Annotated in this window: 87 protein-coding genes and 2 pseudogenes; 57 read left to right on the top strand and 32 right to left on the bottom strand. The window is 62.8% G+C overall.

The annotated features are described in order from the left end of the window. Positions 1–391 (top strand): MORN repeat-containing protein (locus RXV90_RS19110; protein WP_410482385.1); only part of this gene is annotated, 391 nt, incomplete at its 5' end. Between the two features lie 8 nt (positions 392–399). On the opposite strand, the gene RXV90_RS19105 is transcribed toward RXV90_RS19110, so the two are convergent. Next, positions 400–1,929: a cryptochrome/photolyase family protein gene (locus RXV90_RS19105; protein ID WP_316650702.1), complete on the bottom strand. Its 1,530-nt coding sequence runs from the start codon at positions 1,927–1,929 to the stop codon at positions 400–402. Further along, positions 1,923–2,585 (bottom strand): SDR family NAD(P)-dependent oxidoreductase, encoded by a 663-nt coding sequence (locus RXV90_RS19100; protein ID WP_316650696.1) that lies wholly within the window; start codon positions 2,583–2,585, stop codon positions 1,923–1,925. The genes RXV90_RS19105 and RXV90_RS19100 overlap by 7 nt, the downstream gene beginning before the upstream one ends. A gap of 77 nt (positions 2,586–2,662) precedes the next feature. Here RXV90_RS19100 and RXV90_RS19095 point away from each other — a divergent pair, with 77 nt between their 5' ends. The 3 genes from RXV90_RS19095 to RXV90_RS19085 all read left to right on the top strand — a co-directional run bounded on the left by RXV90_RS19095 (position 2,663) and on the right by RXV90_RS19085 (position 6,065). Continuing rightward, the gene (locus tag RXV90_RS19095) at positions 2,663–3,427 is read left to right on the top strand and encodes a hypothetical protein (protein WP_316650694.1); all 765 of its coding nucleotides are present in this window, start codon (positions 2,663–2,665) and stop codon (positions 3,425–3,427) included. Between the two features lie 56 nt (positions 3,428–3,483). Next, the gene (locus RXV90_RS19090) at positions 3,484–4,281 is read left to right on the top strand and encodes a glutathione S-transferase family protein (RefSeq protein ID WP_316650692.1); all 798 of its coding nucleotides are present in this window, start codon (positions 3,484–3,486) and stop codon (positions 4,279–4,281) included. Between the two features lie 212 nt (positions 4,282–4,493). After that, the gene (locus tag RXV90_RS19085) at positions 4,494–6,065 is read left to right on the top strand and encodes a 2-isopropylmalate synthase (RefSeq protein WP_316650690.1); all 1,572 of its coding nucleotides are present in this window, start codon (positions 4,494–4,496) and stop codon (positions 6,063–6,065) included. 19 nt (positions 6,066–6,084) lie between these two features. Here RXV90_RS19085 and RXV90_RS19080 read toward each other — a convergent pair whose 3' ends face one another. The 10 genes from RXV90_RS19080 to RXV90_RS19035 form a co-directional block, all read right to left on the bottom strand. Next, complete coding sequence (locus RXV90_RS19080; protein WP_316650687.1) at positions 6,085–7,017, bottom strand: 2-hydroxyacid dehydrogenase; 933 nt, start codon at positions 7,015–7,017, stop codon at positions 6,085–6,087. Between the two features lie 4 nt (positions 7,018–7,021). After that, complete coding sequence (gene rodA, locus RXV90_RS19075) at positions 7,022–8,167, bottom strand: rod shape-determining protein RodA (RefSeq protein ID WP_316650686.1); 1,146 nt, start codon at positions 8,165–8,167, stop codon at positions 7,022–7,024. Continuing rightward, complete coding sequence (gene mrdA / locus RXV90_RS19070) at positions 8,164–10,107, bottom strand: penicillin-binding protein 2 (protein ID WP_316650684.1); 1,944 nt, start codon at positions 10,105–10,107, stop codon at positions 8,164–8,166. Before mrdA ends, rodA begins: the two co-directional genes overlap by 4 nt. After that, complete coding sequence (locus RXV90_RS19065) at positions 10,104–10,643, bottom strand: rod shape-determining protein MreD (protein WP_316650682.1); 540 nt, start codon at positions 10,641–10,643, stop codon at positions 10,104–10,106. Before RXV90_RS19065 ends, mrdA begins: the two co-directional genes overlap by 4 nt. Further along, a complete protein-coding gene (gene mreC, locus RXV90_RS19060) occupies positions 10,636–11,550 on the bottom strand; it encodes a rod shape-determining protein MreC (RefSeq protein WP_316650679.1) in 915 nt (304 codons plus the stop codon). The genes RXV90_RS19065 and mreC overlap by 8 nt, the downstream gene beginning before the upstream one ends. 29 nt (positions 11,551–11,579) lie before the next feature. Continuing rightward, complete coding sequence (locus tag RXV90_RS19055; RefSeq protein WP_316650676.1) at positions 11,580–12,620, bottom strand: rod shape-determining protein; 1,041 nt, start codon at positions 12,618–12,620, stop codon at positions 11,580–11,582. Positions 12,621–12,799: 179 nt separating this feature from the next. Further along, a complete protein-coding gene (locus tag RXV90_RS19050; RefSeq protein WP_316650674.1) occupies positions 12,800–14,008 on the bottom strand; it encodes a winged helix-turn-helix domain-containing protein in 1,209 nt (402 codons plus the stop codon). A 26-nt stretch (positions 14,009–14,034) separates the two neighbouring features. Further along, the gene (locus tag RXV90_RS19045; protein WP_316650672.1) at positions 14,035–15,558 is read right to left on the bottom strand and encodes a tripartite tricarboxylate transporter permease; all 1,524 of its coding nucleotides are present in this window, start codon (positions 15,556–15,558) and stop codon (positions 14,035–14,037) included. Position 15,559: 1 nt separating this feature from the next. After that, positions 15,560–16,051, bottom strand: a complete 492-nt coding sequence (locus tag RXV90_RS19040) for a tripartite tricarboxylate transporter TctB family protein (protein ID WP_316650670.1) — start codon at positions 16,049–16,051, stop codon at positions 15,560–15,562. A 79-nt stretch (positions 16,052–16,130) separates the two neighbouring features. Continuing rightward, positions 16,131–17,117 carry a tripartite tricarboxylate transporter substrate binding protein gene (locus RXV90_RS19035; RefSeq protein WP_316650668.1) on the bottom strand — a complete coding sequence of 329 codons (987 nt, stop codon included), beginning with the start codon at positions 17,115–17,117 and terminating at the stop codon, positions 16,131–16,133. A gap of 248 nt (positions 17,118–17,365) precedes the next feature. Here RXV90_RS19035 and RXV90_RS19030 point away from each other — a divergent pair, with 248 nt between their 5' ends. The 7 genes from RXV90_RS19030 to RXV90_RS19000 all read left to right on the top strand — a co-directional run bounded on the left by RXV90_RS19030 (position 17,366) and on the right by RXV90_RS19000 (position 24,870). After that, positions 17,366–18,391, top strand: coding sequence for a LacI family DNA-binding transcriptional regulator (locus RXV90_RS19030; protein ID WP_316650701.1), 1,026 nt, complete (start codon positions 17,366–17,368; stop codon positions 18,389–18,391). 92 nt (positions 18,392–18,483) lie between these two features. After that, complete coding sequence (locus RXV90_RS19025) at positions 18,484–19,785, top strand: ABC transporter substrate-binding protein (protein ID WP_316650666.1); 1,302 nt, start codon at positions 18,484–18,486, stop codon at positions 19,783–19,785. A 111-nt stretch (positions 19,786–19,896) separates the two neighbouring features. Further along, positions 19,897–20,775, top strand: a complete 879-nt coding sequence (locus RXV90_RS19020; protein WP_316650664.1) for a carbohydrate ABC transporter permease — start codon at positions 19,897–19,899, stop codon at positions 20,773–20,775. A gap of 11 nt (positions 20,776–20,786) precedes the next feature. Continuing rightward, on the top strand, positions 20,787–21,617 hold the full coding sequence (locus RXV90_RS19015; protein WP_316650662.1) for a carbohydrate ABC transporter permease: 831 nt from the start codon (positions 20,787–20,789) through the stop codon (positions 21,615–21,617). Between the two features lie 12 nt (positions 21,618–21,629). Continuing rightward, on the top strand, positions 21,630–22,628 hold the full coding sequence (locus RXV90_RS19010; RefSeq protein ID WP_316650658.1) for an ABC transporter ATP-binding protein: 999 nt from the start codon (positions 21,630–21,632) through the stop codon (positions 22,626–22,628). After that, positions 22,628–23,401 carry an L-iditol 2-dehydrogenase gene (locus RXV90_RS19005; protein ID WP_316650657.1) on the top strand — a complete coding sequence of 258 codons (774 nt, stop codon included), beginning with the start codon at positions 22,628–22,630 and terminating at the stop codon, positions 23,399–23,401. The genes RXV90_RS19010 and RXV90_RS19005 overlap by 1 nt, the downstream gene beginning before the upstream one ends. Beyond that, positions 23,389–24,870 (top strand): mannitol dehydrogenase family protein, encoded by a 1,482-nt coding sequence (locus RXV90_RS19000; protein ID WP_316650655.1) that lies wholly within the window; start codon positions 23,389–23,391, stop codon positions 24,868–24,870. Before RXV90_RS19005 ends, RXV90_RS19000 begins: the two co-directional genes overlap by 13 nt. Before the next feature lie 13 nt (positions 24,871–24,883). Here RXV90_RS19000 and RXV90_RS18995 read toward each other — a convergent pair whose 3' ends face one another. Together RXV90_RS18995 and RXV90_RS18990 are read right to left on the bottom strand one after the other, a co-directional pair. Next, positions 24,884–25,660 (bottom strand): helix-turn-helix transcriptional regulator, encoded by a 777-nt coding sequence (locus RXV90_RS18995; RefSeq protein WP_316650653.1) that lies wholly within the window; start codon positions 25,658–25,660, stop codon positions 24,884–24,886. Positions 25,661–25,774: 114 nt separating this feature from the next. Further along, positions 25,775–25,903: a hypothetical protein gene (locus RXV90_RS18990; RefSeq protein WP_316650651.1), complete on the bottom strand. Its 129-nt coding sequence runs from the start codon at positions 25,901–25,903 to the stop codon at positions 25,775–25,777. On the opposite strand from RXV90_RS18990, the gene RXV90_RS18985 reads away from it, so the two are divergent. The 36 genes from RXV90_RS18985 to hypE all read left to right on the top strand — a co-directional run bounded on the left by RXV90_RS18985 (position 25,886) and on the right by hypE (position 60,591). Next, positions 25,886–26,905: an ABC transporter ATP-binding protein gene (locus tag RXV90_RS18985; protein ID WP_316650648.1), complete on the top strand. Its 1,020-nt coding sequence runs from the start codon at positions 25,886–25,888 to the stop codon at positions 26,903–26,905. The two genes, RXV90_RS18990 and RXV90_RS18985, sit on opposite strands and share 18 nt — an antisense overlap. Positions 26,906–26,946: 41 nt before the next feature. Continuing rightward, positions 26,947–28,104 carry an ABC transporter substrate-binding protein gene (locus RXV90_RS18980; RefSeq protein WP_316650646.1) on the top strand — a complete coding sequence of 386 codons (1,158 nt, stop codon included), beginning with the start codon at positions 26,947–26,949 and terminating at the stop codon, positions 28,102–28,104. A gap of 13 nt (positions 28,105–28,117) precedes the next feature. Continuing rightward, on the top strand, positions 28,118–28,969 hold the full coding sequence (locus RXV90_RS18975) for an ABC transporter permease (RefSeq protein WP_316650644.1): 852 nt from the start codon (positions 28,118–28,120) through the stop codon (positions 28,967–28,969). Between the two features lie 11 nt (positions 28,970–28,980). Beyond that, a complete protein-coding gene (locus RXV90_RS18970) occupies positions 28,981–29,793 on the top strand; it encodes an ABC transporter permease (protein ID WP_316650641.1) in 813 nt (270 codons plus the stop codon). Between the two features lie 22 nt (positions 29,794–29,815). Continuing rightward, positions 29,816–30,574 carry an SDR family NAD(P)-dependent oxidoreductase gene (locus RXV90_RS18965; protein ID WP_316650639.1) on the top strand — a complete coding sequence of 253 codons (759 nt, stop codon included), beginning with the start codon at positions 29,816–29,818 and terminating at the stop codon, positions 30,572–30,574. A 93-nt stretch (positions 30,575–30,667) separates the two neighbouring features. Next, a complete protein-coding gene (locus RXV90_RS18960; protein ID WP_316650637.1) occupies positions 30,668–31,048 on the top strand; it encodes a hypothetical protein in 381 nt (126 codons plus the stop codon). Between the two features lie 292 nt (positions 31,049–31,340). Then, entirely contained in the window at positions 31,341–32,624 is a 1,284-nt protein-coding gene (gene urtA, locus RXV90_RS18955) for an urea ABC transporter substrate-binding protein (protein WP_316650635.1), read from the top strand. A 62-nt stretch (positions 32,625–32,686) separates the two neighbouring features. Beyond that, positions 32,687–34,651: an urea ABC transporter permease subunit UrtB gene (gene urtB, locus RXV90_RS18950; protein WP_316650633.1), complete on the top strand. Its 1,965-nt coding sequence runs from the start codon at positions 32,687–32,689 to the stop codon at positions 34,649–34,651. 1 nt (position 34,652) lies between these two features. Next, on the top strand, positions 34,653–35,912 hold the full coding sequence (urtC, locus tag RXV90_RS18945) for an urea ABC transporter permease subunit UrtC (protein ID WP_316650631.1): 1,260 nt from the start codon (positions 34,653–34,655) through the stop codon (positions 35,910–35,912). After that, on the top strand, positions 35,909–36,649 hold the full coding sequence (gene urtD / locus RXV90_RS18940) for an urea ABC transporter ATP-binding protein UrtD (RefSeq protein WP_316650629.1): 741 nt from the start codon (positions 35,909–35,911) through the stop codon (positions 36,647–36,649). The genes urtC and urtD overlap by 4 nt, the downstream gene beginning before the upstream one ends. A 1-nt stretch (position 36,650) precedes the next feature. After that, entirely contained in the window at positions 36,651–37,346 is a 696-nt protein-coding gene (urtE, locus tag RXV90_RS18935) for an urea ABC transporter ATP-binding subunit UrtE (protein ID WP_316650698.1), read from the top strand. A gap of 151 nt (positions 37,347–37,497) precedes the next feature. Next, the gene (locus RXV90_RS18930; RefSeq protein WP_316650627.1) at positions 37,498–37,689 is read left to right on the top strand and encodes a hypothetical protein; all 192 of its coding nucleotides are present in this window, start codon (positions 37,498–37,500) and stop codon (positions 37,687–37,689) included. A 17-nt stretch (positions 37,690–37,706) separates the two neighbouring features. Continuing rightward, positions 37,707–38,852 carry a TRAP transporter substrate-binding protein gene (locus RXV90_RS18925; protein ID WP_316650625.1) on the top strand — a complete coding sequence of 382 codons (1,146 nt, stop codon included), beginning with the start codon at positions 37,707–37,709 and terminating at the stop codon, positions 38,850–38,852. Between the two features lie 111 nt (positions 38,853–38,963). Next, positions 38,964–39,479 (top strand): TRAP transporter small permease, encoded by a 516-nt coding sequence (locus RXV90_RS18920; protein ID WP_316650623.1) that lies wholly within the window; start codon positions 38,964–38,966, stop codon positions 39,477–39,479. A gap of 12 nt (positions 39,480–39,491) precedes the next feature. Next, a complete protein-coding gene (locus RXV90_RS18915; protein ID WP_316650621.1) occupies positions 39,492–40,820 on the top strand; it encodes a TRAP transporter large permease in 1,329 nt (442 codons plus the stop codon). A gap of 54 nt (positions 40,821–40,874) precedes the next feature. After that, positions 40,875–41,282: a universal stress protein gene (locus tag RXV90_RS18910; protein WP_316650619.1), complete on the top strand. Its 408-nt coding sequence runs from the start codon at positions 40,875–40,877 to the stop codon at positions 41,280–41,282. 77 nt (positions 41,283–41,359) lie between these two features. Further along, complete coding sequence (locus RXV90_RS18905) at positions 41,360–42,685, top strand: sensor histidine kinase (RefSeq protein WP_316650617.1); 1,326 nt, start codon at positions 41,360–41,362, stop codon at positions 42,683–42,685. Beyond that, complete coding sequence (locus RXV90_RS18900) at positions 42,682–43,674, top strand: NADH-quinone oxidoreductase subunit B family protein (RefSeq protein WP_316650615.1); 993 nt, start codon at positions 42,682–42,684, stop codon at positions 43,672–43,674. Before RXV90_RS18905 ends, RXV90_RS18900 begins: the two co-directional genes overlap by 4 nt. Continuing rightward, positions 43,671–45,095 carry a nickel-dependent hydrogenase large subunit gene (locus RXV90_RS18895; RefSeq protein WP_316650614.1) on the top strand — a complete coding sequence of 475 codons (1,425 nt, stop codon included), beginning with the start codon at positions 43,671–43,673 and terminating at the stop codon, positions 45,093–45,095. The genes RXV90_RS18900 and RXV90_RS18895 overlap by 4 nt, the downstream gene beginning before the upstream one ends. 20 nt (positions 45,096–45,115) lie before the next feature. Beyond that, positions 45,116–47,338 carry a carbamoyltransferase HypF gene (hypF, locus tag RXV90_RS18890; RefSeq protein WP_316650613.1) on the top strand — a complete coding sequence of 741 codons (2,223 nt, stop codon included), beginning with the start codon at positions 45,116–45,118 and terminating at the stop codon, positions 47,336–47,338. Positions 47,339–47,541: 203 nt separating this feature from the next. Next, positions 47,542–48,639 carry a hydrogenase small subunit gene (locus RXV90_RS18885; RefSeq protein WP_316650611.1) on the top strand — a complete coding sequence of 366 codons (1,098 nt, stop codon included), beginning with the start codon at positions 47,542–47,544 and terminating at the stop codon, positions 48,637–48,639. Positions 48,640–48,642: 3 nt separating this feature from the next. Then, a complete protein-coding gene (locus RXV90_RS18880; RefSeq protein ID WP_316650609.1) occupies positions 48,643–50,436 on the top strand; it encodes a nickel-dependent hydrogenase large subunit in 1,794 nt (597 codons plus the stop codon). 14 nt (positions 50,437–50,450) lie between these two features. Further along, on the top strand, positions 50,451–50,624 hold the full coding sequence (locus RXV90_RS18875; RefSeq protein WP_316650607.1) for a hypothetical protein: 174 nt from the start codon (positions 50,451–50,453) through the stop codon (positions 50,622–50,624). After that, a complete protein-coding gene (cybH, locus tag RXV90_RS18870; protein ID WP_316650604.1) occupies positions 50,621–51,385 on the top strand; it encodes a Ni/Fe-hydrogenase, b-type cytochrome subunit in 765 nt (254 codons plus the stop codon). The genes RXV90_RS18875 and cybH overlap by 4 nt, the downstream gene beginning before the upstream one ends. Positions 51,386–51,662: 277 nt before the next feature. Continuing rightward, positions 51,663–52,277 (top strand): HyaD/HybD family hydrogenase maturation endopeptidase, encoded by a 615-nt coding sequence (locus tag RXV90_RS18865; protein ID WP_316650602.1) that lies wholly within the window; start codon positions 51,663–51,665, stop codon positions 52,275–52,277. Further along, positions 52,277–52,597, top strand: a complete 321-nt coding sequence (locus RXV90_RS18860; protein WP_316650600.1) for a HypC/HybG/HupF family hydrogenase formation chaperone — start codon at positions 52,277–52,279, stop codon at positions 52,595–52,597. Before RXV90_RS18865 ends, RXV90_RS18860 begins: the two co-directional genes overlap by 1 nt. A gap of 14 nt (positions 52,598–52,611) precedes the next feature. Next, positions 52,612–52,992, top strand: coding sequence for a thioredoxin domain-containing protein (locus RXV90_RS18855; protein WP_316650598.1), 381 nt, complete (start codon positions 52,612–52,614; stop codon positions 52,990–52,992). Between the two features lie 14 nt (positions 52,993–53,006). After that, positions 53,007–53,825 (top strand): hydrogenase expression/formation protein, encoded by an 819-nt coding sequence (locus tag RXV90_RS18850; protein ID WP_316650596.1) that lies wholly within the window; start codon positions 53,007–53,009, stop codon positions 53,823–53,825. Then, positions 53,822–54,598, top strand: a complete 777-nt coding sequence (gene hybE, locus RXV90_RS18845; RefSeq protein WP_316650593.1) for a [NiFe]-hydrogenase assembly chaperone HybE — start codon at positions 53,822–53,824, stop codon at positions 54,596–54,598. Before RXV90_RS18850 ends, hybE begins: the two co-directional genes overlap by 4 nt. Continuing rightward, entirely contained in the window at positions 54,598–55,482 is an 885-nt protein-coding gene (locus RXV90_RS18840) for a hydrogenase expression/formation protein HupK (protein WP_316650591.1), read from the top strand. Before hybE ends, RXV90_RS18840 begins: the two co-directional genes overlap by 1 nt. Beyond that, positions 55,475–55,816, top strand: a complete 342-nt coding sequence (hypA, locus tag RXV90_RS18835) for a hydrogenase maturation nickel metallochaperone HypA (RefSeq protein WP_316650589.1) — start codon at positions 55,475–55,477, stop codon at positions 55,814–55,816. The genes RXV90_RS18840 and hypA overlap by 8 nt, the downstream gene beginning before the upstream one ends. Then, positions 55,816–56,631, top strand: a complete 816-nt coding sequence (gene hypB / locus RXV90_RS18830; RefSeq protein ID WP_316650587.1) for a hydrogenase nickel incorporation protein HypB — start codon at positions 55,816–55,818, stop codon at positions 56,629–56,631. The genes hypA and hypB overlap by 1 nt, the downstream gene beginning before the upstream one ends. Next, complete coding sequence (locus tag RXV90_RS18825; RefSeq protein WP_316650585.1) at positions 56,631–58,106, top strand: sigma-54-dependent transcriptional regulator; 1,476 nt, start codon at positions 56,631–56,633, stop codon at positions 58,104–58,106. The genes hypB and RXV90_RS18825 overlap by 1 nt, the downstream gene beginning before the upstream one ends. A gap of 3 nt (positions 58,107–58,109) precedes the next feature. Next, complete coding sequence (locus RXV90_RS18820) at positions 58,110–58,406, top strand: HypC/HybG/HupF family hydrogenase formation chaperone (protein WP_316650583.1); 297 nt, start codon at positions 58,110–58,112, stop codon at positions 58,404–58,406. Then, positions 58,403–59,551: a hydrogenase formation protein HypD gene (gene hypD, locus RXV90_RS18815; RefSeq protein ID WP_316650581.1), complete on the top strand. Its 1,149-nt coding sequence runs from the start codon at positions 58,403–58,405 to the stop codon at positions 59,549–59,551. The genes RXV90_RS18820 and hypD overlap by 4 nt, the downstream gene beginning before the upstream one ends. Next, positions 59,548–60,591, top strand: coding sequence for a hydrogenase expression/formation protein HypE (gene hypE / locus RXV90_RS18810; RefSeq protein WP_316650579.1), 1,044 nt, complete (start codon positions 59,548–59,550; stop codon positions 60,589–60,591). Before hypD ends, hypE begins: the two co-directional genes overlap by 4 nt. Here the strand turns inward: hypE and RXV90_RS18805 are convergent. The 7 genes from RXV90_RS18805 to RXV90_RS18775 form a co-directional block, all read right to left on the bottom strand. Further along, positions 60,588–61,334: a sulfite exporter TauE/SafE family protein gene (locus RXV90_RS18805; RefSeq protein ID WP_316650577.1), complete on the bottom strand. Its 747-nt coding sequence runs from the start codon at positions 61,332–61,334 to the stop codon at positions 60,588–60,590. The two genes, hypE and RXV90_RS18805, sit on opposite strands and share 4 nt — an antisense overlap. A gap of 5 nt (positions 61,335–61,339) precedes the next feature. Beyond that, a complete protein-coding gene (locus tag RXV90_RS18800; RefSeq protein ID WP_316650576.1) occupies positions 61,340–62,326 on the bottom strand; it encodes a D-2-hydroxyacid dehydrogenase family protein in 987 nt (328 codons plus the stop codon). Then, entirely contained in the window at positions 62,323–62,562 is a 240-nt protein-coding gene (locus RXV90_RS18795; protein WP_316650574.1) for a hypothetical protein, read from the bottom strand. Before RXV90_RS18795 ends, RXV90_RS18800 begins: the two co-directional genes overlap by 4 nt. A 67-nt stretch (positions 62,563–62,629) precedes the next feature. Next, the gene (locus tag RXV90_RS18790) at positions 62,630–64,297 is read right to left on the bottom strand and encodes a thiamine pyrophosphate-binding protein (protein ID WP_316650572.1); all 1,668 of its coding nucleotides are present in this window, start codon (positions 64,295–64,297) and stop codon (positions 62,630–62,632) included. Beyond that, positions 64,294–65,379 (bottom strand): 4-oxalomesaconate tautomerase, encoded by a 1,086-nt coding sequence (locus RXV90_RS18785; protein ID WP_316650570.1) that lies wholly within the window; start codon positions 65,377–65,379, stop codon positions 64,294–64,296. The genes RXV90_RS18790 and RXV90_RS18785 overlap by 4 nt, the downstream gene beginning before the upstream one ends. Beyond that, positions 65,376–67,391 carry a tripartite tricarboxylate transporter permease gene (locus RXV90_RS18780; protein ID WP_316650568.1) on the bottom strand — a complete coding sequence of 672 codons (2,016 nt, stop codon included), beginning with the start codon at positions 67,389–67,391 and terminating at the stop codon, positions 65,376–65,378. Before RXV90_RS18780 ends, RXV90_RS18785 begins: the two co-directional genes overlap by 4 nt. A 57-nt stretch (positions 67,392–67,448) precedes the next feature. Next, entirely contained in the window at positions 67,449–68,561 is a 1,113-nt protein-coding gene (locus RXV90_RS18775; RefSeq protein WP_316650566.1) for a tricarboxylate transporter, read from the bottom strand. A gap of 111 nt (positions 68,562–68,672) precedes the next feature. Between RXV90_RS18775 and RXV90_RS18770 the strand changes: the two genes are divergently transcribed. Together RXV90_RS18770 and RXV90_RS18765 are read left to right on the top strand one after the other, a co-directional pair. Beyond that, on the top strand, positions 68,673–69,347 hold the full coding sequence (locus RXV90_RS18770; protein ID WP_316650564.1) for a response regulator transcription factor: 675 nt from the start codon (positions 68,673–68,675) through the stop codon (positions 69,345–69,347). Then, the gene (locus RXV90_RS18765) at positions 69,344–70,729 is read left to right on the top strand and encodes a sensor histidine kinase (RefSeq protein WP_316650562.1); all 1,386 of its coding nucleotides are present in this window, start codon (positions 69,344–69,346) and stop codon (positions 70,727–70,729) included. Before RXV90_RS18770 ends, RXV90_RS18765 begins: the two co-directional genes overlap by 4 nt. Here RXV90_RS18765 and RXV90_RS18760 read toward each other — a convergent pair. Together RXV90_RS18760 and RXV90_RS18755 are read right to left on the bottom strand one after the other, a co-directional pair. After that, positions 70,711–72,504 (bottom strand): gamma-glutamyltransferase family protein, encoded by a 1,794-nt coding sequence (locus RXV90_RS18760; RefSeq protein WP_316650561.1) that lies wholly within the window; start codon positions 72,502–72,504, stop codon positions 70,711–70,713. The genes RXV90_RS18765 and RXV90_RS18760 overlap by 19 nt on opposite strands. Further along, positions 72,501–73,571 (bottom strand): AbrB family transcriptional regulator, encoded by a 1,071-nt coding sequence (locus tag RXV90_RS18755; RefSeq protein WP_316650559.1) that lies wholly within the window; start codon positions 73,569–73,571, stop codon positions 72,501–72,503. The genes RXV90_RS18760 and RXV90_RS18755 overlap by 4 nt, the downstream gene beginning before the upstream one ends. A 66-nt stretch (positions 73,572–73,637) precedes the next feature. On the opposite strand from RXV90_RS18755, the gene RXV90_RS18750 reads away from it, so the two are divergent. The 5 genes from RXV90_RS18750 to RXV90_RS18730 are packed head-to-tail and all read left to right on the top strand — an operon-like array spanning position 73,638 to position 78,516. Continuing rightward, complete coding sequence (locus tag RXV90_RS18750) at positions 73,638–74,300, top strand: GntR family transcriptional regulator (RefSeq protein ID WP_316650557.1); 663 nt, start codon at positions 73,638–73,640, stop codon at positions 74,298–74,300. Further along, entirely contained in the window at positions 74,297–75,691 is a 1,395-nt protein-coding gene (gene tcuA / locus RXV90_RS18745) for an FAD-dependent tricarballylate dehydrogenase TcuA (RefSeq protein ID WP_316650555.1), read from the top strand. Before RXV90_RS18750 ends, tcuA begins: the two co-directional genes overlap by 4 nt. Then, positions 75,681–76,760 carry a tricarballylate utilization 4Fe-4S protein TcuB gene (gene tcuB / locus RXV90_RS18740; RefSeq protein WP_316650553.1) on the top strand — a complete coding sequence of 360 codons (1,080 nt, stop codon included), beginning with the start codon at positions 75,681–75,683 and terminating at the stop codon, positions 76,758–76,760. The genes tcuA and tcuB overlap by 11 nt, the downstream gene beginning before the upstream one ends. Next, positions 76,757–77,836 carry an isocitrate/isopropylmalate dehydrogenase family protein gene (locus tag RXV90_RS18735; RefSeq protein WP_316650551.1) on the top strand — a complete coding sequence of 360 codons (1,080 nt, stop codon included), beginning with the start codon at positions 76,757–76,759 and terminating at the stop codon, positions 77,834–77,836. The genes tcuB and RXV90_RS18735 overlap by 4 nt, the downstream gene beginning before the upstream one ends. After that, the gene (locus RXV90_RS18730; RefSeq protein ID WP_316650549.1) at positions 77,833–78,516 is read left to right on the top strand and encodes a transporter substrate-binding domain-containing protein; all 684 of its coding nucleotides are present in this window, start codon (positions 77,833–77,835) and stop codon (positions 78,514–78,516) included. The genes RXV90_RS18735 and RXV90_RS18730 overlap by 4 nt, the downstream gene beginning before the upstream one ends. Positions 78,517–78,526: 10 nt before the next feature. Here RXV90_RS18730 and RXV90_RS18725 read toward each other — a convergent pair whose 3' ends face one another. The 6 genes from RXV90_RS18725 to RXV90_RS18700 form a co-directional block, all read right to left on the bottom strand. Continuing rightward, the gene (locus tag RXV90_RS18725) at positions 78,527–79,417 is read right to left on the bottom strand and encodes an NAD(P)-dependent oxidoreductase (RefSeq protein ID WP_316650547.1); all 891 of its coding nucleotides are present in this window, start codon (positions 79,415–79,417) and stop codon (positions 78,527–78,529) included. Between the two features lie 16 nt (positions 79,418–79,433). Further along, positions 79,434–80,093, bottom strand: coding sequence for a dienelactone hydrolase family protein (locus RXV90_RS18720; protein WP_316650546.1), 660 nt, complete (start codon positions 80,091–80,093; stop codon positions 79,434–79,436). Between the two features lie 71 nt (positions 80,094–80,164). Further along, positions 80,165–81,139 carry a TAXI family TRAP transporter solute-binding subunit gene (locus RXV90_RS18715; RefSeq protein ID WP_316650544.1) on the bottom strand — a complete coding sequence of 325 codons (975 nt, stop codon included), beginning with the start codon at positions 81,137–81,139 and terminating at the stop codon, positions 80,165–80,167. Continuing rightward, positions 81,136–83,058 carry a TRAP transporter permease gene (locus RXV90_RS18710; RefSeq protein WP_316650542.1) on the bottom strand — a complete coding sequence of 641 codons (1,923 nt, stop codon included), beginning with the start codon at positions 83,056–83,058 and terminating at the stop codon, positions 81,136–81,138. Before RXV90_RS18710 ends, RXV90_RS18715 begins: the two co-directional genes overlap by 4 nt. After that, the gene (locus tag RXV90_RS18705; protein WP_316650539.1) at positions 83,055–83,936 is read right to left on the bottom strand and encodes an amidohydrolase family protein; all 882 of its coding nucleotides are present in this window, start codon (positions 83,934–83,936) and stop codon (positions 83,055–83,057) included. The genes RXV90_RS18710 and RXV90_RS18705 overlap by 4 nt, the downstream gene beginning before the upstream one ends. Continuing rightward, on the bottom strand, positions 83,933–85,024 hold the full coding sequence (locus RXV90_RS18700; RefSeq protein ID WP_316650537.1) for a 4-oxalomesaconate tautomerase: 1,092 nt from the start codon (positions 85,022–85,024) through the stop codon (positions 83,933–83,935). The genes RXV90_RS18705 and RXV90_RS18700 overlap by 4 nt, the downstream gene beginning before the upstream one ends. 157 nt (positions 85,025–85,181) lie before the next feature. On the opposite strand from RXV90_RS18700, the gene RXV90_RS18695 reads away from it, so the two are divergent. Together RXV90_RS18695 and RXV90_RS18690 are read left to right on the top strand one after the other, a co-directional pair. After that, positions 85,182–86,378: a LysR family transcriptional regulator gene (locus RXV90_RS18695; RefSeq protein WP_316650535.1), complete on the top strand. Its 1,197-nt coding sequence runs from the start codon at positions 85,182–85,184 to the stop codon at positions 86,376–86,378. 58 nt (positions 86,379–86,436) lie between these two features. Next, positions 86,437–87,066 carry a glutathione S-transferase family protein gene (locus tag RXV90_RS18690; RefSeq protein ID WP_316650533.1) on the top strand — a complete coding sequence of 210 codons (630 nt, stop codon included), beginning with the start codon at positions 86,437–86,439 and terminating at the stop codon, positions 87,064–87,066. A 24-nt stretch (positions 87,067–87,090) separates the two neighbouring features. Here RXV90_RS18690 and RXV90_RS18685 read toward each other — a convergent pair whose 3' ends face one another. The 3 genes and pseudogenes from RXV90_RS18685 to RXV90_RS18675 form a co-directional block, all read right to left on the bottom strand. Next, a complete protein-coding gene (locus RXV90_RS18685) occupies positions 87,091–87,426 on the bottom strand; it encodes a carboxymuconolactone decarboxylase family protein (RefSeq protein WP_316650531.1) in 336 nt (111 codons plus the stop codon). Further along, on the bottom strand, positions 87,423–88,148 hold the full coding sequence (locus RXV90_RS18680) for an HAD hydrolase-like protein (protein WP_316650530.1): 726 nt from the start codon (positions 88,146–88,148) through the stop codon (positions 87,423–87,425). The genes RXV90_RS18685 and RXV90_RS18680 overlap by 4 nt, the downstream gene beginning before the upstream one ends. Next, a pseudogene (locus RXV90_RS18675) lies at positions 88,145–88,882 on the bottom strand (transketolase-like TK C-terminal-containing protein); the annotation flags it as partial. The pseudogene RXV90_RS18675 and the gene RXV90_RS18680, both read right to left, overlap by 4 nt. 4 nt (positions 88,883–88,886) lie before the next feature. On the opposite strand from RXV90_RS18675, the pseudogene lipA reads away from it, so the two are divergent. After that, positions 88,887–89,723, top strand: a pseudogene (lipA, locus tag RXV90_RS18670) (lipoyl synthase); the annotation flags it as partial. Between the last annotated feature and the right edge of the window lie 206 nt (positions 89,724–89,929).

Below are 89,929 nucleotides of genomic sequence, written 5' to 3'. Positions count from 1 at the left end.
ATTCCGGAACGCCAAGAACGACGGCTTCGGCGTGATGACCTATACCGACGGGTATCGCTACGAGGGCCAGTGGGTCGCAGGACAGCGCCAGGGCACTGGCAAGGCGATCTACGCCGACGGGACAGTTTATGAAGGCGATTTCGTGGATGGGCTTCGCGAAGGCCAGGGCACGATCACCATGCCCGGCGGCTTCACCTATACCGGAGGCTGGCAGGGCGGAGAAATCAACGGTGAAGGCGTCGCAACCTATGCAAACGGCGATGTCTATGAAGGCAACTTCGTAGATGGTCGGCGCGAAGGCACCGGCGTGATCCGCTACGCGACCGGCGAGTTGGCGGAAGGCACCTGGGTCGGCGGTGCACTCACCGAAGAAACCACCTCTACGGAATAGGGTGCGACTCAGACGACCGCGCCGTCCGACATCATCTTTAGAAACGCGCCCGCCTCATCGAGGATCGTTTTCCGCTTTTGTTCATCCATCCGATACCATGTCCGGTACATCTGCGCCATGCGTGGATTACCCTCGAACCGATGCCGGTGCCTGTCTAGAAAGTGCCAGTAGAGCAGGTTGAAGGGGCAGGCGCCCTCCCCGGTTTTGGTTTTCACATCGTAGTGGCAGCGTTTGCAGTAGTCGGACATCTTGTTGATGTAGTTCCCCGACGACACGTAGGGCTTCGACCCGACGACGCCCCCATCGGCGAATTGGCTCATACCCACCGTGTTCGGCGCCTCGACCCATTCGTAGGCATCCGCATAAACGGCGAGGTACCATTCATGCACCTCTGTCGGGTTCACGCCTGCGAGAAGCGCGAAGTTCCCAGTTACCATCAGGCGTTGGATGTGATGGGCATAGGCCTCATCGCGTGTCTGCACCACGGCCTGTGCGAGGCAGTTCATCCGCGTCTCGCCGCCCCAGTAGAGCTCTGGAAGCCTCCGCTGTTGGTTCAGATTGTTCCGGCGCGAGTAGTCTGGGCCCTCGAGGAAATAAATGCCACGTACGTATTCTCGCCAGCCAATGACCTGCCGTATGTAACCTTCGGCCGCATTGATAGGTGCGTCGCCGTCCTGCCATGCCGCTTCGACCGCGCGGCAAACCTCCATCGGATGGAGAAGCCCGGCGTTGATATAGAGCCCCACGAGTGAATGATAGAGAAACTGCTCATCCTCAAGCATCGCATCCTGATAATCCCCGAAGAGAGGCAGGCCATGCTTGATCCAATGGGCAAGGTGCCGACGCGCGTCGCCCTGATCGGTCGCGAACCAGAAAGGGCGAAGTGTGCCGAAGTTCTCACCGAATTCAGCCTCCACAAGATCCAGAACCTCCTCGACCACTGCATCGGGGGTGAACTGCATCGGCCCGGAATACTCGATCCCGTCAGGCGCGGGCTTGCGGTTTTCGTGATCGAAATTCCACTTGCCGCCTGCAGGTTCATCGCCCTTCATCAGAAGCCCGGTCTTCCGGCGCATCTCGCGGTAGAACCACTCCATGCGAAGTTCCTTGCGGCCTTCCGCCCAGTTCGCGAACTCGGCGTGGGACGCGATGAAACGCGTGTCCTCAAGCTGGGAGACGGGCAGCGGCATCTCGTCAAGCAGCTGGATCAGCCGCCATTCCCCGGGTTGCGTGGCAATCACCTCTTGTGCGCCAGTTTCCTCGGCCCTGCGCAGAAGCTCACCGGGGATCGACCCGGCATTCTGGGGATCGTCATAGCGGGTATAACGCACATCCCATCCAGCATCGGCAAGACGCGCAGCGAACTTGCGCATCGCGGCGAAGAGGAACGCGATCTTCTTGGGATGGTGGCGCACGTAGGTGGCCTCGTCCCGCACCTCCGCCATGACGATAACATCCTCGCCTTTCTTGGCCTCGGCCAGTGCCGGGATCTCTTCCGACAGCTGATCGCCCAGAATCAGGATCAGGCGGCTCACCAGGGCACCTCCAAGCCGGAGTAATCGAAAAAACCGCCCGATTGTTCCGGGGTCAGCCTGTCCAGCACGGAAAGAAGGTTCTTTGCCGCCACCTCCGGAGCCACCTTCTTATGCCCGGGATACTCCGCGGTGAACTCCGTTGCCACCGTCCCGGGATGCAACGCTACGACGACGGCCTCCTTCCGCTTCCGCCCGATCTCGATCGCCGCCCCGTGCACGATCTGGTTTGCTGCGGCCTTCGACGCCCGGTAGCTGTACCAACCGCCCAACCGGTTGTCGCCGATCGAGCCGACGCGCGCCGTCAGCACGGCCGCAACCGAGCGCCCCTCACGAGGCAGAAGGCGGGGCAGCTCTTTTAGTATCAGCGCGGGGCCGATCGTGTTTACCGCCAGAACCTCGGCCATCGCCGCGGCATCGATTGCGTCGAGCGATTTCTCTGGGGCAACGCCCCGCGGGGCAAGAACACCAGTGGCAAGGAAAACAAGCTCATAGGGGCCGTCGAGAGCGCCCATCACACGCGGAATACTTGCCGGATCCGTAAGATCGAGCCCGTCGGCACGTCGGGACAGCCGGGTGACCCCTTCGCCCCGAGCCCGGAGTGCTTCCGAAACTGCCGCGCCGATCCCGCCTGAGGCCCCGATCACCAGTGCGCGCCCCATGTCCTGCTCCTTCATCATTGACGCGAGGCTACCTAGCGCCACCTTCTTAAGTGACGAGCCGCAAAACCCGGAGGCCCATGCGCCACCTCGCCACATGCCTCTGCCTTCTGGCCGCCGCCCCTGCCCCGGCGCTGGAGCTGACTCTGACCGGCACCTACCAGCTGAACCGGCCTGCAAGCCTTGAATACGATCCGGCCTTTTGCGGGCTCTGGATCGCGAACGAAGGGCCCGAAGTGATCCTCGTAACTCTGCAGGGCGAGGAATTGCGGCGGTTCGGCAGCGCGCTCTCCCGGATCAAGGCCATCACAATCGAGGGCAATGATCTGTTGGTGGCAGATGGGTTTGGCGGTTTCCAGCGCCTGACGAAAGGCGGGGAGCCGCTGGCGGAACCGTTCCAGACCTCGGATGCCTGGACCGATACAGAGGGCATCACCATCGACGGCGACGGCCTGATCATCACGGTCGAGGACGACCCAGAGCGGCTCTCCTGGTTCTCGCCGGACGGCACGCTTGTCCGCCGAATCGACACCATGACGCTTGACCCGCCGCTTTCCGAGCCGCAGGGGATTGCCCGCGATCCGCGCACTGGCCATCTACTGATTGTCGACGACTGGGAAGGCACGAATAGCCTCTACGAATTCGACGCCGAAGGCCAGCTTCTGGCCACCGTTTCGCTTTACGAATACGGGGTCGATCCGGAGGGTATCGCGATCCGCCCCGGCTCCGGGCAGCTGTTTCTCGCCTTCGATCAGGGGGCAATGATCGCTTCTTTCGATTACACGCCGACATTGCCGGAGGGCGCCGATCCGCTGCCCCCTGCGGCAGATTGCATGATGTTTTGATGCCCACCCCGGCCACATCGCCTTGACGCCCGACCAAGCCTCTAGTCAATGGTCCAATGACCAAGCCCACGATTTACCATATCCCGATCTGCCCGTTCTCGCAGCGTGTCGAGATCCTGCTCGAGCTAAAGGGCCTTCGGGACGCCATCGATTTTTACGTGATCGACATTACCAAGCCCCGGCCAGCATGGCTCCTCGACTACACCGGTGGAACAACGGCGCTGCCGGTTCTCGTCGACGAAAGCGACCGTGCACTCAAGGAAAGCCTCGTGATTCTGCGTTATGTTGAGGAACGCTACGACGCGCGCCCAGTCGCGCGCCAGGAACCGTTCGAGCGTGGGTTGGAGCGCCTTCTGATCACGAAATCCGATGCTTTCGCCAATACCGGTTACGGCTATGTAATGAACCGCGATCGTGCCCGGACGGCGAAGTTCCGCGATAAACTCCTCGCGATTTACCGCGACATTGATGTCTTCCTCAGCCAGCACAATCCGGACGGGACGTTCTTATTCGATAGTTTCGGTCTGGCCGATCTCGTCTTCACCCCGCTCATGTTGCGCTTCTGGTTTCTCGAGTATTACGAGGGCTTCACCCTGCCCGAGGCCATCGAATTCTCCCGTGTTTTGCGCTGGCGGGATGCGTGCCTCGCGCATCCGGCCGCCCAGCAAGTGTCCTTCGACCAAATCGTGAAGCTGTATTACGACTACGCGGTTGGGTTCGGAAACGGCGCGCGGCCCGACGGGCGCGCGCGCTCCTCTTTCACATTCGAACCGGATTGGCCCGACCGTCCTATGCCGCCTACAGACAAGTACGATCGCATTGCGTCCGATGCTGAACTTGGGCTGATCCCATGACGGTCAAACTCCCCCTCTTTTCTTTTCGTGCAACAGGGGTATAGTCCCGCCCCATGACGACAAACCGCGATAACCATTGCTGTGCGACGCCCCCGGGCGTTGCTCTGTCGTCGCTTCTTCTCCTTAGCCGCCTCTGAGCGTGCCATCCGGCGCGACCGCTCAGGGGAGGATCAGCGCCGAGATGCCAAAGTGAGAAGACCAGGAGATACCAGATGACCACCGAAAAAGACCGTGTGTTGATTTTCGACACGACGTTACGCGACGGCGAGCAGTCGCCCGGCGCTACCATGAGCCACAGCGAAAAGCTCGAAATCGCCGAAATGCTTGACGACATGGGCGTCGACATCATCGAGGCTGGCTTTCCCATCGCCTCGGAAGGGGATTTCGAGGCCGTTTCCGACATCGCGAAGCTTGCGAAGAACGCTGTGATCTGCGGGCTGGCGCGCGCGAATTTCAAGGATATCGACCGCTGCTGGGACGCGGTCCGTCATGCGAAACGGCCCCGGATCCACACGTTCATCGGCACGTCGCCGCAGCATCGGATGATACCAAACCTGACGATGGACGAGATGGCCGAGCGCATTCACGAAACGGTCACCCATGCCCGCAACCTCTGCGACAACGTGCAGTGGTCGCCAATGGATGCCACCCGGACGGAATGGGATTACCTTGCCCGCGTCGTCGAGATCGCCATCAAGGCCGGAGCGACGACGATCAACATCCCCGATACTGTTGGATACACTGCCCCGGTCGAGTCGGCCGATCTGATACGGCGATTGATTACCGAAGTGCCGGGGGCGGAAGACGTGATCTTCGCCACCCATTGCCACAACGACCTGGGCATGGCGACGGCGAATTCGCTGGCTGCGGTCGCGGGCGGTGCGCGCCAGATCGAATGTACGATAAACGGCTTGGGAGAGCGCGCCGGCAACACCGCACTCGAAGAAGTGGTGATGGCGATGAAGGTGCGGGGCGACATCCTGCCATACCGGACCGAGATCGACACGACGAAGATCATGGCGATCTCGCGCCGCGTCTCCACTGTCTCGGGCTTTGTCGTCCAGCCCAACAAGGCTATCGTCGGCAAGAACGCCTTTGCCCATGAAAGCGGCATTCATCAGGACGGCATGCTGAAATCGGCGGATACGTTCGAGATCATGCGGCCCGAGGATGTGGGCCTGAAGGAAACTGCTATAGTGATGGGCAAACATTCGGGCCGCGCGGCGCTGCGCTCGAAGCTGAAGGATCTGGGTTACGAGCTGGCGGACAACCAGCTCAATGACGTCTTCATCCGCTTCAAGGCACTCGCCGACCGCAAGAAGGAGGTGTTCGAGGATGATCTTCTGGCGTTGATGCGCGATCAGGCCTCGGGCGAGCATCACGACCGGATTCAGGTCAAGTTCCTGCGCGTGATCTGCGGCACCGAAGCGCCGCAATCGGCCGACCTGATCCTTGAAATCGACGGCAAGGATCACCGCACGACAGCGCAGGGCGACGGGCCGGTCGACGCCACGTTCAACGCGGTGAAGACGCTGTTTCCGCACAGGGCCCACTTGCAGCTCTACCAGGTGCACGCCGTGACCGAAGGCACCGACGCGCAAGCAACCGTGTCGGTCCGGATGGAGGAAGAGGGCCGGATCGCCACCGGGCAGTCCGCCGACACGGATACGGTCGTAGCCTCGGCGAAGGCCTACGTGAATGCCCTGAACCGTCTGCTCGTCCGCCGCGAGAAAAGCGATCCTGATGCGGATGTGAAAACGGTCAGCTACAAGGACAGCGCCTGATCTGGCGCGGCGCGCGGCCTCAGTAGCCGCGCGCCCGATCCACTTCGTTCAGGAACGGCTCTCCGGCTTCGCCACGCCGGATGTTCTCGGCAATCGATAAAGCCGATGTCGCGGCGCGCGTGTCACTCGCCACATGCGGGGTTACGGTCACGCCTGGATGCGCCCAGTAGGGATGAGCAGGATCGAGCGGCTCTCGCCGGAAGACATCGAGCGTCGCATGCGCAATGTGTCCGCTGTCGAGCGCGGCCAAAAGCGCATCGTCATCGACGAGCTTCCCGCGTCCTGGGTTGATGATGACCGCCCGGCTCGGAAGTTGTGCCAAAGCCTCGGCATCCAGAGAGTTCTCCGTCTCCGCGGTAGCAGGCAACAGTAGAACAAGTATCTCCGCCTCTGCGAGCACTTGCCGGAGCCCTGCCGACCCGTCGAAACACTTCACGCCAGCGATCTTCTTCGGCGACCGACTCCATCCGAGGACCCGGAAGTTCAGGGCCACGAGGGCTTCCGCCGAGGCGCGCCCGAGTTCCCCAAGCCCGAGCATCCCCACTGTCCGGTCCCGCGCAAGGGGTGGGAAAACCGGCTCCCACACACCGTCGGACCGCCCAATGTACCGGTCGATCCCGAGGTGATGCCTAAGCACCATCCCTGTCACCCATTCCACCATGCCTTCAGTCAGCCCCGGTTCGACCATCCGGCAGAGCGGCACCGTCAAAGTGGGATTGCCCACCACGGCCTCCACCCCCGCCCAGAGGTTCAGGACCGCCTTCAGGCGGGTGAAGCGCGTAAACTCGGTTATCGGACTATTTGGGGCATAGACGATGTAGTCCACGGTTTCAGGCGGGTGATCCGTCGCGAGATCGACGGCAAGCCCTGCCTCGTCGAACGCCGCGCGCAGGGGAGCTTCGTATTCGGGCCAGTCGCGCGGGTGCGCGCCAAAAAGCACGGTGATCGCCATCGCCCTATCGTCCGCGCGGCCGGTGGACATGGGCTGATTGGACAAGCCCGAAGGCTGCCATCAGCACCAGCATGGCCGATCCGCCATAGCTCACCAGCGGCAGGGGCACGCCAACAACCGGGGCCAGCCCCATCACCATCGACATGTTGACCGCGAAATACAGGAAGAAGGTCGCCGCAATCCCGTAGATCAGAAGTTGGGAATACCGGTCCTTGCTTGCGATCGCCGAGGTAACGCAGAAGAAGATGACAAGAGCGTAAAGCACCAGAAGCGAGAACGCCCCAAGGAATCCGAATTCCTCGGCAAGGGTGGTGAAAATGAAATCGGTGTGCTTCTCGGGCAGAAAATTCAGGCGCGATTGCGTGCCCTGCATGAATCCGCGACCCGAAAATCCGCCGGAACCCAGCGCGATCTTAGACTGTGTGATGTGATAGCCCGCTCCAAGCGGATCCTGGCTGGGATCGAGGAAGGTATCTATCCGCCGGAACTGGTAATCCTTCAAAAGCTGCCACTCCGTGCCCCGCGACGAAAACACGGCGGAGACCAGGCCCACTCCCGCGGCGATCACCGTTCCGAAATACCACCACGACACACCTGCACAAAACATCACGATCCCGCCTCCGGCCACCAGCAGGATGGAGGTGCCGAGGTCGGGTTGGATGACGACGAGCCCTGTGGGGATAAGGATCAAGAAGACCGGAACCAGCACCCAGAACGGGTGCGACACTTTCTTGGGATCAAGCCAGTCGTAATATGCCGCTAGCACCATTACGAGCGAGATCTTCGCCACCTCAGAGGGTTGAAGCCGCATGAAGCCAAGATCAATCCAGCGCTGTGCCCCCATACCCACCGTGCCGAAGAATTCCACCGCGAGTAGCAGGGCAAGCGAAAAGAGATAGGCGAGGGCAGAGATGTTCCGCCAGAACCAGATCGGAACCATCGCAATTACGAACATTGCGGTAAGACCGAGGCCGAACCGCATCATCTGCGGCTCGGTCCAGCGCCCAGGATCTCCTCCAGCAACCGAGTAAAGCATGAGAAACCCGACACTGGCCACGGCGCATAAGAGCAGGATCAGCGGCCAGTTGAGAAACAAGACCTTTCGAACGCCGGTCGGAACCGTTTTGACGTTGTATTCAAGATAGCTCATGCGCGGCTGCGCCCCGGTGCCGGAGGTTCGGGCTCAGCTAGCGTCATCGCCTCGTACATCGATTTGATCCGCTCGCGCTGGCTTGAAGGATAAGCTTCTAGTGGCGGCACGCCGCCATATTGCGCAAAGAGCAGCACGTCACGGGCCACCGGTGCCGCCGCCGCACTCCCTCCGCCGCCATGCTCAACGACGACCGAGACCGCGTATTTCGGCGCATCAAACGGCGCGAACCCCACAAAAAGTGCGTGATCCCGCCGCTCCCAAGGCAGATCCTCGTTCCTGAAGACGCCGCGCGCCCGTTCAGCCGCCGTGATGTTCCGCACCTGGCTGGTGCCGGTCTTGCCGGCAAGTTCCTTGCCGTCTTCGACGATCCGTGATCCCCGCGCCGTCCCGCGGCTGCCGTTCGAGACGTTGTACATCGCCTTGCGAATAAGCCGCAGGCTGCTTGTGGAGATGTCCAGCAGCTCCGGCGTTCCGGCCCCCTGCTCCTCTCCCCCAAGCGTTTTTATGAGGCGCGGCTGAAGGTCGAGGCCGCTCGCCATCCGAGCCGTATAGACCGCAAGATGCAGGGGCGAGGCCAGCGTATAACCCTGTCCTATCGAGGCATTTAGCGTATCGCCTACGCGCCACGGCTCCTCGTAGCGGAACTGCTTCCATTTCTGGGTGGGAGCAAGGCCTTCGGCGACCGCCGACATTGGAATATCGTGCCGGACCCCGCAACCAAGCTTATTGGCCATTTCGGAGATCCGGTCGATCCCGACCCGCTGCGAGATGTCGTAATAATACGTGTCGCAGGATTGGACGAGCGAATTTTCAAGGTTCATGTGCCCGTGCCCCCCACGTTTCCAGCAGTGGAAGCGGCGGCGGCCGAGCTGATAGTATCCCGGGCACCAGACGGTTTCACCCGGGCTTACCACCCCGGCCTCGAGCGCCGCCAATGCGACGATCATCTTATAAGTCGACCCCGGCGGATATGTGCCCTGCACCGTCTTGTTCCGAAGCGGAATGTACCTGTCCTCGCGCAGAACATTGTAATCGGCGCTCGATATACCGCGTACGAACTTGTTGGGATCGAAGGACGGGGCAGAGCCAAGCGCAAGGATATCGCCGTTCGTGCAATCCATCACCACGACAGCCGCGCTTTCTCCGGCCAACCGCGCCTGCACAAAATTCTGAAGCCGCGCATCGACCGTCAGTTGCACGTCATTGCCCGGCGTTCCGGGATCGCGGTCAAGCTCCCGCATCACGCGGCCCGCGGCGTTCACCTCGATTCGGCTGTTGCCTGCCTTCCCGCGAAGCTTCTCCTCAAGCTTCGCCTCGACGCCCACCTTGCCGATCTGGAATTTCGGAATCTGCAGAAGCGGATCGGGATCTTCGATTTTCGATAGGTCATAATCCGAAACCGGCCCCACATAGCCGATCACATGTGCGAAATCGCCCTTCATCGGGTAATAGCGCGACAGGCCTACATCCGGCGTGATCCCGGGCAACGCTGGAGAATTCACGGCGACCTTGGAAAAGTCCTCCCAGCTCAGCCTGTCGGCCAGCGTCACTGGCACGAAGGGCGACCGGCGATACATCTCCTTTAGCGCACGCTCAAGTTCGTCCTCATCAAGCGTGATTATCTCCTTCAGCCGCGCGATCACCTCATCGACATCGCCGGCATCCTCACGCACGATGATAATGCGGTAATTCTGGCTGTTATCGGCGATGATCACACCGTTGCGGTCGTATATGATGCCCCGGGGCGGCGCGAGCAGTCGCATGTTGACGCGGTTTTCTTCGGCCAGGAGGCGAAACTGATCGGCCTCCTCGATCTGAAGTTGCCGCATCCTGAGGCCCAGCATCCCCATAAAGGCCAGTTGCAGCCCGCCCACCACGAGGCCGCGCCGCGTAACGACGCGGGCGCTTTCTTCGAGTTCTTTTGGCGACTGTCTCACACTTTACGTCCCAGGTTGTCGACGGCCCCCGGCGCGGCCTTTCTCAGTCCGACTATACGCGACGAGAAGAGAACCACGAGGGGATAGGCAAGGATGGTTGCAATCATCTGTATTAGAGTGAGGCCGATTGAGGGTTGACTGACTGCAAAAACAGCGAGGATCAAAGTGTAGCCCAGCGTCATGATCACGATCACCATGCCCACCATCAGCCACTCCAAAAGGAAGGGCAGATCGCGCGTGAAGGGCTCGCGCCGGCGCAACACTTCTGACCCAAGAACCACGCAAAAGGCCCAGAGGCCGAGCGGTCGCAGAAACAGGATATCGGTCAGAAGTATTACGCCCGCAATCATCGCAACCGGCACATAGGCCGGGCGCCTCAAAACCCAGGCGAAGGCGAGGCAGACCAGAAGGTCGGGGCCGGGAAGCCGCCCGGGGCCCGCGTCGAGCGGCAGGAGCCGCGTGAAGATCACCAGAAACGACAGTACCAGAAACAGGCACCAGTGCCGGAAGCGGCGGGTGACAACAACCTCAGCCATCCGCGGCCTCCTCCGCAACGATCTCGCTCGGTTCTTGCAACCTCGGCCCCGGCCCCACGAGCCCCCCCGGCGCGCCCACCGGATCAGCCGGCGTGCTGCGCAGTACGCGCAGGAACTCGAGCCGCTCGTAATCCGCGGAAAGCCTTACACGCAGTCGCCGGTTGGGCCCGGTCACAAGCTGGCCTACCAGAAGTCCCGCCGGGAAGACCCCCCCATCGCCAGAGGAAACCACCCTGTCCCCGGGCCTCACCTGCTCCATGTCCTCGATGAACTCCACCGGCGGCAGGGCGGAATTGTCGCCGACCAGAAGTGCGCGCTGCCCGGTGGGCTGGATCGTTACCGGGATGCGGCTGCCGGGGTCGGTGAGAAGAATAACCCGGCTCGTCGTCTGCCCGACGCCGGAAATGCGGCCCACGAGCCCCAGCCCGTCAGTAGTGGCCCACCCATCCTGAATTCCATCACGGGCACCGACATTCAGAAGCACGGATTGCCGGAAGGGAGACCCAGAGTCGGCCAAGACCACGCCGGTCACAAAGGTCAGCGCGGGATCAAGTCGTACCTTGTTTAAGTCGAGAAGCTTGGCGTTCTCCTGCTCCAGCTGAAGCGCCGCCTCGCGCCATGCGCGCATCTGTTGAAGCTCGCGTCTGAGATCCTGGTTCTGTTCGTAGAGCCGGGCATAACTTTCGAAGCCCTCGATCATGTCGACCGTCTTGGTCACCGGCACCAGCGCCCAGTCCATCGACGGCACGAAGCGGTCGACCAGCATCGCGCGGAACCGCTCTGCCCTGGGCGAATCGATCCGCCATAACAGAAAGAGCGCCATCAGAAACATCAACAGACCGATCACCAGGATACGGCGGATCGGTCGGACATATTCTTCGTTAGCGCCTTTGTCTCTCGCGGCCATCGGCCCTCCGGGTCAGCCCCCCGGGATGGTCAGCTGTCGTAATCTATCACATGCCGGAGCTGTTTTTCATACTCCAACGCCTTACCCGTGCCCATGGCCACGCAGTTGAGCGACTCGTCCGCCACCGTGATGGCAAGCCCCGTCTGCTCCCTCAGCGCGAGGTCGAGATCTCCAAGAAGCGCCCCGCCTCCGGTCAGCATCACGCCCCGGTCCACGATATCGGCCGCAAGATCGGGCGGTGTGGCCTCAAGCGCCGTCATCACCGCCTCGCAAATTGTCTGCACCGGCTCCGCCAGAGCCTCGGCCACTTGAGCCTGGTTGATCTCGGTTTCCTTCGGCACGCCGTTCAGAAGGTCGCGCCCACGAATCTCCATCGATTGCCCGCGCCCATCATCCGGCATCCGCGCCGTGCCGATGGAGCATTTGATCCGTTCCGCCGTCGCCTCGCCGATCAGAAGGTTATGCTGGCGCCGGAGGTAGCTGATGATCGCCTCGTCCATCCGATCGCCACCAACCCGGACCGATCGGGCATAGACGATATCGGCCAGCGAAAGCACCGCGACTTCCGTGGTCCCGCCGCCTATATCGACGACCATGTTGCCGGTGGGATCGGTGATCGGCATCCCAGCACCGATCGCTGCGGCGATCGGCTCAGCGATCAGGCCAGCACGGCCCGCGCCGGCGCCAAGAACCGATTGGCGGATCGCCCGCTTTTCCACCGGGGTCGCACCGTGGGGAACGCAGACGATAACCTTGGGGCGAGAAAAGAGACCAGGCTTCCGGTGCACCTTTCGGATGAAATGCTTGATCATTTCCTCGGCGACATCGAAGTCGGCAATCACACCCTCGCGCATCGGGCGGATCGCCTCGATCGAGCCAGGCGTACGTCCAAGCATCAGCTTGGCGTCGTCGCCAACCGCAAGAACCTCTTTCTTTCCGTCCTTCACATGGTAGGCCACGACCGAAGGCTCGTTCAGGATCACGCCCTTTCCTTTGATGTAGACCAGCGTGTTCGCCGTCCCGAGGTCGATCGCCATACCGGATGCGAAAAGCCCGCCAAATAACGCCATGTCATGGGTCCCGTGAGCTGCCCGAGGTGGATCGGGCTCTTCCGGCCCGCGTGAATGACCGAGTTATAAAGGCCGTTTGGTTAACGTAAAAGGTGAAATACGCGGAATCCGGTGGGATTGTCGCGCGAATGCAAGGGTCGCGCGAGGACGAACTCGGCCATCGGCACCGTTTCGCCTTCTCAGGCCGCCTGGCCCGCTCGCAACCAACCCTCTTCGAAAGAAAGTTCGTAGGTTCCGGCAAGGTGACGAATCCGATTGAGCTCGGCAAGAAGGCCGGCTTCCCGCCCCTTGCCCATTCGCACCCCAGCTTCCGGCCAGAAAGCACGCACACAAAGCGTGTCGCCCGACCGCTTGGCATCAATTCGGCCGATGAGTCGATCACCCTGCATCACCGGAAAGACGTAGTAACCGTACTTCCGCTGCGCCTCGGGCACGAAGATCTCTATTCTGTAGTGGAAGCGGAATAGGCGCTCGGTTCGCTTCCTGTCCCTTAGCGCCGGATCGAAGGGCGACATGAGACGCACGCGCGTCGTAGGTTCGGGAAGAGAGGCAGCCTCGTCGAGGACTTCTTCGGTTGTGAAGCTCTTGCGCATCCGCCCGTCGGCCATCTCGATATCGGCCTCGATCAGATCGCCACGCGCCATCGCCTCAGCACACCAGTTCCGCGCCTCGGTCGGCGTCACGATATCGAAGAAGGCCGAAAGTTCCCCACTCGTCGCAAAGCCGAGGCGCTTCAACGCCGCACGCATCGCCCAATCAACGATCTCTACATCATCGAGGCGGCGGTTCAGCGTATCGGACGGTATCACCCGTTCGCACAGGTCATAAAACTTGCGAAACCCGCGCCGATGACAGACCGCCAGCCGCCCGGATCTCCAGAGAAATTCAAGTGCCGTCTTTGATGGGTGCCAATCCCACCAGCCCGAAGAGGATTTCTTCTCGTCTCCGCCAACATCCAGCGAACAGGCTGCGCCGTGATCGCCGATATGACGCAGCACTGCTTCGGTCTCCGCTTCCCACCCCTCCCGCCGGTTTTCTGGCCAGCGCGCGCGAATCCGCGCCTCCTCGCGCTCGAATTTAAGCCGCCACATCGGGTAGAAACGCATCGGGATGACCGAAGCATCATGCGTCCAATGCTCGAAGGCCGACCGGTAGCGCGCCACCGTATGTTCCAGCGCCTTGGGCCGGTATTGCCCACGCCGCGCCCAGAGGATCAGGTCGTGGGCGCGCGCCAGTGTATTCACGCTGTCCACCTGAACAAATCCCAGAGTGTCTAGGACGTGGTCAAGATCATGGCCTCGCGCCGGCCCCGATCCCGCACGCAGAAGCATGTGCCGGTCGAGGAAAAGCCGCCGCGCGCGGCGGTTGTCGAGCGTCTTATGTGTCACGCCAGTTCTCCAGTGGCGCCCTGTCCTCAATCCCCGTCAGCCACGCCTTCGGCCCGCGCCCGTGCGCGCCGCTGCCGGTAGCTCGGCAAAACGATGAGGATCAGCGCCAGCACCAGCAGCCCCAGCGTCATCGGGCGTTCCCACACAAAGCTCACCCCATCGTAAAGCTGCATCGCACGTGAGAAGTTGTTCTCCAAAAGCGGCCCGAGGATGAAGCCAATCAGAAGCGGTGCGAGCGGATAATCCGCAAATCGCAGAAGCGTCGCACATACCCCGAAACCAACGAGAAGCAAGAGTTCGGTCGCGTTATTCTGCCCAATATAGGCGCCCATTAAGGTGAAAAATAAGATGAAAGGAATCAAGAAGTTGCGTGGAACTGCGAGCACTTTCGCGATGTAGGGAATAAGCGGCAGATTCAGGATCAGAAGCACGAGATTACCAAGATACATCGAAATGATGACGGCCCAGAAGATCTCGGGCTCGTCCACCATAAGGCGCGGCCCCGGGCTGACGTTCAGAGCGATCAACGCGCCAAGCAGGATTGCCGTTGTACCAGAGCCGGGAATGCCGAGCGTCAGGAGCGGAACGAAGGAGCCGGTGCAGGCGGCGTTATTCGCGCTCTCTGGCGCTGCGATCCCCTTGATCGAGCCCTTGCCGAACTCTTCCTGCTCTTCCTTCGAGGCGATGTTGCGCTCCACCGCGTAGCCGAGGAAAGACGCGATCGTCGCGCCCGCGCCAGGCAGAACGCCGATGAAGAAACCCTGAAGCGATTGCCGTCCTATCACCGGCGCAATTCGCCGCGCCTCGTCTCGATTGATTCTGAGATCCTTGATTTTGCCACCATCTTCGCCGTCACCAGTCTTCGATCGCTTCGGATCGAGCACGAGGTAGATCGCCTCGGGCAGAGCGAACATCGCCATCGCGAGCGTGATGAAGCCGAAGCCCGACTGAAGATCCATGATACCCATGGTGAAGCGCGGAGCGTTGAACAGAACGCCCTCGCCCACGGTCGCCATGATAAGACCCAGGAAAGTCATCAAGAGCGCCTTGCTGACCTGCCCGGTGCCGGCAAAAGCGGCAATGGCCGACAACCCGACGACCATCAGGGCGAAATATTCAGAGGAATGGAACAGGAGCGCCACCGAGGCGAGAGCGGGCGCAAAGATCATCAGAAGAACCGCCCCGATCGTTCCACCCGCGAAGGAAGCGATGGCAGCCACAGTTAGCGCCTTGCCCGCCTTGCCTTGCCGCGCCAGCGGGTAGCCGTCGAAACTTGTGGCCACGGTCGAGGCTACACCGGGCGCATTGATCAGGATCGACGAGGTCGACCCCCCGAAGACCGCTCCGTAGTACACCCCTGCCAGCAGGATCAGCGCGGCGGAGGGATCGCCGATCGTGATTGCCACCGGGATCATGATCGCAATGATCGACATCGGGCCAAGCCCCGGCAGCATCCCGATGAAGGTGCCGATAAGACAGCCGCCGATCACCATGAGGATATTTGTGATCGAGAAGGCCGTTGCGAGGCCTGTCATCAGCCCTTCAAGCATATCAGCCCCCGTTCATGAAGCTTGGCAGGGGGTTCAGGAAGATGCCCAGAACCGCATCTACCAGCCACCAGACGCCGCTCGCTGCAGCGGCGGCGACCACGGCCATCAATACGAAGCGCCGCTCTCCCAGAATGAAGCTGCCGATAAAGAGAAACAGGAAAGTCGACCCGACGAAACCGAGCGGTCGCAGCAAGAATGCGTAGGCGATCATGAGAACCAGAAGGAACAGCGCCTGTCCCACCTTGTATTCGTGAAGCCGCGACAGATTGATGTCGGTGGCATCCTTCTTTTCTGGTGCTTTCTCCAGCCCCAGGATGATCGCGAGCGACAGAAGAACTCCGCCGACGGCCAGAACCTTCGGGAAGCTCGAGGGCCAGATCGGGCTGCGCCTCATGATGGGCGGCAGAAGATCGTCCATCGTGAAATAGGCGGCATATCCATAGGCCAGGCAGATCAGCAGGATGATCATCGCCAGCCAGCGGTCGAGCGCCATCGTTCCCTCCCCTCGGTCTCTTCTTGTAAAGCGCCCGGGGGCCAGCCCCGGGCGCGATATCACTTCAGGAACCGAAACGTCAGAGGAAGCCGAGCTTCCGCATCAGATCACCAATCACCTTTTCCTGATTTTCCAGGAAGGCGCGGAATTCCTCGCCCGAGTTGTGGATGTTGACCCAGCCATTGCGCGAGCGGACCTCTTCCCACTCCGGCGTGTCATACATTTTTGCGATCGCATCCTGATAGGCCACCAGTTGTTCTTCCGGCAGATCCGGGGCAGCGAAGAACCCACGCCAGTTGACGAAGGTCGTGTTGTTGCCCTGCTCCACCATGGTCGGCGCATCGGGATAGGCCGGCACGCGCTCGTCCGCCGTCACACCGATTATCCGCACCTCTCCGGCCTTCGCAAGTTCGACCGCTTCCGAGAAGCCGGTGGAAATCGCCTGAACCTCGCCCGACAGAAGCCCGGCCATCGACTCGCCGCCGGCGTCGTAGGGCACGTATTTCAAGGCGATGGGATCGGCGCCGGCAGCCTCGAATACCATCGCGGCCACGAGGTGATCCATGCCACCCGGCACAGAGCCACCGCCGACGGCGACGGAGCCGGGATCGGCGTTGAACGCGGCGATTAGCCCGTTCAGATCCTGGATCTCACTATTCGCTGGAACGACGAGCGCTGCATAATCCCCGATCGTACCCGCCACCAGCGTCAGATCACGGAAGCTTTGCGGGAAGACACCGGTCAGCGAGCGGATCACGATCGGCGTCGAATTCACCATCAGCGTTCCGTGGCTCGAGGCCGAGTTTTCGATGAGGTAGCCGATGGCCTTGCCGCCGCCACCACCCGACATGTTCTCGTAGGACGCCGTGCCCACAAGGCCCGATTTCGTCAACGCCTCCCCGGTGCCACGTGCAGTGCCGTCCCAACCGCCTCCGGCGCCGCCGGGGATAAGAAAATGGATGCTGTCGACAACCTGGTGGCCGCCAGCCAGAGCGGGGCTTCCTAGTGAAAGCGCCGCAACAGCCGCGGCTGCGAGCGCCCGGCGTGTCAAAGTGAATTGTGCCATGTCTTCCTCCCGTAGTTGGCATCGGTTGCCTGTGAACGGGGCAACCATTCTCAGACGTTGACCGTCTTGATGCCGATAGATTGGTATCCTGAGGCAAGAATGTACACAGCGGAATGCCGCGTGCGTCGCCCGGATTGCCCCATTTCTTGCCCCCAGACCCAAGCATCTGTTTTCCACACCTCTGCGCTTGACCGCTCCAAGAATGATTTCTTACAAAAGATTTGCGCGCGGAAAGATTTTGTAGGTCTATGTCAAGAATCAAGAATATGGAGGAGTTCGCTTCGGTTTGCGGCGTCTCGCGCCCAACGATCTCCAAGTACTTCAACGACCCTGCGAGCGTGCGCGCCTCGATCAGGGAAAGGATCGAAGAGGCGCTCGACGAGCACGGATTCCGACCGAACATCTACGCAATCAACCAGAACCGGCGACTGACTAAGATCGTCGGAATCGTCGTGCCCTACCTCGCCGATCCCTTCTTCGCGGAAATTGCCCGGGTAATCGAACAGCGCTGCGTTGCAGCCGGGTTTTCACCAAGCCTGTTCAGCTCCCACGGCGACCCCGACCTTGAGGTCGAAATACTCGAGAGCCTACGCTCGCTCCGCCCAGCAGGTGTTCTTCTTGCTCCGTTGGGCCGCGCTTCCAGAAAGGCCGAGCTCGAGCGCTTCTGCAAGGATGTTCCGACGGTTGTCTTCGACAGCAATGTCGAGGGCCTCGGCGAGGCATTCGTCGGCTCGGACAATGCCAGCTTCGTGTCGCAAACCGTTGACTATCTTGCACGGTCTGGCGAAGCGCCAACCTTCTTCGAGATGCGCAACCCTGCAAACCCCAACGCCAACAAACGCCGCAACGCCTATCTCGCGAAAATGGAGGAGCTTGGACTCACTCCCCGAGTCGTCAAGGCCGAAGGTACCGGCTGGGGGTTCGAGGAGATCGGCCGTGAAGGCGGCCTCAACCTCCTTGCCGGGGATACGCTCGAAACCGACACAATCCTTTGCAGCAATGATCGGCTCGCGATCGGCTTTCTGGCTGCCTGCTATGAACGCGGAGTAAAGGTCGGGCGCGGCGCCGACTGCGATCTGAGAGTGGCCTCGATGGACGATCATCCCTTCTCGCGGTTCACCTGCCCGTCGTTGACCACAGCAGCGCACGACTACGACGCGGTTTCGCGCAACGCGACCGAAACCCTGAAGAACCTGATCGACGCGGGCGGGCGCTTCGACCATCGCGACCAGACCCTGCACCCGGCGCGGCTGGTCATGCGGCAATCCGCATAGTGAAAATTTACGCGCGTTAAAAATCCGATTGACGCGCGGCAACGATTTCTTTTATCTGTCTTTAGGTAATCCAGAGATTAGGGAGGATTCGGATGCACCTGAGAACCGCACTTTGTGCGGCGTCGGCACTCGCGCTCATGGCAGGGGTCGCTCACGCACAATCCATCACGATCGCCACGGTAAACAATGGCGATATGATCCGTATGCAGGGATATACGGACAACTTCACCGAAAAGACCGGCATCGAAGTCGAGTGGGTTACGCTCGAAGAAAACGTGCTGCGTCAGCGAGTCACCACTGACATCACGACGAACGGCGGCCAATTCGACATCATGACGATCGGCATGTACGAAACGCCGATCTGGGGTGCGAACGGCTGGCTGGTGCCGCTCAACGATCTGTCGGCCGAGTATGATGTCGACGATCTTCTGCCGGCGATGCGCGCGGGCTTGAGCCATGAGGGCACGCTCTACGCAGCCCCGTTCTACGGTGAAAGTTCCATGGTCATGTACCGTACCGACCTCATGGAAAAGGCAGGGCTTGAAATGCCTGCCGCACCGACTTGGGAATTCATTCGCGAAGCCGCAGCGGCGATGGACGATCCCGAAAACGACATCAATGGCATCTGCCTTCGCGGCAAGGCTGGTTGGGGTGAAGGCGGCGCCTTCATCACAGTCACCGCCAACTCGTTCGGCGCTCGCTGGTTCGACGAAGACTGGAACGCCCAGTTCGACCAGCCCGAGTGGAAAGAGGCTCTGAACTTCTTCGTAAACTTGATGAATGATTATGGCCCGCAGGGCTATGCCACCAACGGGTTCAATGAAAACCTGTCGCTGTTCCAGCAGGGCAAGTGCGGCATGTGGATCGACGCCACCGTGGCTGCATCCTTCGTGACTAACCCGAACGACTCGACGGTGGCCGATCACGTTGGCTTCGCGCTCGCTCCCGATACCGGGCTGGGCAAGCGGTCCAACTGGCTCTGGGCTTGGGCGCTCGCCATCCCGGCAGGCACCCAGCAGGCTGACGCGGCAAAGCAATTCATCGAGTGGGCAACATCGAAGGAATACATCGAACTCGTCGCGGAGAACGAAGGTTGGGCCAACGTTCCGCCGGGCGCTCGGACCTCGCTTTACGAGAACGCCGATTATCAGGAAGTGCCTTTCGCACAAATGACGCTCGATTCGATCAATGCCGCCGATCCGACGTCCCCGACGGTCAAGCCCGTGCCCTACGTGGGAATCCAGTTCGTCGCCATCCCCGAATTCGCCGGGATTGCGACCGAGGTCAGCCAGGAATTCTCGGCTGTCTACGCGGGGCAGCAGTCGGTCGACGAAGCGCTTGAGAAGGCGCAGGCCCTCACGAACGACGCGATGGAAGCGGCGGGTTACCGCTAACTCCCTCCCGGGGTCGGGGAGCGGCACCGTCCGCTCCCCGGTTCTGGATTATCGATTGAATTTGTCAATTTCGCACGGGCGGCAGTCAGCCGCTAACGGGGGAGATGCGTCATGGCCACCAAGCATTCACGATCCGCAGCACGCCTGATGATGGCACCCGCAGTGGTCCTGCTCCTCGGCTGGATGCTGGTGCCCCTGATCATGACGCTGTACTTCTCGTTCAAGAAGTACCTGCCGCTAAGAGGCGACTCGCTCGAAAGAGGCCTCGACTGGGTAGGATTCGAAAACTACGCTCGCTTCCTCAGCTCCAGCTCCTTTTGGCCAAGCGTTCAGGCGACGCTGGTGATCGTCGGTGGGGTGCTCGTCATCACGGTCATCCTCGGAATCTTCCTTGCGATGCTGCTTGATCAGCCCATGTGGGGCCAGGGGATTGTCCGCATCCTCGTGATCGCGCCCTTCTTCGTTATGCCCACGGTCTCTGCCCTGGTGTGGAAGAACATGTTCATGGATCCGGTGAACGGCCTTCTCGCCCATCTCTGGCGCTTTTTCGGGGCTGAACCGATCGTGTGGCTTTCGGACGCCTCGGTACAATCGATCATTCTGATCGTTTCGTGGCAGTGGCTGCCCTTCGCGACGCTTATTCTTCTGACCGCGATCCAGTCGCTCGACAGCGAACAGCTCGAAGCCGCGGAGATGGACGGTGCAAATCCGGTTGCCCGCTTCATGTACATCATCCTTCCGCACCTGGGCCGGGCGATCACCATCGTGATCCTGATCCAGACGATCTTCCTTCTGTCGATCTTCGCTGAGATTTTCGTCACCACTGGCGGCTCCTTCGGCACCCGAACGCTGACCTACTTGATCTTCCAGCGCGTCATCGACAGCCAGAACATCGGGCTCGGCTCCGCAGGCGGCGTCTACGCCATCATCCTCGCCAATATCGTTGCGATCTTCCTGATGCGCATCGTCGGCAAGAACCTCGATCGCTAGGAGGCACAGACATGGCACGTGCAGCTACCACACGCCGCAAGGTCATCACCACCGCCGCCGCCTGGGCGATTGGGCTTCTGATCTTCTTCCCGATTTATTGGACGATCCTGACAAGCTTTAAGACGGAAGCGCAGGCGATCAACGACCCGCCGCTCTTCTTCAACTTCGACTGGACGCTCGAGAACTACGCGGTCGTGCAGGAGCGTTCCGACTACATGCGCTTTCTGTGGAACTCCGTCATTCTCGCCGGTGGTTCCACTTTGATCGGCATCCTTGTCGCGATACCCGCCGCCTGGTCCATGGCGTTCGTCCCGTCGAAGCGCACCAAGGACATCCTACTGTGGATGCTGTCGACCAAGATGCTGCCGGCGGTCGGCGTGCTCTATCCGATCTCGCTGCTTTTCGTGCAGTTCAACCTGCTCGACACGCGGGGCGGCCTGATTGTGGTGCTGATGCTGATCAACCTGCCGATCATCGTCTGGATGCTTTACACTTACTTCAAGGAAATCCCGGTCGATATCCTTGAAGCAGCCCGGATGGACGGGGCGAGCCTGCGCGAGGAAATCCTCTACGTACTGACGCCGATGGCGATCCCCGGCATTGCCTCGACCATCCTGCTCAACTTCATCCTCGCCTGGAACGAAGCCTTCTGGACCCTCAATCTCACGGCGGCGAATGCAGGCCCTCTGACCGCCTTCATCGCCAGCTATTCGAGCCCTGAGGGCCTGTTCTTCGCGAAACTCAGCGCGGCCTCGACTATGGCCATCGCCCCAATCCTCATCCTCGGCTGGTTTAGCCAGAAGCAACTCGTGCGCGGCCTCACCTTCGGCGCGGTCAAGTAAGGAACCGAACATATGGGACAGATCACGCTTGAAAACGTCACGAAAAGCTTTGGCGATGTGGAGGTCATCCCTCCCCTCGACCTGACCATCGAAGACGGCGAGTTCGCGGTCTTCGTGGGCCCCTCGGGCTGCGGGAAGTCAACGCTTCTGCGGCTTATCGCTGGGCTTGAAGACATCACATCGGGCACCATCAAGATCGACGGCAAGGATGCTACGAACATTCCGCCAGCCAAGCGTGGCCTTGCAATGGTGTTCCAATCCTACGCGCTCTACCCGCATATGAGCGTCCGCAAGAACATCGCCTTCCCGCTTCGGATGGCAGGCGTTCCCGAGGACGAGCAAAAGCGCCGGATCGATCAGGCGGCGGCCGCGCTGAACCTCACCGACTACCTCGACCGCCGGCCAGGCCAGCTGTCCGGGGGTCAGCGGCAGCGCGTTGCCATCGGTCGCGCCATCGTGCGCGAACCGGCGGCGTTCCTCTTCGACGAACCTTTGTCGAACCTTGACGCGGCCCTGCGGGTGGGCATGCGGCTCGAGATCAGCGAACTGCACAAGCGCCTCGCCACGACAATGATCTACGTTACACACGACCAGGTCGAAGCGATGACCATGGCCGACAAGATCGTCGTGCTGCGGGCTGGTAATATTGAGCAGGTTGGCTCGCCACTCGAACTTTACCACACTCCCCGGAACCTGTTCGTCGCCGGCTTCATCGGTTCGCCCAAGATGAACTTTGTCGAAGGAGAGGAAGCGCGCAAGCACAACGCCGCCACCATCGGCATCCGGCCTGAGCATATCGAGGTCACTTCCGAAGGCCCATGGACGGGGCGCGTGGGCGTGGCCGAGCATCTTGGCTCCGACACCTTCTTCCATATCCACGACACCGGGCTGGCCGAGACGCTGACCGTTCGTGCCCCGGGCGAGATTAACCTCAAGCATGGCGACACTATCCACCTCACGCCGCGCGAGGATCTGATCCACCGGTTCGACGACAAGGGGCTGCGTATCTGATGAGGCGTCTCGACGGCAAGGTTGCGCTGATCACAGGCGCTGCGCGGGGGATCGGCCGCGTCTTTGCCGAAGCCTACGTGCGCGAGGGAGCGCGCGTCGCGATCGCCGACATCGACATCGCGCGCGCGCGCGAGACAGCCGACGAGATCGGCGAGGCGGCCATTGCTGTTGCAATGGATGTCACCCGGCAAGACAGTATCGATGCCGCCGTCGACGCAACTGTTGGCACCTTCGGTGGCATCGATATCCTGATCAACAACGCCGCCCTGTTCACCGCCGCCCCTATCGTCGAGATCGACCGCGAGGATTATGCCCGCGTCTTCGACATCAACGTCGCGGGCACGCTCTTTACCTTGCAGGCGGTTGCACGCCACATGATTGCGCGCGGCAAAGGCGGCAAGATCATCAACATGGCCAGCCAGGCCGGGCGGCGCGGCGAGCCCCTCGTCGCGGTCTATTGCGCGACTAAAGCCGCCGTCATCAGCCTCACTCAGTCGGCCGGGCTGAACTTGATCGAGCATGGCATCAACGTGAACGCCATCGCCCCCGGTGTCGTCGACGGCGAACATTGGGACGGCGTAGATGCATTCTTCGCGAAATACGAAGGCAAGGCCCCCGGGCAGAAGAAGAAAGAGGTGGGCGCGGCGGTGCCCTTCGGGCGCATGGGCACCGCCGAAGACCTGACCGGCATTGCGATCTTCCTCGCAAGCTCCGAAGCAGACTACATCGTGTCCCAGTGCTACAACGTGGATGGCGGCCAATGGATGAGCTGATCCCGCTTTCCGATGATACCCTCGGCAGCCTGCCGGAGGGCATAGCTGTTCCGACCTACGACCGTTCGGCTCTTTCGCCCGGCATCGTTCATATCGGGCTCGGCAACTTTCACCGGGCGCATCAGGCCTGGTATCTACACCGGCTGATGATGCTGGGGCAGGATCACGACTGGGCCATTGTAGGCGCCGGCGTACGACCGGCGGACGCGGCCCAGCGCGAACGCCTTCTGGCGCAGGATTGCCTGACTACGCTGATCGAACTCGCACCGGGCGCCAGTTCCGCCGAAGTGACCGGTGCGATGATTGGCTTCCTCCCAATTGAACCGGCCAACGGCGCCCTTATCGAGCAGATATGCGATCCTGCTATCCGCATCGTCTCGATGACGGTAACGGAGGGCGGCTATTTCATGGCTCCCGACGGAAGTTTCGACGCGGCGCACTCTGATATCCGGCACGACGCAGAGCATCCCGATACCCCGAAAACCGCGTTCGGCGCGATCGTTGCAGCTCTCGCCCGGCGGCGCGCTGCCGGAACCGGGCCCGTGACACTTCTTTCTTGCGACAACCTGCAAGGAAATGGTGCGATCTTCCGGCAGGCTGTTCTGGGACTCACACGCCTCTCGAACCCCGATCTCGCCGACTGGATCGAGAAAAACTGCACGTTCCCCAACTCGATGGTCGATTGCATCGTGCCTGCAACCGGGCCGAAGGAGCTATCGCTTGCGAAGAGTTTCGGCGTCCTGGACCATGCGCCCGTCACACACGAAAACTTCCGCCAGTGGGTGGTGGAAGATAACTTTTGTGCAGGTCGCCCCTTGCTCGAAAAGGTCGGCGTCACGTTCACCGACCATGTCCACGACTACGAACGCATGAAGCTTCGCATTCTAAACGCAGGGCACCAGCTTCTCGCCAATCCGGGCGAACTTTTGTCGGTTGGCACAATCTCCGGCTGCATGGAAGATCCAGACATCCGCGCGTATTTCGGAAAGGTCCAGCGTGACGAAATCGTGCCCCAGGTCAGTGCCGTGCCGGACATGACGCCGGAAGGCTACCTTGCCCTCATCGAACGACGGTTCTCAAACCCCGCAATCGTCGACACCACGCGTCGAGTGGCTTTCGACGGCTCGTCCCGACACACGGGCTTTCTTCATCCGATGATCCGCGAACGGCTCACCACCGGAGAGCGCATTGCCGGACTTGCGCTGGCCGAGGCGCTCTGGGCCCGGATGTGCGAGGGCACGCGCGAGGACGGTTCGGTAATCGAGCCGAACGATCCAAGCTGGGCCGATCTGTCGACAGCCGCTGCAGCGGCCGCTGACGATCCATCCGCGTGGCTGACCCAAAGAGGTGTCTACGGCGACTGGGCGCAGGACGCGCGTTTCGCCTCTGCCTTTGGCGAATGGCTCGACCGAATCCGACGCAATGGCGTGCGCGCCACTTTGCGCAACTATCTTGAATGCGGCGGCTAACACTTGCGTTCGGTCACGCCGTGCCGATGGTGTTCAGGAAGACCGAGAACAACTCTCCCTGCGAGTTGATCCGGAGTTTCGAATAGACGTTCCGCCGATGGATGCGGACTGTCCCGGGCGAGATCTCAAGAAGCCGCCCAATCGCCTCTGAAGAATGCCCGCGCAATGTCAGTTCTACGACCTCGCTTTCGCGCGGGGTCAGTACCCCGTCGCCGATTGTGCGGAATGCATCTGAAACTTTCTCGGTCAGGATCTTCGAGGCATCCGAGCGCGCGCCGTTCTTGCCGGTTGACCAGTGCCGGCGGCAGAGCGCATCCACGATAGGCTGGATCTCGGTCAGAACCCTGAATTCGGCCTTGCTGAACTTGCGCTCCGTCCGCATTAGCGAGACGACGATGGAAAGCTCTGCATTCACGTCGATCAGAAAGCCCACCTCCTCGGCAAGACCTGTCTGGGCATAATAACTCCGGAAGTATTCCCCCTGATAGAACCGATCGGGCGCAATATCCCTCAGCCGCCAGATGCCCGACGGCGTGTCTCCGGTGCTTGCCAGAAAGAACGGATCGATCAGGTAGGGCCCTTCCAGGTACTCATCGACGTGAAGCTTTCGGCGTTCCGGCGTAAAATCGTCGTAGAGCGCCAGCGGGCGCTTCGTTCCCACATACCCGAACACCACCATGAATTCGTAGGGCACGATACTTCGTATCCCCGCGGCCAGCGTCTCTGGGAAAGCCGGACTGCCAAGCGCGTCAAGGCAGCGCGCGGATTGCTGATTCCAGTCTGTCGGCATCGGGACCGCCTACAATTTCAGCGAAATCTATTACAAATTGCATATTTACACAATTGCTCAATCTGCAGGAAGTTGGGCGTATCGTGTTATAGACGTCAACAGCTATCGATCTCGTCAGGCAAACCATTGCTGGATCACAAAACGCCAACGGATGACGCCGGCCCGCTCATCGCAGAATTGCGAGGCGTCTCGAAACGGTTTGGCGATCTGGTCGCCGTCAAGGGCATGGATCTCCGCATCCAAGCTGGCGAATTTCTCTCGTTCCTCGGACCATCGGGGTGCGGGAAAACCACTGCGCTCAGGATGCTCGCAGGGTTCGAAACCCCAAGCGATGGGCGAGTACTGATCGGAGGCGAGGATGTCTCGGGGCTCGAACCCTACCGCCGCCCGGTCAACATGGTGTTCCAGAGTTACGCTCTATTCCCACACATGACGGTGTCACAGAACATCGCCTACGGCCTTGACCAGCGGCGCCCGAAGCTTCCGAAGACCGAGATAGCGAGCAAGGTGCAAAAGGTGCTTGAAACAGTCCGCCTGTCGGATTTCGGCACTCGCCGGATCTGGGAAATGTCCGGGGGACAGCAACAGCGTGTCGCCCTCGCCCGCGCCATCGTAAACGAGCCGAAACTACTTCTCTTGGACGAACCGCTTGCCGCTCTCGACCGCAAACTCCGTAAGGAAATGCAGATCGAACTTCAGGATATTCAGCGCCAGCTTGGGATCACCTTCATTCTCGTCACCCACGATCAGGAAGAGGCGCTGTCATTGTCTGACCGGATCTGTGTCATGCGGGCGGGCGAGATCATCCAGGTCGGCAGCCCGCAGGATCTCTATGATCGGCCCAGAACGCGCTATGTGGCGGATTTCGTTGGCACTTCGAACTTCTTCGAGGGAACCGTTTCCGCCAGCTCGGACGGCGCATCATCGATCACCCTCGGCGACGGCAAAACCTATGTCAGCGCGCTCGGAACAGAGGTCGTCCATGGCGAAGCCGGTTGCCTCAGCATTCGCCCCGAACAGATCCGGCTCAGCCGCGCCGAGGTGACCGACGGCCTCGCCGTCACCGTTCAGAACCGCATCTTCCTTGGCGAGCACACCGAATACGTCGTTCGTCACGATCGACTTGGAACCATCACCGCCCTTGCACCGCGCCAGACGGATGCAGGGCTTTCCACCCTCGGGAAAGGTGACGCGGCTTGGGTTCACTGGACCCCAGACGCCGCTCTGATCCTGAGGCCGGACTGAAGGCCAAAGAGCAGCACATATCCAACTGGGAGACTGAGGACATGAAAGACAAGTCATACATCTCGAAGCGGAAATTCATGGAGGAGCTTCGGCGCTACGAAAAAGGCTCGGTCACGCGCCGCCACTTCCTCGGCGTCACCGGCCTCGGCACCGCGACCGCGGTCATGGCAGGAGCTATGCCAGGCATCCGTCCCTCACGCGCACTGGCCGACAGCCATATCGGTGACCGTGTCGTTCTCGCAACCTGGCCCAACTACCACGATCCCGAGAACTTCGAGATCTTCACGGATCAGACCGGCGCCTTCACCCAGGTGAACGTATTCGGCTCGAACGAAGAGATGCTGGCCAAACTCCAGGCTGGCGGCAGCGGCTGGGACGTCTATGTCCCGACGAACTACACGATCACGACGTATGTCGAGGAAGATCTTATTGAACCTCTCGATCTTTCGAAGCTGCCGAACTACGACCCCAGCGCCTTCGACGCGCGCTTCTCCGATGCCGGGATTGTCGACGGCGTCGTTTACGCCGTACCGAAGAACTGGGGCACCACCGGCATGGCGATCAACACATCGCACAATGGCGGAAACCCCTTCGACAGCTGGAAGGAATTCTTCGACCGGACGATGGATGACTTCTCAGGCCGGACAATGGTGCACGACTACCAGCTGACCACGATCGGTGCGGCGCTGAACTACCACGGCTACTCCTTCAACTCGATCGACGAGGCGGAACTGGCCGATGCCGAGAAACTGCTCATCGACGTGAAGCCGCATCTCTTCGCGATCACCTCGGATTATCAGCCCGCGATGCGTTCGGGCGACGCCTGGCTGACAATCTGTTGGACAGGCGACGGAAAACAGCTCAACACAGATATCCCAGAGATCCAGTACGCGCTTGGAAAAGAAGGTGGCGAACTCTGGAGCGACTACTACGCAATTCCGAAGGGCGCTCCTCACATGGAAGCGGCCTATGCGCTAATCAACTTCATGCTCGACCCGGAAGTGAACGCTCGCGAGGTTCTGGCCCATGGCTACCCGGTAGCAGATAGCCGCACAAACGCGCTTTTGCCGGAAGAGATTCTGAACGATCCGATCCTCTATCCGGCGGCGGAAAAGCTCGACGCCCTCGAATTTGGTGCGGCAGCCACGCTGACAGATCCGAACCGCGCCGAACTTCTGGCGCGCTTCAAGTCGGCTTGATCGGGCGGGCGGAATGACGGAACGCGAGAGAAATTGGCTACTGGTCGCGCCCGCCGGGGCGTGGCTTCTGGTCATGCTCGTGCTTCCGCTTTCCGTTGTCCTGATCTTCAGCTTCGGAGAGCGGGCACCCTCCGGCGGATGGGTGCCCGCCTTCACTTTCGAGCAATACGCGAACCTTCCCGCTCGCCTCACCGCGTTTAAGAACACCCTGACGCTCGCGCCCCTCGGCACCTTGGCGGCGCTGATCATCGCCTATCCGCTCGCCTATCAACTTGCGGTCCGGACCGATTCCAGATGGAAGACCATTCTTCTTGTCCTCGTGATCGTACCGTTCTGGACGTCGATCCTGATCCGCAGCTATGCATGGATCTTCATCCTGGGCGGTCAGGGCCTCCCTGCGCTGCTTGAGGTCTTCGGACATGAAGATGTCCGGCTCATCTACACGCCGTTTGCGGTGACTGTGGGCATCGTCTACGGCTACCTACCGCTCATGGTCTTCCCGATCTACGTGGCGCTCGACCGGCTCGACAAACGACTTCTAGAGGCGTCTTCCGACTTGGGCGCCACGCCCTTGACGACCTTCCTGCGCGTCACCCTGCCCATGTCGATCTCCGGGATCGCCACCGGTTGCATGCTCGTCTTCATTTTGCTGATGGGCGAATTCCTGATCCCCGCGCTCCTTGGCGGCGGCAAGGTCTTCTTCGTTGGCAACGCGCTGGTCGACCTGTTCCTGCAATCGCGGAACTGGGCCTTCGGGTCTGCCGTGGCGGTCATGCTCATCCTCGTGATGCTCGTTACTGTCACGGTCTATATGCGTCTCATTTCGCGGCTGGCGGCCCAGCGCGAAGACGTGTCGATCATGTGAGGGCCGGAGGCATGCGGCTCTACTCCTTTTTTGTCTATGTCTTCCTTTACACCCCGATCGCGATCATCGCGCTCTTCAGCTTCAGTGCGGGTCGCAGCGCCAGCCAGTTCGACGGTTTTTCGGTCAAATGGTACGGTCGCGCCCTGAACAATCCCTTCGTTATGGATGCGCTTGGCAACAGCCTCTTCGTCGCGTTCATCTCGGCGACGCTCGCCAGCATCCTCGGCACCCTTGCAGCGGTCGGACTGCAGGGCATAAAGGGGCCGGCACGCGCGTTCTTCGATGCGATGATCTACATCGCGGTCATGATCCCCGGGATCGTGATCGGAATCGCGACGCTGATCGCGCTTGTCACCGTCTTCAACGTTGTGAATCCCTGGCTCGCGGCGATCTGGCCCGAGGGTGGCACGCCGCCCGCACTGTCGATGGGCATGCCGTCGCTGATTGCCACTCATACAATGTTCACGCTAGCCCTTGTGGTTCTTATCGTGCGCGCCCGCCTGCAAAGCCTCGAAGGTGCCCTGTCGGAGGCCTCCGCCGATCTTTATGCTCCGCCGTTCCGCACCTTCCGTCTCATTACCCTGCCACTGATTGCGCCCGCTATCCTGGCCGGCTTTCTCCTCAGCTTCACGTTCAGCTTCGACGATTTCATCATCGCCTTCTTCGTCGCGGGGTCCGAGACGACCCTGCCGATCTACATCTTCTCATCGATCCGGCGTGGTGTGACGCCCGAGGTCAACGCCATCGGGACGATGGTGATGCTAGCTTCTCTCATCCTGCTCGTGATCGCCCAACTCATCCTTCGGCGCGGGAATCGGGGGTGAACAATGGAAACGGGATGCCCTCATGCTGCTTGAAGACCGCGTTGCATTCGTCACCGGTGCCGGCTCGGGTATAGGAGCGGCGGGGGCCGAGGCCCTTGCCCGCGAGGGGGCGGTTGTGATCGTGACCGACAAGAACGGAAAGTCGGCGGAAGCCGTCGTGACCCGTATCATTGAGAGCGGCGGCAAAGCCCGGGCACTCACCCTCGACGTCACCGAAGATGCGGCCCTCACCAACGCGATCGAGACGGTGACCCGCGACGAGGGCCGGCTCGACATCCTTCACTCCCACGCCGGCGTACAGATCGAGGGCAAGCTCGAACAGGTGGCCGTAGCCGACATGGATCTGTCCTGGCGTCTGAACGTTCGCTCCCATTTCGTCGCCGCAAAGGCAGCAATCGCCCCTATGCGCCGGCTGGGCGCAGGCAGCGTGATCATCACTTCGTCGAATTCTGGCGTGCAGTACGACCGCGAGATGATCGCCTACGCCACAACAAAGCACGCGGTCCTTGCTATGACCCGTCAGATGGCAGCCGATTACGCGCGCGAGAATATCCGCTTCAACGCCCTTTGCCCCGGCTTCATCGACACGCCCTTCAACCATGGCTTCGAGGTGCAGATGGGCGGACGCGACAAACTTGAGGCCTATGTGCGAGACGCGATCCCGATGGGGCGGTTCGGTACAGTGGAAGAGATCGCCGAAGCCATTGTTTTCCTTGCCTCTGACCGCTCCTCCTTCATGACGGGCCATGCCTTCGTCATCGACGGAGGGGAATGTATCTGACCACCGGCAGCGCACAGACACCGAGGACACAGCGCAAGAGAATTTTCAGAACGTTCATTTTTTAGGCGTATTTCACAGCCTAAACTCCAAACCATGAGCGGTTTGAAAACTCTCATTTCCAGCCTCTGCGGCGTTGTCTTATGCGCCGCGCCGGCCTCTTCCCTGACCGATTTGGCGCGGGATTTCGCCACGTGCACAGGTCAGTTTTCTGCCATGGTCGAACACGCCTGGCTTATTCAGGATCCCCGCTCGGACAGGTATAACGATGATCGCGAAAAGTTCTTGGCACTTCTTGAGGCCGTCGGCGCAGGCGCAGATCCCGCCGCGCTGAACCAGCGAATCGAAGCGAAGGTCGCGCTAATGTCAGTCCTGAATGAAGCCAGGTTCGGCACGGACGAGGCCCGCTCGATGCGCGCCGAACGCCGCGCAGAAGCACAGCTGGCCGTCTGCCGACTCATGCTGCTTGGCGGCTGAGCCCCACACCAGTCGACAATGATTGCCGCTTTTGCAGGCACATACCTCCGATCTGCCGCTTTTTTAAGCTGGGGCTCCGAGCCGGGCTCAAACCGCCTCGGCTTTCCTCGTATCTCCCCGGCGATGAAGGCTTAAGTCGCGTCGGGTCTCTGCACCCGATAGATCGTGCGATGGTGCCGGCCTAGGAAACCAAGGTCACCATCGCACTCCGCAAACGAATTGCGTGGGAGGCATATGTGGCTTCAGGCTCTTTTTTGCAACGCTCCCCGCGCGACACGCAAAGGGGATAGAAATGTCCAAGACACTTCTTGGTTCAACTGCTGCCATCTTGGTCGCGGCCTCGTCGGCCGCCTATGCACAGGACGCATCCTGCCCGATCAAGGTCGGCGTCCTGCACTCTCTGTCAGGCACGATGGCGATCTCGGAAACGACGCTCAAAGACACGATGGAAATGCTGATCGACCAGCAGAACGCTGCGGGTGGCCTTCTGGGCTGCGAGCTTGAGGCCGTGGTGGTGGATCCAGCATCTGACTGGCCGCTCTTCGCCGAAAAGGCGCGCGAGCTTCTGACGGTTCACGAGGTCGACGTGATCTTCGGCAACTGGACTTCGGTCAGCCGCAAGTCGGTTTTGCCCGTGATCGAGGAACTGAATGGCCTTCTCTTCTACCCCGTCCAGTACGAGGGCGAAGAAAGCTCCAAGAACGTCTTTTATACCGGAGCCGCGCCGAACCAGCAGGCAATTCCGGCAACCGATTACTTCCTCGAGGAACTGGGCGTCGAGAAATTCGCCCTTCTCGGCACCGATTATGTCTATCCCCGGACGACGAACAACATCCTTGAAAGCTATCTTCAGCAACAGGGCATCCCGGCCGAGGACATCTTCGTGAACTACACGCCCTTCGGCCACTCCGACTGGTCCAAGATCGTAGCCGACGTCGTGGCACTCGGCGCTGACGGCAAGAAGGTAGGCGTCATCTCCACCATCAACGGCGATGCCAATGTGGGTTTCTACAAGGAGCTTGCCGCCGCGGGCATCTCCGCCGACGACATCCCTGTCGTTGCCTTTTCGGTGGGAGAAGAAGAGCTTTCGGGCCTCGACACCACGAACCTCGTCGGCCACCTCGCAGCATGGAACTACTTCCAGTCTGCCGACACGGAAGCCAACGAGGAATGGGTTGCTGCCTGGAAGGCACGCATGGGCGAAGACCGCGTGACAAACGACCCGATGGAAGCCCATTACATCGGCTTCAACATGTGGGTGAACGCCGCGACTGAAGCAGGCACCACCGATGTCGATGCCGTCCGTACTGCCATGTACGGCCAGGAATTCCCGAACCTGACTGGTGGCACTGCGGTGATGCTTCCAAACCACCACCTCGCCAAGCCCGTGTTGATCGGCGAAATCCAGGATGACGGCCAGTTCGACATCATCAGCCAGACCGAGGAAGTGCCGGGTGACGCCTGGACGGACTACCTCCCGGAATCGGCGGTATTGATCTCTGACTGGAAGGAGCTCGGCTGCGGAATGTACAACACCCAGACCGAGACCTGCGTTCAGATCAAGTCGAACTACTAGGACCTGATCGATCGGGGGCGGCACGTCGCTGCCCCCGACGTCTCAATCAAGGGATTCTTGGCATGGCTCGGGCCTGGCTCCGTCTTCTTCTGCCCTGTCTATTGCTCCTCGCTGCGCCCATCGCTGCGCAGGACGCCGACGCGCCTATTCAGCAGCTCCTTCAGGAACATGCCGAGATCATCGAGAAATCCTCCCGCCGCACAATCGGCCCCGCAATCGACGCGATCGCAGCAAGCGGCCTTCCCGAAGCGCAGGCTGTTCTCGAACGCTGGCAGGCCAAGGAGATGTGGATTGCCGAAGAAACTGGCCTCTTCGTTCGTGCGGAGGAGATCGACCGCGACACGATCCGCATCTTCGATTTCGCCGATGGCACTGAAATCGGCAGCGTTCCAGACGAAGGCTATACGCAGCTGAAGCCGAATTCCGGGATCCGCGGCCTGATAGGTGCCGCTCTCGTCCGCTTCCAACTGAACGATCCCGCGCCCGAAAACCGCGCAACTGCTCTCCATGCGATCGAGCGTGACCCGGAATTGTCGCACTTGGCGGCCCTGCGCGCGACCCTCGGCGACGAGACCGACCCCGCGCTCAAGGATCGCAAGGCTCGCCTCGAGCGCCTTCTGACGATCCGCTACGGCGAAAGCGACGAAGAGCGCATCGAAGCCATTGAAAGCTTCGAGGGCGATCTTGGCGTCGACGTCCGCGCGACGCTGAACCCACTTCTCGCCACCCGGATTGAGGTCGCCGAGGTCCGTCCCGAAGGCGACGACATCGCGGGCACGCTAGAGCCGGGAAGCGATGCGCTTTCGAATGCGGAGGCCTACGACCTTCTTGTTTCGGCCGGTCTCGCCAAGCCCCGGATAAGCCGAGAGGACAAACGCGCGGCCCTCGCCGCCAACATCGAAGGCGGCCGCGTGGGCGGCGTGGAAGTGGCCACGCTTGATACCGAGGCAGCCCGCGATCTCGCCTATGCAACCCTTGCGAGCGACGGCGTGGTCGAACCCGTCGCAACCGAGGCCGAAATTGCCGCCGCCCTATCCTCACATGTGTTCTACGAACGCTACACGGGCGCCTCACCGCTCGTGGCAATGGCCGCCGCCGCCGCCGTTTCAGATATCGAAAGCACGGTCGCGTTGAACCAGGCGCTTGACCTGGGGCTCGACGCGCTTTCCCTGGCCTCAATCTATTTTCTCGCCGCGATCGGGCTCGCGATCACCTTCGGAGTCATGGGCGTCATCAACATGGCCCACGGCGAGTTCATCATGATGGGCGCCTATACCGGCTATGTCGTCCAGCTCTTCGTGCCCGACTACACCCTCTCGATCCTGCTCGCGATCCCGCTGGCATTCATGGTCACATTCAGCGCGGGCGTGGCGATGGAACGCCTAGTGATCCGCTGGCTCTACCACCGCCCGCTCGAAACCCTTTTGGCCACCTTCGGGGTCTCGATCGCACTGCAACAGATCGCAAAGAATATCTTCGGCACCCAGGCCCGGCCACTAACCGCGCCCGACTGGCTCGACGGCTCGCTTGTCCTCAATGATATCGTCTCGATCAGCTACATCCGCATTGCGATCTTCATCCTCGCGCTGATTTTCCTTGCCATCTTCCTCGTCGTGATGAACCGCACCCGGCTTGGCCTGGAAGTGCGCGCCGTCACGCAGAACCCGCGCATGGCTGCCTCGATGGGAATCAATCCCGACAAGATCAACATGCTCACCTTCGGCTTCGGCTCAGGTATCGCCGGGATCGCGGGCGTTGCCATCGGTCTTTACGCCAAGGTCACGTCGGAGATGGGGTCGGACTATATCGTGCAATCCTTCATGACAGTGGTCGTCGGCGGGGTTGGCAATATCTGGGGCACCCTCCTCGGCGCGTCTCTCGTCGGCGTCCTCCAGAAAGGGATCGAGTGGCTGAACCCCTCGAACACGCTGGCCGCCCAGACCTACATGATCCTCTTCATCATTCTCTTCATCCAGTTCCGGCCGCGCGGGATCATCGCGCTCAAGGGCCGCGCGGCGGAGGCGTGACATGACAGACGCCACCCTCGCCGCAGCACCCCGCCGTCCCTTCGCTGTCCGCCACCCGTCAGTTCTGATCTTTCTTGCCTGCCTCGCGGCCTTCACCCTCTGCGTCACGATCCTCGCCGAGGGCTTCGGGATTGGCGTGATCTCGACGAGCTTCGTCAAGACCCTGGGCAAGACGCTCTGCCTCTGCCTGGTGGCACTGGCGATGGATCTCGTCTGGGGTTACTGCGGCATCCTTTCGCTCGGCCACATGGCCTTCTTCGGGATCGGCGGCTACGCGATCGGCATGTGGCTGATGTATGCCCGCACGGAACTGATCGTCATTGAAAGCCTATCGGCCGCGGCGCTTCCGCCTACCCCACAGGAGATATCCGACGGCATTGCCACCCAGATCTTCGGCGTCGTTGGGGCCTCCGAGTTCCCGCCGATCTGGGCCTTCGCCCATTCCTTACCCCTGCAACTGGCCTTCGTTGTCATTGTCCCCGGGATCCTGGCACTTGTATTCGGCTGGCTCGCCTTCCGCAGCCGGGTCACGGGGGTCTATCTCTCTATTCTGACACAGGCGATGACACTGGCCCTCTCGCTTTACCTCTTCCAGAATGACAGCGGGCTTCGTGGCAACAACGGGCTTTCGGGTCTTCAGAACCTGCCGGGCCTCGACGACGTGCCCCAATCCGCCGTCTCTCTCTGGTTCTTCTGGGCCTCGGCCCTTGCCCTCGGCCTGGGCTACATCCTCTGCGCCTGGCTCGTCTCGGGGAAATTCGGCTCCGTTCTTCGCGCGATCCGCGACGACGAGGCGCGCGTGCGCTTCCTTGGCTATCCCGTCGAGGCGTTCAAGCTTGTGGTCTTCACACTCACAGCGATTATCGCGGCGATCGCCGGCGCTCTCTATTATCCGCAGGCGGGCATCATCAATCCCGCGGAAATCGCTCCAATCGCTTCGATCTACCTTGCCGTCTGGGTCGCTATCGGCGGGCGCGGGCGGCTTTACGGCGCAGTGATTGGCGCGGCCTTTGTCTCGCTTCTTTCGACCTGGTTCACAGGCGGCCAGGCCCCTGATGTGAATCTCGGCTTCTACACGATCCAATGGGTTGACTGGTGGACGGTGCTTCTCGGCCTCTCCTTCGTCGCCGTAACGCTCTTTGCGCCAAAAGGCATCGGCGGGCTTTTCGATCTCCTCGCCGACCGCAAGAGCCCCGATCGTCACGGCGCCGATCTTGGCCCCGACCAGGGCGCGCTCCGCGAAAAGGAGGCCGATGCATGAGTACGTTGCTCGAGGTTTCCGGCGTCTCCGTCTCGTTCGACGGCTTCAAGGCGATCAACAACCTCTCCTTCCAGATAGGCCCGAAGGAACTTCGCGCAGTGATCGGTCCGAACGGTGCCGGCAAGACCACCTTCATGGATATCGTCACCGGAAAGACCCGGCCCGACGAGGGCCGCGTTCTTTACGGAGAGAAAAGCGCCTCGCTCCTTTCCATGTCCGAAAGCCAGATCGCGCAGGCCGGCATCGGGCGCAAATTCCAGCGTCCGACGGTCTTCGAAGATCAGACTGTTTCGGAAAACCTGATGATGGCGCTCAAGAAAAAGCGCGGGCCATTCGCCGTTCTCGCCTTCCGCCCGAGTGCGGCGGACATCGACCGGGTGGGAGAGCTTGCGGCCGAGATCGGCTTGAAAGGCGCGGTCGACCGGAAGGCGGGCGAACTCAGCCACGGCCAGAAACAGTGGCTCGAAATTGGAATGCTCCTTGCGCAGGAGCCCCGGCTTCTTCTGGTCGACGAACCAGCGGCCGGCATGACGCCGTCGGAGCGCGAGCACACGACCGAACTCCTCGTCGAGGCAGCGCGCAGCCGAGCCGTCGTTGTCGTCGAGCATGACATGGAATTCGTTCGCCGCCTGGACTGCAAAGTCACGGTCCTGCACGAGGGTTCCGTCCTCGCCGAAGGTTCGATCGACCGGGTTACGCAAGACGAAAAGGTGATCGAGGTGTATCTTGGGCGCTGACATTCTATCGGTGACCGGGGTCACCCTGCATTACGGCAGCAGCCAGATCCTGAACGGCGTCGACCTGACAGCGCGCAAAGGCGAGGTCACCTGCGTGATGGGCACGAACGGCGTCGGCAAGACCTCGCTTCTGAAAGCGATTTCCGGCACACATCCGTGGAGCGGGGGGAGCTACACGCTCGATGGCGAAGAGATCCGTCATGCCAGCGCGCACATGCTTGCCCAGAAGGGCGTGGCCTACGTGCCCCAAGGGCGCGAAATCTTCCCCTTCCTAACCGTTCAGGAAAATCTCGAAACTGGCTTCGCCTGCCTGCCAAGAGCCGAACGGCACGTGCCCGACGAAGTGTTCGATCTGTTCCCGATCCTTCGCGAATTCCTGTCGCGCCGTGGCGGCGATCTTTCCGGCGGGCAGCAGCAGCAGCTCGCCATCGCCCGCGCCCTCGTCACCCGGCCCAAGCTCCTTCTCCTCGACGAACCCACTGAAGGGATACAGCCCAACATCATCAAGCAGATCGGCGAAGTGATCCGCCGACTCAGGGCCAGAGGCGACATGGCGATCGTTCTGGTCGAGCAGTATTTTGACTTCGCCTTCGACCTCGGCGACCGCTTTGTCGTTCTCGAACGCGGTGCGCCGAAGCTCACCGGCAATGCTGCGGAAATGAAACGCCAAACGCTCCTTCAGGCCGTTTCAGTCTGACACCCCTCCAAGACGCCAGCCGACGCCCTTCCTTTGGCGGATCGTTCAAGTTGGGCTAAGCTTGGCTTGAGGAAGATTATGTAAGCGCTTGCATGACGTGATGTAAGCGCTTACAATTCCTTAACTGACCCGAACACCTAGGGAGGAAAGCGTGTTCATCGTCATTACACTGGGTCTCTTTTCGGTCTTTCTCGCAAACGTGGTTCTCGGTGCCTTCGGAGGCACTCAGTTCATGGGCGACGTCGGCGAGATGCTGGTGCTCTTCGGGGCATCACTGGCATTCGTCGTGGTGATCCTTCAGCGTGAGGCCGCCGCGAAAAACAACAACCAAACAGATACATGAACCATAGGGAGAAGATCATGAATCGTGAGAAACTGGATCGCGCCTCAGAGGAACGGCGCAATTTCCTCAAGCTGACCAGCGCCGGCGGCTTCACAGCCGCGATGGTGGCCGGCGCGGGCGGCATGCTCTGGTCGAGCGAAGCTTCGGCTCAGACCGCCAAGGAGGAAAGAGAGCGCGAAGCAGCGGCAGAGCACACGATGACTCTCGCCACGGCCTATGTCCTCGGCGCTTCCCGCAGCTATCCGATCATGCAGCTGGACCTGAAGGAAAATATCCAGAACTCGACCAACGGCAAGGTCTACGTCAAGCTCGCCCCAGGCGGCCAGCTCGGCGCAGGTGGTGCGTTGGCCCAGGCGGTACAGACCGGCACGATCCAGTGCGCGCAGCACTCACTGTCGAACTTCGCGCCATTTGCCAGCGTGGTCGACCTGATCAACATGCCGTATTTCTGCGGCTCAAACCAGCGCTTCACCAACCTCGTGACTTCCGACGCCTGGAAGGGCGAGGTTCACCCCAAGATCGAGGCTTCGGGCTTCAAGGCGCTGTTCTACATCGTGATCGACCCCCGCGTCGTCGCGGTCCGCAAGGGCGGCAATGCAGTGATCACCCCCGGCGACCTTGACGGCGTCAAGTTCCGCGTCCCGGGCTCCAAGATGCTGCAGCAGTACTACCGCATGGTCGGCGCGAACCCGACACCGGTGGCCTGGGGCGAAACGCCGTCGGCGATCAAGCAGGGCGTCGCCGATGCGCTCGACCCGTCGGTGGGTGCGCTCTTCGTCTTCGGCTTCAAGGACATCCTGAGCCACGTCACCTTCACGCAGGCTGTGCCCGACAGTCAGGTCTACTCGATGAACCTTGAATGGTTCAATTCGCTGTCGAGCGACGTTCAGGAAGGCATCGAGTTTGCAGGCGAACTCACCGCACACCAGAACCTCGCGAAAGTGCCTTCCGCGCGCTCCTACGCGATGTCGGAGCTGACCAAGGCAGGCGTCGAGTTCCATTCGCTTTCCGACGATCAGCTCGCCGAATGGCAGGATACGGGCGGTTATCAGCGCTCGGAATGGGACGAGTTCAAGCTCGAACTCGCCGGCTCGATGGACACCTTCTCGAAGCTCGAAGAGGCGGCAGGGACCATGGGCCGCTACTACGTCCACGACGCCTGATCCGGCACCTTCGGGGGGCAGCGGCAAACCCGCTGCCCCTTCATCCTGAAAATACCCCTCGCCGGTCGCACCCGCGGCCTGTAACTGCCGCCAGGCACACGGGAGGCGTCCATGTCGCAGATCCTGAATAACTTGAACCGGAACGCCGAGCGATGGGCGCTTCTGATCTTCTACACGATGCTCGTTGCGACGATGTTCATCGAGGTGCTGCGCCGGGAACTTCTCAGCTACTCCTCGATCTGGGGTGAAGAGATCGTGCGCTATTCCTTCATCTACCTGGCGTGGATCGGGGCAGCTTCTGCGGTGCGCGAACGCGGCCACATCCGGATCGACGTGCTGATGCATTATGTCGGCCCCCGGGTAAAGGCGCTTCTCTATCTTTTTGGGGATTTCGTGATGGTAGCCGTGTCGATCGTCGCACTCTACTACTCCTTCGAGACCGTGCACGTCTCGGCGAAATTCGGCTCCGTCACCGACGGGCTGCGTATCAGCCGAGTGTGGTTCCTGATGGCGGTGCCCGTTGGCTTCAGCCTCGTACTGCTGCGTCTCGTTCAATCCATCATCCGCGACATCGCGGACCTTCGAGCGGGCCGTCCCGTCTACGAAGGCGACAAGCTGTTCGACTGAGGAGGTCGCGCGATGCTCTGGAACCAACTCGATCAAACAGTCGTTCTTGGCTGGGATTTCTACGGCTCTGTGATCCTATTCGTGGTGCTTGTGGCGCTCGCCGTGCCGGTCTGGGCAGCAATCGGCGCATCTGCGATCGTCATGCTGGTCTGGTCCGGCGCCCTGCCACTGGGGCTTGTTGGAGAGAAACTTTTCACCGGGATTGATTTCTTCGCCCTGACCGCCGTGCCCCTCTTTATCCTGACCGGTGACGTGCTGGTCCGAACCGGACTCAGTCGAAAATTCCTCGACGTTGCCGAGGCACTTACCCAGTTCGCCAAAGGCGGATTTGGATCGGCCACAGTGCTCGTCTGCGGCATGTTCGCCGCGATCTCGGGCTCTGACGCGGCGGGTGCCGCTGCCGTGGGCCGGATGACGATCGACCGGCTTGTTGAATCGGGCTACCCCCGCCCGTATGCCTGCGCGCTCGTCGCGGCGGGCGCCTGTACCGGAATCCTGATCCCGCCGTCGATCGCCTATATCATCATTGGTCTCGTACTGGGTATTTCGGCCTCGACCCTCTTTCTTGCGGCCCTGATCCCCGGCATCGCGATCCTCGTGTCTATCCTTGCCACCAACGTGATCATGAACCGCCTTTACGGCTGGGAAGGTGGCGGCAACATCTCGATGTCAGAATACCTTTCCCGGCTCGGCAAGGCCCTGAAATCTGGTTGGTACGCCTTCCTCGTTCCCGGAATCATCTTCTACGGCATCTTCTCGGGTCGCCTTACCCCCACCGAGGCAGGCGCGACTGCTGTTGTCGTGACGATTATTATGGGCTTCATCCTCGGCACCCTGAAGCTGAGCGATTTCCCCTCCATGCTGGTGAGTTCCGCGAAGGTGAACGGGGTGATCCTGCCGATCATTGCCTTTTCTGCTCCGCTCGCCGAAGCCCTCGCGATCATCGGTGTGCCACAGGGCTTCGTTGCCGCGGCTTCCTCGGTCAGCGACGAACCATGGGTGCTGGTTCTGATGATGCTCTGCATCCTGATCGCGGCTGGCTGTGTAATGGAGACGACGCCAAACATCGTGATTCTCGCGCCGATCCTGAAGCCGCTTGCCGACGATATCGGCATGAACGAGATCCAGTTCTGCATCATGATGATCACTGCCCTCGGCGTGGGTTTCATCACGCCGCCCCTCGGGCTCAATCTCTTCGTGGTGGCAGGGATCACGGGAGAGTCGATATTGCGCATCGCCTATCGCGCGATCCCGTTCGTGCTTTTCATGCTGATCGTGACGATCTTCATCGCTTACTGGCCGACGATCTCGACGGTGCTCCTGCCCGATATCTACAAGTAGGCCGGGGCGCGCACGTGCGCGCCCCGCATCGCCAACCGGAAGGAAGGACAGACCGTGCACTCTCACATTCTCATCCCCGTCGCACTTGACCACGAGGGTCACGCGACCAGCAAAATCGCCATCGCTCGCCGGCTTCTCGCCAACGGCGGCCGCATCACGCTGATGACTGTGCTCGAGGATGTTCCGGGCTTCGTCGCTGAATTCGTCGACATGAAACCGATCAATCACCTCAGCGAGCGTATCAAGGCCAAGCTCGACGCCATTGCCGACGGTGCCCCCGAGATCGCGACGACGGTGGTCAGCGGCAAGGCCGGCGTGCGCGTCGCAGAATTCGCCCGCGCCAACAAGGTGGATCTGATCATCGTCGGCTCGCACAGCCCGGGCGCCCAGGATTATTTCCTTGGCTCCACCGCCTCGCGGGTCGCCCGCCGCGCACCCTGCTCGGTCTACATCATGCGCTGAGGACCCGGCGTCCCCAGCCGTCACGCAGGCTTCTTCTGCAAAGAGGATTGTCCTAGAGTACGGGGGAAGGAGACGCCATGCCACTCAAGATCGGGGCACCGAACGCACAGGATCGCACCTTCTCGGACCAGGCCTGGGGGGAGGTTCTGGAGGCTGTGGACAAGGCCTATGCCGAACTCGTGACCTATCAGGAACGGCTGGAGCGGCAGAACGAAGAGCTCCATGAATTCCAGCGCTTTGTCGCCTCGATTCTGTCCTCTGTAAGCGACATCATGATCGTGGTCGGGCGCGGCAACCGGATCGAGGAAGTCAGTGCCTCACTCTCCAACCTCACCGGTCAGCGCGGCGATGCGCTGATCGGATCTGACGCGACCGATCTCTTTTCTCCCGAAAGCCGGGACCGCTTCAACCAGGAGCTCGAGGCCCTCCGCTTCTCCCGCGATCCTGCGCGCTTCGAGGCACTGCTCGGCGCGGGCGGAGATCCCGAACCGTACGACATATCGATTACTGCACGCGTCGATGACCGCGGCCGCATGATCGGCGCGGTGATCGTGGGCCGGCCCTTGGGCGAATTGCGCCGCGCCTACCAGGAACTCGAGGACAGTCATAGAAGCCTAAAAGAGGCGCAGGCCCAACTCGTGCGCAACGAAAAGCTTGCTTCCCTGGGCCGCCTTCTCGCCGGCGTCGCCCATGAGCTGAACAATCCGATCAGCTTCGTCTACGCCAATGCTCATGCGCTTGAGAAATACATCGGCCGGTTCGAGGCCTATTTCGAACGCGTCGAAGCGGGGGCGCCTCGTGAGGAACTCGTCGCACTCCGGCAGGAACTGAAACTTGAACGCGAACTCCGCAACCTTCGCGGCGCCATCGATGGTGCTCGCGACGGTGCCGAACGGGTCCGAGATATCGTGGCCGATCTCCGCCGCCTGACAGTGGCAGGCGGCGTCAGTGTCGAAAGTTTCGACCTTGTCGAAGCGGCCCGCGTCGCCGCGCGATGGGTCTGCCGCGGCAGCAAGACGGGCGCAGAGGTGCGGTTCGAGGGCTCCCAGACGCTTCGCATCCTTGGCAACCAGGGCCATGTGCAACAAATCATTATGAACCTCATTCAGAACGCCATCGACGCAGTCGAAGGCCAGACGGATCCCGACATCTGGATCGAAGCCGCAGAAGAAGACGGCATGGCCGTTCTCAAAATCACTGACAACGGCCCCGGCATCCCTTCGTCGGCCGCCGCCTCGATCTTCGACCCGTTCTTCACCACGAAACCGGTCGGCAAGGGTACCGGCCTCGGCCTCTCGATCTCGAACAAGATCGCTGAGGAGCATGGTGGGCGCCTCCACCACGTTCCACGCGAGGATGGCACGTCCTTTCGCCTCGAACTTCCACTGGAGAAAACGGCGTGAACCTCCTCTGGCTTCAGTCCGCCGGATGCGGCGGCTGTACCATGTCGCTCCTATGCGCCGAGGATCCAAACGTCCTCGAACTCCTAGACGACGCCGGGATAGATATCCTTTGGCATCCCGCGATCTCGGAAGCGACTGGGGCCGAGGCCCGCGGGCTGCTCGACGCGATCCTCTCCGGCGACACCCAACTCGACATCCTATGCGTCGAAGGCTCCATAGTGACCGGGCCGAAGGGTACGGGCCGCTATCATATCCTTTCCGGTACCGGGCGACCCATCCTTGACTGGTGTCGCGATCTCGCCCCGATGGCGAAGCATGTAGTCGCCGTCGGCACCTGCGCAGCCTTCGGCGGGATCACGGCAGCGGGCGGCAATCCCTCGGGGGCGGTTGGGCTACAATTTGACGGCAGCCACGCGGGCGGCGCCCTGCCGCCCACGTTCCGCTCCAAATCCGGAATGCCGGTCATAAATGTCTCAGGCTGTCCAACGCATCCCGACTGGGTAACCGAGACGCTCCTCCTCCTCGCCAGCGGCACACTGAACGAACGCGCGCTCGACGACTTCAACCGGCCGCGTTTCTATACAGATCACCTCGTCCACCACGCCTGCCCGAAAAACGAGTATTACGAGTACAAAGCCAGTGCCCGCCACCTTTCGCAACTTGGATGCATGATGGAGCACCTGGGCTGCATCGGCACCCAGGCGGTGGGCGACTGCAACATCCGGCCCTGGAACGGGAGCGGCTCTTGCACCCGCGGCGGTTATCCCTGCATCGCCTGCACGAGCCCCGAATTCGAAGATCCGGAGCTTACCTTTACCGAGACCCCGAAGCTGGCGGGCATCCCCGTGGGCCTGCCGTCCGACATGCCGAAGGCGTGGTTCATGGCACTGGCCTCGCTGTCCAAGGCCGCCACGCCCAAGCGGATCAGCCGCAACGCGCAATCGGACCGCATCGAGGTCGCCCCGAAACCCAAGCGCGAACGGTCATGACAGAACTGATTGTCGGGCCGTTCAACCGCGTCGAAGGCGATCTCGAGGTGCGCCTCGAGATCGAAGACGGCCTGGTCCGCGCGGCCTATGCCAATTCCCCCCTGTTCCGCGGCTTCGAAGTAATGCTGCAAGGCGCCGACCCGCGCGATGCACTGACCTTGACGCCCCGGATCTGCGGGATCTGTTCCATCAGCCAGTCAGCGGCAGCTGCCCGCGCGCTTGCCGATGCGGCGGGGGCGAAGATGACGGAACAGGGCGCTCTCGCCGCGGCCCTTCTCCACGGGGTGGAAAACCTCGCGGACCACGTGACGCATTTCAACCTCTTCTTTATGCCCGATTTTGCGCGCCCAGCATACGAGGCGCGAAGTTGGTACGCCGAAGCGACAGCCCGCTTCACCGCGACTAAGGGCACCGCGTTGAAGGAGGCGCTCGACGCCCGCGCACGGCTCTTTCACATCACCGGCATCCTCGGGGGGAAATGGCCCCACACGCTCGCGATCCAGCCTGCGGGCGTCACAAAGACCCCCGACGCCGCCGAACGCGTGCGCATCCTCTCGATCCTCCGAAGTTTCCGCCGCTATCTCGATACCAGTCTTTTCGGCGCACCTCTTGAAGAATTCTGCTCCCTCACCACTCCAGCCGATCTCGACAATTGGCAGGCCGGAGACGCGGGCCTCTTCCTCCGTATCGCGACCGATCTGAACCTCGCGACCCTGGGCAAGGGCCCCGGGCGCTACCTTTCCTACGGCGCCTACCCGCTTATCCAGGCCCGGTGCACCGCCACCGGGCTCTGGGCTGACGGAGCCGTCTCTCCGATCGATCATGGCGATATTGTCGAGCATGTTGTGGCCAGTTGGATGACCGGCACGGCGGCCCACCCATTTGACGGCACCACCCACCCTGACGATGAAATGGCGGGCGACGGCTACAGCTGGTGCAAGGCACCCCGCATCAGCGGCCACACCGCTGAGGTTGGCGCACTTGCCCGCCAGATCGTCGATGGTCACCCCCTCGCCCTTGCCCTCGCGCCTGAGGGCGGCGTGCGCGCCCGGATCGCAGGCCGCCTTCTCGAAATCGCCCTCACGCAGATCTGGCTTGAGGAGTGGGCGCGTGCGCTTGATCCCACCGCCCGCTTCATGGGCGAGTTTTCCCTTCCCGATAGCGCGCGCGGCATCGGGCTCGTCGAGGCCGCACGCGGGGCGCTCGGCCACTGGGTGGTGATCGAAGGCGGGCGCATCGCCAACTACCAGATCGTTGCCCCCACCACATGGAATTTCTCGCCGCGTGACGCCGGCGGGACGCCGGGCCCACTGGAAGCGGCTCTCGCCGGCGCCCCGGTGGAGCCGGGCGAAACCGCACCCGTTTCCGTCCAGCACATCGTGCGAAGCTTCGATCCCTGCATGGTCTGCACGGTGCATTGAAACCCGGACGGCGCATACGCGTGCGAGGCCAGGTTCAGGGCGTGGGGTTCCGACCCTTCGTATGGCAACTCGCGGCGCGGCTCGGGGTGAAGGGCACTGTGTCGAACGATGCCGAGGGCGTTCTGATCTTCGCCACGGGCGGCGATCTCGACACCTTCGAAGCGGCGCTCATGTCCGAAGCCCCCGCCCTCGCCGTGGTCGACGCGGTGGAAAGTGCGGCGGCGGAGGTGGCGGATACCGACGTCTTCCGCATCGCCGAAAGCGGCGCACCGGGCGCCGAAACCCGCGTAACCCCCGATGCCGCGACCTGCGACGACTGCGCCGCCGAAATCCGCGATCCGCAGGAGCGCCGGCACGGCTATGCCTTCACCAACTGCACGAATTGCGGCCCTCGCTTCACGATCCTCAAAGCCCTGCCCTATGATCGCGCGCAAACCACCATGGCGCCATTCGAGATGTGCGCAAGCTGCCGCAAGGAGTATGAGAATCCGGTCGACCGCCGCTTTCACGCCCAGCCTGTCGCCTGCCCGCATTGCGGGCCCCGCCTCTGGGCCGAGGCCGCGGACGGCACCGAGATCAAGGCGCCTGCAATCGAAACGGCCGCCGCTTGGCTTGCCCAGGGAAAAATCATCGCAATCAAGGGACTGGGCGGCTTTCATCTCGCCTGCGATGCCTGGAACGACCGAGCCGTCGCCACCTTGCGCACAAGAAAACGCCGACCGGGCAAACCCCTGGCCCTCATGGCTCCCTTCGCCACTATCCAGAGGCTCGCCGCACCATCCCACGAGGAATGCCGCCAGCTCGCAAGCCCCGCCTCCCCCATCGTGCTCCTCCGCCGCAGGGACGACGGGTTGCCCGACACGATCGCCCCCGGGCAGGACCGGCTTGGCTGGATGCTTCCCTACACGCCCCTCCACCACCTTCTCCTCGATGCCGTCGGCGGGCCGCTTCTGATGACCTCTGGCAACCTGTCCGGCGAACCCCAGGTCATCGCCAATGCCGAGGCGCGCGAAAAACTGGCCTCCTTCGTCGATGGGTATCTGATGCATGATCGCGAGATCGCCCGCCGTCTTGACGACGGGGTAGAGCTTCTGGGGCCACAGGGCCCGGTCGTCCTCCGCCGCGCTCGGGGCCGCGTGCCGTCGACCATCGCACTGCCCCAGAATCTCTCCGACCGAGAGGTGGTAGCCTATGGAGGCGAACTCAAATCAGCGATCTGCCTCACAAAGAACGGTCAGGCGCTACTTTCCCATCACATTGGTGATCTCGACAATGCCCTGACAGTCGAGGAATTCCTCAAGGCCGATGTCGATCTCGCCCAGCTCTTCAATCACCGGCCCGAAGCAATCGCCGTCGATCTTCATCCAGATTTTCGCGCCACCCGCCATGGCCGCATCCGAGCCGAGAAACAGGGGCTCCCGATGATCGCGGTTCAGCACCATCACGCCCACATGGCCGCCCAGTTAGGCGAATCCGGCTGGACCGGCGACACAGCAATTGGGCTCATCCTCGACGGTCTCGGGCTCGGGCCCGACGGGACAGTGTGGGGGGGCGAGGTGCTGGCGGGAGGGTACGCTCACGCCGACCGTGTAGCCTTTCTCAAGCCCGCTCCCCTCGTCGGGGGAGACAGGGCACAGGCGGAGCCGTGGCGGAACGCCGTCATGCGCCTCGATCAAGCGGGGCTCTCCGATCTGGCTGACCGGCTCTTCCCCGATCAGCCGCTCGCCCTTCTCAGGCAGGCCGCCGCAACGAGGCTAAACGCGCCTCTTTCCAGCTCCGTCGGACGGCTCTTTGATGCGGTCGCGGCCTGCCTCGGCCTCTCCCCGATCCGCCAGAGCTACGAAGGCGAAGCCGCCATGCTCCTTCAGGCGTTGGCGGGCCGAGCGTCGCAGGCCGGAAGCTACACCCACGCCACCGACGGCTTGGCGATTGATCCCGAACCGATGTTCGCCGAGCTAGCAACCGATCTCGCGCACGGCGAGCCGGCCGAAGTGATCGCTGCCCGGTTCCACGGCTTCCTCGCAAACGCCTTCGCCAGCTCAGCCCGCGCTGCAGCGGAAGCACGAGGGACGGATACCATCGCCCTTTCGGGTGGCTGTTTCCAGAATGTCCTTCTTCTCGAAATGATGATCTCGCGTCTAGACGGCTTTCGAATCTGCGGCCCCGGCGCAGTGCCCGCGAACGATGGCGGTCTCGCCTTCGGCCAGGCCCTCGTCGCTCTTGCACAGGTGGAAAGCACCTGACCGCTCACTCGCCACCCTGGTAAGATGGCTTACCGCCACCATCACGCGCCAAAATAAAAAACTTATTTAATTCAGAATCTTAGGCACCCTCACGCGCTCCTGCGGTTTCCCTATCGCATACGGAAGCATGCCGCAATCCTGCCCCCTGAGGGATGCGGAACCGCTTTGCACCCGACCGATTCGAAGCCGGAGGAGGGCCAGCCTTGAGCCAGATCGAAACCTTCTACGATGTGATGCGGCGACAGGGGATCACCCGGCGCAGCTTCATGAAGTACTGTTCGCTGACCGCGTCAGCCCTCGGGCTGGGTCCTGCCTTCGTGCCACAGATCGCCCACGCGATGGAAACCAAGCCCCGCACGCCGGTGATCTGGATCAACGGCTTGGAATGCACCTGCTGTTCGGAAAGCTTCATCCGCGGTTCCCATCCACTCGCAAAGGACGTGGTGCTGTCGATGATCTCGCTCGATTACAGCCACGTGCTGATGGCCGCCGCGGGCCACGCCGCCGAGGCGGCGCTGGAAGAAGCGATCGAGAAATACAAGGGCAATTACATCCTCGCCGTAGAAGGCAACCCGCCTCTGAATGAAGACGGCATGTTCTGCATCAATGCAGGCCGGCCATTCGTCGAACAGCTCCGCCACGTCGCAAAGGATGCCAAGGCAATCATCAGCTGGGGGGCCTGTGCTTCCTATGGTTGTGTTCAGGCCGCGAAACCGAACCCGACCCAGGCCACGCCCGTGCACAAGGTCATCACCGACAAGTCGATCATCAAGGTTCCGGGCTGCCCACCCATCGCCGAGGTCATGACCGGCGTTATCACCTATATGCTCACCTTCGACCGTCTGCCGGAGCTCGACCGCCAGGGGCGCCCGGCGATGTTCTACGGACAGCGCATCCACGACAAATGCTATCGCCGCCCCCACTTCGATGCCGGTCAGTTCGTCGAGGAATGGGACGACGAAAACGCGCGCAAGGGCTACTGCCTTTACAAAGTCGGCTGCAAGGGCCCGACAACCTACAATGCCTGCTCCACCGTTCGCTGGAACCAGGGCACCTCCTTCCCGATCCAGTCGGGTCATGGGTGCATCGGATGTTCAGAAGACGGGTTCTGGGATCAGGGCAGCTTCTACAACCGCGTGACCGATCTCACCCAGTTCGGGGTCGAAGCGAATGCCGATCAGGTGGGCCTCGCCGCTGCCGGCGTGGTCGGCGGCGGTATCGCGCTTCACACCGCCGTCTCGGCGCTCAAATCCGCGCAAAAGAAATCCCAGAACATCCCGTCCGCAAGCGAGGAGGCGTAAACCATGGTCATCCAAACCCCAAACGGCTTCACGCTCGATAATTCCGGCCAGCGGGTCGTCGTTGATCCGGTCACCCGCATCGAAGGCCACATGCGCTGCGAAGTGAACGTCGACGAAAACAACATCATCACCAACGCGGTCTCGACCGGCACGATGTGGCGCGGGCTCGAGGTGATCCTGAAGGGTCGCGATCCCCGCGACGCCTGGGCCTTCACCGAACGCATCTGCGGGGTCTGCACCGGCACCCATGCGCTCACCTCCGTGCGCGCTGTCGAGGATGCGCTCGGCATCACCATTCCGGAAAACGCCAACTCGATCCGGAACATGATGCAGCTCAACCTGCAGATCCACGACCACATCGTGCATTTCTACCATCTGCATGCGCTCGACTGGGTGAACCCGGTGAACGCGCTTCGCGCCGATCCGAAGGCCACAAGCGAGCTTCAGCAGGCTGTCAGCCCCTCGCACCCCCTATCCTCGCCCGGCTATTTCCGGGACGTGCAGAACCGGCTCAAGGCGTTCGTAGAGTCGGGCCAGCTTGGCATCTTCAAGAATGGCTACTGGGACAACCCCGCCTATAAGCTTCCGCCCGAAGCGGATCTCATGGCCACAACCCACTATCTCGAAGCGCTCGATTTGCAGAAGGACATCTGCAAGATCCACACGATCTTCGGCGGCAAGAACCCACATCCGAACTGGCTGGTAGGCGGCGTGCCCTGCCCGATCAACGTCCATTCCACGGGCGCGGTCGGCGCGATCAACATGTCCGTCCTTAACCAGGTCAGCTCGATCATCGACCAATGCATCGCGTTCAACAACAACGTCTATATTCCCGACGTGATTGCGATTGGCGGCTTCTACAAGGATTGGCTGTATGGCGGTGGGCTATCCGGCAAATCGGTGCTTGCCTACGGGGACATCCCCGAACACGCGAACGATTTCAGCCCCGGGCAGCTTCACCTGCCCCGCGGCGCCATCGTGAACGGCAATCTCAACGAGGTGCACGAGGTCGATGTCCGCGATCCCGAACAGATACAGGAATTCGTGGATCACAGCTGGTACGATTATGAGGAACCGGGCAAGGGGCTGCACCCTTGGGAGGGCGTCACCGAAGCACGGTTCGAACTAGGGCCGAACGCCAAGGGCAGCCGCACCAACATCGAGGAAATCGACGAAGGCGCGAAGTATTCCTGGATCAAGGCACCACGCTGGAAGGGAAACGCGATGGAGGTGGGTCCCCTGGCCCGCTACATCGTCGGCTACGCCTCTGGGCACGAAGACATCACGAACCAGGTCGACGGGCTCTTGCGAACGATGGAGCTGCCTGTTTCCGCCCTGTTCTCGACCCTTGGCAGAACCGCGGCTCGCGCGCTTGAATCCGAGTATTGCGGGCGGCTGCAAAAGCACTTCTTCGACAAACTCGTGGCCAATATCAGGGCCGGCGACGAAAGTACGGCGAACGTGGCCAAGTGGGATCCGTCAACATGGCCAAAGGAGGCGCAAGGCGTGGGCATGACGGAAGCACCGCGCGGCGCGCTCGGCCACTGGATCAAAGTCAAGGATGGCCGGATCGAGAACTATCAATGCGTGGTGCCGACAACATGGAACGGCTCGCCCCGCGACATGGCAGGCAATATCGGCGCCTTCGAGGCGGCGCTTATGAACACGAAAGTGGAACGCCCCGAGGAACCGGTCGAAATCCTGCGAACACTGCACAGCTTCGATCCGTGCCTGGCCTGCTCGACTCACGTGATGTCGCCCGATGGCGAGGAACTGATCACCGTGAAGGTCCGCTGAGGAGGGATGAAGAAATGAAACGTCTCGTTCTGCTTCCGGCGGCTTGGCCTGGATATGCATTGGCCCATGGCGGCCACCCAAAATTGGCGCAAACCGCCCATTGCGGCTATCACGGCAGTTTCGTCGTGCTGGCCGCCCTCATCGGCGCGGGGCTTCTCCTCGCCCTTTTGAAGAGGTCGCGCCAATGAACGCCCCCGAAACCGAATTCCAACCCTCGCGCGAGGCGGATCTCCTGACCGGAGACGCCACCGACGCCGACCGCGCCACCATGGAGCGTCGGACAAGTGTTTATGTCTACGAGGCACCCGTGCGCCTCTGGCACTGGTTAAACGCAGCTTCCATCTTGGTACTGATCGTGACCGGCTATTTCATCGGCTCACCCCCACCCACCATGGAAATCTCAGAGGCAACACACCAGTTTGTATTCGGCTACATCCGCTTCGCCCATTTCGCAGCAGCGATGATCATGACCGTCGGTTTTTTCGGTCGCATCTACTGGGCCTTCGTGGGCAATTCCCACGCCCGGCAGATGTTCATGCTTCCGATCCACCGCCGCGACTGGTGGGTAGAAGTTTGGCACGAAATTCACTGGTACGCCTTCCTCGAAAGGACGCCCAAGAAATACGTGGGCCACAACCCGCTGGCGCAAATCGCAATGTTCTTCTTCATGACGGTCGGGCTGACATTCATGATCGTGACGGGATTTGCGATGTATGCCGAGGGTCTGGGACGGGACAGCTGGCTCTACACCCTTCTCGATCCCCTGATCGCGGCGGTCGGCAATACCTTGGTTTTGCACCAGATCCACCACCTCGGCATGTGGTTCATAGTAATCTTCATGATGATCCACATCTACGCCGCGGTTCGCGAAGACATCATGAGCCGCCAATCCATGGTTTCGACGATGATCTCGGGCACTCGCACGTTCAAGGATGACCGGGTGGATTAATGCTCTCGAATCGGCAAGCAAAACGAACGGGCGCAGCGGCACCCGTTTCCACTAGTGAAACTCTAATTGCCATCTGAATGAAATTCCGGAACATTTGTTTGCATCAAGTTCAATCCCGGAGCTTCCGATATCAACGAAAGATCTATTTATATCATAATTTTATGCGAAAATTTTAGACACCGTTCATTTCGCATCCGATCCGCGCTCCAATCGACAAGACTGGCACCAGCGCAACCGGCTGGAATGGAGCTGCGCCACGAGGGAGGACAGACGAGACATGACCTGTGCACTCATACTCGGAATTGGCAACGTGCTCTGGGCAGACGAAGGTTTCGGCGTCCGGTGCGTAGAAGCGCTTGCCCAAAGCCGGGCCTTTGCGGGTGACGTCGCGCTCGTGGATGGCGGCACACAGGGCCTCTATCTCCTGCCGTTCCTCGAAGAAGCCGACATCCTCGTCGTCTTCGACGCGGTGGATTACGGCCTTGCCCCCGGCAGCATGAAGGTCGTGGAGGGCGCCGAGGTGCCACGCTTTCTCGGCGCCAAGAAGATGAGCCTCCACCAGACGGGATTTCAAGATGTCATCGCCACGGCCGAGCTTCTGGACCGCTGTCCGGGCGAGCTTCTTCTCGTCGGCTGCCAGCCCGAGGAGCTTGAGGATTACGGCGGTGGCCTTCGTGATGTTGTGGCCGCCCGCATCCCCGAGGCGCTGGACATTGCCTGCGACTGGCTTGCCGACAGGGGCTTCCCGTCCATACCGGGGCAAACCCCGACAAACGACCTCGCCGACGGTTCGATCCGGCAAGCGGCCTACGAAGCGGGCCGGCCCTCCGCCGAAGAGGCCTGCCGTACCGGCGACGCCCGTTTCCTCCCCGGCGCTGGGGAGCGCCGCTGATGTGCGTCGGCATACCGCTGAGGATTGTCTCTGCCGACGGGCTAATCGCCGTTGCCTCCGACGGCACGCGCACGGAAACCGTGGATCTGTCGTTGACGGGTCCCGTGGGCCCCGGCACCTGGATCCTTACCTTCCTCGGCGCCGCCCGCGAGGTGCTGAGCGAAGACGAAGCGGCAAAGATCAGCGCTGCGCTCCGGGGGCTCGAACGCCTGATGAAAGGCGGTTCCCTCGGCGACGCCTTTTCGGATCTGGAAGATAAGGGGCCAGTCCTCCCGCCCCACCTCGCCGCCGCGCTCGCGGACGGGAGAACCGAAGCCTAAGGAGACCAAGCACCATGGAACATCCTCTGATTAACCGCCTGACCACCGAACTCGGCTGGCCCTGCCTGTCCTCCGAAGAAGACCTGCTGACATGGACCCGTCGGCCCGGCGCCCATGTGCTGTTTGTGCCGGGCGACTGGGAGCGCAATCTCGAAACCGCGGACGTCGCCGTGATCCTGCCGGAGCTTTGTACCGCCTTTCAGGGCAGGTTCGACTGCGCTGTGGTGTCCACCGAAACCGAGGGGCATGTGAAGGAAAGCTCGGGCATCAACAAGACGCCCGCGCTCGTCTTCTACCGCGACGGGGCCTGCCTGGGCGGCATCGCCAAGGTGCGCGACTGGGACGACTACATGCGCCGCACCGCCCGCCTTCTCGACCATCCTGTCGCCGCCTGATCCCGGAGCATCGCATGAGCAACGACTTTCCCATTCCCCGCTTCGGCCCCGGATCGCAATCCGAACCCGATGGTGCGGCGCTGGATTACCTAGAAATGCCCGCCGACATGCGAACATACGCGCCCCACGTTCCGATGATCGAAGCGACGGATACGGTCGCCCCCGCCATGGCGCTGATGGCCGAGATCGCCGAGGCCGCACGGAGGAGTGCGGCAGGCGCCCCCCCAGCGATCTTCGATCTTCTGCCTCTCGACACCCAGAACCGTCGCCTCATCGCCGAAACCATGGGCGAGGGCGAAGTGGCGATGAAGCTCAGGGGCCTTCCGGCCCTGTCGGTTCAGGAAAGCGTCTTCGCGGGCATCTGGGGCGTGACCGGCGCGGGCATTGACCGGATCGAAATCGGCCATGTTCCGGAGGCTGCCCACATCCGTGCCTTTGTCCCGACCGTTGCCCGCCGCGACCTTCCCTTGCGCGACGGCGTCGTGAACGCCCCGGCGCTCCTCGCCGAACTCGAGGGCAAGAGCGAGGGCTTTTCAGGCAACCTTCACGTCATCAACCTCAGCCTGTTACCCCACACCGAGGAGGATCTCGTCTGGCTCGATCAGCGCCTCGGCCACGGCTCCACCGACATCCTGTCGCGCGGCTACGGCAACTGCCGCGTCCGCGCCACGACCCTACCCTTTGTCTGGCGCGTACAGTTCTTCAACGCCATGGATACACTCATCCTCGACACGTTCGAAGTTACGGCGATGCCCGAGGTCGCCCTCGCCGCCGCCGAAGACCTCGCCGAAAGCGGCGCGCGCCTTCTCGATGTGCTGGAGGCGATGCGATGACCCGCTTCGAAGGCTCCTTCCTCGGCGCCGCCGCCAAGATCAGCCCCCACGCGATCATGGAATGCAAGATTTGCTGGACGCCCTACGACCCGGTCGAAGGCGATGATTTCCGCCAGGTTTCACCTGGCACGGCGTTCACCGATCTGCCCGGTGACTGGTCGTGCCCTACATGCAGCGCGCCGAAAGAACAGTTCATGGTGCTTGAGGATCCGGGCTCCCAGGCATTCGCTGACGAGGCGGTCTTGCGCGACGCCACGGGCCGTCTCGTCGCCGATTTCACCGAAGTCTGGCATTCCACGATGCGTGGCGTGCCGCTCGCGAACACCGCGCTACACGTCGAGGCTGTGGGCTTCCGCCGGCACGAAGGTATGATCCTGGGCGTGCTCGTCAGCCCGTGGTTCATGAATCTTATCCTTATGCCCAATGGTGAAGACTGGTCCCGGCTTGCTCCAGGCACCCGTGAGGTGATCCGTTTCCCCTCGGGCGACTACGAATTTCTCCATAACTCCCGTGAGTTGACGGGGGGCTACAAGGCCTGCTCACTTTTCTCACCAATGGGAGATTTTAACTCACAGAAAGACGCAACCGATGTGGCGGAGGCTGTGATGACGGCGCTCTTCGATCCCACCCATCGCGCGGAAACCGATCGCGCCGCCGATATCCGCGCACGCCGCGTCGCCGAACTCACGCCCGAGGAGGCGCCCGCCGATCCCACCCCATCTCGCCGCGCGGTAATTACCGGCGGGCTCGCGGCGAAGGACACCGCAGTCTGATGCTCGACGCCCCCCGTACCCCGCGCCTCGTAGCAGAGGCCAGACCCGGGCTCCCAGTGGCGCAACTTGTGACGGGACGTCGGGTTGAAGAGGTGGCGGCCCTTCTGCCCCGGCTCTTCAACCTCTGCCGTGCCGCGCAAGGCGCAGCTGTTGATGCGGCCCTTGGACATCCCGTCTCCACAGACGGGATTGCCCGTGAGACCCTGCGCGATCACCTGCTTAAACTTCACGTCTCCTGGCCCGCCTTCTTCGGCCAATCTCCCTTTCCGTTACCGGACAGCTGGGCGGATGGCGGCACCGCCCTGCGCCACGCGGTCTTCGGGCCGGCCGGCGCTGCACCAGCCACTTCCGCCGATTTCTTCGCCTTTCTCCGAGGCGGTCAAGGCGCCGCAGGCGTTCTCTCCGGCATCGCGGGTTGCTTTGCCACGGGCGAGGCCACAGCCGATGTACCCGCCGTCGAACACGAAACGATCTGGACCGCCGCAACACAGGACAATTCCGTCGCCGCCCGCCAGGCCACACACCCCGCCATGGCTGGGATCGCTGCCGCCACGGGCTGCGGCCCCCTCTGGCGCGCTGCCGCACGGCTCTACGACATCGACGATCTAGTGCGCGGCATCGTTCCTCCGGTCCGCACTCCCCGCTCCGGCGAAGCCATCGTGCCTGCTGCCCGTGGCCTGTATGGCGTCCGGATCGGAACCGAAGACGGCACTGTCACCACCCTCGACCGTATCACGCCCACCGATCACCTCCTCAAGCCCGGCGGCGTGCTGGAGCGCGCGCTGTCCAGCCTGCCTGCAATAAAGGCGGGACTGGGGCCCCTACTTCTGGATATTCTGGATCCGTGCAGCCCGGTTCGGATCAGGGAGGTCCAGCATGCATGAGATGTCGCTCTGCGAAGGCATCCGCCGTGTCGTGGATCAGGCTGCCAGCGCGCCAGATATCGCCCGCGTCACTCGCGTTCGCCTGGAACTTGGACGCTTCTCTAGCGTGGAAAAAGATGCGCTCAGCTTTGCCTGGGAGGTCGTGATGCGCGGCTCCAAGGCCGAGGGCGCAGCCCTCGAATTCATCGACTTGCCTGGGAAGGCGACATGCTTCGACTGCATGAAAAGTGTCGAGATCGCCGACCGGCTCGATCCCTGCCCGGATTGCGGGAGCGGACGGCTTCTGCCGGAAAGCGGGGATGAGATGCGGATCAAGGATATGGAGGTCGTCTGATGTGCACGGTTTGCGGATGCAGCGATGGTACGCTCGAACACCATCACAATCATCACCATCACGCCAACCATGGCCACCATCACCATGGTACCGACATCCACTACGGCCAGGGCCCGGCCGGCGTCAGCGTCCCGGGGATAAGCCAGGAACGGTTGATCGAAATCGAAACTGGCATCCTTTCAGAAAACGATGCCCATGCCGCCCGAAACCGCGCCCGCCTCGCCGAGATCGACGCTTTCGCCGTCAACCTCGTCTCCTCTCCCGGATCGGGTAAGACCACGCTTCTTTGCCGAACCATTGGCGAGATGGAAGGGCCTGTCGCGGTGATCGAAGGCGATCAGCAAACCACGAACGACGCTGACCGCATCCGCGCCACCGGCGCCCCCGCACTCCAGATCAACACCGGCAAGGGCTGCCACCTCGACGGCCACATGGTGGGCCACGCGATCGACCGTCTTGATCCCTCCCGTTGCACCACGCTCTTCATCGAGAACGTGGGTAACCTTGTCTGCCCCGCCTCGTTCGACCTCGGCGAGGATGCAAAGGTCGCGATCCTCAGCGTCACCGAGGGTGAGGACAAGCCGCTGAAATACCCCGACATGTTCACTGCCTCCCGGCTTGCCATCCTCAACAAGGTCGATCTCGCGCCCCATTGCGATGTCGATCTCGATCTTTACGAGGCGAACCTGCGACGCGTGAACCCGCTGATCGAGGTGATCCGCCTCTCCGCCCGCACAGGCGAGGGCATGGGCCGCTGGATCGCCTGGCTGAAGGCCGAGACCCAGGCCAAGCGCACGAAACGGGCGGCAGAGTAATGGCCGCCCGCGCTCTTCCAACGATCCTTGTCATCGACGACGAGCCCCATTCCGTCGCCGCGATGCGTATGGCGCTCGAAGACGATTTCACCGTGCTCGAGGCCGCCAATGCCACGGAAGCCTGGGCACATATGGAAGAACACTGGGTGCAGGTCGTGATCTCTGATCAGCGGATGCCCGGCAAGACGGGGATCGAGCTTCTGACGGAAGTTCGGGACCGCTGGCCCGAAACCGTTCGCATCATCGTCACCGGCTACACCGAAACAAACGACATGATCGAGGCGATCAACGAGGCCGGCATCTACCAGTTCATCACCAAGCCCTGGCATCCCGATCAGCTTCTTATGGCGGTCAGAAACGCCACCCGGCTTTTTGAACTTGCCCGCGATCACGAGCGCATGACTCTCGAAATGCGCTACCTCGGCAGCGCGGCCTCCGCCAAGCTCGAGGACAAGCGCCGCCTCCTGCAAGAAGGTCTGGGCTTCGACAAAGTGCTTCGCGGGCCAAATTCTTCTCTCAACACCATCATTGCGCTGGCACGCCAGTATGCCAGTTTCGACGTGCCTGTTCTCATCACGGGAGAACCGGGAACGGGTAAGACCAACCTCGCCCGCGCCATGCACTACGGCTCGCTCCGCGCCGACCGCCCGTTCTTTGAGCTGAACTGCGCAGGCCTCACAGACGCCGCCCTCGCGGCGGAACTCTTCGGGATCAAGCGCGGCGCCGCTGCGGGCGTCCAGTCGACGCGCGTGGGCCTCCTCCAAAAGGCGGATCGCGGGACCGTTTTCATCAACGGTATCGACACGCTGTCACCGGAGATGCAGATGAGCCTTCTCAGGATCGTTCGTGAAGGGGCATTCCAACCGGTCGGAAGTCACGAAACCCTCTCCACACGCGCACGGCTCCTGACGGGCTCTCATATCGATCTGCGCGACGCTGTCGCCGAAGGCCGCTTCCGCAGCGATCTTTATTTCGCGCTGTCGGTGACGGAGCTTCAGGTACCCCCCCTGCGCGGCCGTCCCGGCGACATCGCGCGCCTCGCCGAACGCTTCCTGCACGAAGCGGCAGAGGCTCATGGCAAGCCCGTGCGCGGCTTCTCCGACGCAGCCCTCGACTTCCTGGAACAGTACGACTGGCCGGGCAACATGCCCGAACTCCGGAACGAGGTGATCCGCATGCTGATCGTCGCCCAGGATGTTACCCTCGGCCCCGAACTGATTTCGCGGCATATCCTGCAGGCCGAACCGGGCGATACCGGCGCCGATCGCCGCGCCATGGATCTCGGCACCATGGACGGCACGCTAAAAGACCGCGTGGAAATGATGGAAATGCGCATCCTGCGCGAAACCATGACGCGGATGAAATGGAACAAAAGCCGCGCGGCCGCCGAACTGGGGCTCAGCCGCGTTGGCTTGCGCGCAAAGCTCGACCGCTACGGAATCGAACCGCATGCGGCCACGGCAGAGGAGGAGTAAGCCATGTGTCTGGGCATCCCGGGGCAGATCACCGAGATCACCGATGAAGACCGCATGATGGCCATGGCCGATGTCTCCGGCGTCCGCCGCGAGGTCTCGCTCGCGCCAGTATCGACGGGAGCTGCGCTTGAAGCGCTGGTTGGTCAGTGGGTTCTGATTCACGTGGGCTTCGCCATGGCAGTCATCGACGAAGATGAGGCTGCCGCCACGCTCGAGGCGCTCCGCGGTCTTGGCGAAGCACAGGAAACGCTGGACCAGATGGCCGAAGGCGAATGGGCTTTCTCAGAGGAACGAACATGAGATATGTCGAGGAATTCCGTGATCCGAAAGCCGCAAGGGGCCTTCTCGCGGCCATCAACCGCGTGGCCGATGAAATAGGCGCAACCCGCGAAAGACCCATCCACATCATGGAAATCTGTGGGGGCCACACCCACGCCATCTTCCGCTACGGGCTCGACAAGCTGGTGCACGAAGGGGTCGAGTTCATACACGGCCCCGGTTGCCCGGTCTGCGTCCTGCCGATGAGCCGCGTCGACGAATGCGTGACGCTGGTGGAGCGACCCGAAGTGATTTTCACGACGTTCGGCGATGCGATGCGCGTACCCGGCACCCGTAAGTCCCTGATCCAGGCAAAGGCGGATGGGGCCGATATCCGCATGGTCTATTCCCCGCTCGACGCTCTCGAGCTTGCGCGACGCAATCCGAACCGTGAGGTGGTGTTTTTCGGCCTCGGCTTCGAGACGACAACGCCCTCCACCGCGTTTTCCATCCAGCAGGCCGCGCGCGAGGGGCTCACCAACTTCACCGTCTTCTGCAATCACATCACTGTTCCGCCGCCCCTGCGCGCGCTTCTGTCTGATCCCGATTGCCTGCTCGACGGCTTCGTGGGGCCGGGCCACGTCTCGATGGTAATCGGCACCCATCCCTACGATTTCATCGCTGAAGAGCATGGTCGCCCTCTCGTCGTCTCAGGCTTCGAACCGCTCGATCTTTTGCAATCGGTGCTGATGGTCCTTGAACAGATCCGCGATGGGCGGGCCGAGATCGAAAACCAATACGCCCGCGTCGTGCCGGAACACGGCAACCCCGCAAGCCTAGCCGCCATCGCCGATGTCTACGAACCCCGCCCCAGCTTCGAATGGCGGGGCTTGGGCGAAATCGACGAGAGCGGGCTCCGGATCCGCGACGCCTATAGTACCTTTGACGCGGAAATGAAATTCGGCATCGGCTATGGCGCGGCCACCGGGCGCGATCCGGTGGACGAGCCCGAGGGATGCGCCTGCGGTTCGGTCATGACGGGCAAGCTGAAACCTACCGCCTGCCGGCAATTCGGGCGCGGCTGCACACCCGAGACGCCACTCGGCGCACTAATGGTCTCTTCCGAAGGCGCCTGCGCCGCATATTGGCAATACGGTGGCGCACGCGCGATGGAGGCGGCGGAATGAACATGGCAATGCCCGTCTCCCGGCTTCGCGACACCCGTGTCACCCTCGCCCATGGCGGAGGCGGCAAAGCGATGCGCGACCTGATCGAAGATGTCTTCACGGCTCACTTCCAGCCTCCAGGCATGGAGGATCAGGCCCGACTAATGACAACCGCGCTGCAGGAACCCGGCGCCCGCCTCGCCTTCACCACCGACAGTTTCGTAGTTACCCCCATCGAGTTTCCAGGCGGCGATATCGGCAAGATCGCGGTCTGCGGCACAGTGAACGACCTCGCCGTCGGCGGGGCGCGCCCGCTCTGGCTATCGGCCTCCTTCATTATCGAGGAAGGCACCGAAATCGCCCTGCTCCGCCGCATCGTCGCCAGCATGGTGCGCGAGGCAGAGGCGGCGGGCGTCCGTATCGTCACGGGTGACACCAAAGTCGTCGGTCGCTGCTCCGCCGACGGGCTCTTCGTCACCACCTCAGGCGTCGGCGTCATCGCCCCCGGTTGCGATCTCCGCGCCGAGGCCGTACGCGCCGGCGACATCGCGATCGTAAATGGCGTCCTCGGCGATCACGGTGCGGCGATCCTCGCAGCGCGCGGCGACCTTGCCCTGTCCACCACCCTCGAAAGCGACTGCCAATCTCTTGCGTGGCTGATGCAGGCGACACTGACCGCCGCCCCGAACATCCGCGCCGCCCGCGACGCCACGCGCGGCGGGCTCGCCTCGGCCCTGAACGAGATCGCCGATGCGGCGGGGGTCGGAATCGAGATCGACGAAAGCGCCCTGCCGCTGCGCGACGAGGTAAAGGGTATATGCGAGATCCTGGGGCTCGATCCTCTCTACCTCGCCAACGAGGGCACACTTGTGCTCTTTGTCCCGCCGGACGAAGCCGATGCCGCCCTTGCCGCCATGCGCGCCACCCCCGAGGGCCGGGGTGCCGTTGCCATCGGTCGCGCCGTGCCCCGCGGCATGGTCCCCGTTGTGATGCGTACCGCTTTCGGCGGCACCCGGATCGTCGACATGTTGGTGGGCGAACAATTGCCCAGGATCTGCTAGATCACACCAAGCCCGCCAAGGATCAGCCGCAGCGAGATCAGCACCAGAAGAGTGTTCAACGCCCGACGGAACAGTTTCTCGTCGATCCAGTCAAGCGACACACGACCCGCCACCGTCCCGGCGAACCCCGCCGCGATCATCATCACGATAAAGCCGATCCACTGGCCAAACGCGAAACCCAGAACACCGAATACCACGATCTTCAGACAGTGCTGCAAAGTCATCAGCGCCGCGTGGGTCGCCACATGCCCGTGGCGGGGCAGGTCAAAGGATTTCGTGTAACTTGCCACGAAAAGGCCTGTTGCGCCAAAGAACATCGTCAAAAAGCTGGAAATCGCGCCGGTCAGCACGGGCATGTCCCTCAGCCACTGGGGCGCCCGGGAAAAAACCGTCCAGATCACGAAAAGCCCGATCCCGATCTGTACTACGCTCGCGGGCAGCTCCACCACGATCAGTCCGCCGAGGATGCTGCCCACGACTGATCCGACCACGAACCCGGTCAGCGCGGGCCGGTGTACGGACCCAAGCAGGATCAGCACCCGCCCCGCATTCGATCCAAGCTGGATTACGCCGTGCACGGGGATCAGCGCGGCCGTCGGCACCAGAGCCGCCATGAAGGCCAGAAGAAGGGCGCCGCCGCCAATCCCGAACGCCGCAGTGATGAAGGAGGCAAGGAAGCTGATCAGCAAAAGGAATAGCGCCGCCCCTTCGGTTAGGCCCTGCGGCAGGAATGGTGACAGCATACCGCTCACTCCGCTTCCGCCGCCCCCAACACTTCGGGATTGATCACATTCACTGGCGCGCCAGCCGCATAAGCTACGATCTGCTCGTAGATTTCCGCAAACTGCGAATTCAGTTCATCCTCGGTCACGAACCCGATATGCGGCGTCGCGATGACGGCTGGGTGATTGACGAGCGGATCGTCCGGATCGGTGATCGGCTCCTTTTCGAATACGTCAAGCGCCAACCGTCCTGGCCGCCCGGCCTCGAGCGCCGCCATCAGCGCGCCCTCTTCAACGAGCCCTGCGCGCGAGGTGTTCACGAAACTCGCCGTCGGCTTCATCGATAGAAGGTCGTCCAGCGTGATGATCCCCTGCGTCTCTGGCTTCAGCCGCACATGCACGCTCACGAAATCCGCCTCGACAAAGAACGCGTCCCTGCTCTCCGCCACCTGAGCGCCATCAGCCACGGCCCGTGCACGCCCGGTCTCGGAACTCCACCATACAACCTCCATCCTGAAGGCCTCGGCATAACGCGCGACGGCCTTTCCGATCCGTCCGTAGCCGTAAAGGCCAAGCCGTCGTCCGCAAAGGCTCTGCCCCACACCCATCTGCCAGGTTCCGGCCCGAAGCGAGGCCATCTGCTGCGGGATCTGCCGCGCCGAGGCGAGAATCAGGGCGAAGGTCAGTTCCGCGGCCGCGACCGAGGGCCCCTGTTTCCCCATGTTGGAACAGAACACCACGCCATGCGCAGTGCAGGCCGCCACATCCACATGCGGATAGACGCTCCGCTGGCTGATAAGCCTCAGCTTGGGCAGCCGCGCCAGAAGGTCGGCGGTGATCGCCGTGCGCTCGCGGAACAGACAGATGGCCTCGGCGTCCTTCAGGCGATCCGCCAGCGTCGAGGTTTCCGTCACGTGATCGGTCCAGACCGTCACCTCATGGCCGTCGAGTGCCGCGAAACTTGGAAGGGTGCGCAGCGTATCGAACCAGTCGTCGAGGATGTGAACCTTCATCGGCTCTCCACTCCCGCGTGGCGCGAGGGCGTACGCGGCGTCGGCACGAAAACCTCGCGGCGAAGCATTGCCAGACCATTGCCGATCCGCGCCCGCTCGGCCAGCAGGTGATTGAACTGTGCATCGCAACCCGAAATCGGCGTCGGATAGGAGGAGATTTCAATGGCAATCAGCCGCTGCGCTTCGCGAAGGCAACGCTCGGCCTCAACCAATAGCTCCTGAACATCGTTCGTCATGGCGAACCTTATCAAATTATTGTATACTATCGCATACAATAATTCATCCAACTCTTCCAGCTGAAACTCATCCCAGCCCGCCGATATTCGGATGGGCCCTGCGTATCACTGGGGAATACACCTTGTCGGAAATCGGAATGTCCCACACTGCCGCCCCACCGGTTTCGGCAAAACCATCCACCAGACGAGGTATCTCGCCCAGATCCGTCACCGTCTCACCGCCAAGGCCGAACCCCCGGGCGATCGCCGCCAGATCCGTACGCCCAAACACCGCACCCCCGTCGTCAAGACCCTCCGCCCTAAGCTTGTGAATCTCGGAGCCATAGGCCCCGTCATTCAGCACCACGATGAGGATGTTCAACCCGTGCCGCCGGATCGTCTCCAGTTCCTGCACATGCATCAGAAGGCTCCCGTCCCCGTCGAACATCACAATGGTATCCCCGGGGCGCGCCGCAGCCACGCCAATGGCGAAGGATATTCCGTTTCCGATCGCTCCGAATTCGCGGATCGTGAGAAACCGCTCCTGCGGCCGCCCGGGCATCTGCGCGAAGTAAAAGGAACAATGGCCGGATGAATTCACCATCTCCCAGTCCAAAGGAAGCGCGGCATCCAGCGCGGCCACAACATCGCGTGGATCGTGCACCCCCGGCTCGCCGCTGAACACCGATGCATCGGCGGGCGCGGTGGCGATCCGTTTGGCCAGGGCAGCACTCCGCCAGTCGGACGAGCGCTCTGAGACGACTTCCGACAGCATCTCCACCCCCAAACGCGCGTCCGCCCTCAGATGCGCATTCGCGGCCACACGACCCTGGCTCACCGTCACGGGATCGACATCGATCTGCAACACCTGTGCCCCGGGCCAAAGCTTGCCCGCATCGGAATTGTGGCTCGCGAGCGAACAACCCACCGCCACCACCAGATCCGCCTCGGCGAAACAGGCGCGCGCGGTATCGCTCGAAAACCCGCCCGCGATTCCGATCGAAAACGGATCGTCGTGAAACAGCCCGCGCGCGGGCAGCGTCGTCGCCAGAAGCGCGTCGCACCGCGCGGCCAGAGCCCGGCAAGCGCGGCCAGCCCCTGCCTCCACCGCGCCCATTCCCGCCATCACCACGATCCGCCTTGCTCCGTCGATCATGGCAGCCGCGCGCGCCAGATCCTCAGGATTAGGAGGGATCGGCGCCATCTGCGGAAGCAAGGCCTTTGACGGCACGGGCAAATCCACCTCGCCCTCCCAGATCAGGTTCTGCAAATCGAACGGCACGCCCAGCACCACCGGCCGCCGCTCCCGCTTCGCCTGAAGGAAAGCATTGCGCACCGCCACAGGCATCCGCTCGGGCAGATGTAGGCTCAGATACGCGGCACCTGTCGCCCTGACAATCGGCGCCTGGTCGATTGCCTGGTTGTACCACCCAGCCTTAAGGGGCGCCTCACCCGCAAACACCACCAGGGGCAACTGCGCCCGCACCGCCGCCGGTAGCGCGGTGGTCAGTTGCGTCAGGCCCGGCCCGCAGGTCACCGTCGCAACCCCGATCCGGCGCGACTTCCTTGCGTAGGCCATCGCCGCCGCGACCGCGCAATGCTCATGCCGGACATAGATCATCCGGCAACCCGCCTCACCCAGCCGTGTGGCGAAGTTCATGTTCGCGTCGCCCATCAGGGCAAAGCAGGTCTCAACATCTTCCTGCCGGAACGCTGCGGCAAGCACGTCGAAGACATGCGCCGCGCCTCCAATCATCCGAACGCCTCCCCGGGCACCAGAACCTCACCGCGCGCAATCAGCCGCGCGGTTCGCACGAGCCCTGCCGACCGGAACGTCAAAGTCTCGCCCTCCATCGCATAGTCCACCGTGACCTCGAGCTTGCCCAACGGATGCTCCACAAGCACAACAGCCGGCGCCGGCCCGACATCGCGCGCAATCCCGTCGGCCACCGTCCCCGGCGCAATCGCGCAAGCCGCGAGGCATTGCGATCCCGTTACGGCCACCGTCGGATGGGTCGACCACGGCATGAAGTAACGCACCGCGAAATGGCCGCCGTCCCGGGGCGGCGCTATGAGGCCGATCTTCGGCGTCACCGCCTCGCTTACATCCCCGAGCCCCATGAGTGTCCCCGCCTGAAGCCGCAAGGCTTCCATCCGCGCGAAAAGCGCTGTATTCGCGTCAAGGTCCTCACGGCTCTCATAGCCGCTGATCCCGAAATCCGCGGCTCGCGCGATCATCATCGGCATCGCGACATCGACGCACGAGACTTGGATGCCGCCGATCACGTCAGTCCGATTGCCAGTCGGAAACATCGCGCCGGTCTTAGATCCGACAACATCCAGGAAATTGAGCGCCACGGGCGCCGCCGTCCCCGTTACCCCGTCGATCGCCACGTCACCATCATAGCGAACGCGCCCACCTGGCGTCTGCACCACCGCCTCGACCAGCGCCCCTGTGTTCACCGCCCGTATCCGAACCCGGGTCTCCGGGTCGCCCGCAGGCACGATCCCCATCTCGATCGCCGCAGGGCCCACACCCACCAGCATGTTGCCGCAGGTCGGCCGGTAGTCGACCTTCGGCGAATCTACGTCGACCTGCGCGAAGAAGTAATCGACATCTGCCCCCGCTTCTTCCGATGGGCTCAGCATCGCCACCTTCGTCGTCACTGCCACACCGCCCCCCAGTCCATCGATTGTATTCGGGTGCCCCGCGCCCATCACCGACGACAGAACACGCGACAGAGTGTCGAGGTCTTCAGGCAGATCACTCCGCCGGAAATAGGGGCCGCGCGACGTACCGCCCCTCAGAAAGTGAAACGATATGGGGGTCTGGATCATGTCAGCGGCCATGGCAAATCAAAATACTCCTGAAGAAGGCCCGGCGGAAAATCACGTCCGAGCACGCCGCCCAGTAGGCACATGAGCCCAACTGCGGCTGCGGTCAGTATCAAGGTCTGCACCCAGCCGCAGCCCGCGCGCATGCGCAGGAAGAGAACAAAGAACACGCCCAGCGCGAGAATGAAGCCCAAAAGCGAGGCCAGGATTAGCAGAAGGCCAAACCAACCCAGCGTACTCCAAAGTCCATGCGGCGCCCCTCCATCTTCCGGGCCCGCCTCAAGATCGGCGAAGACGGCGTCATCGGCGGGCGCCCGCGCCATGCGAAAAAGCAGGACCGCGCAGGCGATCAGCGTCACGATCCCGACCGTCACCGGAAAGATCTTGTCGCGCAGGATATTGATCTGCGCCGCATCCCAGACGGCGATCGCCACATAGGCAGTGACGATCACCAGAAAGACAAGCGGCGCCCGCCGCGTCGCCACTGGCGGCTCACCCGACCCGAGGATCTGCTTGCCCTGCCTTATGCCGATCACGATAGAGATCACCGTCAGGATCAGAATGGCAATGGCGATGGGTGAACCGATGTATTCCATCCCATCCCAGAAGCCCCGGCGGAATCGGAGCGTCGCGATCTGCACCGCCTGGTTGGCGAAGGATTCCGCCTGGCTCGACAGAACAAACCCGATCAGAAAGGCAGGCCGCGACCACTCGAACCTCCGCAGGAATATCCCGATCAGCCCGATCCCCATCAACGCGGCCAGATCCCAAAGCGTCTGGGCTGACTGAAACGCGGCGAACGAGATGATCATGAACAGGAACGGCGCGACCAGCGTGAACCGGATCGTCGTGACCCGTGCGATCTGGTTCGAAAGAAGGATACACAGCCCCGCGCCGAACACGTTCGCGAGCGCCAGCGACCATACGATCGTGTAGGTGATATCGAGGTTGTGGCGCACCATGTGCGGGCCTGGGTCATAGCCCAGAAGCGCGATGCCGCCGAGGAACACGGCCATCGACCCCGACCCGGGGATGCCGAAGATCAGCGTCGGCACCAGCCCCCCGCCCTCCTTGGCGTTGTTTGAACTTTCAGGGCCGATCACGCCGCGGATATCGCCCTTGCCGAACTGCGACTTGTCCTTCGCGCCTTGAACAGTGAAGCCATAGGTGATCCAGTCGACGACCGATCCGCCAAGGCCCGGGATTACACCTACAATCACCCCGATCGCCGCCGAGCGAACCGATAACCACAGGTTCGCGGCCCAGTCCTTGATCCCGCGCATCCAACCAGAGCCCAGCCCACCGCTTTTCGAGATCGCCCGATCCTGGCGCAGCAGCGCCACAATCTCGGGCACCGCAAAGATTCCGAGCCCGACGATCACGAGCTTCAGCCCGTCGACGAGGTAGGGAATGTCATAGCTCGCCATTCGCAGGCTGCCGCTGGCGTCAGACTCGCCGATCGTCCCGATCAGCAGGCCAAGCCCGGCAGCGGCCACACCCTTCAGCGGGATGCGACCCGCAAGGATCGCAACCATCGAAAGGCCCAGAACCGTGATCATCAGCATCTCGGGCAAGCCAAAGGCGAGGATCAGGGGCCGCGCCACCAGAAGGAAGAAAGTTAGGACAATCGCCCCGAGGATCCCTCCGAACAAGGACGAGATGAAGGCCGCCGACAGCGCCCGCGCAGCCTCGCCCTTCTTCGACAGGGGAAACCCGTCAAGCACGGTGGCCTGGCTCGCCGTCGAACCAGGAATCCCAAGAAGCACAGAGGCGAAGGTATCTGAAGTCGGCACCACCGCGATAAGTCCGACCATCAGGGCAAGGCCGGAAACCGGATCCATCCCGAACATGAACGGCAAGACGAGCGACAGGCCCGCGATGCCGCCCAACCCCGGGAACACCCCGACCGACAGGCCCAGCAGCACGCCCAGGAACAGGAACATAAGCTGCTGCGGCTGAAAAATAAGCGCCAGAGCCTCGCCGAGCGCCGGCGCTGCTGTTGCGATAACGTCCATGGATCAGGCCCCGCGAAAGAATGGCCCGGCGCGTCCCCCGCGCCGGGCCAGATGGGCTTACTTCAGCGAAACGCCGTAGTCTTCCTCAAGCCAGTTCACGACATAGGCCTTGGCCGAATCCGGGACCTGCGTCGCAAGCGCCTTGGCCTTGTCCGCCGCGGGGCCGATCATCTGCGGATAGACGCCAAGCGTCTTCGCCGAGAGTTCGGCGAAATCGGGCCGCGCGATGATGTCCTCGAAAGCCTTCGTGTAAGTCGCCACCACGTCGGCATCGGCCGAACCGGGCAGAAACACCATCTTCTGTGCCGGGAAGCCGGCGATAAAGAACGCCTTCCATGCCTCCCACGCGTCGCCCTCGGTCGAACAGGCCGGGGTCGCCTCGCAGACTTCCTTGAAGGTGGGGATCTCCGGGAATGTCGGGTCGCGGACGATGTTGCCATCGTTATCCAGTGCGCCCCAGGTCATCATCGGCGCGGCAAGGCCCTCTTCGACCATCGGCACAACCGACCGCAGGTAGGCCGGCGAGGTCTGGTAGTCGATATTGGCCTCTCCGCGTTCGAACATCAGTCGGCCGTCGCCGCGGCCCTCGATCCCGAAGACAGGGTCAACCGTCATCCCCAGCATCTTCCAGGCAAGGTTCGCCACCAGGTCAAGCCGCGTAGCGCCCTGGCTGCCCCAGATGAAATCCGTGCCCTGAAGCCCGGTCGCATCCAGCCCATCCATCTTTTCGGCCATGTCCGGCGGCAGGTAGGCAACGCCACCAACGCCCGAACCAAGCACGACCTGCCAGTCATTGTATTCATAGCGCACGCGCGGATCGCCCAGCAGATAGGGGAACTGCGTCGACCCCGACGTGCCGAAGATCAGCGTACCGTCCGCGGTATCCTGCTCCTGGAACCAGTTCGCCCCCGCGGTCGATCCCGCCCCGGGACGGTAGCGGACGACGACAGTGGGATTGCCCGGCAGGGCCTCGCTCAGAAGCGGAGCATAGAAGTTCGCCCAGCGCGCCGACCCGCCCGATTCCGAGAACGGAATCACGAATTCAACCGTCTTGCCGCTGAAATCGACACCCCCATGCCCCCCGGCAACCGCCGGAGACATCGAAAACGCTAGGCCAGCCGCAGCAACGGCTCCAAGAACCACGCGCCGCGTGGTTTTCACTTCAAACATTATTTCCTCCCATTTAACCGGAATCCCCACTGCGTAACTCAGCGCGGAAATCCCGCTTGATACGGTCCGTTTGGATTGCGAACCTTGCGTGAACCTTTCGGGGGCGGATTTTTGCGGATCATTCTGGTCGAAGACAACGAAAGCCTCGCCAAGGGCATCTCCTACCGGATGGCGGATGTCGGTCATGCGGTGGACATCCTCCATGATGGCGGCGCGGCGGACGAATACCTCCGCACCGACGGCGGCGACGTTGTGATCCTCGACATAAACCTCCCCGGGCTGGACGGGCTGTCGATCCTGAGGAACATGCGGGCCCGGGGCGACGAGCGGCCCGTCATCATGTTGACGGCGCGCTCGGATACCGAGGAACGCGTGGCGGGGCTCGACATGGGCGCCGATGATTACCTCGTCAAACCCTTCGAAATGGAAGAGCTAGAGGCACGCCTGCGGGCGCTCGCCCGCCGGAAGCCGCGCGAAATCCGGAACCGCCTCACCCTTGGCCCCTTGGCACTCGATCTCGATGCGCGGCAGGTGGAAGTCGCGGGCAATCCGCTGGCGCTCCCCCGCCGGGAAATAAGCGTGCTCGAACTTCTTCTTGCCGCGCAAGGGCGCACCGTGCCCAAACGCGACATTCTCGATCACACCTACGGTGTGGGCGCCGATGTTGAGGAAAGCGCGGTCGAGGTTCACGTCTCGCGCCTGCGCAAGCGCCTCCGCCCCTTCGGCCTCACCATCGCCGTGCGGCGTGGCCTTGGCTATGCGCTCACAGAGAATGCGGATCCGTGACACAGGCCTCCCTCCGCCTCCGGCTGTTCCTGATCATCCTTCTGCCGCTTCTCGTGATCGCGGCGGCGATCGGGGTCTGGCAGGTCAGCGACGCCCGCAAGAAAGCTGCCGAAGTCTTCGACAGAAGCCTCCTGACCACCGCACTGGCCATCGCCGCCGACGTCGCACGCTCGAACGGCGACGCAATCTCGCTGGAAACCCGCGACAGGCTCACCGATACGTCGGGCGGCCCTGTCTTCTACCACGTCTACGCCCCCGACGGGGTCTTCGTCACCGGCTATGCAACCCCGCCGGTGCCATCCGACGGCCGCCCTCCCCCCGAAGCCGGACCCGAGGCAAAGTTCTTCAACGGCCTTTTTCACGGGCGCAACGTGCGGGTCCTGAAACTCCACGACATCACGACCATCGGCGGATATTCCGGTGTCTTCACCTACACCGTCTGGCAGGATGTCGACCTGCGAAATGCATTTGTCCGCGATCTCTCCACACGCACCTTCGTCGTGATCTTTGCACTCACGGGCACGGTCGCCATGGTGGTCTGGTTCGGCGTCAATCTCGGCCTGCGCCCGTTGCTCGACCTCGAAGACGCGATCTCCTCGCGCAGCTCGTCCGACCTTCGCCCGATCCAGCGCAAGGTTCCGGCGGAAACCCGTGGCCTGGTCTCGCGCCTGAATTCGCTCTTCGGTCAGGTCGAGGCGGCGATGCAGGCCCAGAACGAATTCATTTCGAATGCCGCCCACCAGCTCAGAAACCCCATCGCCGGGGTGCTCGCGATGGCCGAAGCGGTAAAGACCGCCCCCTCGGAGGACGCCGCCCGCTCGCGCGCCGACGAACTGCTGTCCTCGGCCCGTCACGCCAAGGATCTCGCCAACAAGCTTCTGACGCTCGAACGTATCAAGGCCGACAGCTCAACCCTCATCAGCACATCCGTCGACGTGAACAGCCTCGTGGTTCAGGTAGCCGAAAGTTTCGCCGCTGCGGCATCGCGCGATAGCGTTGCAATCGTTGCCCATCCAAGCGACGAACGCGTAGCGATCGTCGCCGATGAGGTCATGGTCCGCGAGGCAATCACCAACCTTGCCGACAACGCGCTGCGCCACGGCGGCAGCACTCTGTCGCGGATCGATATCTCCGTCTCGCGTGAAAATGGAAAAGTACGTGTCGATGTGGCGGATGACGGGCGCGGCGTCGAAGCCAAGGATGTGCCCGTCGTCCTATCCCGCTTCGGGCAAGCAAGCCCCGGTGCGGGCAGCGGGCTCGGCCTTTCAATCGCTGAAGCCATTGCCGATCGGCACGGCGGGCGGCTCGCCCTCGACACCGGCCAGAGCGGCCTCACCGTCAGCATCGAGTTTCCGGCGGGCGATCAGCGTCCGATCGCATAGGCCTGCATCAGGCGGGGGGTCGCCGCGGCCTTCAGAAGCCCGTCGGGTCGCCGGCTTGCCGCGGTCAGCCGTCCCGCGGCCCAGGGCGCGCTCACCTCGACGGCATGGCCCCGTGCCCTCAGCCGTCCGATCGTCTCCTCGCCCGCCGCCGGCTCGATCAGCAGGTGCCCGGGCCGGGTGCCCCGCGGGAAGAAGCTCGCTTGCAGATGCGCGGTATGGAACAGCGGCGCATCGATCGCCTCCTGAAGGTTCAGCCCGTGATGAAGGAGGCGAAGCAGGAACGCGAACTGCCACTGGTCCTGCTGGTCGCCGCCCGGCGTGCCGAAGGCCAGACGCGTGCCGTCGCCCAGCCGCGCCATCGACGGCGACAGCGTTGTCCTCGGCCGCCGCCCGGGCGCAAGCGATGTGGGCAACCCCTCGTCCAGCCAGAACATCTGCGCCCGGCTGTTCAGGGGCACACCGAGCTCGGGGATAACCGGGTTCGACTTCAGCCACCCGCCCGAGGGCGTGGCTGACACGGCATTACCCCATTGGTCGATGACGTCGACATGCACGGTGTCACGATTCTGGTTCGTCAGGTGTGCCATCGTGGGCTCACCGGTGCCGATCCCGGTATCCTTCACCGTCGCCCGCCCGGCACGGTCGAGGAATGCCGCCGCGAGCGCCTCGACCCCCACGATCGAACCAGGCCGCTGCACGTGCGAGGCATCCTCCGAAATCAGCGCACGCCGCTTCCGCGCATAGTCCGGCGACAGCAGCGTCTCCAGCGGAATGTCGGAATACGCGGGATCGCCATAGTAAGCCTCCCGATCCGCGAAGGCGAGCTTCAGCGCCTCCGCCGCCAGGTGCACGAAAACGTCGCCGGTGGGATCGAGGTCGCCCAGCGCATCAGTCTCGAGGATCCGAAGCGCCTGAAGCAGCACTGGTCCCTGGGTCCACGGCCCGCATTTCCAGACTGTCGCCCCATGGGTATCCGCCGATATTGGCACCTCCGACGTCGCCCGCCACGCGGCCATGTCCGCGCCGGTCAGAACCCCCTTTCGCCGCTCCCCCGTCGCGTCGAGAACGCAGGCTTCCGCCATGAACCGGTCAATCGCCTCGGCGACGAAGCCTTCATGGAAGGCCAGCCGCGCCGCCTCGATCTCCGCCTCCCGGCCACCGACGGCCGCTTCGGCTTCGGAAAGAAGCCGCTCCCAAAACGCCGCCAGCGCAGAATTGGCGAACAACTCTCCCGCCTCCGGCACCGCGCCACCCGGAAGCCAGACGGGCGCCGAGGTGGGCCATTCGTCTCGGAAGATGGCCGCGAGCCCCGCGATTTCCCGCGACACCTGCGGCAGCATCGGATGCCCTGAGCGCGCGTAATGGATCGCGGGCTCAAGAACATCGCGAAGCCGCAATCTCCCGTGATCCCGCAGGATCAGCATCAGAGCATCGAACGCCCCCGGCACCACCGTCGCCAGAAGGCCCGATCCGGGCACGATCTCAAGCCCCTCGCTACGATAATGCGCGATCGTCGCCCCGGCGGGCGCGCTGCCCTGCCCGCAAAGAACCGTGGGGGCTTCATCCCCGGCCGGCCACACCAGCGCTGGCATATCGCCCAACGGCCCGTTCAGATGCGGCTCCACCACGTTCAGAACGAATGCCATGCCCACGGCGGCATCGCCTGCCATTCCGCCCGCTTCCAGAAGCTTCATTCCCACGGCCGAAGCGATCCAGTGGGTCGAGGCCACCATCCCGAACGTGCCCTTCAGCTCGGGTCGCGTGGTAAAACTCATCCGTCCGTTTCCTCATTGCGATCTTTGACACGGAACACCCGCGCCGCCACCGGCGCGCCGAGGATCACAAGGATCACCCGAGTCAGGTGATGCACGATGACATAACCCAGATCCGCGCCGACGATAATCGCAAGCACCGTCATTTCCGCCTGCCCCCCGGGGGCGAAGGCCAGGAAACCCTCCACCGGCCGCGCCAGCCCAAGCAATACGACGACTTCGGTAAAGATTGCGGCCAATACAGCAAGCAGAAGGACGAAGAAGATCCCTGCCACCACATCGCGCCGCAATTCGTAAAGCGTGACACCCACATAACCGATCCCGATTCCGAGCCCGATGAAGAACTGCGCGGCGAGGATCGCCTCCGCAGGTGGCCGGAAATGGATCAGGTCGGCCAGAGAAAGCACACCGGTCAGAAGCATGGGGCCTAGGATCGACGCACCGAACAATCCGATCCGCTCCCCACCCTTCCATCCGATCAAAGCGGCCGCGACCATCAGGATCAGCTCATGCACCGGCAACTCTGCCGCCGGGGCCCCGATCGGATTGTCGAGCGTCACGCCGAACCCCTGGGTCAGGATCACCGGTGCGACAGTCACGATGATCAGGACCCGCGTGGCATGGATCAGCGACAAGGCCCGCACATCACCACCCGCTTCCTGCCCGAAGATCACCATGTCCTGAAGGCCACCCGGCATCGCGGCATACCACGAGGTGACCCAGTCGAACTTGTAGACCTTACGGAAAAACGGCACGCCGATCAGGCCGATCACCACGATGTAAAGCGGGATGATCGCCACCGACGCGGCCATCTGCGGCAGGCGCTCCACCACCTCCGGCGTGAACGAGGCCCCGACCGCCACGCCGAGGATCGTCCGCATCCCCACGCTTACCTGCCCGACCCCCACCAGCGGCGCGCCAAGAAGGGCGGCTACGAGACAGGCGAACATCGGCCCGAACAGGAAAGGAAGCGGAAAGGACAGAGCCCAGAACGCGGCCGCGCCGAACGCGGCAAGCGCCAGCGTGAGAAGCCGGCGGGTTGATTTCGAACCTATCGTCATATGTCCCATGGATCCCGGGATTGAATTCCGGTGTATCCAACTGTATCCAATATTGGAAGAGAAAGGATTGCAAGCGTGCCGGACCAGCACCGACAGAGTGATCAAAGCCAGGGCCGCGACGCCTATGAGCGCCTGATCCTGGCGATCCGCGAGGGCTCTCTCCGCCCGGGCGACCGGCTTGTGGAAACCGAAATCGCCAGCCGCCTTGGCATTTCCCGAACGCCGATCCGCGAGGCAATTCGCCAGCTTGAATCCGATGGCCTAGTCGCCCACCAGCCGCGTATCGGCGCCATTGTTCGCAAACTCGATTACTCCGAAATTACAGAGCTTTACGAGGTTCGCGCCGTTCTCGAAGGCACCGCGGCTCGCTTCGCGGCCCGCGCGGCATCCGAGGTGGAACTGGCCGAGCTTGAGGCCATCAACGACGAGATGCGAGCGGCGGTCGACGTCTCCCGCCTCTACGAGGCAAACCGCCAGTTCCACGGCGTGATCCTGAACGCCGCGCGTAACCGCTTTCTCGTCAAATCGGTCGAGGCGGTGCAGAAGACGCTTCTGATCCTCGGCCCGTCGACGATGGAAGAGGCCGACCGTGCCGCCCAGGCGATCACCGAACACGACGGCATCCTCGCCGCACTTCGTGCCCGCGAGAGCGACACCGCTGAAGCCCGGATGCGCGCCCATATCGAGGGCGGGCACCGCGAACGGCTCCGCCGCCTGAGGATGGACACGGCCGCATGACCTTGCTCACCGGAACGGTCTGGGATGTCATCGTGGCTGGTGGCGGCAACGCAGGTCTCTGCGCGGCGATCGAGGCGGCGGAAGCCGGGGCCCGCGTTCTGATCCTCGACGCAGCGCCCCGGCCCTATCGCGGCGGCAACTCCCGCCACACGCGGAACTTCCGCTGTATGCACCGCGGGCCGCTCTCTGTGCTTACCGGCAGCTACGAGGAAGAGGAGTATTTCGACGATCTACTCCGCGTGACCAAGGGCAAGACAGACGAAGATCTCGCCCGCATGACGATACGCATGTCCGAAGACTGCCTACCCTGGATGGAGGCCCATGGCGTCCGCTTCCAGCCCTCGCTCTCCGGCACCCTTTCGCTGTCGCGCACGAACGCGTTCTTCCTCGGCGGCGGCAAGGCGCTCGTGAATGCCTATTACAACACCGCCGAGGATCTGGGCGTCACCGTCGCCTATGAGGCGAACGTCGCCCACATCGTTGTCGAAAACGGCCACTTCACCGGCCTTGATGCCGAGGTCGACGGGCAGGCGCAACGCATCGAGGGTCGCGCCCTCGTCATCGCCTCGGGCGGTTTTCAATCGAACATCGACTGGCTCGCAGATGCCTGGGGCCCGGCGGCGCGCAACTTCCTGATCCGGGGGACACCCTACAACCGGGGCCGGGTGTTGCGCGACATGCTCGATCAGGGCGCCGAAAGCGTGGGCGATCCCACCCAATGCCACGCGGTCGCGATCGACGGACGCGCCGCGCAATTCGACGCCGGCATCGTCACCCGCCTCGATTGCGTGCCCTTCTCCATCGTCGTCAACAAGACGGGCCGCCGCTTCTATGACGAAGGTGAAGACGTCTGGCCCAAGCGCTACGCAATCTGGGGCCGCCTCGTCGCGGCAGAGCCCGATCAGGTCGGCTACGCGATCATCGACGCCAAGGCACTCACTGATTTCATGCCCTCGGTCTTTCCGCCGGAAACGGCGGACACCATCGAAGGGCTTGCACAGAAGCTTGGCCTCCCCGGCAATGCGTTGCGCGAAACGATCGACGCCTACAACGCCGCCTGCCGCCCGGGTCCGTTCGACGGAAGCGACCTCGACGGCCTGTCGACCGAAGGCCTCGCCCCGCCAAAGACCAACTGGGCCCGCCCGATCAATGAGCCGCCCTTCTACGGCTACACCCTCCGCCCCGGCGTCACCTTCACCTATCTCGGTCTCAAGGTCGATCGCACGGCCCGCGTCTCAACGGCTGCGGGCCCCCTCGACAACGTCTGGGCGGCGGGCGAGACGATGGCAGGCTCGATCCTCGGCGAAGGCTATCTGGCGGGGTTCGGAATGACGATCGGTACCGTCTTCGGCAGGATCGCGGGCCAGGAGGCCGCCTCCCATGTCGCTTGACCATTCCCCCCGCCCCGACGCCATCGCCGAGGCTCGCCGCCAATCCGAGATCTGCAACGCCTGCCGCTATTGCGAGGGTTACTGCGATGTCTTCCCGGCCATGTTCCGCGAACGCGTCTTCTCCGATGGCGACATCACCCAGCTTGCCAATCTCTGCCACAACTGCCGGGGCTGCTATTACGCCTGCCAGTACACCGAACCGCATGAATTCGCCCTGAACATCCCTGCCGCCCTGGCCAACGTCCGCGCAGAAAGCTGGGAACGTTACGCCTGGCCCAGCGCGGTTGGCGGGCTCTTCCAGAAAAGCGGTGCCGCGATCGCCGCAGGCCTCGTCCTCGGCATCGCCGCGCTCTTTTTCACCATTGCGGCGCTCGGGCAGTCGGAGGGTGCAGGCTTCTACGCCCATCTCTCCCACACCGCCATGGTCGCGATCTTCGCCCCGGCCTTCCTCTTTCCGGTCCTCGCCCTCGCCATCGGCGTGCGCCGCTTTTGGGCAGAGATAGGCGGCGGCGCCATTCGATGGGCCGATATCCGCGAGGCCGCCCGCCGGACCGCCACGATGAAGAACCTCTCGGGAGGCCAGGGCCAGGGCTGCAACTTCGAAAACGGCGACCGTTTCTCCAACGCCCGCCGCCACGCTCATCAGGCGGTGCTTTGGGGTTTCCTGCTCTGCTTCGCCTCCACGGCCAGCGGAACCATCCTCCACTACGTTTTGGACATGCCGGCACCCTACGGGTTCTTCAGCCTGCCAAAGCTCCTCGGGGTGCCGGGCGGAATACTTCTGTCCGTTGGCGCCGCGGGCCTCGCCACCCTTAAACTGAAAGCAGATCCCCAGCTTGGCGCAACCCGCCGATGGGGCGGCGAAATGGCCTTCACGCTCCTCCTCGGCTTCACCGGATTGAGCGGCCTCCTACTTTACGCCGCCACCGGCACCGGCCTCGTCGCGCCGCTTCTCGCCCTCCACCTTGGCGCGGTGCTCACGCTGTTCCTCCTCACGCCCTATTCCAAGATGGCCCATGGCGCCTACCGCTTCGCCGCACTCGTCCGTGACGCGCAGGCACGGCGATGACGCGGCTCCTCCTCCTTCCAGGGGACGGGATCGGGCCCGAGATCGTCGCGGCCACACGACAGGTAATCGAGGCCGCCGACCGCCGCTTCGCGCTCGGTCTCACGCTCGCAACGGCCGAGATCGGCTTTGCCGCTCAGGAAACCACTGGCTCCACCATGCCCGATGCAGTGCTCGACGAGGCCCGTCAAAGCGATGGCATTGTCATGGGCCCTGTCTCCCATAACGCCTACCCGCCCCTTGCCGATGGCGGGGTAAATCCCTCAGCAATCCTGCGGACCGGGCTCGATCTCTTCGCCAATATCCGACCCGCCCGCACCAGGCCGGGATTACCAGGCCCGCTCGGAAGGCCCATCGATCTCGTAATCTTCCGCGAGAACACCGAAGGATTCTACGCCGACCGCAACATGGCATCGGGACCGGGCGAGATGCTCGCGGACCCCGACATGGCGCTCGCGCTCCGCAAGATCACCCGCCGCGCTTCAGCCCGGATCGCAGACGCAGCCTTCGCCGAGGCGTCCAAGCGTCCGGCCCGCCACGTCACAGCAGTGCACAAGGCCAACGTTCTCCGCCTCTCCGACGGCCTGTTCCTCGAAGAAACCCGCCGGGCTGCTGCCGCCAACCCCGAAATCACCTATGACGAGGTGCTTGTCGACGCCATGGCCGCCCATCTCGTCCGCAGCCCCGAACGCTTCGATGTGATCGTCACCACCAACATGTTCGGCGACATCCTGTCCGATCTCGCTTCCGAAATCTCGGGCGGCCTTGGCCTCGCCGCGTCGCTGAACGAAGGCCCTCGCCACGCCATGGCGCAGGCACAGCACGGCTCAGCCCCGGATCTTGCAGGCCGGGACATTGCGAATCCAGTCGCCCTCATCGGCTCAACAGCGCTTCTCTTCGACTGGATCGGCCGCCGCACCGGTCAGGAGACATTCCGCGCCGCCGCCTCAAGCATCGAAGACGCGATTGACGCCGCTCTCACTGATCCCGCCACTCGCACCCCTGACTTGGGTGGCACCGGAACCACCAGCGGAATGGCCCGCATCATCGCCCGCGCCACACAAGAAAGCATGCAATGACCCATCCCCTGGCAAGCATCGCCCCGAACGGCATCCTGCGTGCTGCAATCAACACCGGCAACCGCGCCCTGGTGCAGACCGAGGGCGATAGGCTGACAGGCGTCAGCCCCGCCCTCGCCCACCGCCTCGCCGACCGTATCGGCGCAACGCTCGAGCCCATCATCTACTCTGGCGCAGGCAAGGTCTTCGCTGACGCGGAATCAGGGAACTGGTCCGTCGCCTTCCTCGCCATCGACGCCACCCGCGCCCGGAATGTCAGCTTCACGCGCCCGTACCACACGATAGAAGCCACCTTTGCCGCCCGCGCAGATGCCCCGTTTCGCGACACCGGCGATGCCGACCGGCCCGGTGTCACGATCCTGACCTCGACGGGTTCGGCCTATGACATGCACCTGAGTGCCAATCTCCAAGCGGCGACGCTAGAACACTCCGGCACTCCGGGCGAAAGCTTCGACGAATTCAAGTCGGGCCGCGCCGATCTCGTCGCCGGCGTCCGCGCCTCCCTCGAACGACATTTCGGGGGCGATCCCGGCTTTCGCATCCTGCCCGGTGTTCTGACGAAGGTGGAACAGGCGATGGTGCTGCCTGGCCCCGCCAACCCGCTGATCTCAGCACTCGATGATTTCGTGGCGGAGGCCATCGAAGACGGCTTCGTCGCTCGGGCCCTAGTCGGAGGCTGAGCCACGGGGCTCAGCCAGGCTCGACACCGAAGTCCTGCAGGATCGCCCGCGCAAACCACAGGTGATCGGCCGCCGCCGGATCGTCCGGCAGCACCACATCCGCCGCACCAAGCCGCGCCTGCCACCCGGCCGTCGCCGCCGCCATCCCGTTCGGCAGCCCGAGGTCCGACAGCATCTTCGCCACTTCCTCCATCTCTGCCGCCCGGCGGATGCCATGCACGAGGCTCCGCTCGAAGTTATAGGCCGCCCGTTCGGGCACATCGAGGTGGGGCGAACCAGCCTTCAGCGAGGGAAACACCTCGTCCCCAACCCCCGCGGCCATGGCGGCCAGAGTGCACTCCGCCGTCAGCGCCTCCAACCCCTTGACCATGATCGACCGCACCAACTTGATCGAGGAAGCCCGGCCGACCTTATCCCCGACCACCCGCACATTCATCGGCAGATCCGCCAGCACCGGGGCCAGCGCCTCCGCTTCCGGCCCCGATATCAGGCAGGGCACGAGGTTCTGCTTGGGAAAGACCGGCGCCATCACCGCCACATCAATATAGCGCCGCCCGGCCCCGGTCACGATCGCCGCCGCGCGCGCTTTCGAGGCGGGCGCACAACTGTTCAGATCGCACCAGACCGCGCCCTCCGGCAACAGCGGTGCACAGGCTTCCGCAGCCGCCACCGCCTGATCTGCCGTCACCGTGGAGAAGACAAGCTCTGCCCCGGCCAGCGCAGCCTCCCGCGTGTCATGGGCCTGAACCGAAAGCGCCTCCGCCCGGGCCCCGATCTCGCCCGCCGTCTCCAGATCCAGAGACTTGATGTCGAACGCAGCGATCCTGCTTTGATGCCTCGGGCCCCAGCCGGAAATGATCGCGCCCGCCGCCTCGCCAAGCCCGATGAATGTTATCCGCAATGTCCTGACCCCTGGTCTACATATGCGCGGCGATAAACGCCTCGGTTCGCGCATGGGCGGTTTCTGCGGCTTCTTTATCGTACGCCGCCGGGCGTGCATCGTTGGCAAAGGCGTGTCCCGCGCCGTCGTAGGTATGCACCTCCATCTCAGGAAAATATTCACGCGCAGCCTGCAGCATTTCAGGTGGCACATGGCTGTCCTCGGTGCCGAAATGCGCCATCACGGGCGCCTTCAGCGGCGCAATCTGATAGCTGTCGAGCCGGGTGGCATAGAATGGCACTGCACAGGCGATATCCAGCACCTGGGCCGCACGGATCGCAAGCCCCCCGCCCCAGCAGAAACCGATCACGGCCACCTTGCCGCCCCGCGCGGCCAGTGCCTCCACCGCTGCCTTCGCATCGAGCATCGTCGTGTCGAGATCCGAGGCCAGCATCATGTCACGCCCCCGTGGCGCATCCGAAAACGGAATTACGGCACCCTTCTCGTGCCGGTCAAACAGCGCCGGAACCGCCACATCAAAGCCTTTCGCAGCATAGCGCGCCGCAACGCCCTTCAACTGGTCGGTCACGCCGAAGATCTCCTGCAGGATGACGATGCCGCCCCGCCGCTTGCCCGTGGCGTCCTCGATCCAGCAATCGAAGCTATGGCCGTCCGATGCCGTCAGTTCCGTAAACATGTCCTTTGCCCCCTTGGTCCTCGAAAATAAGGCGCGCGCAGCGGTCAACCTGCCCCGCGCGCGCCTCTTATTTACTCGTCGACGGAAATCCCGGCTTCCGCGAAATACTTCAGCGCTCCCGGATGATAAGGAACCGACGAAGCCGGCGCCATGGTCTCGGCACTCGCCCTTGCGAAAGCCCCGAAGCTTTCCTTCAGCGCATCTTTCCCTTCCGCGATGGCCTTCGTCATCGAATAGACGAGATCCTCATCCACATCGGCGTTGGTCATCATGACCCACGGAATCCGCATCAGGTTCGCGCCGTAGCTTTGCAGACCATTGATATTCTCGTTCTGCCCCAAGGCCACGATATCGCCCGCTGGCAGAAACTCCTTGAACGCCGCGACACCCGCCTCGCTGTCGTCGAGCGAGATGTAACAAAGCCCGCCGCGCCCCTGCAGCTTCACTGCCGCCTGCTGGCCCGCGCCCGCGTTGAGGCTCACAAGCGCCACGTCGACAAGCCCGTCGCCCAGCGCATTGATCCCAGCCACGAAGGACGCCACCGGCACCTGCCGGAAATCATCATAGGTCAGCCCCGCATTCGCCAGCGCACCGCCGATATAGAAGGGAATGATCGTAGACGATGTGTATTCCGACGCGATCCGCAACTCTCCCGCCTTCGCCTTCAACTCTGCGACCGAGGTCAGGCCCAGATCGCAGGGGGCCATGATCGAGGTCGTTAGCGGGAACATCACCCCAACCAGCCGGATGTTCGGATTTTCCCGATCATAGTTCCCGGTGCCGGAATGGGCGTACTCCGCCTCCACACCGTTCGAAAACCCGAAATCTACCTCGCCGTTGTTGATCAACGGCAGATAGCCCACCAAGGGCTGTGTGCGCGCCGTGATGCCCGCATCGTTGGCCACCTTCGCAACGGCCTGCCCTGAATTGTAGGCAAGTGATCCCTGCGCGCCGGTCGCAATCGTGACGACCTGCGCCAACGCCCCGCCAGCCCATAGGCTCAGCGCCAGAGCGCCGCCCAGCACGGTCCGTGTCAGAATGTTCATGTTTGTCTCCTCCCGGTTTCGGTTCTGTTTGATTTGAATGGCGCAGCGCCGCGCAGAATTGCGGCAAGCGCGGTCGCGGCAAGCGCTGCGGGAATGTGCAGCGCTTCGGCGGCAGGCAGAAACCCGAGAGGTAACGACAGCCACCCCAGCGCCACGAAGCCAAGACGCGGCAGCGCGGTCAACCGGCGCCCCCAAAAGCCCACGATCCCCGCCGTCACTGCGATCACGCCGATCCCGGCCAGTGCCGTGTTCAACAGGATGCCAGCCCATCCGGCCTCCATCAGGATCGCGGGCGTCGCCACGAATACAAAGGGCAGGATGAACGCGGCCCACCCCACCCGCATCGCCGCCACAGCGGTGCCCAGTGCATCCTCCTTGGTAATCGTCGCAGCGGCGAAGGCGGCCAGCGCCACCGGCGGCGTGATCATCGACATCATCCCGAAATAAAGGATGAAAAGATGCGCAGCGATCGGGGTGATCCCCGCCTCGACCAGCGAGGGCGCCACCAGCGCCGCCAGAAGGACATATACCCCCGAGGTTGGCATACCCATTCCGAGGACGATGCAGATCACCGCTGATATACCCAGAAGAAGGATCGCGTTTGATCCCACGGCATCGACGAGAACGAGAGTCAGGGCAAAGCCAAGCCCTGTGATGTTCAGAATCCCGATTACAAAGCCCGCCGCCGCGACGACAAGGATCAGGTCCACCATCCCTGTGCCGGTGTCCACGAAGGTCCGGCCAAGTGTGCCGAGTGTCAGTTTCTGTCCTCTGTAAGCCCTTAAGGAACTCACCAGACCGATCGCCACCGCCGACATCAGCGCCGAATCCGCTGGGTCCATCCGCCACCAGAAAAGCGCCGCCAGAAGCACACCGAAGGGGATCAGGAAGTGCCAGCCTTCCTTCAGAACCTGCGTCACCGTAAGGCCATCGACATCGCTCGGCGCGATCCGATCGCGCCCTGCAATCAGGTCCACCTGCACGAAAACGCTGAGGTAATAAAGCAGCGCGGGAACCAGCGCGGCCCCAGCCACGGTAAAATAGGAGATATCCAGGAACTCGGCCATCAGGAACGCCGCCGCCCCCATGATCGGCGGTGTAAGCTGTCCACCGGTCGAGGCCACCGCCTCGATCGCGCCCGCATCTCGCTTCGAATAGCCCCCCCGCTCCATCAGGGGGATCGTTACGACCCCCGTCGTCACCACATTCGACACCGCACTGCCAGAAATCGACCCGAAGAGCGCCGATCCCACCACCGAGATCTTCGCACTCCCGCCCCTTGAACGCCCCGTCGCGGCCATCGCCAGATCGGTGAAGAACGCTCCGCCGCCCGCCGCGAACAGAAGCTTGCCGAAGAACACGAAAAGAAGAACGATGATCGTCCCGACCGCCAGCGGGGTCGAGAAAACGGCATTGGGATCGAAGCCGACATATTGCACCAGCCGCACCGGCGACAATTCCTTACCGATCAGCCGCCCCGGCACCTTGTCTGCGAACAGCGCGTAAACGAGAAACACGCCCACGATCGCGAACAGCATCCAACCGGCTCGTCGGCGCACGCCCTCCATCACCGCCAGCGTCACCACCGTCCCGATCATGGTGATCTGCCAGGGGCGATACGCCTGCTCCCGCAGAAGCCACACGAAATCCCAGGCCGCGTAGATCAGCACACCGAACGCCACCGCAGCGATTGTCCCGTCGATCCACCCGACGCGCGCGGTCTCCTTGCCGTGAAACCCATAGGAAAGATAGGCGATCGTCAGCGCGAGGCCGAGCTGCAGCGCCATGTATTGCTGCGTCAGGATCGCAACGCCCAGCCGCGTTGGCGCTTCGATGTTCCAAAGGATACACGCCACCACCATGGCCGAGGCCAGAACCGCGACCACCCGGTCGCGCCAGCGGGTGGCAGCCTCGCTCATCCGCTCTCGTCCGGCCAGTACAGCCGCATGGGGTTGTCGATCAGCAAACGCCGCTGCAGGTCTTCCGTCACCGCAATCCGCGGGATCACGTCGACGAGTGCGCCGTCATCCGGCATGTGGCTCTTCATGTTGGGGTGCGGCCAATCCGTTCCCCAAAGCACGCGGTCGGGGAAGCTTTCCACCAGCTGCCGCGCAAAGGGCACCACATCGTCATAGGGCGGCCCCGCCACCGTCAGACGTTCGGGGCAGGACACCTTGACCCAGATGTCGGGCTTCTCCGACAGAAGTTTCAGGAATGCACCGAACGCCGGGTCGTCAACCCCGCCCGCCACATCGGGCCGGCCCATATGATCGACGACCACGATGCCCGGCAGGCGCCGTACAAGCGGCGCGATATCGTCCAGATCCTGCGCCTCGAAATAGACAACGATGTGCCAGCCCAGCTCAGCCACCCGGGCCGCGATCCGCTCGAACACGGCATGCGGTGTCGCGTCGACAAGGCGTTTGACGAAGTTGAACCGCACCCCCCGCACACCGGCGGCATCGAGGCGTTCCAACTCGGCATCCGGCACCTCCTCGCCCAGGATCGCCACGCCCCGTGCCCGCCCCTCCGAAGCCAGAAGCGCATCCGCGAGCGCGGCATTGTCCTTCCCGTGGCAGGTGGCCTGCACGATGACGTTCCGTGCGAACCCAAGGTGATCCCTCAGCGCAAAGAGCTTCTCCTTTGGTGCATCGCAGGGCGTGTACTTGCGCTCCGGCGCGAAGGGGAACACCGCCTCGGGCCCAAAGACATGGCAATGAGCGTCGACAGCCCCCTCGGGCACCCGGAAGTCCGGCACCTTGGGCGCCGGATGAAACGGTAGATAATCGGGCGTCATTCCGCAGCCTCCCGTCCCATTGCTAGCGCGGCGGGGGCCGGAAACACCACCCCGTCCATCAGCTTGCGCGCCGTGCGCAGCACCTCGGCCCGCGTCACCACCCCGTCCTCGACATGGCCCACCACCGTCATCTCGCCCGTGGGATGTTCGACCGAAAGCGCCTTTTCCGCCCCCTCCGGGACCACCGCCATCTGATGTCCCACAGCGCCGGGGGTCAGGCAGGCGGTCGCCACGCTCACTGCCCCCAGCACCCCGATCGCCTTATGGCAGCGATGTGGAATGAACGTACGAGTCGAGATCGCGCCACCCCGGGTCGCTTGGCTTACCATCGTCATTTTTGGCACCGATTTCTCGGTTACGTCCCCGAGGTTCATCATCGGTCCCGCTTCCAGCCGGATAGCCTCCAGCCGCACCCTCAGCGCCTCGTTGGCCTCAAGGTCCGCCGGGCTCTCCGTCCCTGATATCCCCAGATCCGCCGCATTCAGAACCACGCAGGGCATGCCGTTGTCGATCAGCGTCGCCGCGACTCCTCCGATCCGGTCCACGACCTGTCCTGTCGGAAACAGCGCCCCGCAACTCGATCCCGCGGTGTCCCGGAACTCTATCGGCACCGGCGCCGCCCCACCGGGCACCCCGTCGATATGGGCGTCTCCCTCATAGGAGACCCTGCCTCCCGGCGTCTGCACCCGTGCCACGGCCGTCTGGCCGGTGTTCTCCATGTAAATCACCACCGGCGTCTCGCCGTCTTGGGCGGCAACAAGCCCGCGCTCGATCCCGAACGGGGCGACCCCGGCAAGCATATTCCCGCAATTCTGTGCATCGGTCACTACCGCCTGATCGACGAAGACCTGCAGGAAGAGATAATCGAGGTCCACGCCCTCGCGCTCCGACGGCCCCACCACTGCAACCTTCGAAGTCAGGGGGTCGGCGCCTCCCATCCCGTCGATCTGGCGCGCATCTGGCGATCCCATCACACCTAGAAGAACAGCGTCCCGCGCGGCGGCCTCGCCCGGTAAGTCACTGCGCAGGAAGAAACCGCCCTTCGACGTCCCACCTCGCATCCACATGCATCTCAGCCCGTCAGACATGACAGCACTCCTCCCCGGGAAGTCGCCCGTTAAGCACCACGCGGGCGCACCCGAACGGGATACGCCCCGACTCCACTGGAAAGAGTATCGGCGCTCAGTGTTCGAAAGGCCAATTCAAAGGCTGCTCAAGATATTCAGAAATGCTATATATAGGAAGATGAAGCTGTCTCCTTACGACCTCAACCTCCGCCACCTGTGCGCCTTCGTCGAAGTCTGCCGAGCGGGCAGCATCTCTGGTGCGTCGGCTGCGGTTCACCTTTCGCAACCTGCCATCACCCACGCGCTTCACGGTCTCGAGGCCCGGATCGGTTCGCCCCTCTTCCATCGGGGCGGGCGCGGAATGCAACCTACTCAGCTTGGCCAGCGTCTTCGGGACAGGGCCCAACGCGCGCTTGACCACCTGAACTCCAATGGTCCGCGCCCCCGCTCGGGTCGTCTCGAAACCAACGCCACGGGCGCACAACTCAGAGTACTCGAGGCCATCGGTCGGGCCGGCTCAATCTCCGCAGCGGCACGCAGTCTGAACATCGCCCAGCCCTCCGCTCACCGCGCCGCCCGCACACTCGAGGAACGGCTCCGAACCAAACTTTTCGAGAAATCACGATCGGGTATGGTACTCACCCGCCAAGGCTACGCGCTCAGCCGCGCCGCCCGGCTGATGTGGGCCGAGCTCGACCAGGGACTTCAGGAAATCGCCACTGCCGCGGGGAGCGGTTCACCCCGAATGCGGATCGGAGCCCTTCCGCTCGCCCGCGCCACCATAATCGGCCAGGCGATCGACCGGGTGCAGGCCACCGGCCCCGGGATGCGCGTCCTGATCGACGACGGGCCGTTTCCCGATCTCCTCCGCGCCGTCCGCGCCGGTGAACTCGACATTCTCGTGGGCGCGCTCCGCAACCCTCCGCCGGCGGCCGACATCACGCAGGAGGTTCTATTTTCCGACGGTCTGGGCATCTTCTGTGGGCCGGGCCACCCGCTCCTCCGCGTGCGCGCCGAACTCAAGGGCCGAATGCACGCTTTCCCCTGGGTCCTGCCACGCCGCAACACCCCCACCCGCGAGTATTTCGAAGCGGCTTTTCCCGATCTTGCCGGCGCCGCGTCCGCCCGGCTGATCGAAACAAGCTCGATGATCCTCGTCCGCGAACTCCTGCAATCCGGCGAACGCCTCACCCTGATGTCCCGTACTCAGGCGGCGGCCGAGGTGCGTCGTGGCACACTCTTCGAGCTCCCGGTGGCTCTTGCCGACGCGCCCCGTCCCATCGGCCTCCTGTACCGATCGGGCTGGGTCCCGACATCCGGGCAGGGGCACTTTCTCAATGCCTTGCGCGAGGTCTCTGCCGCTCTCCCCGGTTGAACCCCCTTTCTCTTCCGCCACCCACGGTTTAGCCTGCCCCCGGAAAGCGGGGACGGACATGATCGACCTTTACACCTGGACAACGCCCAACGGCCGCAAGGTCTCCATCATGCTCGAAGAGCTCGGAGAAGCCTACGAATGCCATCCCGTCGATATCTCGAAAGACGCGCAGTTCGCTCCCGACTTTCTCGCGATCGCACCGTCGGGCCGGATACCCGCGATACGCGACCGCGACAGCGGTCTGACGCTGATGGAATCCGGCGCAATCCTGCTGTGGCTCGCCGAAACACGCGGGCAGTTCCTGCCACCGGCATCGGAGCGCTGGAAAACGCTGGAATGGACATTCTGGCAGGTGGGCCAGCTCGGGCCCTTCCTCGGCCAGGCGCATCAGGTTCTGAAATACAACAGGGGGCGCACGCCCGAAGCGGAGCGGAAATGCCGCGATCAGGTCGCCCGTGTCTACGGCACACTGGAGACTCGGCTCACAGGGCGCGATTATCTTGCGGGGAACGACTATTCCATCGCCGACATCATGGCCTGGCCATGGGTCAGCCGCTTCGAATGGCAAGAGGCCGATCTCACCAACTACCCCTCCGTGCGCGACTGGTATCTGCGGATCGCTGAGCGGCCCGCCGTCCAGGCAGGCTATCACAAGCCGCATTACGTGAACGACATCCCCCTGCCCTAGAACCTAGGGGATGGGGAACGCGGCTCAGAGCCCGCGGAATGCCTCCAGCGCCTTGCCTGCATACATCAGCGCCGGTCCGCCGCCCATTTCGACAGCAACCTCGAGCGCTTCTACAAGATCCGCTTCTTCCGCCCCATGGCGTCGCGCGCCATCCACGTGATAGAGGATGCAATCCTCACAGCCCTGAACCACGGCCACTGCCGTCGCGATCAGCTCCCGCTGCGCAGGCGAGAACCGCCCGCCGGCCGTGGCGGCTTTCGAGACTTTCACGAAGCCTTCCATCAGCCCAGGCGAAGCCTTTGCGAAGGCCCCGATCCGCCCCTTGGCGGCGCTCAGCTTTTCCTTGGCATCCGTGCTCATTGTTCAATTTCCCTCTTTAAGAATTGTCGCACCGGCGTCGTCCGCGCGGACGATAGCCGTTCCACCGCCGCAACCACCTCGTTGAAATGGGTCACGGTCGCGTCGGCCTTGCCCTCGAGAGCAGCCGCATCCCCATAGCCCCAGCTCACGAGGATCGCAGGCAGCCGGGCCGCCCGCGCGGCCGCTAGATCAACTTCGGAATCCCCAACCAGAAGCGCCGGGTAATTCTCTGGCGTCTCCGCCGGCAAGCATCCCAGAAGATGCCGCGGATCAGGCTTCGCCGCCCCGAAGGTGTCTGGTCCTGCGACGACCGAGAAGGCTGAAATCAGCTTCAGGTCGGCCAAAAGCCCCCGCGCGCTTGCTTCCAACTTGTTGGTGCAGACAGCAAGCCGCCACCCAGCCCGCCGAAGCTCGAGTATCGCGTCAAGCGCTCCCGGGTAGGGCCGCGTTTTGCGGCTGAGGTTCTGGGTATAGATCCGCATGAACCGATCGGTGGCCCGCGCGATCACCGCCTCCGACAGCGTAGGATCCCGCGTCAGAAGCCCACGCCGCACGAGGTTTGGAATGCCGTGCCCGATGAAGGACCGCCCGTGCTCGAGCCCGAGGGGCTTCAGCCCTTGCTCCTCAAGAACCGCATCCAGCGAGTCGGCAAGATCCGGCGCACTGTCGACGAGTGTCCCGTCGAGGTCGAAGATCACGGTGCCACGCTGCCCGCCGGTCATCGCGATACACCCTCTGCAGATGTGACGAGCATCTCTCGCGCGCGCGTCGCCACGCGCTCCGCCGTAATGCCAAAATGCGTGTAAAGCGCCTCCGCTGGGCCCGACGCCCCGTAGCCGGTCATGCCCACGAAATCACCCGCCTCGCCCAGGATTCCGTCCCAACCGAACCGCATCGCCGCCTCGATCCCGATACGAACGCAACCCTTGGGCCCAAGCACCGCGGCCTGTGCCTCGACAGGCAGCGCCCGGAAAAGCTCCAGGCTCGGCATCGAGACCACCGCCGTACCGATCCCTTCGGCCTCCAGAAGCCGGCGCGCGTCGTGGGCGATCCCCACTTCCGAACCGGTCGCGATCAGGGTGACCTGGCGCGCGCCCGCCCCGGCCTCCTCGAGCACATAGCCGCCCTGCGCCGACAGGTTCTCGGCCTCACCGCCTGTCCGCAGCACCTCCAGATCCTGCCGCGACAGCACGATTGCCGTCGGCCCGTCCCGCCGATCGAGCGCGATTTCCCACGCCTCCGCGGCCTCCACCGCATCGGCGGGGCGCAACACGACGATCCCGGGCGTCGCGCGCAGCATCGCAAGCGTTTCCACCGGCTGGTGGGTGGGCCCGTCCTCGCCCAGCCCGATCGAGTCATGGGTCAGCACATAGGTCACAGGCAACCCCATAAGGCACGACAGCCGGAGCGCCGGATGCATGTAGTTCGCGAAGACAAGGAATGTGCCCGCATATGGCAGGTACCGGGTCACCCGCGACATCATGCGCGAGCACAAGCTCGTCACCGTCTGCGAAGAGGCCGGCTGCCCCAACGTGGGCGAATGCTGGAGCCAGGGGCACGCGACCATAATGATCATGGGCGAGATCTGCACCCGGGGCTGCACCTTCTGCAACATCGCCACCGGCAAGCCGCAACCCCTCGATTCCTTCGAGCCGGGGCGCGTGGCCCATGCGGTGGAGACACTGGGGCTCAATCACGTCGTCATCACCTCGGTGGACCGCGACGATCTCGACGACGGAGGGGCCGAACACTTTGCCCGAACCATCCGCGCGATCCGTCACCGCTCGCCCGGAACGACGATCGAGATCCTGACACCCGACTTCCTCAAATGCCCGCCCGACGCGCTTGGAAAAGTCGTCAGGGCACGCCCCGACGTCTTCAACCACAACCTCGAAACCGTCCCTGGCCTCTACCCCGAAGTCCGCCCCGGGGCGCGATACTTTCATTCCCTGCGCCTGCTCCAGAGGGTGAAAGAGCTCGATCCGGCGATGTTCACCAAGTCGGGCATCATGGTTGGTCTCGGAGAATCCCGTCAGGCCGTCCTTCAGGTAATGGACGACCTGCGCTCAGCCGACGTCGATTTCCTGACCATCGGGCAATACCTCCAGCCGACGCCCAAGCATCACCGGATCGACCGTTTCGTAACGCCCGGAGAATTTGCGTCTTATCAGGCCGCCGCCTACGGCAAGGGGTTCCTGATGGTATCGGCCACACCGCTCACCCGCTCGTCCTACCATGCAGGCGACGATTTCGCCCGGCTCCGCGCCGCACGGCTGAAACGCCTCGGACGGGGCTGACAAAACGGCATACGAAGGATTTCGAACAGGGAGGAACTAATGGATATTGTATCACCTAACGGGGCCGTCACTACGTGGCTCGGCCGCTTCGGCGACGCTCTCGAGGCCGCCGATATCGACGCCCTCACCGGGCTCTTTGGCGACACCTGCTACTGGCGGGATCTTGTCTCACTCACGTGGAACATCACGACAGTCGAAGGCCGTGA

The sequence above is a fragment of the Ovoidimarina sediminis genome, from assembly GCF_032586175.1.
In the GTDB taxonomy this organism is placed as follows: Bacteria; Pseudomonadota; Alphaproteobacteria; order Rhodobacterales; family Rhodobacteraceae; genus Ovoidimarina; species Ovoidimarina sediminis.
Note: the sequence above shows the minus strand (reverse complement) of the source record. Positions and strands in the feature narration are given on the sequence as shown.

Coding starts and splice junctions, on each gene's coding strand:
- RXV90_RS19100 (WP_316650696.1), bottom strand. CDS start 2,585: ATGGGGCGCGCACTGGTGATCGGGGCCTCAGGCGGGATCGGCGCGGCA.
- RXV90_RS19095 (WP_316650694.1), top strand. CDS start 2,663: ATGCGCCACCTCGCCACATGCCTCTGCCTTCTGGCCGCCGCCCCTGCC.
- RXV90_RS19090 (WP_316650692.1), top strand. CDS start 3,484: ATGACCAAGCCCACGATTTACCATATCCCGATCTGCCCGTTCTCGCAG.
- RXV90_RS19085 (WP_316650690.1), top strand. CDS start 4,494: ATGACCACCGAAAAAGACCGTGTGTTGATTTTCGACACGACGTTACGC.
- RXV90_RS19080 (WP_316650687.1), bottom strand. CDS start 7,017: ATGGCGATCACCGTGCTTTTTGGCGCGCACCCGCGCGACTGGCCCGAA.
- rodA (WP_316650686.1), bottom strand. CDS start 8,167: ATGAGCTATCTTGAATACAACGTCAAAACGGTTCCGACCGGCGTTCGA.
- RXV90_RS19065 (WP_316650682.1), bottom strand. CDS start 10,643: ATGGCTGAGGTTGTTGTCACCCGCCGCTTCCGGCACTGGTGCCTGTTT.
- mreC (WP_316650679.1), bottom strand. CDS start 11,550: ATGGCCGCGAGAGACAAAGGCGCTAACGAAGAATATGTCCGACCGATC.
- RXV90_RS19055 (WP_316650676.1), bottom strand. CDS start 12,620: ATGGCGTTATTTGGCGGGCTTTTCGCATCCGGTATGGCGATCGACCTC.
- RXV90_RS19045 (WP_316650672.1), bottom strand. CDS start 15,558: ATGCTTGAAGGGCTGATGACAGGCCTCGCAACGGCCTTCTCGATCACA.
- RXV90_RS19040 (WP_316650670.1), bottom strand. CDS start 16,051: ATGGCGCTCGACCGCTGGCTGGCGATGATCATCCTGCTGATCTGCCTG.
- RXV90_RS19035 (WP_316650668.1), bottom strand. CDS start 17,117: ATGGCACAATTCACTTTGACACGCCGGGCGCTCGCAGCCGCGGCTGTT.
- RXV90_RS19030 (WP_316650701.1), top strand. CDS start 17,366: ATGTCAAGAATCAAGAATATGGAGGAGTTCGCTTCGGTTTGCGGCGTC.
- RXV90_RS19025 (WP_316650666.1), top strand. CDS start 18,484: ATGCACCTGAGAACCGCACTTTGTGCGGCGTCGGCACTCGCGCTCATG.
- RXV90_RS19020 (WP_316650664.1), top strand. CDS start 19,897: ATGGCCACCAAGCATTCACGATCCGCAGCACGCCTGATGATGGCACCC.
- RXV90_RS19015 (WP_316650662.1), top strand. CDS start 20,787: ATGGCACGTGCAGCTACCACACGCCGCAAGGTCATCACCACCGCCGCC.
- RXV90_RS19010 (WP_316650658.1), top strand. CDS start 21,630: ATGGGACAGATCACGCTTGAAAACGTCACGAAAAGCTTTGGCGATGTG.
- RXV90_RS19005 (WP_316650657.1), top strand. CDS start 22,628: ATGAGGCGTCTCGACGGCAAGGTTGCGCTGATCACAGGCGCTGCGCGG.
- RXV90_RS19000 (WP_316650655.1), top strand. CDS start 23,389: ATGGATGAGCTGATCCCGCTTTCCGATGATACCCTCGGCAGCCTGCCG.
- RXV90_RS18995 (WP_316650653.1), bottom strand. CDS start 25,660: ATGCCGACAGACTGGAATCAGCAATCCGCGCGCTGCCTTGACGCGCTT.
- RXV90_RS18985 (WP_316650648.1), top strand. CDS start 25,886: ATGGATCTCCGCATCCAAGCTGGCGAATTTCTCTCGTTCCTCGGACCA.
- RXV90_RS18980 (WP_316650646.1), top strand. CDS start 26,947: ATGAAAGACAAGTCATACATCTCGAAGCGGAAATTCATGGAGGAGCTT.
- RXV90_RS18975 (WP_316650644.1), top strand. CDS start 28,118: ATGACGGAACGCGAGAGAAATTGGCTACTGGTCGCGCCCGCCGGGGCG.
- RXV90_RS18970 (WP_316650641.1), top strand. CDS start 28,981: ATGCGGCTCTACTCCTTTTTTGTCTATGTCTTCCTTTACACCCCGATC.
- RXV90_RS18965 (WP_316650639.1), top strand. CDS start 29,816: ATGCTGCTTGAAGACCGCGTTGCATTCGTCACCGGTGCCGGCTCGGGT.
- RXV90_RS18960 (WP_316650637.1), top strand. CDS start 30,668: ATGAGCGGTTTGAAAACTCTCATTTCCAGCCTCTGCGGCGTTGTCTTA.
- urtA (WP_316650635.1), top strand. CDS start 31,341: ATGTCCAAGACACTTCTTGGTTCAACTGCTGCCATCTTGGTCGCGGCC.
- urtB (WP_316650633.1), top strand. CDS start 32,687: ATGGCTCGGGCCTGGCTCCGTCTTCTTCTGCCCTGTCTATTGCTCCTC.
- urtC (WP_316650631.1), top strand. CDS start 34,653: ATGACAGACGCCACCCTCGCCGCAGCACCCCGCCGTCCCTTCGCTGTC.
- urtD (WP_316650629.1), top strand. CDS start 35,909: ATGAGTACGTTGCTCGAGGTTTCCGGCGTCTCCGTCTCGTTCGACGGC.
- RXV90_RS18925 (WP_316650625.1), top strand. CDS start 37,707: ATGAATCGTGAGAAACTGGATCGCGCCTCAGAGGAACGGCGCAATTTC.
- RXV90_RS18920 (WP_316650623.1), top strand. CDS start 38,964: ATGTCGCAGATCCTGAATAACTTGAACCGGAACGCCGAGCGATGGGCG.
- RXV90_RS18915 (WP_316650621.1), top strand. CDS start 39,492: ATGCTCTGGAACCAACTCGATCAAACAGTCGTTCTTGGCTGGGATTTC.
- RXV90_RS18905 (WP_316650617.1), top strand. CDS start 41,360: ATGCCACTCAAGATCGGGGCACCGAACGCACAGGATCGCACCTTCTCG.
- RXV90_RS18895 (WP_316650614.1), top strand. CDS start 43,671: ATGACAGAACTGATTGTCGGGCCGTTCAACCGCGTCGAAGGCGATCTC.
- RXV90_RS18880 (WP_316650609.1), top strand. CDS start 48,643: ATGGTCATCCAAACCCCAAACGGCTTCACGCTCGATAATTCCGGCCAG.
- RXV90_RS18875 (WP_316650607.1), top strand. CDS start 50,451: ATGAAACGTCTCGTTCTGCTTCCGGCGGCTTGGCCTGGATATGCATTG.
- cybH (WP_316650604.1), top strand. CDS start 50,621: ATGAACGCCCCCGAAACCGAATTCCAACCCTCGCGCGAGGCGGATCTC.
- RXV90_RS18865 (WP_316650602.1), top strand. CDS start 51,663: ATGACCTGTGCACTCATACTCGGAATTGGCAACGTGCTCTGGGCAGAC.
- RXV90_RS18860 (WP_316650600.1), top strand. CDS start 52,277: ATGTGCGTCGGCATACCGCTGAGGATTGTCTCTGCCGACGGGCTAATC.
- RXV90_RS18855 (WP_316650598.1), top strand. CDS start 52,612: ATGGAACATCCTCTGATTAACCGCCTGACCACCGAACTCGGCTGGCCC.
- RXV90_RS18850 (WP_316650596.1), top strand. CDS start 53,007: ATGAGCAACGACTTTCCCATTCCCCGCTTCGGCCCCGGATCGCAATCC.
- hybE (WP_316650593.1), top strand. CDS start 53,822: ATGACCCGCTTCGAAGGCTCCTTCCTCGGCGCCGCCGCCAAGATCAGC.
- RXV90_RS18840 (WP_316650591.1), top strand. CDS start 54,598: ATGCTCGACGCCCCCCGTACCCCGCGCCTCGTAGCAGAGGCCAGACCC.
- hypA (WP_316650589.1), top strand. CDS start 55,475: ATGCATGAGATGTCGCTCTGCGAAGGCATCCGCCGTGTCGTGGATCAG.
- hypB (WP_316650587.1), top strand. CDS start 55,816: ATGTGCACGGTTTGCGGATGCAGCGATGGTACGCTCGAACACCATCAC.
- RXV90_RS18825 (WP_316650585.1), top strand. CDS start 56,631: ATGGCCGCCCGCGCTCTTCCAACGATCCTTGTCATCGACGACGAGCCC.
- RXV90_RS18820 (WP_316650583.1), top strand. CDS start 58,110: ATGTGTCTGGGCATCCCGGGGCAGATCACCGAGATCACCGATGAAGAC.
- hypD (WP_316650581.1), top strand. CDS start 58,403: ATGAGATATGTCGAGGAATTCCGTGATCCGAAAGCCGCAAGGGGCCTT.
- hypE (WP_316650579.1), top strand. CDS start 59,548: ATGAACATGGCAATGCCCGTCTCCCGGCTTCGCGACACCCGTGTCACC.
- RXV90_RS18805 (WP_316650577.1), bottom strand. CDS start 61,334: ATGCTGTCACCATTCCTGCCGCAGGGCCTAACCGAAGGGGCGGCGCTA.
- RXV90_RS18800 (WP_316650576.1), bottom strand. CDS start 62,326: ATGAAGGTTCACATCCTCGACGACTGGTTCGATACGCTGCGCACCCTT.
- RXV90_RS18795 (WP_316650574.1), bottom strand. CDS start 62,562: ATGACGAACGATGTTCAGGAGCTATTGGTTGAGGCCGAGCGTTGCCTT.
- RXV90_RS18790 (WP_316650572.1), bottom strand. CDS start 64,297: ATGATTGGAGGCGCGGCGCATGTCTTCGACGTGCTTGCCGCAGCGTTC.
- RXV90_RS18785 (WP_316650570.1), bottom strand. CDS start 65,379: ATGATCCAGACCCCCATATCGTTTCACTTTCTGAGGGGCGGTACGTCG.
- RXV90_RS18780 (WP_316650568.1), bottom strand. CDS start 67,391: ATGGACGTTATCGCAACAGCAGCGCCGGCGCTCGGCGAGGCTCTGGCG.
- RXV90_RS18775 (WP_316650566.1), bottom strand. CDS start 68,561: ATGTTTGAAGTGAAAACCACGCGGCGCGTGGTTCTTGGAGCCGTTGCT.
- RXV90_RS18760 (WP_316650561.1), bottom strand. CDS start 72,504: ATGAGTTTTACCACGCGACCCGAGCTGAAGGGCACGTTCGGGATGGTG.
- RXV90_RS18755 (WP_316650559.1), bottom strand. CDS start 73,571: ATGGGACATATGACGATAGGTTCGAAATCAACCCGCCGGCTTCTCACG.
- tcuA (WP_316650555.1), top strand. CDS start 74,297: ATGACCTTGCTCACCGGAACGGTCTGGGATGTCATCGTGGCTGGTGGC.
- tcuB (WP_316650553.1), top strand. CDS start 75,681: ATGTCGCTTGACCATTCCCCCCGCCCCGACGCCATCGCCGAGGCTCGC.
- RXV90_RS18735 (WP_316650551.1), top strand. CDS start 76,757: ATGACGCGGCTCCTCCTCCTTCCAGGGGACGGGATCGGGCCCGAGATC.
- RXV90_RS18730 (WP_316650549.1), top strand. CDS start 77,833: ATGACCCATCCCCTGGCAAGCATCGCCCCGAACGGCATCCTGCGTGCT.
- RXV90_RS18720 (WP_316650546.1), bottom strand. CDS start 80,093: ATGTTTACGGAACTGACGGCATCGGACGGCCATAGCTTCGATTGCTGG.
- RXV90_RS18715 (WP_316650544.1), bottom strand. CDS start 81,139: ATGAACATTCTGACACGGACCGTGCTGGGCGGCGCTCTGGCGCTGAGC.
- RXV90_RS18710 (WP_316650542.1), bottom strand. CDS start 83,058: ATGAGCGAGGCTGCCACCCGCTGGCGCGACCGGGTGGTCGCGGTTCTG.
- RXV90_RS18705 (WP_316650539.1), bottom strand. CDS start 83,936: ATGACGCCCGATTATCTACCGTTTCATCCGGCGCCCAAGGTGCCGGAC.
- RXV90_RS18700 (WP_316650537.1), bottom strand. CDS start 85,024: ATGTCTGACGGGCTGAGATGCATGTGGATGCGAGGTGGGACGTCGAAG.
- RXV90_RS18695 (WP_316650535.1), top strand. CDS start 85,182: ATGAAGCTGTCTCCTTACGACCTCAACCTCCGCCACCTGTGCGCCTTC.
- RXV90_RS18690 (WP_316650533.1), top strand. CDS start 86,437: ATGATCGACCTTTACACCTGGACAACGCCCAACGGCCGCAAGGTCTCC.
- RXV90_RS18685 (WP_316650531.1), bottom strand. CDS start 87,426: ATGAGCACGGATGCCAAGGAAAAGCTGAGCGCCGCCAAGGGGCGGATC.
- RXV90_RS18680 (WP_316650530.1), bottom strand. CDS start 88,148: ATGACCGGCGGGCAGCGTGGCACCGTGATCTTCGACCTCGACGGGACA.